This window comes from Nocardioides sp. Z22_16, assembly GCF_058134365.1.
The window spans coordinates 277,802-389,172 of the sequence record NZ_JBYTTI010000003.1; the positions used below are offsets into that span (position 1 = coordinate 277,802).

Annotated in this window: 108 protein-coding genes, 3 tRNA genes and 1 pseudogene (2 of these 112 running past the window's edge); 45 read left to right on the plus strand and 67 right to left on the minus strand. The window is 72.2% G+C overall.

The genetic code is table 11. The features are described from left to right. On the plus strand, positions 1–222 hold the 3' end of the coding sequence (locus AC3X7R_RS09700; protein WP_489965434.1) for a hypothetical protein. It extends 279 nt beyond the left edge of the window; the window shows 222 of its 501 coding nt (coding positions 280–501); its start codon lies beyond the left edge, outside the window; the stop codon is at positions 220–222. 12 nt (positions 223–234) lie between these two features. On the opposite strand, the gene AC3X7R_RS09705 is transcribed toward AC3X7R_RS09700, so the two are convergent. After that, complete coding sequence (locus AC3X7R_RS09705; RefSeq protein WP_489965435.1) at positions 235–2,190, minus strand: M13 family metallopeptidase; 1,956 nt, start codon at positions 2,188–2,190, stop codon at positions 235–237. Positions 2,191–2,253: 63 nt separating this feature from the next. Between AC3X7R_RS09705 and AC3X7R_RS09710 the strand changes: the two genes are divergently transcribed. Then, positions 2,254–2,694: a hypothetical protein gene (locus AC3X7R_RS09710; protein WP_489965436.1), complete on the plus strand. Its 441-nt coding sequence runs from the start codon at positions 2,254–2,256 to the stop codon at positions 2,692–2,694. 19 nt (positions 2,695–2,713) lie between these two features. On the opposite strand, the gene AC3X7R_RS09715 is transcribed toward AC3X7R_RS09710, so the two are convergent. From AC3X7R_RS09715 to AC3X7R_RS09725, 3 genes are read right to left on the minus strand one after another with little or no spacing between them, the layout of a single operon-like run. Continuing rightward, positions 2,714–4,762: a hypothetical protein gene (locus AC3X7R_RS09715; RefSeq protein WP_489965437.1), complete on the minus strand. Its 2,049-nt coding sequence runs from the start codon at positions 4,760–4,762 to the stop codon at positions 2,714–2,716. A 58-nt stretch (positions 4,763–4,820) separates the two neighbouring features. Then, complete coding sequence (locus AC3X7R_RS09720) at positions 4,821–6,275, minus strand: sensor histidine kinase (protein ID WP_489965438.1); 1,455 nt, start codon at positions 6,273–6,275, stop codon at positions 4,821–4,823. A 4-nt stretch (positions 6,276–6,279) separates the two neighbouring features. Beyond that, a complete protein-coding gene (locus AC3X7R_RS09725) occupies positions 6,280–7,005 on the minus strand; it encodes a response regulator transcription factor (protein ID WP_489965439.1) in 726 nt (241 codons plus the stop codon). 171 nt (positions 7,006–7,176) lie between these two features. Here AC3X7R_RS09725 and AC3X7R_RS09730 point away from each other — a divergent pair, with 171 nt between their 5' ends. Further along, positions 7,177–9,009 (plus strand): CotH kinase family protein, encoded by a 1,833-nt coding sequence (locus AC3X7R_RS09730; protein WP_489965440.1) that lies wholly within the window; start codon positions 7,177–7,179, stop codon positions 9,007–9,009. A gap of 57 nt (positions 9,010–9,066) precedes the next feature. Here the strand turns inward: AC3X7R_RS09730 and AC3X7R_RS09735 are convergent, their stop codons facing one another. From AC3X7R_RS09735 to AC3X7R_RS09745, 3 genes are all read right to left on the minus strand, one after another. Continuing rightward, the gene (locus AC3X7R_RS09735) at positions 9,067–10,044 is read right to left on the minus strand and encodes an NADPH:quinone oxidoreductase family protein (protein ID WP_489965441.1); all 978 of its coding nucleotides are present in this window, start codon (positions 10,042–10,044) and stop codon (positions 9,067–9,069) included. 76 nt (positions 10,045–10,120) lie between these two features. Next, entirely contained in the window at positions 10,121–10,537 is a 417-nt protein-coding gene (locus AC3X7R_RS09740; protein WP_489965442.1) for a DUF3592 domain-containing protein, read from the minus strand. Between the two features lie 31 nt (positions 10,538–10,568). Next, positions 10,569–11,765 (minus strand): M15 family metallopeptidase, encoded by a 1,197-nt coding sequence (locus tag AC3X7R_RS09745; protein ID WP_489965443.1) that lies wholly within the window; start codon positions 11,763–11,765, stop codon positions 10,569–10,571. Positions 11,766–11,858: 93 nt separating this feature from the next. On the opposite strand from AC3X7R_RS09745, the gene AC3X7R_RS09750 reads away from it, so the two are divergent. After that, on the plus strand, positions 11,859–13,460 hold the full coding sequence (locus AC3X7R_RS09750) for a sodium-dependent transporter (protein WP_489965444.1): 1,602 nt from the start codon (positions 11,859–11,861) through the stop codon (positions 13,458–13,460). Next, positions 13,457–13,588 (plus strand): methionine/alanine import family NSS transporter small subunit, encoded by a 132-nt coding sequence (locus tag AC3X7R_RS09755; RefSeq protein ID WP_489965445.1) that lies wholly within the window; start codon positions 13,457–13,459, stop codon positions 13,586–13,588. Before AC3X7R_RS09750 ends, AC3X7R_RS09755 begins: the two co-directional genes overlap by 4 nt. 29 nt (positions 13,589–13,617) lie before the next feature. On the opposite strand, the gene AC3X7R_RS09760 is transcribed toward AC3X7R_RS09755, so the two are convergent. Both AC3X7R_RS09760 and AC3X7R_RS09765 read right to left on the minus strand, forming a co-directional pair. Beyond that, positions 13,618–14,208, minus strand: coding sequence for a TetR/AcrR family transcriptional regulator (locus AC3X7R_RS09760; RefSeq protein ID WP_489965446.1), 591 nt, complete (start codon positions 14,206–14,208; stop codon positions 13,618–13,620). 38 nt (positions 14,209–14,246) lie between these two features. Further along, positions 14,247–15,728: a fatty acid desaturase gene (locus AC3X7R_RS09765; protein WP_489965447.1), complete on the minus strand. Its 1,482-nt coding sequence runs from the start codon at positions 15,726–15,728 to the stop codon at positions 14,247–14,249. A gap of 150 nt (positions 15,729–15,878) precedes the next feature. Between AC3X7R_RS09765 and ppgK the strand changes: the two genes are divergently transcribed. After that, positions 15,879–16,634 carry a polyphosphate--glucose phosphotransferase gene (ppgK, locus tag AC3X7R_RS09770; protein WP_489965448.1) on the plus strand — a complete coding sequence of 252 codons (756 nt, stop codon included), beginning with the start codon at positions 15,879–15,881 and terminating at the stop codon, positions 16,632–16,634. On the opposite strand, the gene AC3X7R_RS09775 is transcribed toward ppgK, so the two are convergent. Beyond that, the gene (locus AC3X7R_RS09775; protein WP_489965449.1) at positions 16,597–17,163 is read right to left on the minus strand and encodes a MarR family winged helix-turn-helix transcriptional regulator; all 567 of its coding nucleotides are present in this window, start codon (positions 17,161–17,163) and stop codon (positions 16,597–16,599) included. The two genes, ppgK and AC3X7R_RS09775, sit on opposite strands and share 38 nt — an antisense overlap. A 117-nt stretch (positions 17,164–17,280) precedes the next feature. Here AC3X7R_RS09775 and AC3X7R_RS09780 point away from each other — a divergent pair, with 117 nt between their 5' ends. Further along, positions 17,281–19,404 (plus strand): MMPL family transporter, encoded by a 2,124-nt coding sequence (locus AC3X7R_RS09780; RefSeq protein WP_489965450.1) that lies wholly within the window; start codon positions 17,281–17,283, stop codon positions 19,402–19,404. Positions 19,405–19,437: 33 nt separating this feature from the next. Here AC3X7R_RS09780 and AC3X7R_RS09785 read toward each other — a convergent pair whose 3' ends face one another. Next, positions 19,438–20,829, minus strand: a complete 1,392-nt coding sequence (locus tag AC3X7R_RS09785) for an NAD-dependent malic enzyme (protein WP_489965451.1) — start codon at positions 20,827–20,829, stop codon at positions 19,438–19,440. A 98-nt stretch (positions 20,830–20,927) separates the two neighbouring features. Here AC3X7R_RS09785 and AC3X7R_RS09790 point away from each other — a divergent pair, with 98 nt between their 5' ends. After that, positions 20,928–21,251: a GNAT family N-acetyltransferase gene (locus tag AC3X7R_RS09790; RefSeq protein ID WP_489965452.1), complete on the plus strand. Its 324-nt coding sequence runs from the start codon at positions 20,928–20,930 to the stop codon at positions 21,249–21,251. A 4-nt stretch (positions 21,252–21,255) separates the two neighbouring features. Here AC3X7R_RS09790 and AC3X7R_RS09795 read toward each other — a convergent pair whose 3' ends face one another. Both AC3X7R_RS09795 and AC3X7R_RS09800 read right to left on the minus strand, forming a co-directional pair. Beyond that, a complete protein-coding gene (locus AC3X7R_RS09795; protein WP_489965453.1) occupies positions 21,256–21,750 on the minus strand; it encodes a glutathione peroxidase in 495 nt (164 codons plus the stop codon). A gap of 39 nt (positions 21,751–21,789) precedes the next feature. Next, complete coding sequence (locus AC3X7R_RS09800; RefSeq protein WP_489965454.1) at positions 21,790–22,212, minus strand: nuclear transport factor 2 family protein; 423 nt, start codon at positions 22,210–22,212, stop codon at positions 21,790–21,792. Between the two features lie 110 nt (positions 22,213–22,322). On the opposite strand from AC3X7R_RS09800, the gene AC3X7R_RS09805 reads away from it, so the two are divergent. Beyond that, the gene (locus AC3X7R_RS09805; RefSeq protein WP_489965455.1) at positions 22,323–23,126 is read left to right on the plus strand and encodes a hypothetical protein; all 804 of its coding nucleotides are present in this window, start codon (positions 22,323–22,325) and stop codon (positions 23,124–23,126) included. 25 nt (positions 23,127–23,151) lie between these two features. Here AC3X7R_RS09805 and AC3X7R_RS09810 read toward each other — a convergent pair whose 3' ends face one another. From AC3X7R_RS09810 to purU, 6 genes are all read right to left on the minus strand, one after another. Next, positions 23,152–23,442 (minus strand): DUF1540 domain-containing protein, encoded by a 291-nt coding sequence (locus AC3X7R_RS09810; protein ID WP_489965456.1) that lies wholly within the window; start codon positions 23,440–23,442, stop codon positions 23,152–23,154. An 88-nt stretch (positions 23,443–23,530) separates the two neighbouring features. Then, the gene (locus AC3X7R_RS09815) at positions 23,531–24,193 is read right to left on the minus strand and encodes a maleylpyruvate isomerase family mycothiol-dependent enzyme (protein ID WP_489965457.1); all 663 of its coding nucleotides are present in this window, start codon (positions 24,191–24,193) and stop codon (positions 23,531–23,533) included. A 59-nt stretch (positions 24,194–24,252) separates the two neighbouring features. Beyond that, complete coding sequence (locus tag AC3X7R_RS09820) at positions 24,253–24,708, minus strand: DUF5956 family protein (protein ID WP_489965458.1); 456 nt, start codon at positions 24,706–24,708, stop codon at positions 24,253–24,255. 141 nt (positions 24,709–24,849) lie between these two features. Beyond that, a complete protein-coding gene (locus tag AC3X7R_RS09825) occupies positions 24,850–25,881 on the minus strand; it encodes an enoyl-CoA hydratase/isomerase family protein (protein ID WP_489965459.1) in 1,032 nt (343 codons plus the stop codon). 97 nt (positions 25,882–25,978) lie between these two features. Then, positions 25,979–26,062, minus strand: a tRNA-Leu gene (locus AC3X7R_RS09830). Positions 26,063–26,170: 108 nt separating this feature from the next. Continuing rightward, a complete protein-coding gene (gene purU / locus AC3X7R_RS09835) occupies positions 26,171–27,037 on the minus strand; it encodes a formyltetrahydrofolate deformylase (protein ID WP_489965460.1) in 867 nt (288 codons plus the stop codon). 227 nt (positions 27,038–27,264) lie between these two features. Here purU and AC3X7R_RS09840 point away from each other — a divergent pair, with 227 nt between their 5' ends. From AC3X7R_RS09840 to pknB, 7 genes are read left to right on the plus strand one after another with little or no spacing between them, the layout of a single operon-like run. Next, entirely contained in the window at positions 27,265–27,984 is a 720-nt protein-coding gene (locus AC3X7R_RS09840) for an FHA domain-containing protein (RefSeq protein WP_489965461.1), read from the plus strand. A 4-nt stretch (positions 27,985–27,988) separates the two neighbouring features. Further along, positions 27,989–28,453 (plus strand): FHA domain-containing protein FhaB/FipA, encoded by a 465-nt coding sequence (locus AC3X7R_RS09845; protein WP_489965462.1) that lies wholly within the window; start codon positions 27,989–27,991, stop codon positions 28,451–28,453. Positions 28,454–28,461: 8 nt separating this feature from the next. Next, positions 28,462–29,847 (plus strand): PP2C family protein-serine/threonine phosphatase, encoded by a 1,386-nt coding sequence (locus tag AC3X7R_RS09850; protein ID WP_489965463.1) that lies wholly within the window; start codon positions 28,462–28,464, stop codon positions 29,845–29,847. A 20-nt stretch (positions 29,848–29,867) separates the two neighbouring features. Further along, on the plus strand, positions 29,868–31,271 hold the full coding sequence (locus tag AC3X7R_RS09855) for an FtsW/RodA/SpoVE family cell cycle protein (protein ID WP_489965464.1): 1,404 nt from the start codon (positions 29,868–29,870) through the stop codon (positions 31,269–31,271). Further along, positions 31,268–32,734 carry a peptidoglycan D,D-transpeptidase FtsI family protein gene (locus AC3X7R_RS09860; protein ID WP_489965465.1) on the plus strand — a complete coding sequence of 489 codons (1,467 nt, stop codon included), beginning with the start codon at positions 31,268–31,270 and terminating at the stop codon, positions 32,732–32,734. The genes AC3X7R_RS09855 and AC3X7R_RS09860 overlap by 4 nt, the downstream gene beginning before the upstream one ends. Beyond that, a complete protein-coding gene (locus AC3X7R_RS09865; RefSeq protein ID WP_489965466.1) occupies positions 32,731–34,353 on the plus strand; it encodes a protein kinase domain-containing protein in 1,623 nt (540 codons plus the stop codon). The genes AC3X7R_RS09860 and AC3X7R_RS09865 overlap by 4 nt, the downstream gene beginning before the upstream one ends. Further along, the gene (gene pknB, locus AC3X7R_RS09870) at positions 34,353–36,146 is read left to right on the plus strand and encodes a Stk1 family PASTA domain-containing Ser/Thr kinase (protein WP_489965467.1); all 1,794 of its coding nucleotides are present in this window, start codon (positions 34,353–34,355) and stop codon (positions 36,144–36,146) included. The genes AC3X7R_RS09865 and pknB overlap by 1 nt, the downstream gene beginning before the upstream one ends. Before the next feature lie 32 nt (positions 36,147–36,178). Here the strand turns inward: pknB and AC3X7R_RS09875 are convergent, their stop codons facing one another. Further along, positions 36,179–36,931: a DUF881 domain-containing protein gene (locus AC3X7R_RS09875; protein ID WP_489965468.1), complete on the minus strand. Its 753-nt coding sequence runs from the start codon at positions 36,929–36,931 to the stop codon at positions 36,179–36,181. 49 nt (positions 36,932–36,980) lie between these two features. On the opposite strand from AC3X7R_RS09875, the gene AC3X7R_RS09880 reads away from it, so the two are divergent. Continuing rightward, positions 36,981–37,448, plus strand: coding sequence for a cell division protein CrgA (locus AC3X7R_RS09880; protein WP_489965469.1), 468 nt, complete (start codon positions 36,981–36,983; stop codon positions 37,446–37,448). 142 nt (positions 37,449–37,590) lie between these two features. Here the strand turns inward: AC3X7R_RS09880 and AC3X7R_RS09885 are convergent, their stop codons facing one another. Both AC3X7R_RS09885 and AC3X7R_RS09890 read right to left on the minus strand, forming a co-directional pair. Next, positions 37,591–38,529, minus strand: a complete 939-nt coding sequence (locus tag AC3X7R_RS09885; protein WP_489965470.1) for a rhomboid family intramembrane serine protease — start codon at positions 38,527–38,529, stop codon at positions 37,591–37,593. Between the two features lie 19 nt (positions 38,530–38,548). Beyond that, complete coding sequence (locus tag AC3X7R_RS09890) at positions 38,549–39,061, minus strand: peptidylprolyl isomerase (protein ID WP_489965471.1); 513 nt, start codon at positions 39,059–39,061, stop codon at positions 38,549–38,551. Positions 39,062–39,205: 144 nt separating this feature from the next. Here AC3X7R_RS09890 and AC3X7R_RS09895 point away from each other — a divergent pair, with 144 nt between their 5' ends. Next, positions 39,206–39,886, plus strand: a complete 681-nt coding sequence (locus AC3X7R_RS09895) for a hypothetical protein (RefSeq protein WP_489965472.1) — start codon at positions 39,206–39,208, stop codon at positions 39,884–39,886. 35 nt (positions 39,887–39,921) lie between these two features. On the opposite strand, the gene AC3X7R_RS09900 is transcribed toward AC3X7R_RS09895, so the two are convergent. From AC3X7R_RS09900 to AC3X7R_RS09915, 4 genes are read right to left on the minus strand one after another with little or no spacing between them, the layout of a single operon-like run. After that, positions 39,922–40,947 (minus strand): 1-acyl-sn-glycerol-3-phosphate acyltransferase, encoded by a 1,026-nt coding sequence (locus AC3X7R_RS09900; protein WP_489965473.1) that lies wholly within the window; start codon positions 40,945–40,947, stop codon positions 39,922–39,924. A 24-nt stretch (positions 40,948–40,971) separates the two neighbouring features. After that, positions 40,972–41,796, minus strand: a complete 825-nt coding sequence (locus AC3X7R_RS09905) for a patatin-like phospholipase family protein (protein ID WP_489965474.1) — start codon at positions 41,794–41,796, stop codon at positions 40,972–40,974. Between the two features lie 6 nt (positions 41,797–41,802). Next, on the minus strand, positions 41,803–42,216 hold the full coding sequence (locus AC3X7R_RS09910) for a DUF3817 domain-containing protein (protein WP_489965475.1): 414 nt from the start codon (positions 42,214–42,216) through the stop codon (positions 41,803–41,805). Between the two features lie 10 nt (positions 42,217–42,226). Next, positions 42,227–43,111 (minus strand): SURF1 family protein, encoded by an 885-nt coding sequence (locus AC3X7R_RS09915; RefSeq protein WP_489965476.1) that lies wholly within the window; start codon positions 43,109–43,111, stop codon positions 42,227–42,229. Positions 43,112–43,279: 168 nt separating this feature from the next. On the opposite strand from AC3X7R_RS09915, the gene AC3X7R_RS09920 reads away from it, so the two are divergent. Next, entirely contained in the window at positions 43,280–44,185 is a 906-nt protein-coding gene (locus tag AC3X7R_RS09920) for a sulfite exporter TauE/SafE family protein (RefSeq protein ID WP_489965477.1), read from the plus strand. An 88-nt stretch (positions 44,186–44,273) separates the two neighbouring features. On the opposite strand, the gene AC3X7R_RS09925 is transcribed toward AC3X7R_RS09920, so the two are convergent. The 12 genes from AC3X7R_RS09925 to dnaA all read right to left on the minus strand — a co-directional run bounded on the left by AC3X7R_RS09925 (position 44,274) and on the right by dnaA (position 59,416). Further along, complete coding sequence (locus tag AC3X7R_RS09925; RefSeq protein WP_489965478.1) at positions 44,274–47,183, minus strand: M36 family metallopeptidase; 2,910 nt, start codon at positions 47,181–47,183, stop codon at positions 44,274–44,276. A gap of 193 nt (positions 47,184–47,376) precedes the next feature. Continuing rightward, positions 47,377–47,452, minus strand: a tRNA-Ala gene (locus tag AC3X7R_RS09930). 56 nt (positions 47,453–47,508) lie between these two features. After that, on the minus strand, positions 47,509–47,646 hold the full coding sequence (locus AC3X7R_RS09935) for a DLW-39 family protein (protein WP_489965479.1): 138 nt from the start codon (positions 47,644–47,646) through the stop codon (positions 47,509–47,511). 62 nt (positions 47,647–47,708) lie between these two features. Continuing rightward, positions 47,709–47,785 (minus strand) — tRNA-Ile (locus tag AC3X7R_RS09940). A gap of 86 nt (positions 47,786–47,871) precedes the next feature. After that, positions 47,872–48,399: a DUF3566 domain-containing protein gene (locus AC3X7R_RS09945; RefSeq protein WP_489965480.1), complete on the minus strand. Its 528-nt coding sequence runs from the start codon at positions 48,397–48,399 to the stop codon at positions 47,872–47,874. Further along, the gene (gene gyrA / locus AC3X7R_RS09950) at positions 48,399–51,044 is read right to left on the minus strand and encodes a DNA gyrase subunit A (protein ID WP_489965916.1); all 2,646 of its coding nucleotides are present in this window, start codon (positions 51,042–51,044) and stop codon (positions 48,399–48,401) included. Before gyrA ends, AC3X7R_RS09945 begins: the two co-directional genes overlap by 1 nt. A gap of 137 nt (positions 51,045–51,181) precedes the next feature. Continuing rightward, complete coding sequence (gene gyrB, locus AC3X7R_RS09955) at positions 51,182–53,284, minus strand: DNA topoisomerase (ATP-hydrolyzing) subunit B (RefSeq protein WP_489965481.1); 2,103 nt, start codon at positions 53,282–53,284, stop codon at positions 51,182–51,184. Positions 53,285–53,544: 260 nt separating this feature from the next. After that, positions 53,545–54,147, minus strand: a complete 603-nt coding sequence (locus AC3X7R_RS09960; protein ID WP_489965482.1) for a DciA family protein — start codon at positions 54,145–54,147, stop codon at positions 53,545–53,547. Continuing rightward, a complete protein-coding gene (gene recF / locus AC3X7R_RS09965) occupies positions 54,140–55,294 on the minus strand; it encodes a DNA replication/repair protein RecF (protein WP_489965483.1) in 1,155 nt (384 codons plus the stop codon). The genes AC3X7R_RS09960 and recF overlap by 8 nt, the downstream gene beginning before the upstream one ends. Positions 55,295–55,301: 7 nt before the next feature. Next, positions 55,302–56,288, minus strand: coding sequence for a phosphogluconate dehydrogenase (NAD(+)-dependent, decarboxylating) (gene gnd, locus AC3X7R_RS09970; RefSeq protein ID WP_489965484.1), 987 nt, complete (start codon positions 56,286–56,288; stop codon positions 55,302–55,304). A 67-nt stretch (positions 56,289–56,355) separates the two neighbouring features. Next, positions 56,356–57,480 (minus strand): DNA polymerase III subunit beta, encoded by a 1,125-nt coding sequence (gene dnaN / locus AC3X7R_RS09975; protein WP_489965485.1) that lies wholly within the window; start codon positions 57,478–57,480, stop codon positions 56,356–56,358. A 388-nt stretch (positions 57,481–57,868) separates the two neighbouring features. After that, entirely contained in the window at positions 57,869–59,416 is a 1,548-nt protein-coding gene (dnaA, locus tag AC3X7R_RS09980) for a chromosomal replication initiator protein DnaA (RefSeq protein WP_489965486.1), read from the minus strand. A gap of 585 nt (positions 59,417–60,001) precedes the next feature. Here dnaA and rpmH point away from each other — a divergent pair. The 8 genes from rpmH (at position 60,002) to AC3X7R_RS10020 (ending at position 65,625) form a co-directional block, all read left to right on the plus strand. Further along, positions 60,002–60,139 carry a 50S ribosomal protein L34 gene (gene rpmH / locus AC3X7R_RS09985; RefSeq protein WP_110180841.1) on the plus strand — a complete coding sequence of 46 codons (138 nt, stop codon included), beginning with the start codon at positions 60,002–60,004 and terminating at the stop codon, positions 60,137–60,139. 40 nt (positions 60,140–60,179) lie between these two features. Beyond that, positions 60,180–60,527, plus strand: a complete 348-nt coding sequence (gene rnpA, locus AC3X7R_RS09990) for a ribonuclease P protein component (protein WP_489965487.1) — start codon at positions 60,180–60,182, stop codon at positions 60,525–60,527. A 44-nt stretch (positions 60,528–60,571) separates the two neighbouring features. Beyond that, positions 60,572–60,826 carry a membrane protein insertion efficiency factor YidD gene (gene yidD / locus AC3X7R_RS09995; RefSeq protein ID WP_489965917.1) on the plus strand — a complete coding sequence of 85 codons (255 nt, stop codon included), beginning with the start codon at positions 60,572–60,574 and terminating at the stop codon, positions 60,824–60,826. 36 nt (positions 60,827–60,862) lie between these two features. Next, positions 60,863–61,786, plus strand: a complete 924-nt coding sequence (gene yidC / locus AC3X7R_RS10000) for a membrane protein insertase YidC (protein ID WP_489965918.1) — start codon at positions 60,863–60,865, stop codon at positions 61,784–61,786. A 121-nt stretch (positions 61,787–61,907) separates the two neighbouring features. Beyond that, complete coding sequence (locus tag AC3X7R_RS10005; protein ID WP_489965919.1) at positions 61,908–62,372, plus strand: Jag family protein; 465 nt, start codon at positions 61,908–61,910, stop codon at positions 62,370–62,372. Further along, positions 62,369–63,136 carry a 16S rRNA (guanine(527)-N(7))-methyltransferase RsmG gene (gene rsmG, locus AC3X7R_RS10010; RefSeq protein WP_489965488.1) on the plus strand — a complete coding sequence of 256 codons (768 nt, stop codon included), beginning with the start codon at positions 62,369–62,371 and terminating at the stop codon, positions 63,134–63,136. Before AC3X7R_RS10005 ends, rsmG begins: the two co-directional genes overlap by 4 nt. A gap of 378 nt (positions 63,137–63,514) precedes the next feature. Then, positions 63,515–64,594, plus strand: a complete 1,080-nt coding sequence (locus AC3X7R_RS10015; RefSeq protein ID WP_489965489.1) for a ParA family protein — start codon at positions 63,515–63,517, stop codon at positions 64,592–64,594. Beyond that, complete coding sequence (locus AC3X7R_RS10020; protein WP_489965490.1) at positions 64,591–65,625, plus strand: ParB/RepB/Spo0J family partition protein; 1,035 nt, start codon at positions 64,591–64,593, stop codon at positions 65,623–65,625. Before AC3X7R_RS10015 ends, AC3X7R_RS10020 begins: the two co-directional genes overlap by 4 nt. A gap of 66 nt (positions 65,626–65,691) precedes the next feature. Here the strand turns inward: AC3X7R_RS10020 and AC3X7R_RS10025 are convergent, their stop codons facing one another. Continuing rightward, complete coding sequence (locus AC3X7R_RS10025) at positions 65,692–66,480, minus strand: lysophospholipid acyltransferase family protein (RefSeq protein ID WP_489965491.1); 789 nt, start codon at positions 66,478–66,480, stop codon at positions 65,692–65,694. Between the two features lie 65 nt (positions 66,481–66,545). Continuing rightward, positions 66,546–67,760, minus strand: coding sequence for a pyridoxal phosphate-dependent aminotransferase (locus tag AC3X7R_RS10030; protein ID WP_489965492.1), 1,215 nt, complete (start codon positions 67,758–67,760; stop codon positions 66,546–66,548). 83 nt (positions 67,761–67,843) lie between these two features. Here AC3X7R_RS10030 and AC3X7R_RS10035 point away from each other — a divergent pair, with 83 nt between their 5' ends. Beyond that, on the plus strand, positions 67,844–68,503 hold the full coding sequence (locus AC3X7R_RS10035; protein ID WP_489965493.1) for a GNAT family N-acetyltransferase: 660 nt from the start codon (positions 67,844–67,846) through the stop codon (positions 68,501–68,503). On the opposite strand, the gene trxA is transcribed toward AC3X7R_RS10035, so the two are convergent. From trxA to AC3X7R_RS10070, 7 genes are all read right to left on the minus strand, one after another. Next, on the minus strand, positions 68,478–68,801 hold the full coding sequence (gene trxA, locus AC3X7R_RS10040; RefSeq protein ID WP_489965494.1) for a thioredoxin: 324 nt from the start codon (positions 68,799–68,801) through the stop codon (positions 68,478–68,480). The two genes, AC3X7R_RS10035 and trxA, sit on opposite strands and share 26 nt — an antisense overlap. A gap of 86 nt (positions 68,802–68,887) precedes the next feature. Then, positions 68,888–69,916 carry a thioredoxin-disulfide reductase gene (gene trxB, locus AC3X7R_RS10045; RefSeq protein WP_489965495.1) on the minus strand — a complete coding sequence of 343 codons (1,029 nt, stop codon included), beginning with the start codon at positions 69,914–69,916 and terminating at the stop codon, positions 68,888–68,890. 91 nt (positions 69,917–70,007) lie between these two features. Further along, positions 70,008–70,733: a hypothetical protein gene (locus tag AC3X7R_RS10050; RefSeq protein WP_489965496.1), complete on the minus strand. Its 726-nt coding sequence runs from the start codon at positions 70,731–70,733 to the stop codon at positions 70,008–70,010. After that, complete coding sequence (sigM, locus tag AC3X7R_RS10055; RefSeq protein ID WP_489965497.1) at positions 70,730–71,443, minus strand: RNA polymerase sigma factor SigM; 714 nt, start codon at positions 71,441–71,443, stop codon at positions 70,730–70,732. The genes AC3X7R_RS10050 and sigM overlap by 4 nt, the downstream gene beginning before the upstream one ends. Further along, complete coding sequence (locus AC3X7R_RS10060) at positions 71,440–73,320, minus strand: protein kinase family protein (protein ID WP_489965498.1); 1,881 nt, start codon at positions 73,318–73,320, stop codon at positions 71,440–71,442. The genes sigM and AC3X7R_RS10060 overlap by 4 nt, the downstream gene beginning before the upstream one ends. Before the next feature lie 54 nt (positions 73,321–73,374). Beyond that, a complete protein-coding gene (murJ, locus tag AC3X7R_RS10065) occupies positions 73,375–75,045 on the minus strand; it encodes a murein biosynthesis integral membrane protein MurJ (protein WP_489965499.1) in 1,671 nt (556 codons plus the stop codon). After that, the gene (locus tag AC3X7R_RS10070; RefSeq protein WP_489965501.1) at positions 75,042–77,426 is read right to left on the minus strand and encodes a DUF6049 family protein; all 2,385 of its coding nucleotides are present in this window, start codon (positions 77,424–77,426) and stop codon (positions 75,042–75,044) included. The genes murJ and AC3X7R_RS10070 overlap by 4 nt, the downstream gene beginning before the upstream one ends. A gap of 66 nt (positions 77,427–77,492) precedes the next feature. Between AC3X7R_RS10070 and AC3X7R_RS10075 the strand changes: the two genes are divergently transcribed. Then, a complete protein-coding gene (locus tag AC3X7R_RS10075) occupies positions 77,493–78,914 on the plus strand; it encodes a CCA tRNA nucleotidyltransferase (RefSeq protein ID WP_489965920.1) in 1,422 nt (473 codons plus the stop codon). Here AC3X7R_RS10075 and mgtA read toward each other — a convergent pair. Further along, a complete protein-coding gene (mgtA, locus tag AC3X7R_RS10080) occupies positions 78,905–81,433 on the minus strand; it encodes a magnesium-translocating P-type ATPase (RefSeq protein ID WP_489965503.1) in 2,529 nt (842 codons plus the stop codon). The genes AC3X7R_RS10075 and mgtA overlap by 10 nt on opposite strands. A gap of 165 nt (positions 81,434–81,598) precedes the next feature. Here mgtA and AC3X7R_RS10085 point away from each other — a divergent pair, with 165 nt between their 5' ends. Then, complete coding sequence (locus AC3X7R_RS10085; protein ID WP_489965504.1) at positions 81,599–82,111, plus strand: SRPBCC family protein; 513 nt, start codon at positions 81,599–81,601, stop codon at positions 82,109–82,111. A gap of 24 nt (positions 82,112–82,135) precedes the next feature. On the opposite strand, the gene AC3X7R_RS10090 is transcribed toward AC3X7R_RS10085, so the two are convergent. The 4 genes from AC3X7R_RS10090 to AC3X7R_RS10105 all read right to left on the minus strand — a co-directional run bounded on the left by AC3X7R_RS10090 (position 82,136) and on the right by AC3X7R_RS10105 (position 85,392). Then, entirely contained in the window at positions 82,136–82,531 is a 396-nt protein-coding gene (locus AC3X7R_RS10090; RefSeq protein ID WP_489965505.1) for a GntR family transcriptional regulator, read from the minus strand. Next, positions 82,524–83,462: a hypothetical protein gene (locus tag AC3X7R_RS10095; protein ID WP_489965506.1), complete on the minus strand. Its 939-nt coding sequence runs from the start codon at positions 83,460–83,462 to the stop codon at positions 82,524–82,526. Before AC3X7R_RS10095 ends, AC3X7R_RS10090 begins: the two co-directional genes overlap by 8 nt. Positions 83,463–83,661: 199 nt before the next feature. Further along, positions 83,662–84,747 carry an inositol-3-phosphate synthase gene (locus tag AC3X7R_RS10100; RefSeq protein WP_489965508.1) on the minus strand — a complete coding sequence of 362 codons (1,086 nt, stop codon included), beginning with the start codon at positions 84,745–84,747 and terminating at the stop codon, positions 83,662–83,664. Between the two features lie 63 nt (positions 84,748–84,810). Next, positions 84,811–85,392: a PadR family transcriptional regulator gene (locus AC3X7R_RS10105; protein ID WP_489965509.1), complete on the minus strand. Its 582-nt coding sequence runs from the start codon at positions 85,390–85,392 to the stop codon at positions 84,811–84,813. A gap of 116 nt (positions 85,393–85,508) precedes the next feature. Here AC3X7R_RS10105 and AC3X7R_RS10110 point away from each other — a divergent pair, with 116 nt between their 5' ends. Then, on the plus strand, positions 85,509–87,779 hold the full coding sequence (locus AC3X7R_RS10110; RefSeq protein WP_489965510.1) for a transglycosylase domain-containing protein: 2,271 nt from the start codon (positions 85,509–85,511) through the stop codon (positions 87,777–87,779). 16 nt (positions 87,780–87,795) lie between these two features. Beyond that, a complete protein-coding gene (locus AC3X7R_RS10115) occupies positions 87,796–89,319 on the plus strand; it encodes a glycosyltransferase family 87 protein (protein ID WP_489965511.1) in 1,524 nt (507 codons plus the stop codon). Here the strand turns inward: AC3X7R_RS10115 and AC3X7R_RS10120 are convergent. The 4 genes from AC3X7R_RS10120 to AC3X7R_RS10135 all read right to left on the minus strand — a co-directional run bounded on the left by AC3X7R_RS10120 (position 89,280) and on the right by AC3X7R_RS10135 (position 93,469). Continuing rightward, a complete protein-coding gene (locus tag AC3X7R_RS10120; protein WP_489965512.1) occupies positions 89,280–90,371 on the minus strand; it encodes an alanine racemase in 1,092 nt (363 codons plus the stop codon). The genes AC3X7R_RS10115 and AC3X7R_RS10120 overlap by 40 nt on opposite strands. Continuing rightward, complete coding sequence (locus AC3X7R_RS10125; RefSeq protein ID WP_489965513.1) at positions 90,368–91,564, minus strand: lipid II:glycine glycyltransferase FemX; 1,197 nt, start codon at positions 91,562–91,564, stop codon at positions 90,368–90,370. The genes AC3X7R_RS10120 and AC3X7R_RS10125 overlap by 4 nt, the downstream gene beginning before the upstream one ends. Positions 91,565–91,629: 65 nt before the next feature. Then, the gene (locus tag AC3X7R_RS10130) at positions 91,630–92,469 is read right to left on the minus strand and encodes a deoxyribonuclease IV (RefSeq protein ID WP_489965514.1); all 840 of its coding nucleotides are present in this window, start codon (positions 92,467–92,469) and stop codon (positions 91,630–91,632) included. A gap of 25 nt (positions 92,470–92,494) precedes the next feature. Next, positions 92,495–93,469, minus strand: a complete 975-nt coding sequence (locus AC3X7R_RS10135; RefSeq protein ID WP_489965515.1) for a serine/threonine-protein kinase — start codon at positions 93,467–93,469, stop codon at positions 92,495–92,497. Positions 93,470–93,732: 263 nt separating this feature from the next. Between AC3X7R_RS10135 and rpsF the strand changes: the two genes are divergently transcribed. From rpsF to rplI, 4 genes are all read left to right on the plus strand, one after another. Beyond that, positions 93,733–94,023, plus strand: a complete 291-nt coding sequence (gene rpsF / locus AC3X7R_RS10140) for a 30S ribosomal protein S6 (protein ID WP_489965516.1) — start codon at positions 93,733–93,735, stop codon at positions 94,021–94,023. A gap of 115 nt (positions 94,024–94,138) precedes the next feature. Further along, positions 94,139–94,729 (plus strand): single-stranded DNA-binding protein, encoded by a 591-nt coding sequence (locus AC3X7R_RS10145; RefSeq protein ID WP_489965517.1) that lies wholly within the window; start codon positions 94,139–94,141, stop codon positions 94,727–94,729. A 70-nt stretch (positions 94,730–94,799) separates the two neighbouring features. Then, positions 94,800–95,036 carry a 30S ribosomal protein S18 gene (gene rpsR / locus AC3X7R_RS10150; RefSeq protein ID WP_101525917.1) on the plus strand — a complete coding sequence of 79 codons (237 nt, stop codon included), beginning with the start codon at positions 94,800–94,802 and terminating at the stop codon, positions 95,034–95,036. Positions 95,037–95,050: 14 nt separating this feature from the next. Next, complete coding sequence (gene rplI / locus AC3X7R_RS10155; RefSeq protein ID WP_489965518.1) at positions 95,051–95,497, plus strand: 50S ribosomal protein L9; 447 nt, start codon at positions 95,051–95,053, stop codon at positions 95,495–95,497. Between the two features lie 75 nt (positions 95,498–95,572). Here the strand turns inward: rplI and AC3X7R_RS10160 are convergent, their stop codons facing one another. Next, complete coding sequence (locus tag AC3X7R_RS10160) at positions 95,573–96,904, minus strand: MATE family efflux transporter (protein ID WP_489965519.1); 1,332 nt, start codon at positions 96,902–96,904, stop codon at positions 95,573–95,575. A 448-nt stretch (positions 96,905–97,352) separates the two neighbouring features. Between AC3X7R_RS10160 and dnaB the strand changes: the two genes are divergently transcribed. Further along, positions 97,353–98,780: a replicative DNA helicase gene (gene dnaB, locus AC3X7R_RS10165; RefSeq protein ID WP_489965520.1), complete on the plus strand. Its 1,428-nt coding sequence runs from the start codon at positions 97,353–97,355 to the stop codon at positions 98,778–98,780. 237 nt (positions 98,781–99,017) lie between these two features. Here dnaB and AC3X7R_RS10170 read toward each other — a convergent pair whose 3' ends face one another. Next, entirely contained in the window at positions 99,018–99,572 is a 555-nt protein-coding gene (locus AC3X7R_RS10170; RefSeq protein ID WP_489965521.1) for a chloramphenicol phosphotransferase CPT family protein, read from the minus strand. Between the two features lie 187 nt (positions 99,573–99,759). Here AC3X7R_RS10170 and AC3X7R_RS10175 point away from each other — a divergent pair, with 187 nt between their 5' ends. Next, a complete protein-coding gene (locus AC3X7R_RS10175; RefSeq protein ID WP_489965522.1) occupies positions 99,760–100,404 on the plus strand; it encodes an NADPH-dependent F420 reductase in 645 nt (214 codons plus the stop codon). Here the strand turns inward: AC3X7R_RS10175 and AC3X7R_RS10180 are convergent. Beyond that, positions 100,401–100,604, minus strand: a complete 204-nt coding sequence (locus tag AC3X7R_RS10180) for a hypothetical protein (protein WP_489965523.1) — start codon at positions 100,602–100,604, stop codon at positions 100,401–100,403. The two genes, AC3X7R_RS10175 and AC3X7R_RS10180, sit on opposite strands and share 4 nt — an antisense overlap. A 128-nt stretch (positions 100,605–100,732) precedes the next feature. Here AC3X7R_RS10180 and AC3X7R_RS10185 point away from each other — a divergent pair, with 128 nt between their 5' ends. Continuing rightward, on the plus strand, positions 100,733–101,113 hold the full coding sequence (locus AC3X7R_RS10185) for a hypothetical protein (protein WP_489965524.1): 381 nt from the start codon (positions 100,733–100,735) through the stop codon (positions 101,111–101,113). 162 nt (positions 101,114–101,275) lie between these two features. Here the strand turns inward: AC3X7R_RS10185 and AC3X7R_RS10190 are convergent, their stop codons facing one another. After that, entirely contained in the window at positions 101,276–103,015 is a 1,740-nt protein-coding gene (locus AC3X7R_RS10190; protein ID WP_489965525.1) for a M28 family metallopeptidase, read from the minus strand. A 155-nt stretch (positions 103,016–103,170) separates the two neighbouring features. Next, complete coding sequence (locus AC3X7R_RS10195) at positions 103,171–103,848, minus strand: winged helix-turn-helix transcriptional regulator (protein ID WP_489965526.1); 678 nt, start codon at positions 103,846–103,848, stop codon at positions 103,171–103,173. A gap of 161 nt (positions 103,849–104,009) precedes the next feature. On the opposite strand from AC3X7R_RS10195, the gene AC3X7R_RS10200 reads away from it, so the two are divergent. Then, entirely contained in the window at positions 104,010–104,855 is an 846-nt protein-coding gene (locus AC3X7R_RS10200; RefSeq protein WP_489965527.1) for a class I SAM-dependent methyltransferase, read from the plus strand. A 218-nt stretch (positions 104,856–105,073) separates the two neighbouring features. On the opposite strand, the pseudogene AC3X7R_RS10205 reads toward AC3X7R_RS10200, so the two are convergent. The 4 genes and pseudogenes from AC3X7R_RS10205 to AC3X7R_RS10220 all read right to left on the minus strand — a co-directional run. Continuing rightward, positions 105,074–105,454 (minus strand): annotated as a pseudogene (locus tag AC3X7R_RS10205) (DUF4396 domain-containing protein); the annotation flags it as partial. Between the two features lie 39 nt (positions 105,455–105,493). Beyond that, positions 105,494–106,288 (minus strand): hypothetical protein, encoded by a 795-nt coding sequence (locus AC3X7R_RS10210; RefSeq protein ID WP_489965528.1) that lies wholly within the window; start codon positions 106,286–106,288, stop codon positions 105,494–105,496. Further along, the gene (locus tag AC3X7R_RS10215; RefSeq protein WP_489965529.1) at positions 106,285–106,749 is read right to left on the minus strand and encodes a hypothetical protein; all 465 of its coding nucleotides are present in this window, start codon (positions 106,747–106,749) and stop codon (positions 106,285–106,287) included. The genes AC3X7R_RS10210 and AC3X7R_RS10215 overlap by 4 nt, the downstream gene beginning before the upstream one ends. A 5-nt stretch (positions 106,750–106,754) precedes the next feature. Continuing rightward, on the minus strand, positions 106,755–107,090 hold the full coding sequence (locus tag AC3X7R_RS10220; RefSeq protein ID WP_489965530.1) for a hypothetical protein: 336 nt from the start codon (positions 107,088–107,090) through the stop codon (positions 106,755–106,757). A 191-nt stretch (positions 107,091–107,281) separates the two neighbouring features. Here AC3X7R_RS10220 and AC3X7R_RS10225 point away from each other — a divergent pair, with 191 nt between their 5' ends. Further along, entirely contained in the window at positions 107,282–108,214 is a 933-nt protein-coding gene (locus AC3X7R_RS10225) for a DUF6910 family protein (RefSeq protein ID WP_489965531.1), read from the plus strand. 30 nt (positions 108,215–108,244) lie between these two features. Here the strand turns inward: AC3X7R_RS10225 and AC3X7R_RS10230 are convergent, their stop codons facing one another. Next, entirely contained in the window at positions 108,245–108,757 is a 513-nt protein-coding gene (locus tag AC3X7R_RS10230; RefSeq protein WP_489965532.1) for a GNAT family N-acetyltransferase, read from the minus strand. Next, entirely contained in the window at positions 108,754–109,152 is a 399-nt protein-coding gene (locus AC3X7R_RS10235) for a VOC family protein (protein ID WP_489965533.1), read from the minus strand. The genes AC3X7R_RS10230 and AC3X7R_RS10235 overlap by 4 nt, the downstream gene beginning before the upstream one ends. A gap of 106 nt (positions 109,153–109,258) precedes the next feature. Here AC3X7R_RS10235 and AC3X7R_RS10240 point away from each other — a divergent pair, with 106 nt between their 5' ends. The 4 genes in view from AC3X7R_RS10240 to AC3X7R_RS10255 are tightly spaced (at most 59 nt apart) and all read left to right on the plus strand, a layout consistent with a single transcriptional unit that may run on beyond the window. After that, positions 109,259–109,864, plus strand: a complete 606-nt coding sequence (locus AC3X7R_RS10240; RefSeq protein ID WP_489965534.1) for a GNAT family N-acetyltransferase — start codon at positions 109,259–109,261, stop codon at positions 109,862–109,864. Positions 109,865–109,874: 10 nt separating this feature from the next. Next, a complete protein-coding gene (locus AC3X7R_RS10245) occupies positions 109,875–110,321 on the plus strand; it encodes a hypothetical protein (RefSeq protein WP_489965535.1) in 447 nt (148 codons plus the stop codon). Positions 110,322–110,380: 59 nt separating this feature from the next. Beyond that, positions 110,381–111,157, plus strand: a complete 777-nt coding sequence (gene heR, locus AC3X7R_RS10250) for a heliorhodopsin HeR (RefSeq protein ID WP_489965536.1) — start codon at positions 110,381–110,383, stop codon at positions 111,155–111,157. Between the two features lie 48 nt (positions 111,158–111,205). Next, on the plus strand, positions 111,206–111,371 hold the 5' portion of the coding sequence (locus tag AC3X7R_RS10255) for a sigma-70 family RNA polymerase sigma factor (RefSeq protein WP_489965537.1). The gene runs 737 nt beyond the window's last position; the window shows 166 of its 903 coding nt (coding positions 1–166); its start codon is at positions 111,206–111,208; its stop codon lies off the right edge, out of view.

The following is a 111,371-nucleotide window of genomic DNA, read 5'->3' on the forward strand; positions in this document are numbered from 1 at the left end:
TTCACCAGCGCGGTCGGCCCCGCCAGCGGCGGTGAGGTGACCGCCACCTGCCCGGACGGGAAGCGGATCCTCGGTGCGGCCAGCTACTTCGACGGCATCCTCGACGGCACCCAGGAGGAGATCGGGCAGGACGGCTCGCAGGCGTGGGCCTACGGCTACAACTCCGACCCCGAGACCGCGGACGTGCTCAACCTCGACCTGGTCTGCGCCCTGGTGGGGTGAGCCGCCCCTCGGTCACCAGATCCGGATGCGGTCCTGCGGCTCGAGCCAGAGGCCGTCGCCCGGGGCGGTGCCGAAGACCTCGTGGAACTCGTCGAGGTTGCGCACGATGTTGGCGCGGAACTCCGGCGGCGAGTGCGGGTCGACGGTGAGGTACTGCTGCTCCTGCTCCTTGCGCCGCTTGGTGCGCCAGCAGTAGGCCCAGTTGAGGAAGAGCGTGCGGCGCTGCTCGGGCGTCGCCGCCCCTTCGGTCGCGATCATGTAGGCCGTGTGGCCGATGGTCAGGCCGCCGAGGTCGCCGATGTTCTCGCCCACGGTGAGGGCTCCGTTGACCTTCTCGCCGGGGAGCGCGCGGGGCTCGAAGGCGTCGTACTGCGTGATCAGCGCGGTGGACTTCACCTCGAAGGCGGCCTTGTCCGCGGCCGTCCACCAGTCGTTGAGGTTGCCCTCGCCGTCGTACTGCGCGCCCTGGTCGTCGAAGCCGTGGCCGATCTCGTGACCGATGACCGCGCCGATGCCGCCGTAGTTCTCGGCCGGGTCGGCGTCGGGGTCGAAGAACGGCTTCTGCAGGATGCCGGCGGGGAAGCAGATCTCGTTGGTGCCGGGGTTGTAGTAGGCGTTGACCGTCTGCGGGAGCATGAACCACTCGTCGCGGTCGACCGGCCCGCCGAGCTTGCCCAGCTCGCGGTCGGTCTCGAACTCCGCGACCGCCGCGACGTTGCCGAGCAGGTCGTCGGCCGAGACCTGGAGAGCGGAGTAGTCGCGGAACCGGTCGGGGTAGCCGATCTTGGGACGGAAGGTGGCCAGCTTGTCGAAGGCCCGGTGCTTGGTCTCGTCGGTCATCCAGTCGAGTGCGGCGATGGACTGCCGGTAGGCCTCGAGGAGGTTGGCGACCAGCTCGTCCATCAGCTCCTTGGAGCGGGGCGGGAAGTGGCGGGCGACGTACTCGCGGCCCACGGCCTCGCCGATCGCGCCCTCCACGAAGCCGACCCCGCGCTTCCACCGCTCGCGCAGCTCGGGGGTGCCGTTGAGGGTGCGGCCGTAGAAGTCGAAGTTGGTCTCGACGAAGTCGTCGGTGAGGTAGGCGGCGCGGGAGCGGAGCACCTTGGCGGCCAGCCACGGGCGCCACTGGTCGAGCGGGACCTCCACGATCACCTTGGCGAGGTGCTCGAGGTAGGAGGGCTGCCGCACGCAGGTCTCGGCGATCAGCTCGTCGCTCCCCTCGCGGCCGCCGGCCAGGGCACTGATCCACTGCCCCCAGTCGAAGGTCGGGGCCAGCCGGTCGAGCTCCTCGCGGGTGGTGAGGTTGTAGGTCTTCTGCACGTCGCGGGTCTCCGCCCGCTCCCAGTGGCCCTCGGCCAGCCGCGTCTCGAGCTCGAGCACGGCCCGCGCCGAGGCCTCCGGCTCGGGCCGCTCGGCGAGCTCGAAGAGGCGGGTGAGGTAGGCGACGTACTTGTCGCGGATCTCCGCGAACTTCTCCTCGCGGTAGTAGCTCTCGTCGGGCAGCCCGAGCCCGCCCTGGGTGAGGTTGAGCAGGTAGCGGTCGGACTGCCGGGCGTCGGTGTCGACGTAGGAGCCGAAGAGGCCGCCGCCGCCCAGCCGCTCGAAACCGCCGAGGAAGCCGGCCAGCTCCCCCTCCTGGAGCGCGTCGACCGCCGCGAGCAGCGGCTGCACCGGGGCCGCCCCCCGGGCGGCCAGGGTCTCGGTGTCCATGAAGGAGGCGTAGAGGGCCGCGATCTTGCGGGCGTCCTCCGGCTCCGCGCCGCGCGACGGGTCGGCGGTCAGCTCCTCGATGATGGCCCGGACCTGGGCCTCGGCGGCGTCGGCGAGCATCACGAACGGACCCCAGCTGCTGCGGTCGCTCGGAATCTCCACGGACTCCAGCCAGGCCCCGTTGACGTGACCGAAGAGGTCGTCCTGGGGGCGGGTGTCGAGGTCCATGCCGTCACGGGCGTCGTCGAGGATGCTCACACCGCCACCTTAACGGCCGGGTCCGACGGGACCGGGCGACCGCGGGTGCGGCACCATGGGCCCATGACCCGTCGCGCCTACTCGCCCCCGACGACCACCCGGAGCAGGGGCCCCGTCCTGCTGCTGGTCGGGGCACTGCTGGTACTGGCGGCGCTGCTTCCGGCCGCCATGTGGCTGGACCGCGGCCTAGACGAGGACCGGTGGATGTACCTGGACCGGCAGGACATGGCCTGGTTCCAGTACCAGCGCGTCCTCAACGGCGAGGAGCCGGTCGCCCTCGAGCTCTACGGCGCGGAGGTCGAGATCGGTGCCGCCACCTTCTCCCCCCGCGACGGTGTCACGGTCGAGGTGACCACCGAGACCGAGACCGGGGAGGATGGCGAGCCCTTCTACAGCTTCTGCGTCCGCGCCGGCGACGAGGACGACGAGTGGACCCCCTGGCTCTGCCACGACGCGAACCACCCGCCGGCCGTGCCGACCGGCGACCCGCTCGCCACGGGGTGAGTCCGGGGGGGCGCACCGCTCAGGGAGCCAGGTCGCGGAAGGCGTCCTCCACCACGCCGATCCCGGCCTTGAGCCGCTCGGTGTAGTCGGCCCGGTTCCACGTCGGCCAGGTGAAGGGCAGCTCCTGGCGCCCGCCGTCCGCGTCGAGGGTGAAGTCGATGCCGTCGACCTGGACCAGCGGCGCCGGCCGGCCCTCGCCGAGGGCGGTCCGCAGCGAGGGGTCGGCGAAGCCCCACATCGACCACGGGATCCGCAGTGAGACGGTCCGCCGCTCCTCGTCGTACTGCCAGGTGGCCAGGGAGTCGTACGCCGGGGACGCGGGGTCCCACACCCCCTGCACGAGCTCCCCGACGTCCTGGTACTCCGCGGGGTGGGTGGCACCCTCGTGGCGGTACTCCCGGTTGGTGATCAACCGGTAGAGGTGCCACTCCTCGTCGGCCTCGGGGTGGTAGGGGTCGTCCGGGGTGTCCAGGCGCATCGGGTCGAGGGCGCGCCGGACCTCCAGCCGGGCGGTCTCGGCGCCGAGGTCGACGACGACCCGGTAGTCGGCGCGCTCGGGTCCGGGCAGCACGTCGGCCTCCACCACCAGCCGCTCGGGGAGGCCGTCGCGGTGCTTGACGTCCAGGTGCACCCAGGAGGCGTCGGCCCAGGCGTAGAGGTACTCGAAGGGGCCGTCGTCGGGCAGGTCCTCGGGGAGCAGCTCGACGGCGGCGTCGGGGAGCGGCGCGGGGTCGGTGGCCAGCAGCCCGAACCACTGCTCGTTGGTCAGCGGGTCGTGCCAGAGCTGCCGGCGCTCGCCGTCCTGGTGCTCCATGGTGTTCCAGGTGCGCTTGAACCACTCGTCTGCCCAGACGAAGACGAAGGCGCCGCCGATGCCCTGCGCCTCGATCATCCGCATCATCTCGGCGTTCATCGCCATCGCGTCCTGCTCGCGGTGGCCGCCCTGGTCGCGGCCGTTGGTGCCGAAGTGGGCGGTGCCCAGCGAGGCCGGGACGCCGAGCTCGGTGACCATCAGGGGCATCGTGCCCTCGAAGTGCCGCTGCAGGCTGCGCAGGTAGCCGGCGTACCGGTCCGGCTCACCGCGCCAGGTCTCGGCGTCCAGTCCCTGCTCGTAGCGCTGGAAGTCCGGGTAGTAGGGGTAGGCGTGGAAGCTGGCGAAGGTGCCGCCCGGCCACCGCGGCGTGGGGAGCACGTGCAGCGGGTCGACCCCCACCAGGTCCTCGGCCGCCAGCGGCTCCGACGGGTGCTCCAGCGGGTCGGTGGTGGGCCAGTTGGCCAGTGCCACCGGCACCGAGACGCCGCGGGCGGCCTCGAGCGCGGCCACCTCGTCGAGGTGGGTGGCGATCCAGCGCTCCGTGGCGGTCGCCTCCGCGGTGGCTGCGAAGTACCTCCCCGGCGTGTAGGGCGCGTCGGCCTCCCGCTCGTCGGTGCGGACCACGCTCTCGCCGTCCCACTCGACGCCGATGATCCAGGAGACCAGCCACGGGGAGACGTCGACGTCGTAGGTGCCCCAGGCGCGCCCGGGCATCCGCGGCCGGACCAGGTCGCCGTGGACGGCGTCGGAGAGGTCGCGCAGCTCCGCGGAGAAGGAGTCGTCGACCGCCGGGTGGTAGAGGGTGCGGTCCTCGTCGGTGTAGCTCTCGTCGGGCAGGTAGGCGCCCTGGACGAGGTAGATCGGGGACACCGGGTGGGCCTCGTTGTACGCGGCGAGCTCGCGGTAGAACCCGGGCGGGAGGAGCGTGTAGATCCGGACCACCCGGATGCCCAGCTCCCCCATCTGCGCCAGCCAGCGCCGGTAGTGCTCGGGGCCGATCAGGCCCACCTCTCCGGGCTGGTGGGTGGGGAGGGTGGAGCCCAGGTTGACCCCCGGCAGGAACGACTTCTCCCCCGAGCTGGTGTGCAGCCGGAAGCCGTCGGCGTCGGACTCGGCCAGCACGCTGAGCCCCCGGACCTCCTGCGGAGCCGGGTGCCAGGAGGTGCCGTCGCGCTCGGGACCGGTGCTGCAGGCCGCGGCGGCAGCCAGGATGGAGAGGAGGAGCAGCGTGCTCAACGCGCGTCCGGCTCCCATGGCGTCAGGCTACGGGGGTGGAGCGGTCGGCGGAGCGGTACGGCGACCTTGCCCGGCGTCACCGCGGGGCCGGCAGGGTGAGGACGAACCGGGTCCGGCCCGGCTCGGAGCTGACCACCAGCTCCCCGCCGTGGGCCCGCGCGATCGCCCGCGCCAGCGCGAGCCCGAGGCCCACGCCGCTGTCGTCGCGCGACCGGGCGGCGTCGCCACGGGTGAAGCGGGTGAAGACGTCGGGCAGCAGGGCGGGGTCGATCCCCGGCCCGTCGTCGGTGACCGCCACGGTGACCACCTCGTCGGTGCGCTCGACGGAGGAGACCACGGTGGTGCCCGGCGGGGTGTGCCGCCGGGCGTTGCTGAGCAGGTTGACCAGCACCTGGTGCAGCCGCTGCTCGTCGCCCACCACGGTGACCGCCTCCGCCGGCAGCTCCAACAGCCACCGGTGGCCGGTGCCGGTGACCCGGGCGTCCTCCACGCACTCCATCACCAGCCGGGTGAGGTCCACCTCGTCGCGGGCCAGCGGCCGGCCCGCGTCGAGCCGGGCCAGCAGCAGCAGGTCCTCGACCAGCGAGGTCATCCGCGCGGCCTCGCCCCGCACCTTCCGCATCGCGTGGGTGAGCGTGTCGGGCTCCGGGTCGCGGAGGCTGAGCTCGGCATACCCGGTGATGGTGGCCAGCGGGGTGCGCAGCTCGTGCGAGGCGTCGGCCACGAACTGCCGCACCTGCTGCTCGCTGCGCTCCCGCTGGGCCAACGCCGACTCGACGTGGCCGAGCAGGGTGTTGAGGGCGGCGGCCACCTCGCCGACCTCGGTGCCGGAGTCGACGAGCCGGTCCGGGACCCGGGCGGTCACCCCGATCTCCCCGCTGGTCAGGTCGGTGGCGGCGACCCGGCGTGCCGTGGCGGCGACCTGGCTCAGGGGCCGCAGCTGACGACGGACGACGGCGACCGCGACGCCGCCGGCCACGGCCACCACCAGCAGGGTGAAGAGCGCCTCCCAGCCGACCAGGGTGCGGACCGTCTCGCTGACGCCGCTGGTGGGCAGCCCGGTGGTCACCACGACGCCGCCCACCTCGCTGACCCGCACCCGGTAGTCCCCGGACTCCGGCAGCTCGACCGTCGCCACCTGCTCGCCCGGCTCCAGCCCGGCGAGCACCGCCAGCTCCTCCTCGCCCAGCATGCGCAGCGCCCCGCTCTCCTCGATCACCCAGCCGGAGCTCTCGTCCCCCGACCTCGCCGCGCTGAGCGTGCCCGCGTCCTGGCCGCGCACCTCCGGTCCCCCGCCGGGTCGCCGGTCCCGGGGCGGCTCGCCCGGGGCGCCGGTGGCCAGGGCGCCCACCGCGCGCTCGTGGGACTGCGCCACCTTCTGGTCGAGCTCGTCGGTGAGCCGGTCGTAGATCGCCGCGGTGGTCAGCGCGGAGATGACCACGCTGACCAGCGCGACGAGCACCACCACCGTGGCGGTCAGCCGTGCGGTCAGCGACGACGGGCCGACACCGGCGCGGGAGGGGCGGCGCACGGCGCTACTCCGCCGGCTTCAGCACGTAGCCGGCCCCGCGCATGGTGTGGATCATCGGCTTCCGCCCGGCGTCGATCTTCTTGCGCAGGTAGGAGATGTAGAGCTCCACCACGTTGGACTGACCGCCGAAGTCGTAGTTCCAGACCCGGTCCAGGATCTGGGCCTTGGAGAGGACCCGCCGAGGGTTGCGCATCAGGTAGCGGAGCAGCTCGAACTCGGTCGCGGTCAGGCTGATCTCCTCACCCCCGCGCCGCACCTCGTGGCTGTCCTCGTCGAGCTCGAGGTCGCCGACCACCAAGGTGGAGGTGCTGGTGCGGGCCAGGGCCCCGGAGCGACGCAGCTGGGCGCGGACCCGGGCCACCACCTCCTCGAGGCTGAAGGGCTTGGTCACGTAGTCGTCGCCGCCCGCGGTGAGGCCGGAGACCCGGTCCTCGACGGCGTCCCGGGCGGTCAGGAAGAGCACCGGCACCTCGGGGTGGCGCCGCCTGATCCGGCGCATCACCTCCAGGCCGTCGAAGTCGGGCAGCATGATGTCGAGGACGATCGCGTCGGGCTGGAGCTCGTCGGCCCGCTCCACCGCCGTCCGCCCCGTGTGCGCGACGCCGACCTGCCACCCCTCGTAGCGCATCGCCATCGCGAGCAGCTCGGTCAGGTTGGCCTCGTCGTCGACGACCAGGACCCGCAGCGGGCTGCCGTCGGCGCGGGTGAGCGGAGGCGCGCTGTCGGTCACCCCTCCAGGGTGCACCCGATCCGTCCTGCTGCACCTGTCAGGGGGCTGTGCAATTCCTGTGCGCTCAGGCGATGCGGGCTCACAGCGGATCCACAGCCACGACCCAGGAGCCGGACAGCCGGGCGACGCATCGTGGTGGACATCAGAGGACCACACCCACCGAGGAGGGACATGTCCACCCGATCACTGAAGAGGACGACGCTCGCGTCCACCGTCGGGCTCGCCCTGCTGATGAGCGGCTGCCAGGCCGGCAACGCCGCCGGCTCCGGCTCCGGCTCCGCGGACGACGCGGACGTCTTCGACCAGTCCACGCTGCACGACATCGACGTCCAGGTCGACCCCGACGAGGTCACGGCGATGATCGACACCTACCTGCGCGACGGCGAGAAGGAGTGGCTCAAGGCCGACGTCACCATCGACGGCGAGAAGTTCACCGACGCCGGTCTCCGGCTCAAGGGCAACTCCTCGTTGCGCGGCATCGACGCCGACTCCGAGCCCACCGAGCTGCCCTGGCTGATCCGGCTCGACGAGTTCGTCGACGGGCAGTCCCTCGACGGCTTCACCGAGTTCGTCGTCCGCGGCAACGACACCGAGACCTCCCTCAACGAGGCGGTCGCCCTCGACCTCCTCGAGGAGAGCGGCCTGGCCAGCGAGCACGCGATGGCCACCTCCTTCTCCGTCAACGACGCCGGCGAGGAGCTCCGGCTCGTCGTGCAGGACCTGGACGAGACGTGGGCCGAGGAGAACTTCGACGGCGACGGGATCCTCTACAAGGCCGAGTCCGAGGGCGACTGGTCCTACCGGGGCGACGACCCGGAGGCCTACGAGGACGTCTTCGACCAGGAGACCGGGGACGAGGACGACCTGACCCCGCTGATCGAGCTGCTCGACTTCGTCAACAACTCCTCCGACGAGGAGTTCGCCGCGGAGCTGCCGGAGCGGCTCGACGTCGAGTCCTTCGCGACCTACCTGGCCTTCGAGGACCTGATCGGCAACTTCGACGACATCGACGGGCCCGGCAACAACGCCTACCTGTGGTGGGACGCCGACGCCGAGCGCTTCACCGTCGTCGCCTGGGACCACAACCTGGCCTTCGGCCTGACCCCGGACGGCCCGGTCGCTCGCGGCGCGGACGACGACCGCGCCGGCTCCGCGCCCGAGGGGATGCCCGAGGCCCCCGAGAGCTCGGCGCCCGAGGGGATGCCCCAGCCGCCCGAGCGGCCGGAGGGCGCGCCGGAGACGCCCGAGGGGATGCCCGAGGGGATGCCCGAGGCCCCCGAAGGCTCGGCGCCCGAAGGGATGCCCCAGCCGCCCGAGCGGCCCGAGGGCGCGCCGGACATGCCCGAGGGAATGGCCGAGGGGATTCCCGAGGCCCCGGAGGGGATGCCCGAGGCCCCGGAGGGGATGCCCGAGCTGCCGGAGGGCTTCACCCCGGACGGACAGGACGGGCTCGGCGGACCCGGCCAGGACGGCCAGGACGGCCAGCGCGGCCCCGGCGGCCGCGACAACCCGCTGGTGGAGCGGTTCCTGGAGGTCGAGGAGTTCGCCGACCTCTACGACGAGGCGCGGGAGCGCCTGCAGGCCGAGCTCTTCGACAGCGGTGAGGCCACCGAGGTGCTGGACCGGTGGGTCGCGGTGCTCACCGAGCAGGCCGACGACCTGGTCGACCCCGACACCGTGGAGCAGGAGGCGGACGCCATCCGGGCCATGATCGAAGGAGCTGAGGAGAGCGCCGACCCGGAGCGCGCCACGGAGCCCGAGGCCGGGCCCGACGCGAAGCCCGACGCAGGGTCCGAGGCGGGGCCTGACCAGCCCGGCCGGGAGGACCGGTTCGACTCGGACGACCGGTTCGACTCGGACGACCGGTTCGACTCGGACGACCGGCACGACCGGCACGACCAGGGTCGGGACCGGAGCGACACCGGTCAGGACGACCGGCAGGACGACCGGCACGACGACCGGCACGACGACCGGCACGACCAGGACGACCTGGGCCGCGCCTGAGCCGACGTACGACGTCCCGGGTCCCTCCGCGCGGAGGGGCCCGGGACGTCCCGCGTCTCAGGGACGCAGGTGCACCACCAGCTTGCCCAGCGCCTTGCGGGCCTCGAGGTCGGCGAGCGCCCGGCCGAACTCCTCGAGCGCGTAGGTCGCGCCGACCGGCGGCTTCACCACGCCGCTGGCCAGCATCGGCTCCAGCGCGCGCCACTGCTGCTGCATGAACCCCGGGCGGGTCATCGCGTAGGCGCCCCAGCCCACGCCCCGGACGTCGACGTTGTTGAGCAGCAGCCGGTTGACCTTGACCTCGGGGATGCCCTGACCCGCGGCGAAGCCCACGACGAGGAGCCGGCCCTGGGGGGCGAGCAGCCGCAGCGAGTCGGTGAAGGCGTCGCCGCCGACCACGTCGAGCACCACGTCGACCCCGCGACCGCCGGTCAGCTCGGTGACCGCCGCCCGGAACCCGTCGAGGAGGACCGCCTCGTCGGCGCCGGCGGCGAGCGCCACCTTGGCCTTCTCGTCGGTGGAGACGACCGCGATCACCCGGGCGCCCATCCCCTTGGCGACCTGGACCGTCGCCGTGCCGACGCCGCCGGCGGCGCCGTGCACCAGCACGGTCTCGCCGGGCTGGAGGCCGGCCCGTTCCGCCAACGCGAACTGGGCGGTGAGGTAGTTCATGGGCAGCGCCGCGCCCTCGTCGTACGACGTCTGGTCGGGCAGGGCGAAGACGAAGTCGGCGGGCACCGCGACCAGGTCGGCGGCGCCGCCGTGCGGCAGCACCCCGGCGACCCGCTGCCCGACGCTGAGACCGATGACACCCTCACCGAGCGCGGCGACGGTGCCGGCCAGGTCGACGCCCAGGGTGAAGGGGGGGTCCGGCTTGAGCTGGTACTCGCCCTTGGAGAGCAGCAGGTCGGGGAAGGAGACGCCGACGCTGTGCACCTCGACCAGCACCTGCCCCGGCCTGGCGGTGGGCTCCGGCACCTCCCGGACCTCGACGTCGGCGGGACCGGTGGGGGTGACGACCTGGAGTGCACGCATGGCGGTCAGCCTAGGCGGAAGCGCGCGACGAGCGGATGGGCGACGAGCCCAGCACTCCTGGGCGCGCCGCCCGGAGTCAGCCGTTGTAGGTCAGGCCGATCACCACCAGGACCCCGCCCGCAAGGAGGAGGGACGCCGCGATGGTCAGCTCCCCCCACAGCGGCGTCGCGACCTCGCTCATCGCGGGGTTCTCGGGGTCGTAGCGGACCCACACCTTGCTCTTGCGCTTGGGCTTGCGGAACCACGGCTCGTCCTGGCCGACGCGCTCCTGCCCGGCGGCGTCGGTGTAGCGGTACTTGACGACGGTGCCGCTGTTGCCGCCCGAGGCCGAGTTGTCCCTGAACCGGACGCTGCCGACGGTGGCCTCGGCGAGGGTCCAGGTCCGGCGCCGCCGCCAGGCGATCCGCAGGTACTTGACCAGGAACAGGATCAGGAGGACGCCGAAGGCGACCGTGAACCAGTTCCATCCCACATCGGCGAGTGCGTCAGGCATGCCGCGACCCTAGTCCCGGGAGGGCGGAGCTTCAGCGGGGCTCGACCAGGCGGTCCATCTCGAAGTGCATCGGGTCGGTCCACGCCCACCGGCCACCCCAGGCGAAGCCCCACCGCTCGAGGATCGCCACCACCCGGCGGTCGATCTCCCCGGCGGTGCCACGCTGGTTGCCGGGCACGTTGAGGTCCAGGGCGATCCCGAAGGAGTGCAGGGAGAGCGTGCTGGACCCGGCGATCATCCGGGGGTGGTAGCAGCCGGCGTACTCCTCGGGGTGGATCTCGTCGGCGAGCCCGCTGGCCTCCACCTCGGCGAGGGCAGCCCGCAGCTGGGGCAGCACCACCCGGTGGCAGGTGACCGCGCCCAGCAGCGGCACCTCCTCGGTGCGAATGTTGGCCGCAGCCCACTCCCGGGCGGGCTGGATCCGGCCCCCGCCGAGCAGCCGGTAGGAGAAGGAGCCGACGGCCGCCGCCACCGAGCCCCCGGTGAGGAACGCCGTCCGCAGGGCCGAGACGTCCAGGTCGGGGCCGAGGACCTGCACCGAGACCGCCTCGCCGAGCAGCCCGCCCAGCACCCGCTCCAGTCGCGGGCGGACCACCTGGGGCGCGGCGGTGGCGGTGGAGACCAGGAGCGCGTTGCGCGGCGGCATGCCGAGGCGCGCCCCCCAGCCGGCGTTGAGCACCGCGTCGACCTGCGGCACCTGGGCGGCATGGGCCCCGATCCGCACCACCGGGGCGTCCTGGTCGTGGCCGAGCCGCAGCGCCTCCTCGAGCCGCAGGCGACGCACGACGCCGGGGTCGACCGCCGCGTCGCCGGCCGCCACCCGCTCCCAGACCCCCTGGTGGCGGGCGGTGCGGCGCTGGGTGAACCTCCGGTACTCGCCCGGGTCGACCGCAGCGACCGAGAGCGCCCGGTCCTGGACGGCGACCTGGCCGAGGGAGAGCGCCAGCACGTGGTCGACACCGGGGACCTCGCGGACGCGGGCGACCTCCTGACCGGTCAGCGTCCGTCTGGTGTGGACCAGCAGGTCGGCGGGGAGGAGCGGAGCGGCCAGCGGTCCCGGCGGCGCCGTCGTGGGGGGGCCGCCGGGTGCTGCCGGGTCGGCGGGTCCCAGCCCGAGGGAGCTCGGCCCGGACGCGGCCGGCGCCTGCTCCGGCACTCCACGCCCGTCGCCGGCGCAGCCGCTCAGCAGCACGGCGATCAGCGCTCCGATGAGCGCCGGTCCCCTCACGCGCCCGCTCCGTGGTGACCCCACGCCTCCACGCTACCGAGCGGGCCAGCCGCTAGCATCGAGCCGCAGGGACGTCACACCTCGGGAGGTCAGATGACCAGCGCACCGGTCGGGTCGGAAGAGGCGCGCGAGGCCAGTCGTGGGGGGTTCTCCTCCCGCAAGGTCTTCATCCTGGCCGCCATCGGCTCGGCGGTCGGGCTGGGCAACATCTGGCGGTTCCCCTACGTCGCCTACGACAACGGCGGCGGCGCCTTCGTCATCCCCTACCTGGTCGCGCTGCTGACCGCGGGGATCCCCTTCCTCTTCCTCGACTACGCCATCGGGCACCGGCACCGCGGCTCACCGCCGCTCTCCTTCGCCCGGATGAGCCGTCCCGCCGAGGCGATCGGCTGGTGGCAGGTGGGGGTCTGCTTCGTCATCGCCGTCTACTACGCCGCGGTGGTCGCCTGGGCGCTGCGCTACACCTTCTTCTCGATCAACGAGGCGTGGGGCGACGACCCGGGCGGCTTCTTCACCGGCGACTTCCTCCAGCTCAGCGACCCCGGCGTCACCGCCGAGCTGGTGCCCGGGGTGCTGGTCCCGCTGCTGGTGGTGTGGGTGGCGGTCATCGCCATCATGCTCGCCGGGGTGCAGAAGGGGATCGGGCTCGTCTCGGTCGTCTTCATCCCCCTGCTGGTGCTCACCTTCGGCGCGCTGGTGATCCGCTCCCTCTTCCTGCCGGGCGCCGGCGAGGGGCTCGACGCCCTCTTCACCCCCGACTGGAACGCGCTGACCGAGGCCACGGTGTGGGGGGCGGCCTTCGGGCAGATCTTCTTCTCGCTCTCCATCGGCTTCGGCATCATGATCACCTACTCCTCCTACGTGGACCGCGCCACCGACATGCCCTCGTCGGGGCTGGTGGTCGGCTTCGCCAACTCCGGCTTCGAGCTGCTGGCCGGCATCGGCGTCTTCGCCGCGCTCGGCTTCATGGCCCAGGCCAGCGGCAGCGAGGTGAGCGACGTCGCGCAGAGCGGGGTGGGGTTGGCCTTCATCGGCTTCCCGGCGATCATCAGCGAGGCGCCGTGGGGCGCCTTCATCGGCGTGCTCTTCTTCGCCTCGCTGGTCATCGCCGGCATCACCTCGCTGGTCTCGATCATCGAGGTGGTGATCGCCTCGGTCCGCGACAAGTTCGACCTCGGCCGCCGGTCCGCCTCCGCGGTCGTCGCGCTGCCGGCCGCCCTGCTGAGCGTCGCCCTCTTCTCCACCACCAGCGGACTCCACGTGCTCGACATCGTCGACCACTTCATCAACCAGTTCGGCATCCTGCTGGTCGCCGTGGTCTCGATGGTGGTGGTGGCCTGGGGCCTGCGGGCACTGCCGAGGCTCGCCGCGCACCTCTCCGAGGGCAGCGCGATCACCCTCGGGCTGTGGTGGCGGCTGCTGATCGGCCTGGTCACCCCGGCGGCGCTGATCTACGTCCTGGCCCAGGGATTCTGGACCGACATCGAGACCCCGTACGGCGACTACCCGACCTGGATGCTCGCCTGCTTCGGGTGGGGCTCGGCCGCCCTGGTGATGCTGCTCGGCTACGTGATGGCTCCGGTGCCGTGGCGGGGCGGGATCTCGCTGGAGGACCCGGGCGAGACCGAGGCGACGCCACCGGACGGGGCGGCTCTCTCGGACGAGCAGCACGACGAGAAGGGAGCGCCGCGTTGAACACCTCGGCGATCGTGATGATGGTGGTGGCGATGGTGATCATCTGGGGCGGGCTGGTGGTGGCGATCCTCAACCTGCGACGCAGCCCGGAGGAGCCGCCCGAGGGCTTCCCGCCGCGCGACCTCTGACTCGCCCCCCGCCGTCCGGGCCGTTCGGCTCAGCCGCCGGACGGCGCCTCGCCGGGCCCGGTCCGCAGCACCCGCGCCGCGAGCCAGGCCAGGCCGGCGGCGGTCGCCTCCGGCGTGCCGGAGGGCTGCATCACGTGGCTGAGCACGACCCGGACGATCACGTCGATGGAGATGTCGAGCTCGTCGGGCGTCAGCGCCACCTCGTAGCCGGCCACCCGCTCCTGGACGACCGCGACGGCGGAGTCCAGCAGCACGCTGGAGTGGCTCGTCAGCAGCGGGAGCAGCTCGGTGTCGGCCCCGTGGGTGGCGGAGACCACGGCCCGGAGCAGCTCGTTGTCGTCGGCGAGCTCGAGCACCCCGCGGACCGCCGCCGTCAGGGCCGCCCCCAGGTCGCGCGGATGCTCGTCGAAGGCGTCGGTCACCCGGCCCAGGAAGCGCTCCAGCTCCGCGTGGACCATCGCCTCGGCCAGCGCGCCCTTGCTGCCCACCTCGTTGTAGACGGTCTGCCGGCTCACCCCGACCTCGTCGGCCAGCCGGGCCATCGTGACCTGCGCCCAGCCGCTGCTGGTGGTGATCCCCGCCGCGGCGGCGACGATCCGGTCCCTCAGCGGCGCGGCCATGACGCGAGTCTAGGAAGGCGCCCCCGGGGCAGGTGGCGTCAGGTCACACTCTCCTGCCGCGCGACCGGCACGAAGTCCGCCTTCTCCCGCACCCCGCAGTCGGGGCAGCACCAGGTCGCCGGGACCTCCGCCCACGGCGTTCCAGCGGCGAAGCCCTCGTGCTCGTCGCCGGTGATCACGTCGTAGAGGTAGCCGCAGCCCGGGCAGCGGGCCGCCAGGACCTCCTCGGCGACCGGCTCGGCCGGGTCCGGAGGCTGCGTGGCCCCCGTCGGCCCGGTCGCCAGCGTCGCCTCGGCCCCCTCCGGCCCGGCCGGCGCGCCGTACCTGCGCAGGTAGGCCTGGCGGCGGCGCGGGCTGAGGTTGGCCCGCGACACGTCCCCGCCGAAGTGGGCCACCACCCGGGGGTCCATCACCCGGCGCCACAGCGGTGGCACCAGCGCCAGCACGATCATCCCGGCATAGCCGGTGGGGAGCACCGGGGACTCCTCGTAGTCGCGGAGCGCCTGGTAGCGCCGGGTCGGGTTGGCGTGGTGGTCGCTGTGCCGCTGCAGGTGGTAGAGCAGCACGTTGGTGGCGATGTTGTTGGAGTTCCAGCTGTGGCTGGGATCCACCCGCTCGTAGCGGCGGCGCTCCCCGACCCCGACCTTGCGCCGGAGCATCCCGTAGTGCTCCATGTAGTTCACGACCTCCAGCAGCGTGAACCCGACGACGGCCTGCACGACCAGGTAGGGCAGCAGCCCGATCCCCAGCCACGCGACCAGCGCCGCCCACAGCACCAGCGTCATCAGCCAGGCGTTGAGCACGTCGTTGCCGATCCGCCAGGGGTGCTGGCGACGGCGGGCGTAGCGGCGCTTCTCCAGCCGCCACGCCGAGCGCAGGCTGCCCAGGACGGTGCGGGGCCAGAACGCGTAGAAGCTCTCCCCGAGCCGGCTCGACGCCGGGTCCTCCGGGGTCGCCACCCGCACGTGGTGGCCCCGGTTGTGCTCGATGTAGAAGTGGCCGTAGGCGACCTGCGCGAGGGCGATCTTGGAGAGCCACCGCTCGTGCGACTCCTTCTTGTGGCCGAGCTCGTGGGCGGTGTTGATGCCGATCCCCCCGATGCAGCCGATCGAGATCGCCAGCCCGATCCGGTCCACCGCTCCGAGCTCGGAGGACCAGCCGGTGGGGTCGCCGCGCATCAGCAGGTACATCGCGCCGATGAAGCCGACGTACTGCAGGGGGAGGAAGAGGTAGGTGATCCAGCGGTAGTAGCGGTCGCGCTCCAGCGCCTCGATCAGCTCGTCGGGCGGGTTGGCGCGGTCGAGGCCGACGACCAGGTCGATGGCGGGGACGACGACCAGGATCACCAGCGGCCCCAGCCAGAACCAGACGCCCCAGCCGGTCGCCGCGTGGCACGCGTAGCCGACGAAGGCCAGGGACGGCACGACCAGCCCGATCAGCCAGAGCCGCCGCTTGCGGTCCCTCCACTCCAGCGTCGATCCGGGGGGCACGGTGCTGGCACGGGACTCGTCCGAAGGCATGGCGGCTCCCTCGTAGGCGCGGACGCAGGTTTACACGAAGATAGGGTTTGTAAACCACGCCTGGCAAGGGTGCGTCCGGCGGGCAGCCGCCGTGGGACCGGCAGCCACGAGACGAGTCCGCCGGCGCACCTGTGTGGTCTCATGTCCGACATGGAGTCCCCCCTGGAGCACCCCTTCGGCATCGACTTCGGCGGCACCGGCATCAAGGGTGCCCCCGTCGACCTGGCCGCCGGCGCTCTCGCCGGCGAGAAGGCGAAGATCGACACCCCGAGGCCGGCCACTCCGGCGGCGGTCTCGGCCGTCTTCCGGCAGCTGGTTGCGGAGTTCCCGGCCTCCTCCGCCCCCGTCGGGGTGACGGTCCCGGGCGTGATGGTGAACGGCGTCGTCCGGTCGGCGGCCAACATCGACCAGTCGTGGGTCGGGGCGGACGCCGACGCGGTCTTCACCGAGGCGCTGCAGCGCGAGGTGCACGTGGTCAACGACGCGGACGCCGCCGGCCTCGCCGAGGTGGAGTACGGCGCCGCTCGCGGCCGCTCCGGCCTGGTCATCGTCACCACGCTCGGCACCGGGATCGGGTCGGCCCTGGTCCACGACGGGGTGCTGGTGCCCAACTCCGAGCTCGGGCACCTGGAGATCGAGGGCCGGATCGCGGAGAGGCACGCCGCCAACAGCGCCCGCGAGCGCGACGGCCTCTCCTGGGAGGAGTGGGCGGCGCGACTGACCACCTACTACCGGACCCTGGAGCGGCTCTTCACCCCTGACCTCTTCGTCGTCGGCGGTGGGGTGAGCAAGTCGGCCGACAAGTTCCTCCCCCTGATCGGGATCGACACCGAGATCGTGCCGGCGGCGCTGCGCAACAAGGCGGGGATCATCGGGGCGGCGCTGGTGGCGAACCGGGCTCGATGACCGAGTCGAACGCCTCGAGCACCCCGCGTAGGTAGCGCTCCACGACGTCCCGCTCCTCCTCGGTGAAGCTGCGGTCCAGGCGGTCCAGCGCGATGAACATCGGCCGCAGGTGGCCCGAGGCCTCGCTGCGCCCGGAGTCGGTCACGTGGACCTCGGTGCGTCGCCGGTCCCCCTCGTGTGGGCGGCGCTCGGCGTGGCCCCGGGCGACCAGGCGGTCGACGATGCCGGTGGAGGCGGCGGTGGAGACGTCGAGGCGGCGGGCGACCTCCGCGGGCCCGAGGGCCTCGCGACTCAGGTGTGCCATCGCCTCGAGCTCACGGTCGGTGAGCCCGCTGCGGCGGGCGACGACCCGGTTGAGCCGCTGGCCACGGTCCAGGACCTCCCGCAGGGCCAGCAGGCTGCCGGTCTGGTCCCACGGCCGCGAGGTTCCCCCGGCGACCGCGCGGTGACGCTCCGCGCGGGATCCCGCCGCCAGGTCGGGATCCGGCGTGTCGTCGGGGCGTGCCCCGCGCGTGGCTTCCTCGGGCATATGACCTTCTCAGGGGGTGAGGGGGGCCGGCTTTGTGAGACCGTGGCAGGATTGCTAATCTACCTAGCAATCAATATTTCTAGTTATCCTACCTCGCGAGCCGGAGAAGATCAGATCATGCCTGCCACCCGCACCGCCGACGGCCCGCACCCCTTGGCCAGGGCTCTCACCCGCAAGGGCACCGCCTGGATCGTGGCGCTGGTGCCGCTGATCCTGGCACTGGGGGTCGTGGGGCTGGTGAGCGAGGGCGAGCGCAACACCGGGCCGACCGACGGGATGCCGGTCGGCTTCGACAGCACCGACGCCGCCGCCCTGCAGGCCGAGCTCCCCTCGGAGGACGCCTCGGTGGCGATCGTGCTCTGGACCGCCCAGGAGGGCGAGCTCACCGAGGAGCAGCTCGGCGAGATCGGCGAGCAGGTCGGCCCGCTGATCGCCGAGATGACCGGCAGCGAGGGCCGGAGCCGTCAGGGCGGCCCCGCCGAGGGCGCCGGCGGCGGCGACTCGCCGCTCCAGGTCGCGGACGACGGCACCGCGGCGTTCGCCGTCATCCCGGTCGCCGCCGCGACCTCGTCGGAGAACGCCGACCGGGTCGGGGAGCTGCGCGAGCTGCTCACGGAGGAGGTGCCCGAGGGTCTCGACGTGCAGGTGACCGGCCCGGCCGGCATCCAGGCCGACGTCGCGGCCGTCTTCGACGGCGCCAACTTCCGGCTGCTCGCCGCGACCGCCTCCGTGGTGGCGCTGCTGCTGATCATCACCTACCGCAGCCCGGTGCTGTGGATCATCCCGCTGACCGTGGTGGGCCTCGCCGACCGCCTCTCCGCCATCGTGGCCACCCAGGTGATGGAGCGCATCGGCTACGTCACCTGGGACGAGTCGACCATCGGGATCCTCAGCGTCCTCGTCTTCGGCGCCGGCACCAACTACGCCCTGCTGCTGATCTCGCGCTACCGCGACGAGCTCAAGCGGCACGAGTCACGGCACGAGGCGATGGCGATGGCGGTCACCCGCACCGCCGAGCCGGTCTTCGCCAGCTCCACCACGGTGCTGCTCGGCCTGCTGACGCTGCTCCTCTCGGTCTTCCCGGCCACCCGCGGCCTCGGCCTGGCCTGCGCGATCGGCATCCTGATCGCGGCCACCTTCGTGATGGTCGTGCTGCCCGCCGCCCTGGTCCTCTTCGGCCGGTGGATCTTCTGGCCCAGGACCCCCCACGAGGGCGACCCGGCCCTGGTGGACTCCAAGTCGATCTGGCGCTCGGTCGGCAACACGGTGGCCAAGCGCCCCCCGGTCTTCGTCGCCGGCACGATGGTCCTCCTCGCCCTGATGATGATCGGGCTCACCCAGATCAACACCGGGCTCGGCCCCGCCGACCAGTTCCTGGAGACCCCCGAGGCGATCACCGCCTCCGAGCGGCTGGGCGAGTCCTTCGCGGCCGGCACCACCGACCCGGTCCAGGTCGTCACCCGTGCCGATCCCGACGACGTGGTCGCGGCGGTCGAGGAGGTCGACGGGATCTCCTCGGCCAGGGTCACCACCGAGGGCGACGGCGTCGCCCAGGTCGACGCCGTCCTCGACGCCGCGCCGGGCAGCGACGAGGCGCGGAAGACGGTGGGCTCGGTGCGCGACGCGGTCGCCGAAATCGCCGAGACCTACGTCGGTGGCGGCGACGCGGAGGCGGTCGACGAGAACGACGCCTCGGTGCGGGACCGGTTCCTCATCCTGCCGCTGATCCTGCTGCTCGTCTTCGGGGCGCTGCTGCTGCTGCTGCGCTCCCTGGTCGCGCCCCTGCTGCTGGTGCTGGCCGTGGTGGCGACCTACGCCGCCGCGATGGGCTTCTCCTGGTGGATCTTCACCGGCGTCTTCGGCTTCGAGGCCCTCGACGTCGGGGTACCACTGCTGGCCTTCCTCTTCCTGGTCGCCCTCGGCGTGGACTACAGCATCTTCCTGATCACCCGCGCCAAGGAGGAGGCCCGCCGGCACGGCACGGGCCAGGGGATGCTCCGGGCGCTGGCGGCGACCGGTGGCGTGATCACCAGCGCGGGCATCCTGCTGGCGGCGGTCTTCGCCGTCCTCGGCGTGCTGCCGCTGGTGGTGCTGGCCCAGCTCGGCGCGATCATCTGCGTCGGCGTCCTGCTCGACACCCTCGTGGTCCGCACGGTCCTGGTCCCGGCGCTGGCGCTCACCCTGGGCGACCGCTTCTGGTGGCCGCGGAAGGTGCGCGACGAGGAGCCGTCGCGGGGGTGACCCGCCGGCACCAGCGGCACGGGGGGTCGGCCGTCAGGGGCTGCCCTGGTCGTCGACCCCCTGGATCGCCCGGGCCACGGCCTGGGGCACGTCAGGGTGGAAGACCGTGGGAATGATGAAGCTCGGGTTGAGCTCCTCGTCGGTGACCACGGCGGCGATGGCGTGGGCGGCACGGATCAGCATGTCGGTGGTGATCACGTGGGCGCGCGCGTCCAGCAGGCCCCGGAAGACCCCGGGGAAGGCGAGCACGTTGTTGATCTGGTTGGGGTAGTCCGAGCGGCCGCTGGCCACCACGGCCGCGCGCCTGCCCGCTTCGGCCGGGTCGATCTCGGGGTCGGGGTTGGCGAGAGCGAAGACCACCGGCTCGGGCGCCATCAGGTCGATCCACTCCGCCTGGAGGACGCCGGGACCGCTGACCCCGACGAAGACGTCCGCGTCGGTCAGCGCGGTCGGCAGGTCGCCTCGCAGGTTGCGCGGGTTGGTCTTGCGGGCCAGCGCCGCCTTCGCCGCCGAGAGACTGGCGTCGTCCCGGCTCAGGCACCCCTCGCGGTCCCAGACCACCACGTCGTGGGCGCCGTCGGCCAGCAGGAGGCTGACGATCGCCGAGCCCGCGGCGCCGCCGCCGGCCACCACGATCCGCGACTCCGCCAGGCTCTTGCCGACGACCCGGAGCGCGTTGGTGAGCGCGGCCAGGACCACGATCGCGGTGCCGTGCTGGTCGTCGTGGAAGACCGGGATGTCGAGGGTCTCGCGCAGCCGCGCCTCGATCTCGAAGCAGCGGGGCGCGGCGATGTCCTCCAGGTTGATGCCGCCGAAGCCGGGAGCGATCAGCTGGACGGCGCGGACGATCTCGTCGGTGTCCTGGGTGTCCAGGCAGATCGGCCAGGCGTCGATGCCGGCGAACTTCTTGAAGAGCGCCGCCTTGCCCTCCATCACCGGCAGCGCGGCGCCCGGGCCGATGTTGCCGAGGCCGAGCACCGCGGAGCCGTCGGTGACGACCGCGACGGAGTTGCCCTTGACGGTCAGCCGCCACACGTCCTCGGGGTTCTCCGCAATCGCCATGCTCACCCGCCCGACGCCGGGGGTGTAGGCCATCGACAGGTCGTCGCGGGTGCGGAGCGGCACGACGCTGTTGACCTCGATCTTGCCGCCGATGTGCAGCAGGAAGGTGCGGTCGCTGACCTTGTGCACCTCGACGCCGGCGAGGCCCCGGACCACCTCCACGAGCTCCTCGGAGTGGTGGGCGTCGGCCGCCGAGCAGGTCACGTCCACGACGAGCCGCTCGTGGCTGGACTCCGCCACGTCGATGCCGGTCACGATGCCCCCGTGCTCGGCGAGCGAGGTGGCCACCGCTCCGACGACACCGTGGTCGGGCAGCGTGTGCAGGCGCATGGTGATCGAGTACGAGGAAGCGGTGGCGGCCATGACCCCGACCCTCTCCCCGAGCCGGGGTTACCGACAAGTCACTTGGGTGAACCCTCCGCCGGGGGCGGCCTCGACCAGCGGCTGGCTACGGTCGACCCATGAGCGAGACGACACCTGAGCCCACGGTCACCGACAACGCCGCCGAGCACCGCTACGAGGTCCACGTGGGCGACGAGCTGGCGGGCTACTCCGCCTACGAGACCTCCGACGGGCTCGTCGACTTCACCCACACCGTGGTCTTCGACGAGTTCGGCGGGCAGGGTCTCGGCCAGGCGCTGGCGCGCGACTCCCTCGACGACGTGCGCGAGCGCGGGCTCCAGGCCCTGCCCCACTGCGCGTTCTACGCCACGTACCTGGCGAAGAACCGCGAGTACGTCGACCTGGTGCCCGAGGACCGCCGGGCCGAGTTCGACCTGGCCTAGCTGCTCACGCGGGGGCGTCGGCGGCGAGCGCCGCCTCGATGTCGGCGGCGATCTCGGCCGGCTTGGTCGCCGGCGCGTAGCGCTTGAGCACCTGACCGTCCCGGCCGACGAGGAACTTGGTGAAGTTCCACTTGATCCGGTTGCCCAGGACGCCGGACCTCTGCGTGCGCAGCCACTCGAAGACCGGGTGCGCCTGCCGGCCGTTGACGTCGACCTTGGCGAACATCGGGAAGGTCACCCCGAAGCGGCCGGTGCAGAACGCGGCGATCTCCTCCTCGCTGCCCGGCTCCTGCCCCGCGAACTGGTCGCACGGGAAGCCGAGCACGTGGAAGCCAGAGTCGGCGTACTGCTCCTCCAGCCGCTGGAGCCCCTCGTACTGCGGGGTGAAGCCGCACTGCGAGGCGGTGTTGACCACCAGCAGGACCTGGCCGCGGTAGGTGGAGAGGGGCTGCTCGGTGCCCTCGATGGTGGGGGCGCCGAAGTCGAAGATCGTGGTCACGCCGTCGATTCAACCCGCTGGGTGGTCAGCGGGCACCGGTCACGCGCCGGCGGCACGCGCCGCGATCCGGTCGAACCGCGAGGCCATCTCGTCGGCCAGCGCCTGGGCCCCCGACAGCGGCCGCACCATCACCATGAACTCGTCGATCAGGCCGTCGTCGTCGAGGTGCAGGAAGTCGCACCCGGTCAGCTGCCGCTCCCCCACCTTCGCCTCGAAGACCAGCGCGTGGTCGCGCGCCCCGGGGGCGCCGATCTCGGTGCGGTAGACGAAGTCGGAGAAGACGTCGATGACCTCGGTGAGGATCGAGGCGGTGATCGCCTTGCCGGGGTAGGGCTTGTGGGCGACCGGGCTCCGGAAGACGACGTCGTCGGCGAGCAGGGCGATCATCGCTTCGGCGTCGCGCGCCTCGACGGCGGCGCGGAAGGCCTGGGCTGTGTCCGGGGTGGTCTGACTCACGCTCATGCGCCGAACAGTACGCGTCCGGGACGCGCTGGCCCCGTCGTGACGCGACACACGGAGACCGAAGCCCGTGACCCAGGTAAGGTAAGCCTCACCTACCCGAAGGGATCCGCATGTCGTCGCCTTCGACCGTCGTCCTTCCCGGTCGCGCCACCGCGAGGGTGCGCCGCCTGCTGGGCGGAGCCGGCTCGGCCTCGCTGGTGGCCTACCGCCACGACGCGGGTCGACCCGTCGAGGTCCTGGCCCACGGGCTGAGCGCCGACGCGGCCCTGGTGGTCGCCGTCGCGACCGACGCCCTCCCCTGCGGCACCGACACACCGGCGGAGGTGCGCGTCGACATGTGCCGGGAGGCGAGCGAGCCCCGGGTGCGGATCGTCGCCGCCTCCGCCCACCTGCTCGGCGTCGTGGAGTGGGTCGCCGACGACCGTCGCCGGGAGGCCCTGGCCGCCGACGCGCTCGGCCCCGCCGCGTCGCTGGTCGGGCTGCCCGGCGTCGCCCTCGGGGTCGTGGCCGGCGACCGGGTCCTGCTGCACGACACCACCGGCGTGACGCCGTACCGGCTCGCCGAGCTGGAGCCCGTCGCCGCGGGGGCGAGCGCCTTCCCCACGCCGTCGGAGGAGATCGACGTCCAGGAGTCGGTGGCCCGGCTCACCTCCGCCGAGCTCGACGACCTCTGCACCGCGGTCGCCGAGGGCCGGATCGCGGGCGAAGTGCTGAGCGCACGGCCGGGCCCGGTCCACCCCGCCACGGCGGGCGCGGTCTTCTGCGTCGACGTCGACGGTCTGGGCATCGACCTGATGAAGGTGGAGCGCGAGCGGACCAGCGTCGTCTTCGTGCCGTTCCCCGAGCAGGTCGACGATCTCCGCGGCGTACGACGTCAGCTGGCGACGCTGCGGGCCCACGCCGCCACGCGGTGACCCGGCCGCCCGGCCGCGAGTCGGGTCAGGCCGAGCGGGGCTGGTAGGTCTCGCACAGGGCGGTGTCGCCCGCCACCTCGATCCCCGAGGAGGCGCACATCAGGTCACGGTTGTGCGTGCACTCGAGCCGCTGGCAGGCGCCCACCTGGCCTCGTCCCGAGGGGATGCCCCCGCGGGCGTCGAGCGTGATGAAGGTGCTGCAGGACGCGTGGCCGTCGGAGCCACCCACGGTGATCGCACCGGCGTGGCACCCGGCGTCGTTGAACGCACAGGCTGTGACGGTGCAAGAGCTGACGGTGGCGAGAGCAGTAGCCATGATCGTGACCTCCGGGTCGACGCGGGATCTGCTGGTCTCTCGACGGTAGAACCGTGTGACCTGGGTCGCAAGCAAGGCAAGGCGGCCCTCAGGAGCCCCGGTCGAGCCGCGCTTTGAGCACCGGCACCCCGGGGCCGTCGAGGTCGGCGAGCGCGACGGGCCGGCCGGCGATCGCCATCGCGATAGCCTCGCTGGTGCCGGAGACCCGCGAACCCATCCCGAAGGACCACGGCTGGTCGGTGACCTCGAGCTCGAGCCCGGCGAGCCGCTCCGGCGGGGTGACCCGGCGGGCGGCCCTGGTCACCAGGAAGCCGAGGGTGATCCGCCAGCCCGGCAGCTCCGGCATCACGTCGAGGCCGAGCGGCCGGGCCGCGTCGCGCAGGTGCAGGCAGGTGTCGCTCATCGGGCCCACCGCTCCCACCACGGGCGCCCGGAGCCGATGGTGGGCCCGCTCGCGCAGCAGCGCCACGATCTCGTCGGTCGGGCGCTCGGCGGCCTTGCGGGCGCTCTGGTCGATCATCCGGTCGAGGTTGCCCCTCGCGGAGACCAGTCCCTTGACCAGGTAGCCGACCGAGAAGCCGCCGCTCGGCGGCACCAGGTGAGCCGCCACCTCGCGCACCGTCCAGCCCGCGCACAGGCTCGGGGTGCGCCACTGCTCGGGGGTCAGGCCCGCGAACATCTCCGCGGCCATCAGGCGGTTGCGCGTGGCGACCGCATAGACCTCCTCCTCGCCCTCCTCCTGCAGGCTCATGCCTGACAACGTAAGGCAGCCCGTCCGGGATCACCAGAGGCCAAGGACCCCACAACCGGTCAGTCCCCGAGCTCGGCGGCAAGGAGCTCGCGGAAGGCCTCCACCTCGGTCGCCGGGCTCCGCTCCCCACCCTCGAGCAACCGGTCGACCTCGCGCGACCAGCGCGTGACCGACGTAGCGAGGTCGAGGTCGTCGGGCAGTCGCAAGAACCACTGCCGCCCGCCGGGGCGGGGCGGCAGCCCGGCGTCGGCGAGCAGGTCGTCGACATCCTGGTCGACCTCGGCCTGCTCTCGCGCGCTGCGCGGCCTGCTCCAGCTCCGGCTCACCCCTCCAGCCTCCTCGGTGACCCTGGTGATCGGCGGGTCGGCGAGAGGGGCAGACGCCGCCCGGGCGCGCAGGCACCACAGCACCAGGACGCCCGGACCGTACTCGTCCACCGGCTGCCAACCCTCTCCCGCCGGCGCCTCGTCCGGCGGCCCGTCGAGCAGCGGGACGTCGTCCCAGGAGTCGGTCATCGTCCACCCCGTCTCATCCCGGGAAGTAGCAGTTCTCCCCGCGCAGGCAGCGGTAGTCCGCGCCCTTCAGGGTGCCCAGTGTGAAGGCCAGGTAGTCGTACACCGTGAAGCGGCCCTCGCTCACCTCGACCGTTGAGTCGGCTAGCTGGAACCCGGCTCCGACCACCGCGGCGCGTGGTCCTTGTCAACGAGCACGGCACGGACCCCTTCCACGAAGTCGTGGCCGACCACGGCGCGCCGGGCAGCCTCCCGCTCCGCCGCCAGGCAGGCGGCCAGGTCGTGCTCGCGGCCCCACGCCAGGAGCCGGTCGGTCAGCTCGAGGCTGGCCGGCGAGGCGCCGGCGAGGAGGTCGAGCGTACGGGCGGCCCACGACGCCGCGCCCGCGCCCGGACCCGCGGCCAGGTCACGGAGCCGCACCATGACGTCGGAGAGCTCCGGCGCCCCGAACGCCCAGTCGATCTGGGGCCGACGGGCGCGCAGCTCGGAGGCCTCGACCAGCTCCGCGGCCGCGGCGGCGGAGTGCAGGGAGCCCAGCACGGCCCCGACCTCCCCGGCGTCCCCCGCGCCCCGCGCGAGGGCGGCCGCCAGGCCCGGCAGCCGGTCCGGCTCGACCAGGTGGGTGGCCACCCCGCAGGCCAGCGCGTCGCCCGCTGAGAACCTGGCCCCGGTGAGCCCCAGGTAGCGGCCCACGGCCCCGGGCAGACGGGGCAGGAAGTGGGAGCCGCCCACGTCGGGGAAGAAGCCGATCGCGGTCTCGGGCATCGCGAAGGACGCGCGGGGGGTCGCCACCAGGTAAGGGCCGTGGACGGCGAGCCCGAGCCCCCCGCCCAGGCAGAGGCCGTCGACCGCCGCGACGACCGGCACCGGGTAGGTGCCCAGGGCGAGATTCACCTCGTACTCGGCGGCGAAGAACTCGTCCCCGCGCTCCGGGTGCCCGTCGATCACGTGCTGGCGGACGGCGCGGATGTCGCCGCCGGCGCAGAAGGCCTTGGCCGAGGTGCTCTCGATGAGCACCGCCCGCAGGCCGGCGTCGCGCCACTCCGCCAGCGCCGAGGCGATGGCCTGCACCATCGCGAGGGTGAGCGCGTTGAGCGCGCGTGGCCGGTTGAGGAGGAGGCGCCCGACCCTGCCCTCGACGCGGGCGAGGAGCTCCGGCTCGTCGGCGGGAGTCATGGCGGCGGGGGTTCCTCTCGGGCTGGTCTGCACTACCGACCTCCGAAGGTGGGGGAAAGCACGAGGCCCCGGATCCGAAGATCCGGGGCCTCTCACGTGCGCGAGGGGGGAGTTGAACCCCCACGTCCTTTCGGACACACGGACCTGAACCGTGCGCGTCTGCCTATTCCGCCACTCGCGCGTGAAGCGGGCTCAGGCTATCCCACGCCCGCCCGGCGCCCCAAACCGGGCCGACCCACTCGGAGGAGGAGACGACGACGCCGGTCCGCCGGACCCCCCTCACCGCCGGTCAGGAGAAGACGACGGTGCGGTGGCCGTTGAGGAGCACCCGGCGCTCGGTGTGCCAGCGCACGGCACGGGCGAGCGCCCGGGACTCGGTCTCCCGGCCCAGCGCCACCAGGTCACTCACGCTCGCCGCGTGGTCCACCCGCGCCACGTCCTGCTCGATGATCGGTCCCTCGTCGAGGTCGGAGGTCACGTAGTGGGCGGTGGCCCCGACCAGCTTGACCCCCCGGTCGTGCGCCTGCCGGTAGGGGTTGGCCCCCTTGAAGCTGGGCAGGAACGAGTGGTGGATGTTGATGGCCCGGCCGTCCAGCGCCTTGCAGAGGTCCTCGGAGAGGATCTGCATGTAGCGGGCCAGCACCACCAGGTCGATCTCCAGCGACTCGACCAGGTCGAGCAGCGCCCGCTCGGCCTCGGGCTTGGTCTCCTTGGTCACCGGGACGTGGTGGAAGTCGATGCCGTGCCACTGCGCCAGCGGGGCCAGGTCGGGGTGGTTGGAGACGATCACCGGGATGTCGACGGCGAGGTTGCCCGACTTCCAGCGGTAGAGCAGGTCGTTGAGGCAGTGGTCGAACTTGGAGACCAGGACGAGCACCCGCGGCTTGACCTGGAGGTCGTGGAGCTCCCAGTCCATGCCGAAGGTGTTGGCGACGCCGGCGAACTGCGTGCGCAGCACCGCGAGCCGGGCGGTCTCCGGCGCCGTGCGCATCTGCACCCGCATGAAGAAGCGGCTGGAGACCGGGTCCCCGTACTGCTGGCTCTCGGTGATGTCGCAGCCCTGGCGGTAGAAGAAGTCGACCACCGCCCGGACGATGCCGGGGCGGTCGTCGCAGGAGAGGGTCAGGACAAGCTCGGTGGTCTCATGCTCGGTCACGGGTCGCGATCGTTCCACGCTGACCTGGGACGCTCGACGGGCACCCGCGACAGGCACCCGCGACGGGCCTGGTGCGCCCGTCTCGCATCGCGGTCGCCGACCGTGGTCCGCCGTGGCACCCGGACGCCGCGCGAGCTCCCCGATACGATCACCGGAGCCCGTCGTCCACGGGCGTCGCCGCACCCACCCCACAACGGGCCGACCGCCCCCATCGACGAGGAGGACGCGTGAGCGGGTTCCAGCGCTTCGAGCAGAAGCTCGAGCAGCTGATCTCCGGTGCCTTCGCGCGCGCCTTCCGCAGCGCCGTCCAGCCGGTGGAGATCTCCGCCGCGCTCCAGCGCGAGGTCGACAACAACGCGCAGATCCTCAGCCGCGAGCGCCGCCTGGTGCCCAACGACTTCCAGGTCGAGCTCGCCCAGACCGACCTCGAGCGGCTCGCGCCCTACGACAACGCGATGGCGCGCGACCTCGCCGACCAGCTGCAGGACCACGCCGACTCCCAGGGCTACGTCTTCCCCGGCCCGGTGCAGATCGGCTTCGAGGCCGCCGACGACCTGACCACCGGGCGCTTCCGGATCCGCAGCCGCGCCCAGGCGAGCGTCACCGGCGACGACCACCGCACCCGGCACCGCACCCCCAAGGTCCAGCTCGACGTCAACGGCACCCGCCACCCCCTCCTCCCCCCGGGCGTGGTGGTGGGCCGCGGCATCGAGGCCGACATCCGGATCAGCGACCCCGGCATCAGCCGCCGGCACGTCGAGTTCGAGGTGGCGGACCGCACCGACGGGCACCTGGACGTCTCCGTCCGCGACCTGGGCTCGACCAACGGGATGCTGGTCAACGGCAGGAAGATCGACCGCGCCCCCGTGGGCGACGGGACGGTGGTCCGCATCGGCAACACCGAGCTCACCGTCAGGGTCGTGGGCGACGACGCGGGCAGGGGCTGAGCCGATGTCGGAGCTGACGTTGTTCCTGATCCGCTTCGCCTACCTGGCGGTGCTGTGGATCTTCGTGCTCTCCGCGATCTCGGTGATCCGCTCCGACATGTTCGGCGCCCGCGTCCCGGAGGCGCGCGGAGCCAAGAAGAAGGCGGCCAAGCAGCCCAAGCCGGTCCGTCGCCGCGGCGCGCCCACCCACCTCGCGGTGGTCGAGGGCGCCAACGCCGGCGAGCGCGCCGACCTCTCCGCGGCCCCGCTGCTGATCGGGCGCGGCTCGGACGCCGCGATCCGGCTCGACGACGACTACGTCTCCACCCGGCACGCGCGCGTCGCCGCCTCCGGCGACCAGTGGTACGTCGAGGACCTGGGCTCCACCAACGGCACCTACGTCGGTGCCGCGAGGATCACCCAGCCCACCACCATCTCCCTCGGTACGCAGGTGCGGATCGGCAAGACGATCCTCGAGCTCCGGAAGTAGGCCGCTTCGTGACCGACCCCGAGAACGACACCGTCGCGCGGGACCCCTCGCTGGTCCGCAGGCCGCCGGTGGTCGAGCAGAGCGACACCGCCGAGCGCGACGTCGGTCCGGCCGGCCGCGCCGCGATGCGGCTCAACTACGCGGCGCTCTCCGACGTGGGGCGGGTCCGCAAGGACAACCAGGACAGCGGCTACGCCGGCCCCTGGCTCCTGATGGTCTGCGACGGGGTGGGCGGCGCCGCCCGCGGCGACCTCGCCTCGAGCACGGCGGTCTCGGTGCTGCGGCGACTCGACGAGCCTCCCGCCGGCAGCGACGGCGAGGCCCTGCTGACCCGGGTCGCCGGCGCCCTGCACCGGGCGCACGACCGGATCGCCGAGCTGGTGGAGGAGGACCCGGCCATCTCCGGGACCAGCACCACCGCCACCCTCGCCGCCTTCGACGGGCAGGTCCTGGGGATCGGGCACGTCGGGGACAGCCGCGCCTACCTCTGGCGCCAGGGCGAGATCAGCCAGCTCACCCACGACCACACCTTCGTGCAGGGGCTGATCGACGAGGGCCGGATCACCGAGGCCGAGTCGCGCGTCCACCCGCACCGCAACCTCATCCTCAAGGCGCTCGACGGCGTCCACGACCCGGCACCGGACCTCTTCACCGTCCAGCTCCAGGAGGGCGACCGGGTGCTGCTGTGCAGCGACGGCGCCTCCGGCGTCCTCGAGGACTCCCGGCTCGGCGACATCCTCGGCTCCGGCACCCCCGACTACGCCGCGGTCGAGCTGGTGCGCGCCAGCCTGGAGGCGGGCAGCTCCGACAACGTCACCTGCGTGGTCGCCGACGTCGTCGCGGCCACCGACCCGGCTCCCGACGAGCTCACCCCCCTGCTGGTGGGTGCCGCCGCCGAGCTGCCCCGCCGCAGCGCCGGTGGGGTGGCGCCGACCCCGGGAGCCGCCGGCACCGACCCGAGCCGCGGCACCGCGCCGCAGGGCGGGCCGGGTGGCACCGCGACCGCGGTGGCCGAGCGGCACCCGGTGGAGGAGCCGCTGGACGTCGAGGCGGTCCGCTACGCCCCGCGCGCCCCTCTGCGCTTCGTCTGGCTGCGGCGCCTGCTGGTCACCATGGTCGTGGTGGGGGTCGCCTGGATGGGGCTGGCCGCCGCCTGGCACTGGAGCCAGCAGCAGTTCTACGTCAGCGAGCACGAGGGCGTGGTGACGATCTTCCGCGGCGTCAACGCCGACATCCCCGGCCTCGAGCTCTCCAGGCCCTACGAGACCACCGACATCGCCATGGAGAACCTCTCCGACTACGACGCCAACCTGGTCCGCGAGGGGATCGAGACCGACGACCTCGCCAAGGCCGAGCAGACGGTGGACAACCTCGCCGCCCAGCAGGTGGGCTGAGACGTGACAGGCCGCCCGACATGAGCCAGACAGGAGCCCTGATGGGCTTCGTGCACCGCCGCCGGCGGGGCGCGGAGCTCTTCCTGCTCGTGCTCGCGCTCGCCGTGGGCATCGGCGCCTACGCGGCGGTCGGCCTCGGCGTCGACGGCGAGGTGCCGGTCGACCTGGTCGGCTACGGCGGCTGGCTCACCCTCCTGGTCCTGGCCGCCCACTTCACGCTGCGCTTCTTCGCGCCGTACGCCGACCCGGTGCTGCTGCCGGTCGTGGCCGCCCTCAACGGGCTGGGCCTGGCCGTCATCTACCGGCTGGACCTGGCCAAGGAGGCCGCCGGCCGGGCCCACGAGTTCGCCCAGCAGCAGCTGGTCTGGATGACCCTGGGCGTGGCCCTCTTCATCGGCACCCTGGTGCTGCTGCGCGACCACCGGGTCCTCCAGCGCTTCACCTACACCAGCGGGCTGGCCGCGGTGGTGCTGCTGCTGCTGCCCCTGGTGCCCGGCCTGGGCTACGCGGCCCTCGGGGCCCGGATCTGGATCCGGGTGGGCCCGCTCAGCTTCCAGCCCGGTGAGGTGGCCAAGGTGCTCCTCGTCGTGGCGGTCGCGGGCTACCTGGTGCTGCACCGCGACGCCCTCGCGCTCGCCGGACGCCGGCTGCTCTTCCTCGACCTCCCCCGCGGCCGCGACCTGGGGCCGATCCTGATGATGTGGGGCCTGAGCCTCGGCATCCTGGTCTTCCAGCGCGACCTGGGCTCCAGCCTCCTCTTCTTCGGCCTCTTCCTGGTGATGCTCTACGTCGCCACCGAGCGGGCCGGCTGGCCGGTGGTCGGGCTGGTGCTCTTCTCCGCCGGCGCGTTCGCCGGCTACCAGCTCTTCGGCCACGTCCGGAACCGCTTCAACATCTGGCTCGACCCGATGGCCTACTTCGACAAGACGCCGGGCTCCGGCCAGCTCGTCGAGGGACTCTTCGGGATGAGCTGGGGCGGGCTGATCGGCCGTGGCTTCGGCGAGGGCCGGCCCGACCGGATCCCGCTGGCCGAGTCCGACTTCATCGTGGCCGCGATCGGCGAGGAGCTGGGGCTGACCGGGGTGATGGCGGTCCTGCTGCTCTACGGGCTGATCGTGGAGCGGGCGCTGCGCACCGCGCTGATCTGCCGCGACGGCTTCGGCAAGCTGGTCGCGACCGGGCTCGCCGCGGTCTTCGCGCTCCAGGTCTTCGTGGTGGTCGGCGGCGTCACCGGCCTGATCCCGCTCACCGGCCTCACCACCCCCTTCCTCTCCTACGGCGGTTCGTCCCTGGTGGCGAACTGGGTGATCATCGCCCTGGTCGCCCGGATCTCCGACCAGGCCCGGCGACCCCCGCCGGACCTCTCCCCCGAGGCGGCGGGCTCCGGTGACGACGATGCGACCCAGGTGGTGAAGCTGCGGTGAACAAGCCGATCCGCACGGTGGCCGGCTTCTGCCTGCTCCTCTTCCTCGCGCTGCTGCTCAACGCCAGCTACCTGCAGTACTGGCGCGCCGGCGAGCTCGCCGAGGACCCCCAGAACCGCCGCATCGTCGAGGCCGCGTTCTCCCGGGAGCGGGGGGCGATCCTGGTCGGCCGCCAGGCGATCGCGGAGTCGGTGCCCTCCGACGACAAGTACGAGTTCCAGCGGGTCTACCCCAAGCCGTTCCAGTACGCGCCGGTCACCGGTGCCTTCACCTACTTCAGCCAGACCGGCCTCGAGCGCAGCGAGAACGACGTGCTCTCCGGGGAGGACTCGCGCCTCTTCGTGACCCGCCTGATCGACATGCTGAGCAGCACCGAGCCGCAGGGCGGCAGCGTCCAGACGACGCTCAACCCGGCCGCCCAGCAGGCCGCCTTCGACGGGCTCTCGGCGCTCCCCGGCGAGGTGGAGGGCGCGGTGGTCGCCCTGGAGCCGGCCACCGGCAAGGTGCTCGCCATGGTCTCGCTGCCCACCTACGACCCCAACCGGCTGGCCAGCCACCGGCTCGGTGAGGTGACGGCGGCCCAGAAGGAGCTCCAGGAGGCTCCGGGCGACCCGCTGCTCAACCGGGCCACCAGCACCCGGCTGCCTCCCGGCTCGGTCTTCAAGCTGGTGACCGCGGCGGCGGCCATGGAGAACGAGGGCCTCACCGCCACCTCGCGGGTGCCGGGCGGCGCGACCTACCAGCTGCCGCTGACCACCGGCGAGAGCGGCCAGATCGACAACGAGGGGCGGGCCTGCGGTGCCGGCCCGATCCCCTTCACCCAGGCGATGGAGAACTCCTGCAACACCACCTTCGCCGCCCTCGCCGTCGAGGTGGGCGCCGAGGGGATGATCGAGCAGGCCGAGAAGTTCGGCTTCAACAAGCAGTACCTCGAGGACCTGCCGCAGGCGACCTCGGTCTTCCCGACCGAGCTCGACGAGGCCCAGCTCGGCCAGACCGGGATCGGCCAGTTCGAGGTCGCGGCCACGCCCCTGCAGATGGCGCTGGTCGCCGCCGGGATCGCCAACGGCGGCTCGGTGATGACCCCCTACCTGGTCGACAAGGTCAGCTCCCCCAGCCTCCAGGTGCTCGACCAGACCGAGCCGAAGGAGCTGAGCAAGGCCGTCTCCTCCTCGACCGCGCGCGACCTCACCGAGCTCCTGGTCGCCACCGTCGACAGCGGCACCGCCTCCCCGGCGGCGATCCCGGGGGTCTCGGTGGCCGGCAAGACCGGGACGGCCCAGAGCGGCCAGGACGACGTGCCGCCGTACGCCTGGTTCGTCTCCTTCGCCCCCGCCGACGACCCCCAGGTCGCGGTCGCGGTGATGATCCAGAAGGCCGACATCCCGCGCGGAGAGATTGCAGGCGGCCGCCTCGGCGGGCCGATCGCGAAGGCAGTGATGGAAGCGGTGATCACCCAATGAGCGACCACGACGAGCCCCCGACCCAGAGCATGGGCGGCCCAGGTCCCGACGGCCCGGACCGCTGGGTCGACGACGCGCACCGCTACCGCCTCGACTCCCGGATCGCCACCGGCGGCATGGGAGAGGTCTGGCGGGCGACCGACACGGTCCTCGGGCGCACGGTGGCGGTCAAGCTGCTGAAGGCCGAGTACGCCGACGACGCCACCTTCCGGTCCAGGTTCGAGACCGAGGCCCGGCACGCGGCATCGCTGGCCCACCCCGGCATCGCCGCCGTCTACGACTTCGGCGAGGCCGGCTCCACCGACGGCTCCGCCGGACCGCGTCCCTTCCTGGTGATGGAGCTCGTCGAGGGCCAGCCGCTCTCGGCGCTGCTGCGCCCCAGGGTCCCGCTGGACCCCGACGCCGTCCGCGACCTGCTGGCCCAGGTCGGCGACGCGCTGGGGGCCGCCCACCGGGCGGGGATCGTGCACCGCGACGTGAAGCCGGCCAACCTCCTCGTCACCCCCGACCGCCGGGTCAAGGTGACCGACTTCGGCATCGCCCGGGCGGCGGAGGGGATGGCGCTGACCCAGACCGGCCAGGTGATGGGCACGCCGCAGTACCTCTCCCCCGAGCAGGCGGAGGGCGGTCGGGCCACCCCCGCCTCCGACGTCTACTCCCTGGGCGTGGTGGCGTTCGAGTGCCTGGCCGGGCGTCGTCCGTTCGAGGCCGACAGTCCCGTCGCCACCGCCTTGGCCCACCTGCGCCAGCCGGTCCCGGAGCTGCCGGAGGAGGTGCCGGCGCCGCTGGCGGCGGTCGTGCGCCGGGCTCTCGCCAAGGACCCGCAGGCCCGGTTCGCCGATGGTGCCGCCTTCGCGGCGGCCCTGCGCGACCCGGCCGCCCACGCCGCGGCGGTGCCCGACCACGAGCCGGCCACCACCGTGCTGCCACCCGGCGGCGACCCCGCCCCCACCGGCGTGCTGCCCGCCACCACCGCCACGACCGTGGGCCCGCCCGCCACCGGGGAGCTGCCCGCGCAGCCGGCGGAGGAAGGACGACCCTCCTGGCCGCTCGCGGTGGCCGGGGTGGTGCTGCTGGCCCTGCTCGGCGGCGCGGCCTGGTGGTGGTTCGCCGGTGACGGCGACGACGACGAGGAGCCGGAGCCGCGCCCGACCCGGTCGCAGAGCCCGTCCCCCTCCGAGGAGCCCACGGACGAGTCGATCGAGATCCGTGCCTCCGACTACGTGGGCCGCGACGTCCGCGAGGTGGTGCGCGAGCTCTCCCGGCTCGGCCTGGTGGTGGTCCGCGACGAGCGGGCCAACCCCGGTGACGAGACCCGCGGCGAGGTGGTCTCGGTCAACCCCACGGGCTCGCTGATGCCGGACGACCGGGTGACGGTCGCCTACTGGGGCGCGCCGCCCGAGGAGCCCAGCGAGGAGCCGACCCCGACCCCGAGCCCGAGCCCGACCGAGGCGCCCACCCCCACGCCCACCCCGACGCCGACGCCCACCCCGACGCCGACGCCGACCCCGACGCCCACCCCCACGCCCGAACCCACCCCTGAGCCTCCGGCCCCCACCGCGGAGGAACCCCCCGCGTCGCCCGACGACGCGGTCGACCCCACCCCGAGAGGCGATTGATGAGCAAGGCAGGGCCGACCGTCGTCGGCGGCCGTTACGAGCTGGGCGAGCTGCTCGGCCGAGGCGGCATGGCGGAGGTGCGCAAGGGCACCGACACCAGGCTGGGTCGCACGGTCGCGGTCAAGAGGCTGCGCACCGACCTGGCGAGCGACGCGACCTTCCAGGCCCGGTTCCGCCGGGAGGCCCAGTCGTCGGCCTCGCTCAACCACCCCTCCATCGTCAGCGTCTACGACACCGGCGAGGAGTGGACCGAGGACGGGTCGCCCGAGGGCGGGGTCTCCCAGCCCTACATCGTGATGGAGTACGTCGCCGGCCGCACCCTGCGCGACATCCTGCGCGAGGATCGCAAGATCCTGCCCGAGCGCGCCCTGGAGATCACCAGCGACGTGCTGGCCGCCCTCGACTACAGCCACCGCGCCGGCATCATCCACCGCGACATCAAGCCGGGCAACGTGATGCTCACCCCGAGCGGCGACGTGAAGGTGATGGACTTCGGGATCGCCCGGGCCGTCTCCGACGCCGCCAACACGATGACCCAGACCGCCGCGGTGGTGGGCACCGCGCAGTACCTCTCCCCCGAGCAGGCACGGGGCGAGACGGTGGACTCCCGCTCCGACGTCTACTCCACCGGCTGCCTGCTCTACGAGCTCCTCACCGGGCGGCCCCCGTTCATCGGCGAGAGCCCGGTCGCGGTGGCCTACCAGCACGTCCGCGAGCCCGCACAGCCGCCGTCGGTCCACGACCCCGACCTGACGCCCGAGATCGACGCCATCGTGCTCAAGGCGCTGGCCAAGCGGGTCGAGGACCGCTACCAGAGCGCCGCGGCGATGCGCACCGACATCGAGCGCTACCTCGCCGGGCAGGCCGTGCAGGCGGCCCCGGTCACGGCTCCGCCGTCCACGGCGGCGACCGCGGTGGCCGCCACCCCGGTGGCTCCGGCGCCACTGCCCACCGGCTCGCTCCCGGCACAGGAGAGCCGCACGCGCAAGGGTCCGCTCGTGCTCATCGCGCTGGTCGCACTGCTGGTGATCGCCCTCGCCGCGTGGGCCATCCCCAAGATGTTCAGCGACTCCGCCCAGGAGGTGCGGGTGCCCGACCTCATCGGGCTCACCGAGTCCGAGGCGCGCGCGGAGATCCGGGACGCCGGCCTGGTGGTCGGCACCGTCGACCACGAGCCGTCCGCCGACGCGGCCGCCGACGAGGTGATCAGGCAGGAGCCCAGCGACGTCTACGTCGAGGAAGGATCCACGATCAGCTTCACGGTCTCCACCGGTGCCCCGATGGTGGAGGTGCCGTTCCTGGTCGGCCAGGACAGGCGCGACGCCCGCGACGTGCTGCGCAACCGCAACCTCAAGGTGAAGTTCGAGGAGCGCGAGTCCGACGAACCCGCCGGCCATGTCGTCGAGATCAGCCCGGCAGCCGGCGAGACGGTCCCGGAGGGGACAGTCGTCACGCTCTTCTTCTCCGACGGGCCCGAGGAGATTCCCCAGCTGGTCGGGATGCGGCGGCGGGCCGCCGAGCAGGCGGTGAAGGACGCGGGCTTCGTGCCCGAGGTGGTGGAGACGACCGAGACCACCGAGCCCCGCGGCACGGTGGTGCGGCAGACCCCCGAGGCGGGACGGGAGGCACCGGCGGGCAGCACGGTCGTCATCTACGTCTCGGTCTACGAGGAGCCCGTGGAGGTGCCGACCCCCACCCCGGTGCCGCCGACCGAGATCCCGACCGAGATCCCCACCCCCACCGACGTCCCCACCCCGACCGAGATCCCCACACCGGAGGGATCGACGGGCTAGGCGCCGGGAGCCGGCGGTCCCGCAGGGGAGGGTCAGCGCTCGAGCGGCTTGGCGTAGCTGAGGTCGAGCAGTCCGTCGTAGGCGGGTGCGGTCTTGAAGTCCTCGACGGTGACGTCCCAGCCGACGGCCACCGACGGGTCCTGCGCGTCGGCCCGGTAGGCCTTGAGGTAGAGGTCGCCCTCGAGGGCCCGCAGGATGTCGATCTGGTCGCCGATCGCGGTGATCACGTACGGCGGCGAGTAGGGCACGCCCTGGAGCTGCACGGTGTTGCCGCTGCACTTGATCCCCGTGGTGGAGATGATCCGCTGGCCCTGCAGGGTGACGGCGGTGGCGCCGCCCTTCCACATCGCGTTGACCACCGCCTGCAGGTCCTGCTGGTGGACCACCAGGTCGTCGACGGTCTCGGTGGTGGCCTCGTCGAGCACCTCGCGTGGCGCGTCGTCCAGGACCACCGTGACGGCGGGGCCGGAGCGCGGGGTCAGTCCGGCCGGGTCCTCGAGGATGTCGATCTCGGTGTTGTAGCGGTTGACGGTGCGGTCGCCGAGGCTCTGGGTGAGCGCCTCGTTCTCCGCGGCGAGCTCGGTGAACCGCGCGGTGAGCGCGTTGGCCTCCTCGGACTCCGCCTCGACGAAGGAGGCCAGGTCGGTGTAGCGGGAGGGGCGCAGGTCGGCGCCGTCGCTGTTGTCCGCACTGACCGCGAAGAGCACGCCGCTGAGCAGGAAGACCACGGGTGTGCCGATCCACCACCCCCGCCTCGCGGGGGACGCGTCGGTGCCGGGCTCCATGGCGACTACGCTAGCCTCGCCCACCAACAAGCCACGAGGAGCGCCCACGGTGTCCAAGACCAACGTCAACCGGGAGTCGACCGAGGAGCGGAAGGGCAGGTCCCTGCCCTGGGCCTTCGTGCTCGCGATCCTGCTCGTGGTCGGCGGCATCGCCTGGATCGCCTACTACTACGTCGTGGTGCGGGTCGACCCCACCGCGGTGCCGCCCGGCGAGCCCGGCGGCCCGGCGTTCATCGCCGACCTGGGCAAGTGGAACTACGCGATCGGCTTCGGTGCCCTGATGGTCGGCCTGGCCCTCGCCTCGAGCCCCTCCTCCCCGCTCGGCCGGGGCAACGGCGTGGTGGTCGGCATGCTCGGCTGCTTCCTCATCGGCCTGATCTGGATCTGCACCTTCTACATCTTCAGCGGCGACAAGCTCTCCGACCTGTGGGTGCTCAACGACCTCGGCAACTACAACCTGATGGTCGGGATCGCCTTCATGGCCGTGGGGTTCACCTACGCCACCAAGTGGGAGTGAGACGCCCCACCACGCGCGCGGCTCGTCGTGACCGGAAGCACCCGGGACCCTGAAGGGTCCCGGGTGTTTGCACATCTGGGGAAAGCCCTGTGGAGAGTTACACGGGTGTAGTTATGCACAGGTTCTCCCCAGCTGTGGAGAGTCAGCCGAGCATCGCGGCGCGGGTCACGAACGCGATCGCGAGCGCCACGACGAGGACGCCGACTCCGGCGGACTGCCAGACTGCGCGCCGCTCTCCGCGCGGTGACCAGATGAAGATCGCGGTCGCCAGCGCCCCGCCCACCAGGCCGCCGAGGTGGCCCTGCCAGGAGATCCCGGGGAAGGTGAAGGTGAAGACGAGGTTGATCGCCAGCAGCGTGACGACACCGCGGAGGTCGCCTCCCACCTTGAAGGAGAGCACGGCGAGCGCGCCGATCAGCCCGAAGACGCCGCCGGAGGCGCCCAGGGTGCTGCCGCCGGGGTCGGCGAGCCAGAAGATGGTGGCGCCCGCCGTCAGGGTCGAGAGCAGGTAGACCGCCAGGAAGCGGATGCGGCCGAGCGCGGCCTCCACCGCCGGGCCGAGGACCCAGAGGCCGAGGCAGTTGAGCGCCACGTGCCAGACGTCCACGTGGACGAAGCCGTGAGTCAGCGCCATCCACCAGGCCCCGTCGGCGAGGCCGGAGACCCAGACCGTGTCGGGGCTCGTGGCACACGCGCCCTCACCGACGCCGGGGTAGTAGCTGTTGGGCGACCCCTCGATCGTGCAGTGGCCCTGGGGCAGCAGCACCAACCGGGAGGCCAGCCACGAGTCGCGCACGCCGGTGAGCAGCACCGAGACCCAGACGGCCAGGTTGATCCCGATCAGGACCAGGCTGGTCTGCTGCGGGTTGGCCGAGCGGCGTCCGCCGTAGGCCCCCCTCCCGCTGCGGGTCGACTTCGCGCCCTCGGCGACGCACTCGGGGCACTGGAACCCGACGGCGGCGTCGCGCATGCAGTCCGGGCAGATGGGGCGGTCGCAGCGCTGGCACCGGACGTAGGTCTCCCGACCGGGGTGCCGGTAGCAGACAGGCACCCCGGTCGCGGGGACGGGCGGCTCGCTCACGGGGAGGGGGCCGGTCGCGTCAGCGGGTGATCTCGACCGACTCGATGATGATCGGCTCCTTGGGGCGGTCCATCGCCCCGGTCGGCGCCTTGGCGATCGCGTCGACCACGTCGCGCGAGGCCTGGTCGGCGACCTCGCCGAAGATGGTGTGCTTCATGTTGAGCCAGGGAGCGGCTCCGACGGTGATGAAGAACTGCGAGCCGTTGGTGCCCGGGCCGGCGTTGGCCATGGCGAGCAGGTAGGGCTTGTCGAAGACGAGCTCGGGGTGGGGCTCGTCCTTGAAGGTGTAGCCCGGACCGCCGGTGCCGGTGCCGAGCGGGCACCCGCCCTGGATCATGAAGCCGTCGATGACGCGGTGGAAGCCGAGTCCGTCGTAGTAGCGGACCCCGGAGCGGCCGGCGTCGTCCCGGTATTCCTTGGTCCCTTCAGCCAGTCCGACGAAGTTGTCGACGGTCTCCGGCGCGTGGTTCGGGAACAGGTTGATGACGATGTCACCCATGTTGGTCTTCAGGGTGGCCTTCGGGTCAGCCATGACTGCCTCTCGCTCAAGTGGGTACACATGGAGTTGCTGCCCGATCTTCCCATGCCCCCCAAGAGGTCCGAGGTGCGACCAGAGCCCTGGCCCCGTCCGGGGAGGCGTGGTGAGATGGGAAACCACCCCAGAAAGGTTGATCACATGCGCATCCGCAGGCAGAAGACACTGCTGGAGAAGGCCCAGATCAAGGCCCAGGACGTCGCCGAGCAGGTCCGGCCGCAGGTCGAGGCGGCTCTGGTGACCGCCCGCACGTCGGCCCAGGAAGCCCGCACCCAGGCTGCGCCCTACATCACCCAGGGCAAGATCGTCGCGGCCGACAAGGCAGTCGTCGCCGCGGAGAAGGCGCAGGCCGCGGCCGGCAAGGCCTCGGTGGTCGCCGGCGCGGCCGCCGTCAAGGCGGCGGAGCTGGCCTCGGAGAAGGCCGGCAGCGTCAAGCAGGTCGCCTCGGAGAAGGCCGCCGCCCTCAAGGGCGAGCAGCCCAAGAAGGGGGGCAAGCTGAAGAAGCTGCTCCTGGTCTCGCTGCTCGCGGCGGTCGGAGGCGCGGTCTTCAGCAAGGTGCGCGGTGGCAAGGAGGAGAAGTGGCAGAGCTCCTACGTGCCGACCCCGCCGCCGTCCCCCGCGGGCTCGACCGGCGCCGCCGGGGTGGGCGCCGTGGGCGGCGCCGGCGCGCACACGGCCGACAGCAGTGACGACGTGGCCGGTGCCGAGCCGGGCGAGGCGCTGGCCGACGCCTCGGCTGAGCCCCACGCGGCGACCACTCCGGACGCGCCGGCCGAGGTCGTCGAGCTCGGCGACGCCCAGGGTGACGCCCCCCGGCCCTGACCGACCCGCTCTCACGACGCCCCGCTGAGCCTGGCTCAGCGGGGCGTCGTCGTCAGGTCCTGCGGACGGTGGGCCTCGACCCACTGGTCGATGCGGGCCCACCAGTCGAAGAGCCACTCGATCCGCGCCTCGGGGTCCTCGGGGATCTCCTCGCGGGGCACCTGCCACCAGCGCATCACGATCTCCTTGTCCATCGGCAGCTCGCGCCAGACGTCGCCGACGGTGAGCATGTGGTCGAGCCCGGTGTGGGCGACCATCAGCACGTCGGCGTCGGGGGCGGCGTCCAGGGCGGCGAGGAAGCCGCCGGGCTTCGGGGCCAGCACGTGGATCAGCGACTCCGCCCGCTCGGCCATCCGGCGCAGCCCGAGTCCGTGGAGCCGGGCGATCGCCCGCTCCCGGCGGGCGGGGGTGAAGTTCCCGCCCTCGGGGAAGATGACGAACGCGTCGTCGACGTCCAGTCCGCGGGCCAGGTCGGCGACCTGGGTCTCGGCCGCCGCGCCGCCGCCGGGGGAGATGAAGCGGGCGGGCAGCCGGTGCAGCAGGACCGAGATGGCGGGATCCCACGCCAGGGTGTCCTTGAGCACCACCCTCGGCTCGCGGGCGTACCAGTGCATCAGGGCGTACATCAGGGTGAACGAGTCGCCGGGACCGGCATGGCGGCAGCAGACCAGCACCGGGGCGTCGGGGGAGCGTGACGGGTCGGGACCGTCGGTGCGGATCCGGAGCCGCAGCACCCGGCGGGCCTCGCGGAAGAGCACCACCAGGAGCCCCTCGATCAGGTCGTAGTGGATGCCGGCCCAGTAGGGCGACCGGATCTGCCGGCCGAAGCCGCTGGCCAGCCAGAAGGCGAGCAGGACGACCAGGAGCAGCGCCTCGGCGCTCAGGTAGAGCAGCGCCAGCCACGCGATCCGCAGCAGCCGCCACCGGCCCGGCAGCAGGGGCGAGAGCGCGGCCACCACGATCAGCCACAGCGGCAGCGAGAGCCAGGCGAGCGCCGCGAGCCCCACCACGGCCGGGGCGACCAGGAACCGCTGCAGCGCCCACGCCAGCCGCGGACTCACCCCAGCCCCCTCATGCCAACGCCCTCATGTCAGGTGCTGGTCGAGGTAGTCGCGGACCGACTCGTAGGTCGCGTCGATCCGCGCCTCGATGCTGGCGAAGTCGCGGTGGGCCAGCAGGGAGTCGTCGCGGGCCGAGGTGCCGGCGGCGGGCAGCACGTGGGCCTCCACCTCGGTGGGCAGGGCGGCCATCTCGCGGACGAACCGGTGGCGTCGGGCGATCTCGAAGGAGACCCGGGCCACCTCCCAGGGGGTGGACGGGGCGGTCAGCGGCCGGTCGAAGCGGCCGACCTGGAGCACGAAGACGCGGTCCGCGCCGAGCTCGACCGCTCGGCCCAGCGGCACCGAGTTGACGATGCCGCCGTCGAGGTAGTGGTCGTCGCCGATCCTCGCCGGCGGCAGCAGGCCGGGCACCGCGGCGCTGGCGACCACCGCCTCCACGACCGGTCCCGAGTCGAACCAGTGTTCCGAGGCGCTCTCGATGTGGGAGGCGCAGACCTGGAGCCGGACGGGGAGCTCCTCGAAGGTGACCTCGCCCAGCTCCTCGCGGAGCAGCCGGGTGAGCGGCTGGGCGGAGTAGACGTGGGTCCGGGTGGTCAGGGCCCGCCGCACGGTGCGCAGGGGGCGGTCGCCGTAGACGTCGCGGTTGCGTGCGGCCGCCGCCCACAGCCGGGTCAGCCGGTCGACGACGGCGGGCGTCGGGTCCTGGGCCACCAGTGCGCCGTTGAGGGCGCCGATGCTGGTGCCGACCACGAGGTCGGGGACGACGTCGCGTTCGAGCAGGGCGCGGAGCATGCCCACCTCCACGGCGCCGAGCACTCCCCCGCCCCCGAGCACGAACGCCGTGGTCACCGGCGGCTAGCCGACCGGCTGGTGACCGCGGGGAGCCGGCTCGAGCTCGTCAGCGAACTCGGCCCGGACCTTGGCCGTGGCCCGGCGCTCGGACCAGAAGGAGAGGACCGGGACGGTGCCCATCAGCAGGGTGACCACCATGAAGCCGAGGCTCCACCTCGCCTTGCGCGCGAGCGAGAAGGCGAGGATGAGGAAGATCATGTAGAGCCAGCCGTGCAGGGTGCCCAACCAGCCGGTGATGAACTCGCCGAGCTCGTCGGCACGGCTGCCCTCGTCGAACCAGTTGGGGGTGGTGGGCACGAAGCCCCACATCTCGGTGCCGTCGAAGTTGGAGAGGGGTACGCCGACCAGGCACAGGACGATCAGCAGGACGCCGACCACCCAGGCCATGACGCGATACCGCGTGAGTGCTGCTTTCACGGCCCCGAGATTACCCGTCGCTCGCAAGGGCGCCGGCACGGTCGGACCCGCCCCCGAGAGCCCGTTCGTGGGCTTCTTCGTCGTCCGGTCCGTCCGGTCCGTCGTCGGACCCGCCGTGCGTCCCGTCGTCCGGCCCGTCGTCCTCAGCCTCGCGGGCCCGGGCCACCTCGTCGGCGCACCAGCGCCACCAGATGAAGGCGGCGAAGGCGGCGAAGACCCACCACTCGATGCCGTAGAGGAGGTTCTTCAGCCCGGTGGTGCGGGCCGTCTCGGGGAGCTGGGCGAGGTCGGCCGGAGCCAGCCCCGCGGCGGCCTCGCCGGGCTCTCCGGCGTCGGGGTCGAGGACCAGGAAGGCCCCGTAGAGGTCCTGGTCGACGTGCTGGATGGCGTCCGCGATCCGCAGCTGGGGGATGACGTCGTCGGTGCGGTCCTCGTCGGTCACCCCGGCGTTGCCCTCGGGCGGTTGGAGCCACCCGACGACCTCGGCGCGCCCCTGCGGGGGGTCGGGGAGCTGGTCGAGCTCGGCGAACCACCCGCGCACCACCAGCAGCGCCGCGTCGTTGCCGTCGTCGTCGACGGCGAGCGGGGTGACCGCCCAGAAGCCGTCCGCGCCGTCCTGGCGCCGGTCGGAGACCACGACCGTGCCGTCGGGGACCCAGGTGCCCGCGACCTCCACCGGCCGCCCGACCTCCGACTTGGGGAAGGGCTGGTCGGGCCCGAGCGCGTCGCTCAGCGGCACCGGCGGCAGTTGCGAGCGCTCGACCGCGGCGTCGCTGCGCTGCTCCTGCCAGGAGCCGAACTGCCACAGGCCCAGCCAGACCGCAGCCGCGACCAGGACCACGGCAAGGAGGTGGGCACCCCAGGCGACGGGGCGCAGGAGCGGGTGGGACAGCACATGACGAGCGTAGGCGGCGGGGGCACATCGGCACGTCTGAGGGCCTCGCGGGGCCGGCGACGCTGAGATCCAGGCCACGACGCGCGCCGGGGCCGGGGAGTGGACGTCCGACCACCAATCAGGCACACTTTAGTGAGTTAATGGACTTTGCTTGAAAGGCATCCCTTCATGCTCCTCGTCGCCGCCTTCGCTGTTGCCGGTGCCCTTGCCCAGCTGGTCGACGGCACCCTGGGCATGGGTTTCGGGGTCACCTCCGCCACGGTCCTGCTCTTCCTGGGCGTCGCCCCGGCCACCGCGAGTGCGGCGACGCACGCCGCCAAGCTGCCCACCACCCTGGTCAGCGGCCTCTCCCACTGGCAGGTCGGCAACGTGGACCGCGGCGTGCTGATCCGCATCGCCCTGCCGGGCATGGTCGGCGGCTTCCTGGGCGCGGTGGTGCTGACCAACATCAGCCTGGCCTCGGCCAAGACCTGGATGTCGGGCCTGCTGATCTTCTTCGGGATCCTGATCTTCCTGAAGTTCGGCTTCGACCGCAGCATCATCCGCACCCCGAAGAACGGCAGCACCGCCCGCTGGCTCTCCCCGATCGGGCTGCTCGGCGGCTTCGTCGACGCCACCGGCGGCGGCGGCTGGGGCCCCGTGGTCACGCCCAGCCTGCTCACCGTCACCTCCCACGAGCCGCGCAAGGTCGTCGGCACCGTCAGCCTGGCGGAGTTCCTGGTCGCGATCTCCGTCTCGGCCGGCTTCCTGGTCGGCATCGCCCACCAGGACATCCCGTGGCTCTACGTCCTGGGCCTGTGCCTGGGCGGCGTGGCGATGGCCCCGATCGCGGCCCGGCTCGCCGGCAAGCTGCCGCACGCCCCGATGGGCACCCTGGTCGGCGGCCTGGTCATCCTGACCAACGGGATGACCATCGTCTCCAGCACGGGCGGCCTGCCGCTGGCCGTCGACATCGTCCTGATCGCCGTCACCGTCGTGGTGACCAGCGTCGTCGCGTGGAAGGCCTGGGGCCGGGAGCGCATCGCCCGGGCGGCCGGGGAGGGTCGCGAGGAGGACGCTCTCGTCCGACGGTGACGCCGAGGCGCTCACCAGCCGCTCCCGCCCGGATCGCGGGATGCCGAGGCCCCGGCACGCAGTCGTGCCGGGGCCCCGGCGGTGTGGGTCAGCGGCCGAAGGCCTGGAACTCCGTGGCCCGCACGTTGAGGTCCTGGTCGCTGCCCGCCGAGCAGTCGGTCACCGCGCGCGGGTCCTGGTCCTGCTCACCGGCATAGTCCGGCCCGCCGGTGCACTGGTTGGTGACGACCTGGAGCCACAGGTGGGTCGCCCTGGTGCGCCGGATGTCGAACGACCGGATGATCAGGTCCGGCGCCCGCGGCCGGGGGGCCGTGGCCGGGAACGCGTCTTCCGGGCTGACGAACACCCGCGTGAACTCGTCCTGCTCGTCGCAGTCGACCCCGCGGGCGATGGAGCACGCCCACACCTCGAACTGACGCAGGGCCGAGTAGCGGCTCTGGCTCGGCTCCGCCGGGGTCCCGTCGGGGTTGGTGCGGGCCGGCCGCAGGTGCGCGCTGACCTGCACCCGCCGCACGTTCTGGCGCTTGGTGCCGGCCAGGTCGACGACGACGTGCTGCTCCGCGACCGGGGCGCCGAGGGCGGCCCACTGGGTGCCCTCCTCGTCGTCGACGAGGTTGACCAGGTCGGTGCCCGTGCCCTCGACCGCCGCGCCGTTGGCGGCGGACGCCAGGTTGGTGTCCATCCGCGGCGCGAGGGTCTTCGACCGGCCGGCGGAGAGCGCCGTCAGCGGGATGCGGGCATGCCCGTGGCCCGGGGCGCGGGCCACGAACTCATAGGTGCCGGGCACCATCTCCACCCGGTTGGGCAGCGCCGTGGTCGGGTCGGTGTCGGCCACCGGCACGGCCCGTGCCTGGTAGCGGCCGACGTAGAGCTGGGCGCCACGCACCAGGCGACCCTGCTCGTCGCGCGGGGCGAAGGTGAGCGCCGTCTCGCTGGCGTACGCCGACCGGAAGCTCGGCGTCGGGTCCGCGTCGGCGTAGCCGGCGCTGGTGGCACCCTCACCCAGGCCCCGGCGGGCGAAGGCGTTCCAGAGGATGTCCTGGTTGGCGCCGTTGAAGCGGAGCAGGTCCGCGGCCAGCAGCGCGTTGCGGGAGTCGACCTGACTGACCTGGCTGTTGGCCATCAGCAGGAACGAGTCGAAGACCAGCTGCATCCAGCGCCGGTTGCCCGGGCACCCGCTGACCGGTGTCTGACCGTTGGCGCACGACTTGTTGAGGGCCGCGTCCCCGGCGCCGTACCGGTCGATGAAGGCCTGCCGGATGTCGAAGTTGGTCGCAGTCCAGATCTCGCCGTCGGCGTGCACCTGCGGCCCGGTGACGTCGTAGCCGATGTCGCTGTAGTTGAGCGGGCTGCGGCTCATGTTGTAGTTGCGGATGCCGGCCACGGGGTCGCCAGTCGTGTACTGGCCGATCGTGAAGGCCTGCAGGCCCGCCGGTGCGTAGCCGTGCTCGTGGAGGTACTCCATGGCCATCTGGTCGCTCCAGCTCTCGCTCATGCCCTGCGGCGAGCTGACCCCGCCGTTGGGTCCGGCGATCATCCGGTTGCTGATGGCGTGGCCGTACTCGTGGCCGATGACGCTCATGTCGTAGTCGCCGTCGACGCACGGGGCGTAGAAGGCGCCGGCGATCGGCTGCCACATGTACATGTTGGTGATGGGCGCCTGGCCGTCGGGCGGGGTGAACTGGTTGGCGTTGTTGCGCGCGGCGAAGGTGGGCGGCCCGCCCGAGATCGCACCGGCCTGGGCGTTGCCCTGCTCGTAGTCGTTGCCGAGGCCACCCCTGCCGAAGTTCTCCTTCTGCATGTTCCAGGTGCTCTCGACGAAGCCCAGGTGGTAGGACCAGTCGTGCATCCGGTTGTGCATGGCGAAGAGGTTCGCGCGGGCGGCGTCGAGGTCGACGTTCTCGGGGGAGCCGAACGTCTCCGGGTTGCACCCCTGCTCGTACCACTGGTTGGTCCACGGGTAGACGTACTCCCGGGTCGGCGACGGGGTCGCCGTCTCGGTGCCGACGGTGCGCGAGCTGTTGCTGTTGCGGTTCTCGACCGCGATGGCGTTGTTGCCCAGCGTGGTGAACGTCGGCTGGTTGGTGGTCGGGTCGACGTCCCAGGGCAGCGAGGCGCTCGTGCCGACCGCCTCCTCGCAGCCGGCCAGCGGCGTCCAGCACCACGTCGCGCGGGTGTCGCGGGAGGAGTAGTCCACCGGCGGGTTGCTCGGGAACACCTCCCACTCGGGGTTGTCGGAGTCGTGGTCGACGAGGTCCTCCCGGACCAGCACCTCACCGGAGCGGGCGTCGACGTAGCTGGCGAAGCCGACGGCCTCGTCGTCCTCGGAGCGGAGCACCACCTGGAAGGCGGCGCGGGCCGCGGCGCCCGGCACGGGCACCGCGACCTCGGTCGTGCCGAGCACGACGGGCTCGGCGATGCCGGCGTCGCGGGCGGCGAGCCGCTCGGCGTCGGCCGCCGTCAGGGTGGCGGGCGCCGGTGCCGCGGCGTCACGCGCCAACGAGGAGCTCAGGTAGAGCACCTCGCCGTTGCGCACGCCCACGGCGGCGATGCCGTCGACACCGGCGGCGAGGTCGCCGAACTGCTGGCGCACGACCACGACGCCGGCGTCCTTGCCCAGCGGCCGGCTGGTGAGCACCTCGACCGACTCGGCGCCCCGGGCGGTGAGGCCCAGGAGGTCGCGGGACTCGGCGAGGAACCCGAGCGCGGCGGCCTCGGGGTCTGCGGGGAGCCCCGTGGCGAGGGGTGCGTCGGTGGCCATCAGCACGGCGGGCGTGCCGAGCTTGTTCCACCGGGCGGTGGCATCGAGGTCGTCGACGGCGGACCGCTGCTTGGCTGTCGGCGCGGCCCGGCCGTCGCGGACGTCCTTGTCGCGGGAGGCGGAGTCCTCGCCCTGGAACCCGGCGGCGCCGGCTCCTGGTGGACCCGCTGGTGGGGGGTCGGCCGGGGAGGCCGACGAGGCGAACGGTACGAGGGTGGCTGCCAGGGAGAGCGTCACGAGGGCAGCGCCGACTCCTCCGACCCGAGAATTGAGGTGCATCGGTGGGTCCCTTCCGGCGACCGCGGTCGCCGTGTCCGAGAAAGGTAGGGACCCCTCGTTCTACTCCGCGCCGGGCGCCGTGGGAAGGCTCTTCGCTCATTGCCGGTCTCGGCAGCGCTCTTCGGGACGTTTCGACAACGTCCCGAGCTGGTGGTGGAGCCTAGGGGACTCGAACCCCTAACCCCCTGCTTGCAAAGCAGGTGCGCTACCAATTGCGCCAAGGCCCCTGGAGAACCAGGTGAGTGAACCAGGTGAGCGCGGCTGCCCGTGGCAGCCGGCCGGCTCAGTTCTGCGGAGCGCTCGTCTCGACCGGGTCGGTGGCCTCGGCCCAGAGGGCCTGCTCGGTGCGACCCTCGTCGAGCTTCTTCTTGGCGAGGGCGGCGCCTGCAGCGGCCAGCAGGATCAGCACGAGCTTCTTCACGGTCTTCTCCTCGTCTTCACCGGGCGGGATGCCCGCGGCGAGTGCCGGGAGTCCGACCGGGGTGGTGGGCCTAACAGGACTTGAACCTGTGACCTCTTCCTTATCAGGGAAGCGCTCTAACCGTCTGAGCTATAGGCCCTCCTCCGACCAAGGCCGGACGACGTCTCCGCCGAGGCGGTGACCGCGGGGAAGACTACCCGATGCGCTCGGGGAGCGACAAAACGCCTAGTGCTGGTCCTCGGCGAGGGTGACCTCGATACCGCCCAGCAGTGCGGCGGACATGTTGTAGAGGAAGGCACCCAGCGTCGCGATCGCGGTCAGCAGGAAGACGTCGATCACCGCGACCAGCGCGGTGAAGCCCAGGACCCGCGACATCCCGACGTACTCGGTGATGTCGAAGGCGCTGGGGGAGTCCTTGGGGTCGGCGACGCTCGCCACCGTCTCGTTGATGGACTCCCAGACCCCCGCCGCGCCCAGCACGAACCAGACGATGAAGACCGCGACGAAGGTGACGATGCCGAAGGCGACCGAGAGCAGGAACGAGGTCTTCGTCACCGACCACGGGTCGAGCCGGGTCAGCCGCAGCCGCGCCCGGCGCGGCTGCTTCTTGCCCGCCGTCGTCGGCCTCATGGTGGCCGTGTTGCGGTGCTCCTCGGCCGCCTTGCTGAGCGTCGCGCCGATCCTTCCGGGCAGCGCCGTCCGCACGACCGTGTCCTCCGGCTCACGGCTGCGCGGGCGGGCGCTCTCGGTCATCAGGAGTCGCTCTCTGTGCTGCTGGTCTCGGTCTCGTTCTCGGGCTGCGGGTCGGTGCCCACCTCGACGTCGGTGACCTCCTCAGGCGTGACGTCATCTTCGATTGTTGCATCCTCGCGGGCTTCCATCGAGCGTGCGACGACCACGACCGAGTCGCCAGCCTTGGGAGAGACGAACTTGACCCCCATGGTGGAGCGCCCGGTGGGGCGGAAGTTCGCGTTGATCGGGCTGCGCACGACCTGGCCGCCGGCGGTGATCGAGAGGATCTCGTCACCCTCCTCGACGATGAAGGCGCCGACCAGCTGGCCACGCTCGGCGTTGGCCAGCGACATCGCCTTGATGCCCAGACCGCCGCGCGACTGCACCCGGTACTCCGGGATCGGGGTCCGCTTGGCGAAGCCACCGTCGGTGATGGTGAAGACGTACTGCGGGTGCAGGCCGAACCACGGGCCCTGCTCACCGACCGGCTGCTCGGCGCCGCCGGCCGTCGTCGAGGCGGCTTCCTCGACCGAGACCCCCGCCTCGTCGGCGGCGTCCTCGGCCTCGACCTGGGCGGCCCGGATGATCGACATCGACAACAGCGAGTCGCCGTCACGGAACTTCATCCCGGTGACGCCGCCGGTGGCCCGGCCCATCGGCCGCAGCTGGGAGTCGTCGGCACGGAACCGCACCGCCTGTCCCTTGCGGGAGACCAGCAGGATGTGGTCCTCGGAGTTGACCAGCTCGGCGCCGATCAGCTCGTCGTCGTCGTGGCGGAAGTTGATGGCGATGACGCCGGCCTGGCGCGGCGAGTTGTAGTCGGCCAGCCGGGTCTTCTTGACCAGCCCCTGCTTGGTGGCGAGCACCAGGTAGGGCGCCTGGTCGTAGTCGCGGATCGCCAGCACCTGGGCGATCGACTCGTCGGGCTGGAAGGAGAGCAGCCCGGCCACGTGACCACCCTTGGCGTCGCGGGACGCCTCGGGCAGGTTGTAGGCCTTGGTCCGGTAGACGCGGCCGGCGGTGGTGAAGAAGAGCAGCCAGTGGTGGTTGGTGGTGGCGATGAAGTGCTCCACCACGTCGTCGCCGCGCAGGGTCGCCCCGCGCACGCCCTTGCCGCCGCGCTTCTGGATCCGGTACTGGTCGCGCCGGGTGCGCTTGGCGTAGCCGCCGCGGGTGATCGAGACGACCAGCTCCTCGTCGGGGATCAGGTCCTCCATCGACAGGTCGCCGTCGGCCGCCACGATCTGGGTACGGCGCTCCGAGCCGAACTTGTCGACCACCTCGGTGAGCTCGTCGATGATGATCTGGCGCTGCCGGGCCTCGTTGGACAGGATGTCCTCGAGGTCGGCGATGATCCGCTCGAGCTCGGCGAGCCGGTCGACGATCTTCTGGCGCTCCAGCGCGGCGAGGCGGCGCAGCTGCATCGCGAGGATGGCGTCGGCCTGGAGCTCGTCGACGTCGAGCAGCGCGATCAGGCCGGTCCGTGCCTCGTCGACGTCGGGGGAGCGGCGGATGAGGGCGATGACCTCGTCGAGGGCGTCGAGGGCCTTGACCAGCCCGCGCCAGATGTGCGCGTCCTCCTGCGCCTTGCGCAGCCGGTAGCGCGTCCGGCGCTGGATGACCTCGACCTGGTGGGCGACCCAGTTGCTGATGAACTGGTCGATCGTCAGGGTGCGCGGCACGCCGTCGACCAGCGCCAGCATGTTGGCGCTGAAGTTGGACTGGAGCTCGGTGTGCTTGAAGAGGTTGTTGAGCACCACGCGCGCGACCGCGTCGCGCTTGAGCACGATGACCAGGCGCTGGCCGGTCCGCGAGGAGGTGTCGTCGCGGACGTCGGCGATCCCCTGGATCCGCCCGTTGTCGGCGAGCTCGGCGATCTTGAGCGCGAGGTTGTCCGGGTTCACCATGTAGGGGAGCTCGGAGATCATCAGGCAGGTGCGGCCCTTGGCGTCCTCGTCGATCTCCACCACCGCGCGCTGGGCGATCGAGCCCCGGCCGGTGCGGTAGGCCTGCTCGATCCCCTGGCGGCCCACGATCATCGCGCCCATCGGGAAGTCGGGGCCCTTGATCCGCTCGAGCAGGGCGTCCTGGAGCTCCTCCCGCGTGGCGTCCGGGTGCTGCAGCGCCCAGACGGCACCGGCCGCGACCTCGCGCAGGTTGTGCGGCGGGATGTTGGTGGCCATGCCGACCGCGATGCCGGCCGAGCCGTTGACCAGGAGGTTGGGGAAGCGCGCCGGCAGGATGGTCGGCTCGGAGGAACGGCCGTCGTAGTTGGGCTGGAAGTCGACGGTCTCCTCGTCGATGTCGCGGACCATCTCCATGGCCAGCGGCGCCATCCGGCACTCCGTGTACCGCATGGCGGCGGCGGGGTCGTTGCCCGGCGAGCCGAAGTTGCCCTGCCCGTTGATCAGCGGGTTGCGCATCACCCACGGCTGCGCGAGCCGGACCATGGTGTCGTAGATGGCCGAGTCACCGTGCGGGTGGTACTGACCCATCACGTCGCCGACCACGCGCGAGCACTTGGAGAAGCCGCGGTCGGGCCGGTACCCGCCGTCGTACATCGCGTAGAGGATGCGCCGGTGCACCGGCTTGAGGCCGTCGCGGACGTCGGGCAGCGCCCGGCCGACGATGACCGCCATCGCGTAGTCGATGTAGGAGCGCTTCATCGACGTCTGCAGGTCGATGGCCTCCACGCGTCCGCTGGGACCCGGTCGCTCGCCGCCCATGCTGGTGGTGTCACTCACGTGTGTGCCTATCTGCTCTCTGGTCGTCTCTACAGATATCTAATGATTTTGCTAGATTCTTAGATATCGAGGAATCGGACGTCCTTGGCGTTTCGCTGGATGAAGGAGCGGCGCTGCTCGACGTCCTCACCCATGAGGATCGAGAAGATCTCGTCGGCCTGGGCGGCGTCGTCGAGGGTGACCTGCAGAAGGATCCGGTGCTCCGGGTCCATCGTGGTCTCCCACAGCTCGTCGGCGTTCATCTCGCCGAGACCCTTGTAGCGCTGCACCGGGTTCTCCTTGGGCAGCTTCTTCCCCTGCTCCATACCGTCGCGCATCAGGGAGTCGCGCTCGGAGTCGGAGTAGACGAACTCGTGCGCGTGCGGCTTGTTCCAGCGGAGCCGGTAGAGCGGCGGCTGCGCCATGTAGACGAAGCCGTGCTCGATGAGCGGCTTCATGAACCGGAAGAGCAGGGTGAGCAGGAGGGTGTTGATGTGGTGGCCGTCGACGTCGGCGTCGGCCATCAGCACGACCTTGTGGTAGCGCAGCTTGTCGAGGTCGAACTCCTCGTGGATGCCGGTGCCCAGCGCGGAGATGATCGCCTGCACCTCCTGGTTGCCCAGGACCTTGTCGATGCGCGCCTTCTCGACGTTGAGGATCTTGCCGCGGATCGGCAGGATCGCCTGGATCCGCGGGTCCCGGCCCTGCTTGGCCGAGCCGCCGGCGGAGTCACCCTCGACGATGAAGACCTCGCACTCGAAGGGGTTGGTCGACTGGCAGTCGGCCAGCTTGCCCGGCAGGCCCCCGCCGCCCAGCAGCCCCTTGCGGTTGCGGGCCAGGTCGCGGGCCTTGCGGGCCGCCATCCGGGCCGACGCCGCGGCCTGCGCCTTGCGGATGATCTCCTTGCCCTCGGCCGGGTTCTGCTCCAGCCAGGCACCGAGCTGGTCGTTGACGACGCGCTGGGTGAAGCCCTTGGCCTCGGTGTTGCCGAGCTTGGTCTTGGTCTGCCCCTCGAACTGCGGCTCGGCGAGCTTGATCGAGATGATGGCGGTCAGGCCCTCGCGGATGTCGTCACCCGAGACCCGGTCCTCCTTCTTCTTGACCAGGCCCCACTCCTCGCCCCAGTTGTTGACCAGGGTGGTGAGGGCCGCGCGGAAGCCCTCCTCGTGGGTGCCGCCCTCGTGGGTGTTGATGTTGTTGGCGAAGGTGTGGACCGACTCGGTGAACGAGGTGTTCCACTGCATCGCGACCTCGAGGCTCATGTGGCTCGGCGAGCCCGCCGGCGTCTCGGCCTCGAAGGAGATGACCGAGGCGTTGGCCTTCTCCTTGCGCCGGTTGAGGTGCTCGACGTAGTCGACCAGCCCGCGGTCGAACTTGAACCGGCGCTCGATCCCGCCACCCTCGGCACGGTGCAGCGCGACGGCCTCGTCCTCGACGTCCTCGCTCACCGTCTCGTCCTCGACGGCGTCGGCGACGTGCTCGGCCGACGGGCGCTCGTCGCGGATGATGATCTCGAGGCCCTTGTTGAGGAAGGCCATCTCGCGCAGGCGGTTGGTGATCGTCTCGAGGTCGTAGTCGACGGTCTCGAAGATCTCGGTGGAGGCGTAGTAGGTGATGGTGGTGCCGGTGCGCTCGCCCTCCTCCATCTCGCGGACCTGCTCGAGCTCGCCCTCGGGCACACCGATGTGGAACGACTGGCGCCACAGGTGCCCGCGGTTCTTGACCTCGGCGATCAGCCGCGTCGACAGGGCGTTGACGACCGAGATGCCGACGCCGTGCAGGCCGCCGGAGACCTTGTAGCCGCCCCCGCCGAACTTGCCGCCCGCGTGCAGCATGGTCAGCGCCATGGTGAGCGCCGGGATGCCCTCGGTGGGGTGGATGCCGGTCGGGATGCCGCGACCGTTGTCCTCGACCCGGATGCCGCCGTCCGCCTGGAGGGTCAGCACGATCCGGTCGCAGTGGCCGGCCAGCGCCTCGTCGACGGAGTTGTCCACGACCTCCCAGATGAGGTGGTGCAGACCACGTGCCCCCGTCGAGCCGATGTACATGCCCGGGCGCTTGCGGACCGCTTCGAGGCCCTCCAGCACCTGGATCGCCGAGGCGTCGTACTCACCGTCGCTCGCGGTGCCCGAAAGGGCCGTCAGGGCGGTGTCGGGATTTCCGGCTTGGGTCTCAGCGCTCACGCAGGGCCTTCTTCCAGTCGCCCACAAGGGGCTGCTCGACATGCAGAAGGGTCCAGGCGCGAGAGCCAACGGACCCGGGCCTCAGTTTAGCCTCTGCGGCCCTCAAAGCCACACATCCCGCGAGGTTGGCAGGGCTACCCCGGAGGAAATGAGGCCCTAGGCGGCATTCCAGGGCCTTTCCGCGGGCCGATCAGGGGGCCTGATGAGGCCCCATACGTCCGGGAGCCCGCCAGATCGGCATTTCGCCGGATCGGGCGCGATCAGCCGTAGGTGTCGCGGGGACCCCGGCCGCGGGTGGAGCGCAGTCCCTTCTTCCACGACGGCAGGTGGGGGCCGAGCACCTCGATCAGCACCACCGTGCCGTGGCCGAGCTCCTCGTTGAGCCGGCGCACCAGGTTGGGGGCGAGCATCCTGAGCTGGGTCGCCCAGGCGGTCGAGTCGGTGCGCACGATCAGCTTCCCGTCGACCAGGGTCTCGGGGGTGCAGTGGTCGCCGACCTCCGAGCCGACCAGCTCCGACCAGCGGGCGAAGACGCTCTGGACCTGGAGGTCCGTCTCCCAGGCACGGGCGCTGACCAGCCGTTCCAGGGCGCTGCCCAGCAGCTGGGGGTCGCGGTCGTCGGGATGCGCGCCCGAGACCCGGCTCCGGCCCCGGGACCGGGGCGCGAAGGCACTCCCGGTCCCCCCGGACTTCTTTCGTCGCGCCGGGGTGCCGCCCGGCGCGCGGGAGGTGACCCGCGCCTGCGACCGGGCCAGGTCGAGCCCGTCGTCGCGGTGCTCCTCGTCGTCGGGAACCCCGGCGGCGGAGTCGGGGTCGGGGGAGTCGACGGGGGGCTCGCCCGCGGCCGGGCCGACCTCATCCACGGCGTACCTCCCCGTCGGCCACCAGGAAGCGGGCGCCGGCCAGCGCCTCGGGCACGTCCTCGGCCACCGCCGCGGTGACCAGCACCTGCTCGGCCCCGGCGACCAGCTCGGCGAGCTGCTGGCGACGGCCGGTGTCGAGCTCGGCGAAGACGTCGTCGAGGATCAGGATCGGGTCGTCGCCCTCGCTGCGCAGCAGGTCGAAGGAGGCGAGCTTGAGCGCCAGGGCCACCGACCACGACTCGCCGTGCGAGGCGTAGCCCTTCACCGGCAGCCGCACGTCGCCGTTGCCCAGCACCAGCAGCAGGTCGTCGCGGTGCGGGCCCACCAGCGAGACCCCGCGCTCCAGCTCGTCGCGGCGGCGTCGCTCGAGCTCGGCGAGGAGCTGCCGCTCCAGCGACTCCGCCCCGGGCGGCTCCGCCGAGGGCTCGAGCTCGAAGGAGCACTTGTAGTCGATCTCGGCGTCGTCGCGGGAGGCACCCCGGGCCACCGCCTCGTAGGCCTTGCCGACGTAGGGGCGCAGCGCCTCGACCAGCTCCAGCCGGTGGGCCAGCAGCTCGGCGCCCACCCGGGCGAGGTGGGAGTCCCAGACCGAGAGGGTGGAGAGGGCGGCCTCCTGCGACGAGCCGCCGCGGCGGGCGGCGCCGGCGGTCTTGAGGAGCGAGTTGCGCTGCCGCAGGATCCGGTCGTAGTCGGCCCGCGCCCCGGCGAGCCGGGGGGTACGCAGCACCAGCAGGTCGTCGAGGAACCGGCGGCGGTCGCTCGGGTCGCCCTTGACCAGGGTCAGGTCCTCGGGGGAGAAGACCACCGTGCGGACCAGGCCCAGCAGCTCGCGCGGTCGCGGCAGCGGCGACCGGTTGATCCGGGCGCGGTTGGCGCGACCCGGGTTGAGCTCGACCTCGAGGGTCGCGGCGCGGCCGTCCTTGACGACCACCGCGCGCACCAGCGCCTGGTCGGTGCCGGCCCGCACCAGGGGAGCGTCGGTGGCGACCCGGTGGGAGCCGAGCCGGGAGAGGTAGTCGACGGCCTCGACCAGGTTGGTCTTGCCCTGACCGTTGCGACCGATGAACGCGGTGGCCCCGGGCTCCAGCTCGACGTCGATGTCGGTGTAGGAGCGGAAGTCGTGGAGCAGGAGGTGCGAGACGTACACCGGAGCGCTAGCTCTCCCCGGCTTCGGAGTCGCTGCCCGCGCCGGCCTTCCGGGCGGCCGGGGCCTCGTCGGGCCCGCGGCCTGCTCGCTGGTCGCCGGCGACGTCCCCGCCCTCGGGGGCCGGGGTGCGCATCGCGTGGCCACCGAACTGGTTGCGCATCGCGGCGATCGCCTTCATCGCCGGGCTGTCGTCCTGCCGGGAGACGAAGCGGGCGAAGAGGGCGGCGGTGATCGCCGGCACCGCGACGGCGTTCTCGATCGCGGCCTCCACCGTCCACCGGCCCTCGCCGGAGTCCTCGGCGTAGCCCTGGATCCCGGCCAGCCCGGGTTCGTCGTCCAGCGCGGCGACGAGCAGGTCGAGCAGCCACGACCGGATGACCGTGCCCTCGCGCCAGGAGCGGAGCACCTCGGTGGTGTTGTCGACCACGTCGACGGCCTCGAGCAGCTCCCAGCCCTCGGCGTAGCTCTGCATGATCGCGTACTCGATACCGTTGTGGACCATCTTGGAGAAGTGCCCGGCGCCCACCTTCCCGGCGTGCACCGCACCGAAATCCCCCTCGGGCTTGAGGGTGTCGAAGGCCGGCTGCACCTTGGCGACGTCGTCGGGGGTGCCGCCGTACATCAGCGCATAGCCGTTCTCCAGACCCCACACCCCGCCGGAGACTCCGCAGTCGACGTAGCCGATGCCCTTCTCGGCCAGCTGCTCGGCGTGCTTGACGTCGTCGGTCCACCGCGAGTTGCCGCCGTCCACGACGACGTCACCCTCGGAGAGCAGCTCGCCGAGCGCGGTGACCGTCTCGTGGGTGGGCCCGCCCGCGGGCACCATCACCCAGACGACACGGGGTGCGCTGAGCCGCTCGACCACGGCCTCGAGCGAGTCGACGTCGCTGACCTCGGCGTTGTGGTCGAAGCCGACGACCGTGTGGCCGCCGCGGCGCAACCGCTCCCGCATGTTGCCGCCCATCTTGCCGAGTCCGACGAGCCCGATCTCCATGCGGATTCCTCCAGTGGTGTGACGGCTGGTCTGGTGCGACGACGGACGAGGCCCGCTGCGCCGTGCGTTAGGAGAGAAGTCTCCTCGGCATCAGCAGGTAACGGAAGGCGTGCTCGCCGTTGCCGTCGGTGGCGGAGATGACGACCGGCTTGGTCGCCTGGGTGAACGCCAGGTCCACCTTCTCCCCGTCGAGGGCGCTGAGGCCGTCGAGCAGGTACGTCGGGTTGAAGCCGGTGATGATCTCGCCGCCGTTGATCTCGGCCTCGAGCGCCTCGGTCGCCTGCGCCTCGTCGCCGGACTGCGAGTCGAGCACGACCTCGCCGTCGGCGAACTTCATCTGGACGGCCGTGTTGCGCTCGGCGACCAGGGCCACCCGCTTGACGGTGTCGATCAGGTCCTGCCGGTTGACGGTGGCCACCGTCAGGTGCTCGGCCGGGAAGAGGCTGCGGACCTTGGGGAACTCGCCGTCGAGCAGGCGGGTGGTGGTGCGGCGCACGCCGTCGGGCGTGGACCCCTCGAAGCCGATGATGCCGTCGCCACCGGCGGTGGCCAGCGAGATGGTCACGTCACCGCCCAGGGTCTTGGCGGTGTCGCTGAGCACCTTGGCCGGGACCAGGGCGGCGAGCGAGGCGTCGGTCTGCGCCGGCGACCAGGTGAGCTCGCGGTGGGAGAGCCGGAAGCGGTCGGTGGCGAGCAGGGACATCCGGTCGCCCTCGATCTCGATCCGGACGCCCGTCAGGACGGGAAGCATGTCGTCGCGACCGGCGGCGGTGACCGCCTGGGAGACCGCCTTGGCGAACTCCTCCCCCTTCACCACCCCGCTGGGGGCGGGGACGGTGGGCAGCGTCGGGTAGTCCTCGACCGGCATCGTCTGCAGGCTGAACCGTCCGGAGCCGCACTTGATCTCGAGCTTGGCGCCGACGAGCTCGCAGTCGACGGGCTTGTGGGGGAGGCTGCGGCAGATGTCGGCGAGGAGGCGCCCGCTGACCAGCACGCGCCCCTCGTCGGAGACGTCGGCGCGGACCTCGGCGCGGGCGGAGGTCTCGTAGTCGAACGACGAGAGCACAAGTCCGTCGTCCCCGGCCTCGATGAGCAGGCCTGCGAGCACGGGTGCGCTGGGACGCACGGGGAGGCTGCGGGCAGCCCAGGCGACGGCGTCGGCGAAGACGTCGCGGTCGACGCGGAACTTCACTTCGTTCCTCCGGATCTTGTGGTTCGAGCGTGGGGTGATCCTGCCATGCCCGGACACGTGCTGTCCGCGCGGTGCCCAAGGAGGTCGACGAGCAGGTTCTCCCCAGGAAGCGGTCCGGATGGTTGTTGAGGATGATCGGTCAATGGAGAGGTGAGTAGTCGTCATAGGGGTTGGGGAAACTGTGCATAACCTCGATCGACGCAGGTGAGAGCCGTGCGGGCCTGTGGGGGGCGCCTGTGCACGAGGTGTGCGTCCCTGCCCGCCGTTGTGAGGGAGGCCGGGTCCTTCGTCCGGTCCTGCGCAGGGGTGCACAGGGCTGTGGAGAGAACCGGGCCCGGGAGCACAGGAATTGCACAGGCGCCCGGAGCCGGTCCGAGCCGCTGCGGGCTCAGCCCTGTCGTGCCTGCATCTTGATGCGGTTGGTGAGCTCGCTGACCTGGTTGAAGACCGCTCGGCGCTCGGCGAGGAGCTGGTTGATCTTGCGGTCGGCGTACATCACCGTCGTGTGGTCGCGGCCGAACTCCTTGCCGATCTGCGGCAGGGACATGCTGGTCAGCTCGCGGCACAGGTACATCGAGATCTGGCGGGCGAGCACCAGGTGACGGCCGCGGCTCGGGCCGCAGAGGTCGTCGATGCTGACGCCGAAGTAGGCCGCGGTCTGGGCGATGATCAGCGGGGAGGTGATCTCCGGCTCGCCGCCTTCGGGGATCAGGTCCTTGAGGACGATCTCGGCGAGGGTCATGTCGACCTCCTGCCGGTTGAGGTTGGCGAAGGCGGTGACCCGGATCAGCGCGCCCTCGAGCTCGCGGATGTTGGTCTGGATCTTGGAGGCGATGAACTCCAGCACGTCCGGCGGTGCGGTGAGCCGGTCCATCGCGGCCTTCTTGCGCAGGATCGCGATCCGCGTCTCGAGGTCGGGGGCCTGGACGTCGGTGATGAGGCCCCACTCGAACCGGTTGCGCAGCCGGTCCTCGAGCGCCTCGAGCAGCTTGGGGGGACGGTCGGAGGTGAGCACGATCTGCTTGTTGGCGTTGTGCAGCGTGTTGAAGGTGTGGAAGAACTCCTCCTGCGTCTGCGTCTTCCCCTCGAGGAACTGGATGTCGTCGATCAGCAGGACGTCGACGTCGCGGTACCGGCGCTTGAAACGGTCCTGCCGGTCGTCGCGGATCGCGTTGATGAACTCGTTGGTGAACTCCTCCGAGGAGACGTAGCGCACCTTGGCCCCGGAGTAGAGGGAGCGCACGTAGTGACCGATGGCGTGCAGGAGGTGGGTCTTGCCCAGCCCGGACTCTCCGTAGACCAGCAGCGGGTTGTAGGCCTTGCCCGGGGCCTCGGCGACGGCGACCGCGGCCGCGTGGGGGAACCGGTTGGAGGAGCCGATGACGAAGGTCTCGAAGGTGTACTTGGGGTTGAGCCGGGTCTCCAGCGAGCTCGGGGCGCCGGGGTGGACCGAGGGGTGGAACGCCGGGTGGCTGACGCCCGGGTGGCCGGTGGCCGGCCCGCCGAGGCCGCTCGAGAGGGGCTGGGGAGCGTGGCCGAGGCTCTCGCCCAGGGTCTGGCCCGGTCGGCGGTCGGGGTAGTCATGGGACTCGGGGAGATGGACGACGTTCCGCTCCCACGGATTTGTCGACATGTCGTCTTGTTGCTTTGGCGCCTCGTCGGGGGCCACGGGGAGGGCGTGGTCCTCCAGCGCCGGGTTCACCGTGACGGCGATCCTGATCTCCCGGTGGAAGCGGACGCTCAGCGAGTCCTCGAGCTGGGCACGGAGCCGGCCCTCGAGCTGGCCCCGGGTGAAGTCGTTGGGCACCGCGATGATCGCCGTGCTCTCGTGCAGCGTCACCGGCTCGCTGGCGCGGAGCCAGGCTCGCTGGTTGGGCTGCAGCTGGTCCACGACACTGCGCCACACGGTGGCCAGGTCAACCGGCTCGTTCTCCACGTCTCTCCCTCATTGCCTGACGGCTGGATCGTCCCTGCCGATGGAGGTCTGCCGGGCCCAGAGGGTGACGGGACGACTCATCGCTCCACAAGGTTATCCACAGGTGTGCATCTTGCCCTATTTGGGTGACCGCGACCTGGTCCATGCCTCGGCCGAAGACGAGACACCGTCCTGTCTTCGCAGGTCAGAGGCGGTGTGGGCCGCTTTCCGAACGGGGCAGAGATCGGCGTCGCGAGGAAGGGGAGGAGCGTGGGGAGATCGTCGGGGGACGTGAAAAGTAACAACCTGCCGAGGGCGGGGGCAAGCCGTCATCCACAGGCTGGGGCGGGTCCCGAGCAGTCCTGGCGAGGCTCGGGAGCCGGTGGGGCGGCGCACCCGGTCGCGCGGGTTTGACCCTGGTTCTCCGCTCCGCGTACCGTTGGCAGGTCACCCGACGTCCGCTCGTGGTCGACCGGTGCCGCATGTCCACGGATATTCACGCCCAGACCATCGGCGTGTGCCGTGGGGAGGCGGTGCCAGCCGAAGCTTGGCGTACCGAATTTCCCGCCGGAGTGGACACCCGCAGAGACACATCGGAGAGAGCTCGTGAGCAAGCGCACCTACCAGCCGAACAACCGCCGCCGTCACAAGGTGCACGGTTTCCGCCTGCGCATGCGGACCCGCGCCGGCCGCGCCATCCTGTCGGCGCGCCGCCGCAAGGGTCGCAACAGCCTGGCTGTCTGACGCCGGGCCACGGCGGACCCGCGAGGACGTCGAGCACCCGATGCTGCCGAGATCTGCCCGCCTCACCCGGGAGGACGGATTCCGGACGGCGGTGCGCGGCGGACGACGGGCCGGGTCCGGAACCCTGGTCGTGCACTGGCACGACGACGGGGACGGACCGGTCCAGATCGGGTTCGTGGTGAGCAAGGCGGTGGGCAACGCCGTGGTTCGCAACCGCGTGAAGAGGCGACTACGCCACCTGACCCGGGAGCACCTTTCGGAGCTCCCGGGTCGTGGCGTGCTCGTGGTGCGCGCGCTTCCGGAGTCGGCCGGCGCTCCTTCCGGCCGACTGGCCACAGACCTGGACCGCTGCCTGTCCCGGGTTCTCGTCCGACGTCCGGGGACGTGAGCGCGCATGCGGCCTGATCTTCCGAGGGCGATCTCGTGAAGTACGTGCTGATCGGTCTGCTGCGGCTCTACCGCACCTTCATCAGTCCGCTCTACGGTCAGGTCTGTCGGTACCACCCGACGTGCTCGGCCTACGCCCTCGAAGCAGTCACCCGGTACGGCGCCCTCAAGGGGAGCTGGCTCGCGGTGCGCCGCCTCGGCAGATGCCATCCGTGGTCCCCGGGCGGCTACGACCCCGTCCCTCCCCGCGCCCCCGCCTCCCCCGTGGGTGCGGCTACGACCCCTACTCGAGGAGCTTGAGTGCTCGACTTCTTCGGTGCCATCGGCGGCGCCATCATGACGCCGCTCTACTACATCATCTCCGTGGTGATGGTGGGCTTCCACAACGTGCTGGGCAGGGTGCTGGACCCGCAGGGCGGCGCCTCGTGGGCGCTCTCCATCGTGGGGCTGACCCTGGTGATCCGGGCGGCGCTGATCCCGCTCTTCGTCAAGCAGATCAAGTCGAGCCGCAACATGCAGCTCATCCAGCCCAAGGTCAAGGAGCTCCAGAAGAAGTACGGGCACGACCGGGAGCGGCTGGCGCAGGAGACGATGGCCCTCTACAAGGAGGCCGGGACCAACCCGTTCGCCTCCTGCCTGCCGATCATCCTGCAGATGCCGATCTTCTTCGCGCTCTTCCGGCTCATCGACCAGGCGGCGAACGGCAACGCCCGCGGCGTGCTCACCGAGAAGCTGGCCGAGGACTTCGGCCAGGCCAAGCTGTGGGGCGTCATCCCGATCTCCAGCCGGCTGACCGAGGCGTGGGGCAACGAGTGGGTGGTGGTCGCCTTCGCGGCCGCCCTGGTGCTGGCGATGACCGCGACGACCTTCCTCACGCAGCGCCAGCTGATGAGCAAGAACATGCCGGCGGACGCGTTGAGCGGGCCCTACGCCCAGCAGCAGAAGATGTTGCTCATCGTCCTCCCGGTGGTCTTCGCGGTGGGCGGTGTGGCCTTCCCGATCGGGGTCCTTCTCTACTGGACGACGTCGAACCTGTGGACCATGGGCCAGCAGTTCTACGTGATCCGCAACAACCCTGCTCCTGGTACGCCGGCCCACGCGGCGAAGCTGGAGCGGGACAAGGCGAAGGCGGCCAAGAAGGGGCTGCCCGCGCCCGGCGAGGAGCCTGGCGCGGTGGCCACCGAGGAGGTCCCGGAGAACCCGAGGGGCCCGCGTCAGCAGCCGAAGCGCCAGACCCGCTCCCAGCGCAAGAAGCGCTGACCCACGACTGTCGGCGGCCAGGCCGCCAAACCCATCACGACGCAGGGAGAATCGCGTGTCCGAGACCGAGAACGACGTCCACGGTGAGCAGCCGGAGTCCCAGGAGCCGGCCGGCGGTCGACTGGGCAAGGTGGAGCGCCTCGAGCAGGAGGGTGACATCGCAGCCGACTACCTCGAGGAGCTCCTGGACATCGCGGACCTCGACGGCGATCTGGACATGGATGTCGAGGTGGACCGCGCCTCGGTCTCCATCGTGGGCGCGGACCTGTCGATGCTGGTGGGTGCGGACGGGGAGGTCCTGGAGGCACTTCAGGAGCTCACCCGCCTGGCTGTCTACCGCGAGACCGGCGAGCGCTCGCGCCTGATGCTCGACATCTCCGGCTACCGGGAGCAGAAGCGCCGCGACCTGGTGGCGCTCACCGAAGGTCTCATCGCGCAGGTCCGGGAGACGGGTGAGCAGGTGGAGCTCGAGCCCATGTCGTCGTTCGAGCGCAAGGTCGTGCACGACGCGGTCAAGGCGGCCGGGCTGACCTCCGAGTCCGAGGGCGCCGAGCCCCGACGCCACGTGGTCATCCTGCCGCAGTGACCGACGACGTTTCACGTGGAACCGCGGACGACTCCGCGGCGACCCCCCTGCCCCCTCTCCCCGAGGTGGTCAGGGGGGTCGTGCCGTCCGACCGGCTCCCGCTGCTCGTCAGGTATGCCGAGTGGCTGGCTGGCGACGGGGTGGTGCGGGGGCTGATCGGCCCCCGGGAGGTTCCTCGTCTGTGGGAGCGGCACATCCTGAACTGCGCCTGGCTGGCCGAGCTGCTCCCGGCCGACGCGCGGGTCTGCGACCTGGGATCGGGCGCCGGACTCCCCGGACTGGTCCTGGCCGTGGTCAGGCCCGATCTGCATGTCACCCTGGTGGAGCCCCTGCTCCGTCGGACCGTCTTCCTGGAGGAGGTCCGGGAGGACCTGGGCCTGGGGAACGTGGAGGTCTTCCGTGGCCGGGCGGAGGCGCTGCACGGCGCCCGGCTCTTCGACGTCGTCACCTCGCGCGCCGTCGCTCCTCTGCCCAGGCTCCTGGACTGGTCCATGCCGCTGGTGGACGCAGGTGGCGCCATGGTGGCGCTCAAGGGCTCGTCCGTGGAGCAGGAGATCGCCGAGGCCCGCACGGAGCTGCGTCGCCACCGGTGCGGTACCCCCGAGGTGCTCGTGCTCGGCGGCGAGGGGCCGGCCGTCCCGACCTATGCCCTGCGGGTTTCCCGGTCGGATCCCGGGGCGCTACCGTTGGTCGGCGCCGGACGCGGCAAGGAGAGAGGTCCTGGGCGCGCGCGAGGCGGGAAGAAGTCTCGGCCGCGCCAGTGATCCAGGCGGGACTGCAGCCGGGCCCATGCTCGGGCCAGCAGCAGCGCGTGGCTGTGAGGTCGGCAGGCGTCCGGCCGGACAGCCCGGGGCAGAGAGTGCAGACGGTGAAGATAAGGCGAAGGGGTCGACCGCGTGACTGAGGCAGAGCGAGGGATCACCTCCGAGGGGGCCGAGTTATCCACCGGCGAGTCACACCCCGCTGAGCGTGGAACGGGTGGGTTATCCACCGGTTATCCACAGGCTGAGGATTTCTCGAGCGGTCGGGTGGCCAATGGTGGTGGAGGGCCCACGGCGGACGTTCCACGTGAAACCCCGGCGAGTCCGAGCGCACCCGTTTCACGTGAAACCGGCAGCGACACCACCTCGGTTCCACGTGAAATGGCGACCGACGCCTCCCCCGGCTCCCGTCATCTCGTCGACGTGCTGGGCACGGTGAAGCCCACGAACCAGGCGCCCCCGGCGCCGGCGTGGGTCGGTCAGCCGGCGGGCGCACCCGAGCGGACGCCTCCAGCCACCCCTCGCACCGCCGGACAGATCGCCGAGCGTGCGCCCAGCACCTATGACAACAGCACCCCCTTGGCCCGAGCCGCGGAGCACGTGGTCCTCGCCCGCCACGGGGCGTTGGGCCGCTCCGGCCCCACCCGCCCGGAGAGCACCCGGGTGATGGTCGTCGCCAACCAGAAGGGTGGGGTGGGCAAGACCACCAGCACGGTGAACCTGGCCGCCGCCCTGGCCCAGCTGGGCCAGCGGGTCCTGGTGATCGACCTGGATCCGCAGGGCAACGCCTCCACCGCACTCAACGTGGAGCATCGCCGGGGAGTGCCGTCGACCTACGACATCCTCGTGGACACGGTTCCTCTCGTCGACGTGGTGACCACCTGTCCCGACCTGGCGAACCTCTGGGTGGTCCCCGCGACGATCGACCTCGCCGGCGCCGAGATCGAGCTGGTGAGCGTGGTCGCGCGGGAGAACAGGCTCCGCACGGCCATTCACGGACACCCGTGGGTCGGGCACGCGGCCGAGGTCGGCGACGACCGCTTCGACTACGTCTTCGTGGACTGCCCGCCGTCGCTGGGCCTGCTCACCCTCAATGCGCTGGTCGCCGGGGACGAGATGATGATCCCCATCCAGGCCGAGTACTACGCGCTGGAGGGCCTCGGCCAGCTCTTGGAGACCGTAGAGATGGTGCGCAAGCACCTGAACCCCGATCTCGCCGTCTCCACCATCCTGCTGACGATGTACGACGCTCGCACCCGCCTGGCGGCCGGGGTGGCCGAGGAGGTGCGTGAGCACTTCGGGGAGACCGTGCTCAAGACGATGGTCCCTCGCTCGGTCCGCGTCTCAGAGGCGCCGTCGTACGGTCAGACGGTGATGACCTACGATCCGGGTTCCCCAGGCGCGTTGTGCTACCTGGAGGCCGCACGAGAGATCGCCAGCAAGGGAGCGCCGACCCGATGAGCAACAGCTCGAGACCGCAGCGTCGTGGCCTGGGTCGTGGCCTGGGCGCGTTGATCCCGACCGGCCCCGCCGAGCCGGCCCCTCCCGAGACCTCGGGCGGCGAGGCCGCACCTGACGCGCCGTCGAGCGGCGGCGGTCAGGGCATCCCGGCCGACTCCCCTGTTCGCGGCACCGCCGGAGTCCCTGAGGGGGCCCCGGAGACGGCCACTGAGAGGGCCATCGTGGCCGGTGCCTACTTCCGCGAGATCCCGATCGCGGAGGTGCGGCCCAACCACCGTCAGCCCCGGCAGGTCTTCGAGGAGGAGGCGCTCGCCGAGCTGGTGCACTCCATCCGCGAGGTCGGACTCCTCCAGCCCGTCGTCGTCCGCCCCGCCGACTCCGGGGGCTTCGAGCTGATCATGGGGGAGCGCCGCTGGCGCGCCTCCCAGGAGGCCGGGCTCGAGCGGATCCCGGCGATCGTGCGGGAGACCGACGACGGGGACATGCTCCGTGACGCCCTGCTGGAGAACCTGCACCGCTCCCAGCTCAACCCGCTCGAGGAGGCGGCCGCCTACGGCCAGCTGCTCGAGGACTTCGGATGCACCCACGAGGAGCTGGCCCAGCGGATCGGGCGTTCGCGGCCCCAGATCAGCAACACCCTCCGGCTTCTCAAGCTGAGCCCCGCCGTCCAGCGGCGGGTGGCGGCCGGGGTGCTCAGTGCCGGCCACGCGCGCGCACTGCTGGCCGTCGAGGACGGGGACCTGCAGGACCGGCTCGCCCAGCGCGTGGTGGCCGAGGGCATCAGCGTCCGCGCCCTGGAGGAGATCGTCTCCCTCGGCGACCCTCAGAAGCCTCAGCGTGCCGCCCGTCGGGGTCGCCCCACGGCGCCCGGGCTCATCGACCTCGCGGACCGTCTCTCCGACCGGTTCGAGACGCGGGTGAAGGTGGACCTCGGCAAGTCGAAGGGGAAGATCACCGTGGAGTTCGCCTCGATGGACGACCTGCGCCGGATCGTGGACGTGATGGACCCGGACCGCGACCGCGAGAACTGACCTGCGAAAAAAGCAACAAGGCCATATGTCGACTTGTCGACATATGGCTTTGTTTACTTTTCGGGGTCAGGAGGCCTTCTTCGCCCGCCTCTCGGCCGCCTTGGCAGCCTTGCGCTGGGCCCGGGCGCGCCGCTCCTCGGCGTCCAGCTGGGCGGCCTCCTCCAGGGTGGGCGCGGAGCCACCGTGGCGGACCGGTACCCACCACGCGCCGGGCGGCTTCTCCTCCGTGGGGTAGCGGGCGATGGTGTCGTCGAGCATGGCCGACATCCGGGCGTGGAGCTCCGCGGTCTCCGCGGTCGGGTCCGCGCCGGTCGGCCTGAGCGGCTCGCCCACCGTGATCGCGATCGTCTTGCCGCGCTTGAAGTCCTTGGGGTGGTCCTTGGTGAAGAGCCGCTGGGTGCCGAAGAGCACCACCGGGACCACCGGGACCCCGGCCTCCGCGGCGATCCGCACGGCGCCGTTCTTGAACTCCTTGAGCTCCATGGCCCGCGAGATGGTGGCCTCGGGGAAGATCCCGACGAACTCCCCCGAGCGGAGGTACTCCACCGCGCTGTGGAACGAGGCGACGCCGTCACCGCGGTCGACGGGGATGTGGTGCATCGACCGCATCACCGGGCCGCCGACGGGGTTGTCGAAGACCTCCTTCTTCGCCATGAACCTGACGAGCCGCCCTCCGGCGAGATGGGAGGCCAGGCCGCCGTAGATGAAGTCGAGGTACCCCACGTGGTTGAAGGCGAGCAGCGCCCCACCCTCCGCGGGGATGTGCTCGGTGCCCTGGACGTCGAACTTCTGCCCGAGCAACCGGAAGCCGGCCAGACAGGTCTTGATGATCGGCGGATAGGTGATGTCCCGCATGGGTGCTGCTCCTGGAGTCGTGGACGGTGCCAGCGCAGCCTAGAGCAGAGGGTTCGGCGGCGGAATCAGCGACGGGTGGCCAGGAACTCCGCGATCCGGCCGATCGCCTCCTCGAGGATCTCCGCGTCAGGGAGGGTCACCAGCCGGAAGTGGTCGGGCTGGAACCAGTTGAAGCCGGTGCCGTGGGTGACCAGGATCTTCTTGGCCCGCAGCAGGTCGATGACGAACTGCTGGTCGTCCTCGATCCGGTAGACCTCGGGGTCGAGCCGCGGGAAGCAGTAGAGGGCGCCTCGGGGCTTCACGTTGCTGACGCCCGGGATCTCGTTGAGCAGGCGGTGGGCGAGCATCGACTGCTCGTAGAAGCGGCCGCCGGGCCCGATCAGCTCCTCGATGGACTGGTAGCCGCCCAGGGCGGTCTGGATGGCGTGCTGGGCCGGCACGTTGGCGCACATCCGCATGTTGGCGATCAGGGTGAGGCCCTCCAGGAAGTCCTCGGCGATCTCCTTGGGGCCGGAGATCATCAGCCAGCCGGCGCGGTAGCCGCAGACCCGGTAGGCCTTGGAGAGGCCGCTGAAGGTCAGCGTGAGGACGTCGGAGCCGGCGAAGGTGGCCGTGTGGTGGTGCACCGCGTCCTCGAAGAGGATCTTCTCGTAGATCTCGTCGGAGAAGATCACCAGCTCGTGCCGCCGTGCGATGTCGACCAGGCCCTTGACGGTCTCCTCGCTGTAGACCGCGCCGGTGGGGTTGTTGGGGTTGATCACCACCAGGCCGAAGGTGTCCTCGGTGATCTTGGACTCGATGTCGGCGAGGTCGGGGTTCCACCCGTTCTCCTCGTCACAGCGGTAGTGCACCGGCGTACCCCCGGCGAGCGTGACGGCACCCGTCCAGAGGGGGTAGTCGGGTGCCGGCACCAGGATCTCGTTGCCGTCGTCCACGAAGGCCTGCAGCACCATCGAGATCAGCTCGGAGACGCCGTTGCCGATGAAGATGTCGTCGACCCGGACGTCGCGCAGCCCGTGCGACTGGTAGTAGTTCATCACCGCCGTGCGGGCGGAGTAGATGCCCCGGGAGTCGCTGTACCCCTGGGACTCCGGCAGGTGGTGGACCATGTCGGCGACGATCGCCTCGGGAGCCTCGAACCCGAACGGCGCGGTGTTGCCGATGTTGAGCTTCAGGATCCGGTGGCCCTCGGCCTCCAGCCGCTGGGCCTCCACCAGGATCGGTCCCCGGACGTCGTACCGGACGTTCTGCAGCTTCTTGCTCTGTCTGATCGGGCGCACAAGGGCATCCTCTCAGGCCCAGGTGCGGCCTAGCATGGGGATATCAGGGATCCGACCGCTCGGCGACGCGTTGGAGGGACGAGATGTCACGCAAGGTGGTGCGTCTGACGCTCGACCACCTGCCCCTGCTCCCCGAGCACCCTCGCACCTGCCTGCGCTGGCAGCTCGACCCGGTCGCGAAACGCCGGGTGGCCCCGGACGAGCGCGCGGCGGAGCTCGAGGCGTGGGTCTCGGAGGTGCTGCGCGAGTGGGGGTCGTGCGGCCGAGCCGTGCTCTTCGACGAGGAGGTGGCCGGGTTCGCCCTCTACGCGCCCCCGGCCTACCTGCCCGGCGCCATGGACCTGCCGACGGCCCCGGCCGGCCCGGACGCCGTGCTGCTCGCGCAGCTCTGGGTGGCGCCGGCCCACCGCAGGGGCGGCGTGGGCAGGATGCTCGTCCAGGGGCTGGCCAGCGACCTGGTGCCTCGGGGCTTCGCCGCGGTCGAGGCGTTCGGCGACACCCGCGGGCTGGGGCCGAACGGAGAGGCCAGGGACTGCGTGCTCCCGGCCGCCTTCCTGGGGGCCGTGGGCTTCAAGACGCAACGGGCGCACAGCACCACCCCGCGGATGCGGATGGAGCTCCGGACCACTCGCGCCTGGATGAGCGACGTCGAGCAGGCCCTGGAGCGCCTGGTGGGTGCTGTGCGCCCGGCGCTGAAGCCTCAGCAGGGACGGAGCGTCAGATCAGGTCCTGGAGCTCCTTGAGGATCGCGGCCTTGGGCCGCGCCCCCACGATGGTCTTCACGACCTCGCCGTTCTGGTAGACGTTGATCGTCGGGATGCCCGTCACCTTGTAGGAAGCCGGGGTGACCGGGTTCTCGTCGACGTTCATCTTGACGAAGGTGATCTTGTCGCCGTGGCTGCCGGCGATCTCGTCCAGGATCGGGGCCACCTGGCGGCACGGCCCGCACCACTCGGCCCAGAAGTCCACGAGGACGGGCTTGTCGGACTTCAGCACGGTGGCCTCGAAGTCGGCGTCGGTCACGGCGGTCATGTTGCTCATGGTGGTCCTTCCGGTGGCGGTGGTGGCTTCCGTTGGGGGGTCAACACCGCGGCGGGGAGACATTGTTCCCCGCGCGGTGCCGAGGTTCAGACCTTCGCGGCCTCGACCTCGTCGACCAGCTCCTGGGCCAGCTCTGCGTCGACCTCGTCGGCCGGGGCCGTGGCCGCGGCGAAGTCGAGCATGGCGACGAAGCGCTCGGCGTCCAGCGCGGCGGCACACCCCGTGCCGGCGGCGGTGATGGCCTGACGGTAGTGGTGGTCGACCAGGTCGCCGGCGGCGAAGACACCGGGCAGGTTGGTCGCCGTCGACGGGTGCTTGACCAGGACGTAGCCGTCCTCGTCGAGGTCGACCTGCCCGGCCAGCAGCTCGGAGCGCGGGTCGTGGCCGATCGCGATGAAGAGGCCGGTGACCTCCAGGGGCCGCTCGTCCCCGTTCACCGTGTCGCGCAGCGTGACCGACTCCAGGCGCTCGGCCCCGTTGATGGCGGCGATCTCGGAGTTCCAGACGATCTCGAGCTTGGGGTCCGCGAACGCCCGCTCCTGCATGATCTTGGAGGCCCGGAGCTCGTCGCGGCGGTGGATCAGGTAGACCTTGGAGGCGAACCGGGTGAGGAAGGTCGCCTCCTCGATGGCCGAGTCGCCGCCGCCGACGACGGCGATCGCCTGGTCGCGGAAGAAGAAGCCGTCGCAGGTGGCGCACCAGCTCACGCCGCGCCCGGAGAGCTCCTCCTCGCGGGGCAGCCCGAGCTTGCGGTAGCCAGAGCCGGTGGCCAGGATCACCGAGTGCGCGGTGTACGTCGCGTCGGCGGTCTTCACGACCTTGACGTCGCCGGTGAGGTCGACCTCGACCACGTCGTCGGGGATCAGCTCGGCGCCGAACCGCTCGGCCTGCGCGCGCATCTCGTCCATCAGGGCAGGACCCATGATGCCGTCGCGGAAGCCCGGAAAGTTCTCGACCTCGGTGGTGTTCATCAGCGCCCCACCGGCGGTCACCGACCCCTCGAAGACCAGCGGCTCGAGGGCGGCACGGGCGGCATAGACCGCCGCGGTGTAGCCGGACGGGCCGGAGCCGATGATGATGACGTTGCGGGTGCGGGTCTCGGCGGTGTCGCTCATGGTGCGTGGCACTCCTGCAGGTTCGGCGGTGGTCGGACGATTGCTAGAACCGATCGTAGGTGAGCCTTGTTCCCCTGGTCAGGGCCTCGGCTCAGGGGGTGGCCGGGAGCAGGACCGAGCGGGCGGGACGCGTCTGGCCGCAGCGGTGGACCAGGGCCCGCTGGCCGTCGGGACCAGGAGGCCGCAGCACCACAGCCGCCGGGCGGCCCTCGTAGAGCGCCGGGTAGACGGCGTCCCGGGCATGCCAGGTGTCCGGCAGACAGCTCTGGGTGGCGAGCTGCGCGAGCGCCCCCGGCGCGGGGTCCGTGGCGCGCAGCGCCAGCAGCTCCGACTCCAGGCCGACGTCGCTCAGCCGCACCGGCTCAACAGGGACCGGGAGGCCGCCGTGCTGGTCGGCCTGCGGCTCCGGGGCCGGACCTCTGCTGCCCCCGGCGCCGTCCTCGCCCAGCAGGCGGGGCTCCTCCGGCCCGGTCGACCCCTGGGAGCCGGCCTCCGGGGAGCCGGCAGAGTCCTGGGCACCTGCCGAGACGTCTGCGGAGTCCGGCCCGGTGGTGCCGACGAGCTGACCGACCGCGACGCCGCCGACCACCACGGCCGCGGCGGCGGCGACCGCCCATCCGGCCACCCGCCGGCGCCGGCGGGTGGCGAGGAGCGTCACCCCGGCGGGCCCGCCCTCCGTCGCGCCCTCCGTCGCGGCGCGCTCGGCGACGAGCCCGGCGAGCACGTCGTCCAGCCGCGTGGCGACATCGGGAGGCGGGGGCTCCTCGGCGCGCGCCGAGGCGAGCAGACGACGTACCTGCTCGTCCTGGTCGCTCATCCGTCCACCCCTCGGGTCTCTGGTCGTGGTGCCGTGTCGCGGAGCGCGCTCGTCTCCTCGGATGGGACGCGCCGCGGCGCCGAGCGGTTCCCGGCCCGGCTCGCTGGTCCGGAGGGATCAGGCCCCGGGTCGTCCAGCAGGTCACCGAGCAGCTCGGCGAGACGGCTCCGTCCCCGGGAGCACCGCGACTTCACCGTGCCCGCCGCACAGTCGAGGATGAGGGCCGCCTCCGCGACCGGGTAGCCCTCCATGTCGACGAGCACCAGGGCGGCCCGCTGCTCCGCCGGCAGCTCCCCGAGCGCGGCGGTGATCCGGGCCCGTCGCTCGTGGTCGACCACGGTCTGCGCGGGATCGGCCGGCTCGCTCTCCCCAAGGCCGCGCCCCGCCGCGGCCGGCCGTTGCTCGAGGTCGTCGGGCAGGGGGTCGGCGGTCCGCACCCGGGCGGCGCGGTGCCGGTCGAGGCAGGCGTTGACCACCACCCGGTGCAGCCACGTGGTGACGGCGGAGTCGCCGCGGAAGGAGCCGGCGCGCCGGAACGCCGCGATCATCGCGTCCTGGAGGCCGTCCGCGGCGTCGTCGGGGTTGCCCATGGTCCGCAACGCCACCGCCCACAGGCGGTCGCGGTGACGGGCGAAGAGCACCCCGAAGGCCTCGGGGTCGCCGGCGACGTGGGCGGCCAGCAGCTCCGCGTCGGTCGGCGCCGAGGTCACCCGCTGACCACGATCTCGCGGATCTCGCCGCGGAAGTCGGCGTCGACGGGGGGCAGCGCCGTCAGCCAGACGGTCACGTACCTCGCCTGCTCGGCCTCGTCGAGCTCGATGACGATCGTCTCGTCGTCGGTGCCGGACCCCACCGGCTCGGTGTCGGGTGCGGAGGTGGGCGGCTCCTGGCCGAGGTAGACCTCGGCCGTCGTGGTGCCGCCGCGCACCGAGATCTCCACCAGGCGCACCCCCTTGACCTCACCGAGGTCGAGGGTCAGGCCCACCCCGTCCTTGAGGCCGCCGGGCCCGAACTGCTGCCGGTAGCTGCTGGTGATCCACGACGTGTTGTCGTCCCCGTCGACGGCGTACGGCGTCAGCTCCGGGTTCTCGTCCTGCGGGGGGCTGCCCTCGGGGTCGAAGTCGGTGGCGGAGACCCCCGTGTAGGGCGTGAGCTCGCTCGTGCCGGAGCCGGCGCCGCGGGACTCCGGCTCGTCGTCCTCGTCGCCGCCACCCCGGCCGCCGAGCTGGTAGGCGGCCACGACGGCGAGCAGCACCAGGGCCGCCAGCCCGATGAGCCAGGCGAGGTGGAGCCAGCGGCGACCCGGCACCCGGTCGGGCGCGATCACCGGGACCATGCCGGAGTGGCTGCCCGTGTTGGAGGAGCCGTGCCCGGTGGAGGTGTCCCAGGGCCAGTACTCCGCACCCTCCACCGGCGCGGGCCGCGGCGGGCGGGCGCGCCGCACCGGGGTGCCGTCCTCGGGGTCGACGGCGAAGAGCGGCCGGGCGGCCGGCTCCTCGAAGGCGGGTGGGGGCGCCGGCCGGTTGCCGCGGGCGCGGAGCCACTCGACCTCCTGGTCGTCGTGGAAGACCGGCATGCCCGCCTCGGTCGGGATGCCGTCGACGTCGCTCGTCGCCGGTCCGCCGGTCCCGGCGGTCGCGGCTGCGGCCGGGGGCGCGGGGTCAGCCGGGGGCGCGGGCGCCGGCGCCGCAGCGGCGTCCGGCTCCGTGTCGGGCCCGGCGTCCGGCTCCTCGGTCTCCGCCGCGGTGACCGACGGCACGGCGACGAGGCCGGTCGCCTCGTCGCCGAGGAACTCCTCCAGCGCGTCCCGGATCCCCGCCGCGGTGTGCAGGTCGTGGGTGGAGCGGTGTCCGAGGACCGGGAGCCCGCCGCCCCGGGGGGTCCCGTTGCGCCCCGGCGCGCGCTCGCCGAGCACCTCGTCGCAGATGTGGTCGAGCACGCGGGGGATCCCGGCGCGCACCTGACGGGGCCGCAACGGGTGGTCGTGCACCCGCGGCGCGGCCGGGACGGGCGAGTCCCTGGTTCCGGGCCACCGCCCGGTCAGTGCCGCGTAGAGCACGCCCGCCAGGTTGCGGACGTCCTCCTCGATGCCGTCGGGGGGAAGGCCGTGCAGGGCCGCGTCGACCCCGAACCCGATGATCCTGACCTGACCGTTCTCGTCGACCAGGATGTTCTCGGGGTGGAGCCTGCCGTGCGCGCGGCCGGTGCCGTGCGCCACCGCGAGGGTGTCGGCGACCTCGGCGACCAGCCAGGCGGCGCGGCGCGGGTTGAGGGGACCGTCGTCGGCGAGGGTGCGGTCCAGCGAGGTCCCGTTCCCCCACTCGTTGACCACGTAGCAGTGGTGCTCGTCCCGGTCGGCGTCCAGCACCCGGAGGGTGCGCCGGTCCATCAGCGCGGCGGAGCGGCGTGCCGCCGTCATCAGGGCGTCGGCACGCTTGTCGTCGCTGGGGATCAGGTGGACCGCGACCTGGCGGCGCAGCACGTCGTCATGGGCACACCAGAACCACCCACCCTCGGTCTCGCTGAGCAGGTCGACCATCTGGTACCGCTCGGCGAGGACGTCGCCGGCACGGATCGAGGTGGCCACGGCCCTCCTGGTCTCTCGGGTGCCCGGTTGCTTCCCGGTCATGGTACGGCGCTCTCAGCGTGCGCGGAGCCGGCGACGGACCGTGTCCACCACCGGATCCACCAGCACCGTGACCTCGGTGAGCCGGAACCAGCGCGCCAGGAGCAGGAGCACGGTGACGTCGACCAGCCCGACGACTGCTCCCCGGCCGACGGAGACCAGCGGGTGGGGGGTGGCACCGAGCCCGGAGAGGGCCCGGGAGACGAGCCAGGCGACCAGGGTGGCCACCGCGACGACCAGGAGCAGCCTGATCAGGAAGCGGACGAGCCGCGGGGTGTCCAGACCACCGAGGACGTGGCGCAGCACCGCGTAGCTCAGCAGCGACACCACCAGGTAGGCCAGCGTGTAGGCGACCACCAGGGCCGGGGCGGTGTCGACGGCCGACGCCTCGCGGACCAGGAGCACCGCCGCCACGATGTTGACCGTCGCGTGGACCAGCTGGATCAGGAAGACGGTGCGGGTCCGCTCGAGGGCGTAGAAGCCGCGCAGCATGAAGTAGTGGACGGTGAAGAAGACCAGCCCGAGGCCGAAGAGGGAGAGCGAGGGGACGAAGTTCCCCGCGTTGCCCGCACCGGCCCCCCAGCCGTACGCCGCGTTCGCGACGTCGCGGGCGACCACGGGGAGGAGCGCGGCGAAGGGGATCACCACCCCCAGCGAGGTCCGCATCGTCGACCCCAAGGTCTGGGCGAGGTGCCGGTTCTCCCCGTCGGCGGCATACCGGGACAGGCGGGGGAGCACCGCGGTGGCGAACGAGACCGTGATGATCGCGTGCGGCACCATCGCGACCAGCATCGAGTTGCTGTAGACGGTGACGCCCGTGCCCTCGGCGGACCCGGTGGTCCCGCTGGTGGCGAGCCTGGTCACCTGCCAGTAGGTGACCTGGTTGACCACCACGAAGAGGACCGTCCAGATGCCCAGGCGCAGGGTGTGGCCCAGGCCGGTCCCGCGGAAGTCGAACCGCGGCCGGTAGCTGAACCCCGCCGCCCGCAGGTAGGGGAGCAGGATGAGGAGCTGCACCACGATGCCGGCGGTCGAGCCGAGACCCAGGAGCAGCTCCTGCCCGGTCGTGAAGGGACCGGTGAGCCCCGCCCCGGCGACCGGGCCGAAGACCACCAGGTAGACGACCAGGACACCGATGGCGAGCAGGTTGTTGGCGATGGGGGCCCACATCATCGGCCCGAAGGTGCCGCGGGCGTTGAGCACCTGCCCGATCAGCACGAACATCCCGTAGAAGAAGACCTGCGGCAGGCAGAAGCGGGCGAAGGCGATGGCGGAGTCGCGCTGCTCGGCCAGCGCGGGCGAGGCCAGCACGTCGTCGAAGTAGAAGTCGACCACCGTGGGCGCCGCCAGCACCAGCAGCAGGCTCACGGCGCCCAGGAAGAGCGCGGCGAGGGTGATGATGCGGTTGGTGTAGGCCTCCCCGCCGTCCTCGTCCCGGGTCAGGGCCCGGACCAGCTGGGGGACCAGCACGGCGTTGAAGACCCCGCCGGCCAGCAGGATGTAGAGGGCGTTGGGGATCGTGTTGGCGACGTTGAAGAGGTCGGCGTGCAGCGCGCTGCCCAGGGCGGCGACCAGCAGCAACGAGCGCAGGTAGCCCGAGAGCCGGGAGAAGGCGGTGCCGACCGCCATCACCGCGCTGTTCGACGCGATCGACCGCTGCTCCTGCTCGGTCTCCGGCGCGCTCATGTCGCTCCCTGCTCCGTCTGTGCCTGGTGGATCTGGGTCTGCTCTGCTTCGACCTGCTCTGACTCGTCACGCTCTGCTTCGTCGCGCTCGGCCTCGGCCTGCTCGGCTTCCGCCTGCTCACGCCGGGTCCGGCGGTTGCCGCGCACCAGGCGGACGCCGATCGCGCCGAAGAGCATGGCGGCGCCGACGGCCATGATCACCCACAGGGTGCCGCTGACCTGGGAGGTCCGCACCGGGTAGGTCGCCGAGGCGCCGAGCGGGGTCCCCTCGACGTCGGTGACCCGCAGGGTCAGCTCGTCCTTGCCCTGCCGGGTGGCGGTGGCCGAGAGCCGCAGCAGCCTCCGCGAGCGCGGCGCCAGGGTGAGCGGCTCCTGCTCCTCGATCCGCAGGCCGCCCTGGCTGCTCGCCGCGATCCGCACCTTGACCCAGACGTCGAGGTCGTTGACCAGGGTGACGCCCAGCGTGCCGTGGTCGCTGGAGAGCGTGGCGCGCAGCGGGGTGTCCACCCGGATCGAGCCGAGGCGCTCCTGCAGCCAGGCGGTGCCCCGCACGTCCTGGCGCCGCCACGCGCCGGCGTCCTGGCGGGCGAAGTAGGAGAGGCTGGGCAGCACCGCCTCCACCAGGTGGGGCACCAGGCCGGAGTCGCGGGTCAGGACGCCGGCGAGCAGCCGGGCCCGGTCGAGACGCTGGGTGGCGGCGTCGATGCTGGCGGCCGGGAGCTCCGCCTCCCGCTGGGCCTCGCCGAAGACCAGCGACTCCGCCGGCAGGTCGGTGCCTGTCGCGCCGGCCCCGTCGCCGGCCGGCGCCGGCTCGGCGAGCACGTCGGCGCCGACCAGCTTGGCGAGGGGGCGCAGGCGCAGCAGCCCCTCGTCGAACGTCGAGTAGAGGACGGCCGACCCGGTGGCCGGGTCCCAGTTGGGCGGCGGCGCGATCACCAGCGGTGAGCGGTTCCCGCTGAGCAGCCGCAGGGCCGCCTCGCTGACCACCCGCTGCCGGACCGCGATCGGGCCCGCAGCCGGCTCGGGGCCGGGCCCGCCCGCGGCGACTCCGGAGGAGGTGGTGGCGAACGTGTGTCCCAGCACCCGGCCGGTGCTCGGCACCTGGCCCAGCGGGTCCTGGAGGGCACGGTCGCTGAGCAGCATCAGGGTCTCGGGCGCGGCCTCCGAGACGACGTCGGGGGAGAGGTAGCCGTCGGGCGCGGCGAGGACCGGGGTCGACTCGATGCCCAGGTAGGTGAGCACCTGGGTGGAGTGGGCCCGGGCCATGGCGAGCAGCTCCGGGTCCTGGCGCTGGAGCGCGGAGGCGTCGACGTCGCCGTAGGGCAGCGCGAGGACCGGGTGCTCGGCCATCTCGGCGGTGAAGATCTCGAGCCAGCCCTGCGCGGCGGCCGCGGCCGCCTCCTGAGCGGGGTCGGGACGCGCGTCGTTCTCCTGAGGCGGGTCGGGGAGAGCGGCCGGGTCGGTGGGTGAGGGGCTCGGGGCCTCCGCGCCGGGGGTCTCCCCCTCCGGGTCGGCCGGCTCCTCCTCGGCTCCGGGGAGCGGGGTGAGGCTGGCGCGCGGGTTGCCGGCGGCCAGCTTCATCGCGGTGTGCGGCACCGCCGGGTCGAGCAGCCACGTCACCGGTCGGTCGCCGGCGGACCGGCCGGCCTCGAGCAGGTTGCGCAGCCGGCCACCGGGGCCGAAGAGCTTGGCCCACTGGCCGGGGTTGGCGACCCGCCCGGCGGGGGTGTGCCGGATCGGGGCCCGCAACGGCAGCACCAGGGCGGCGTCGAGCCGGGTCCGCTCACCGGACAGGACCGGGAGGAAGGTGCGCGCCCGGCCGTCGGTGTACTCGTCGCGGGGCTGGGTCTCGGTCTGCCCGATCGCGTGCACCCCGGCCCAGTAGACGCCGTCGCCTCCGAGGAGGGAGCCGGCCGGGAGGTAGGCGGTGAAGGTGGTGGACTCCCCGGGGGCCAGGCTCGGGATGGTCTGGAAGGTGCCGGGCGCCACCACCCGGGGGCCGAGGTACTCGCTGTCCGGGGTGGCCGCCGCCGAGGCGAGGGTGGTGGGGTCGAGGATCGGGCTCTCGGAGTGGAAGGCGTGGACGTTGATCGTGGTCCACGTCTCCCGGCTCTCGTTGGTGATGGTGCCCGCGATCGTCACCTGCTCGTCGGCCCGTGGCACCGACGGGGTCAGCTCGGAGATCTGCAGCTTCAGCGGGTCGTCCTGGGCGTCGCCCGGGGCGGCCTGGGCGGGGAGGCCGAGGGTGGGCAGGAGCAGGGTCGGCAGGGCCAGCAGCACCGCCAGCAGCACCGGGATCAGCACGCTGGGACGGGGCCGCGACGCCGGGTGCACGACCGGGCCCGCCACGGGGCCAGGCAGGAACGGTCGACGGCGGGGCACCCCACGACTGTAGTGCGCCTAGACTCGCTCCTCGTGTCCGACGCCCCTGTCCCGCCCCCGCTCAGCATGGTCGAGGTCCAGCGAGCGGTCGCTGCCGAGCTGGACCGGATCGGCGCGGTCGTCGACGACCTGGGGGCCCGGTTCGCCGCCGCCGGTCACGAGCTCCACCTGGTCGGCGGGCCCGTCCGCGACGCGATGCTGGGCCGGCTCCAGAACGACCTCGACTTCACCACCGACGCCCGCCCCGAGCAGACCGAGAGGCTGCTCAAGGGGTGGGCCGACGCGGTCTGGGACATGGGCCGGGCCTTCGGCACCATCGGCTGCCGCAAGGGGGAGTGGCAGGTCGAGATCACGACGTACCGCGCGGAGACCTACGACCCCACCTCCCGCAAGCCCGACGTCGACTTCGGCGACTCGCTGGCCGGTGACCTCGGTCGCCGTGACTTCACCGTCAACGCGATGGCCGTGCGGGTCCCGGACCGGACCTTCGAGGACCCCTACGGCGGCGTGGTCGACCTGGCCAACCGGGTGCTGCGCACGCCCGGCCGCCCCGAGGACTCCTTCTCCGACGACCCGCTGCGGATGATGCGGGCCGCCCGGTTCGCCGCCCAGCTCGGCTTCGAGGTGGCGCCCGAGGTGGTCGAGGCGATGCGCGCCATGGCGGGCCGGATCGAGATCATCTCCGCCGAGCGGGTCCGTGACGAGCTGGTCAAGCTGGTCTGCGCGCCGTACCCGCGCCGTGGCCTGAGCCTGCTGGTGGAGACCGGGCTGGCCGACCACGTGCTGCCCGAGCTGCCGGCGCTCGCGCTGGAGCGCGACGAGCACCACCGGCACAAGGACGTCTACGAGCACACGCTGATCGTGCTGGAGCAGGCGATCGACATGGAGGACCGGCTCGGCGGCGGTCCCGACTTCGTCTCCCGCTTCGCCGCGCTGATGCACGACGTCGGCAAGCCGCGGACCCGGAAGTTCGTTGGCGACGGCACGGTCACCTTCCACCACCACGACGTGGTCGGCGCCAAGATCACCCGCAAGCGGATGAAGGCGCTGCGCTTCTCCAACGACGAGATCGAGGCGGTCTCCAAGCTGGTCGAGCTGCACCTGCGCTTCCACGGCTACGGCTCGGGGGAGTGGACCGACTCCGCGGTGCGCCGCTACGTCCGCGACGCCGGCGACCAGCTGGAGCGGCTGCACGTCCTCACCCGCGCCGACTGCACCACCCGCAACGCCCGCAAGGCGGCGCGGCTCCGGCGCACCTACGACGACCTGGAGGCGCGGATCGCGCGCCTCTCCGAGCAGGAGGAGCTCGCCTCGATCCGCCCCGACCTCGACGGGACGCAGATCATGGAGATCCTCGGCATCGGTCCCGGCCGTGAGGTCGGCGAGGCCTACCGCTACCTGCTGGAGCTGCGGATGGACGAGGGCCCGATGGCCCCGGAGGCGGCCGAGGCCCGCCTGCGCGCCTGGTGGGCGGCCCGTCAGGGCTGAGTCCCGGCGACGTCCCGCGTCGGGGCCCGGAAGAAGAACCGCTTGAGCCCCTCGGCTGCCAGCACGTAGCCGCAGGTGATCAGCAGCAGCGCCGCGACCACCGCCGCGGGCAGCGGGCGCAGCCCGAGCAGCTCGGAGAGCTCGGGCACGAAGGGGAGCGCCAAGGTGAGCGCGGCCACCGCCACCGAGGTGACCAGCAGGGCGGTGCCGGGGCGGCTGCGCACCGCCGGACGCCGGGTGCGCAGCACCAGCAGCACCGCCAGCTCGGTCAGGGTGGAGCCGACGAACCAGCCCGAGCGGAACAGCGTGGAGCCGGCCTCGAAGACCTGGAGCAGCACCGCGAAGGTGAGCAGGTCGAAGAGGGTGCTGAGCAGCCCGAAGGCGACCATGAAGTCGCGGATGAACCGGATGTCCCAGTGCTGAGGCCGCTGCAGCTGCTCGGGGTCGACCTCGTCGACCGCGATCGTGGTGCTCGGCAGGTCGGAGAGGAAGTTGAGCAGCAGGATCTGGCGGGGCAGCAGCGGCAGGAACGGCAGGAACGCCGAGGCGATCACCATGCTGGCCACGTTGCCGAAGTTGGCGCTGACCGTGGTGAAGACGTACTTGAGGGTGTTGGCGAAGGTCTGCCGGCCCAGGCGCACGCCGTGGCCGAGCACCGCCAGGTCCTTGTCGAGCAGCACGATCGCCGCCGCGCTCTTGGCCACGTCGACGGCGGTGTCGACGGAGATGCCGACGTCGGCCAGGTGGAGCGCGGCGGCGTCGTTGATCCCGTCGCCCAGGTAGCCCACGGTCGCCCCGGAGTCGCGCAGCGCGGAGATGATCCGCTCCTTGCGCAGCGGGTCGACCTCGGCGAAGACCTCGACGTCGCGGACCCGGAGGACCAGGTGGTCGTGGTCGAGGGCGTCGATGTCGTGCCCGGTCAGCACGGTGCCGGCGTCCATCCCGACCTCGGTGGCGATGTGGGCCGCCGCGAGCCGGTTGTCCCCGGTGATCATCCGGACGCTGATCCCGGACTCCCGCAGCTCCGCCAGCGCCTGGCGCGCCCCGGGCTTGACCGGGTCGGCGAAGGCCAGGAAGCCGACGAACTCCAGGCCCTCCTCGTCGGCCACGCTGACCGTGGCGGCGTCGGGCAGGTCGCGCCGGGCGAGGCCCAGCACCCGGTAGCCGCCCTGGCTCAGCTCGGTGAAGCGCGCGTCGAGCCGGGCGCGGTCGGCGGTCGGGCAGACGTCGGCCACCGCGTCGTAGGCCCCCTTGCAGAGGAGCTGGCGTCCCTCGGGCCCGTCGACCAGGACGCTGAGCCGCTTGCGGGTGAAGTCGTAGGGGACCTCGGCGACGGCGTCGTACGCCGGGTCGAGCGGGTGCGCGGCGAGGACGGCGGCGTCGATGGGGTTGGTGAAGCCGGTCTGCAACCCGGCGTTGGCGGCCGCCATCGCCGCGACCTCCGGACTCTCGGCGCCGGAGGCGTCCACGGCGGCGTGCAGCCGGACGGTGCCCTCGGTCAGCGTGCCGGTCTTGTCGGTGCAGAGCACGTCCATCGCCCCGAAGTCCTCGATGGCGTCGAGGCGCCGCACGATCACCTGCTCGCGGGCCATCCGCCGGGCGCCGCGCGAGAGGCTGACCGCCACGATCGCCGGAAGCATCTGGGGGGTCAGCCCGACGGCGAGCGAGAGCGAGAAGAGCAGCGAGTCGGCGAACGGGCGCTCCAGCAGCAGGTTGAGCGCCAGGATCGCCACGGCCAGCACCCCGGTGACCCGCGCCAGCAGCAGGCCGAACTGCCGGATCCCCTGCTGGAACCCGGTCGCGGGGGCCTGCTGCTCCAGCCGCCGGGAGAGGCGCCCGAGCTCGGTGCGCGCGCCGGTGGCCACCACGACGGCCAGGCCCCGTCCGCTGACCACGTGGGAGCCGAGGAAGAGCGCGCTGTGCCGCTCCGCGGCGCCCGCGTCCCTCGGTGCGGGGTCAGGGTGCTTGTGGGCGGGGAAGGTCTCGCCGGTCAGGGCGGACTCGTCCACCTGGAGCGCGTCGGCGCTGAGCAGCCGGCAGTCCCCCGGGATCACGTCGCCGGCGTTGAGGAGCACGAGGTCGCCCGGCACCACCTCCTCCAGCGGCACTCCGACGGTGGTGCCGTCACGCCGCAGGTCGGCGTGGACCCGGACCAGGGCCAGCAGTCGCTGTACCTCCAGCGCGGCGCGGTGCTCCTGCCAGAAGCCGAGCAGCCCGCTCAGGGCCACGATCGCCAGGATGATGACGGCGTCGGTGACGTCGCGCAGCACCATCGACACCACGCTGGCGGCGATCAGGATGAGGATGATGGGCTCGGTGAACTGCTTGGCCAGGTCCCTGAGCCAGGATCCGCGGTGTGCGGGCGCCAACCGGTTCGGGCCGAAGGAGTCCAGCCGGTGAGCGGCCTCCTCGGCGCTCAGGCCGGCCTCGGTGGAGCCCGCACTGCGCAACACCTGGGGGACGGGGCACGCCCAGAAGGCCTCGGGCACGTCCGCCTGCGGCTCCTCGGCGTCGATCATCTCCGGCCCGCCCGTCGTCGTACCACCCGCCCAGCTGCCCGTCCCCAGCCAACGTACGCCTGACTTCGCGGGTGCGATACAGGTCGCGGGAGGAGACCCTGCGGCCGCCCGTGCGGCGCGCCGGTGCCCTCGCGTCCCCGGCAGGACGTGCTCTACATTGCGCAGATGACTTCGCCGAGCGCAGACCTGGTCGAGCCCCTGATCGAGCAGACGATCGACGTCCGCGCGACGCCCGAGCGGGTCTGGGCGCTGGTCTCCGACCTGCCCCGGATGTCGCGGTGGAGCCCGCAGGTGGTGCGCAGCTTCCTGCGCGGCGGGCGCCCGGTACGGCTCGGCAGCCGGATGGTCAACGTCAACCGCCGCGGCCTGCTGGTCTGGCCGACCCAGGCGAAGGTGGTGCGCTTCGAGGCGACGCGCGAGATCGCGTTCAAGATCAAGGAGAACGGCACCACCTGGTCGTTCACGCTCGAGCCCGCTGCCGGGATCGACGGCACGGAGGCGGAAGGGACCAGGATCGTGCAGCGGCGCGAGGCGACCGGTGGCACCAGCGACCTCTCCCGGCGCCTGGTGGACAGGTTCATGGGCGGCCAGGCGACCTTCCAGGACGAGCTGCGCGCGGGCATGCGGCAGACGCTGGCCCGGATCAAGGCCGAGGCCGAGGCGGCGCCCTCGCGTTGACCGGGTGGTGACGGCCCGCGGGCTTTAGTCCCGGTCTGGTCTCGCGATGTCCCCACCCTCCACCGCCGTGCGCACGGCGTCCAGCGCGGTCCGGGGCCCGACCCCGATCGCCTGGGCGCGGGCCAGGAAGTCCCGGGTCAGCTGGCGGAGCACCGCATCCGGCCCGGGCGTCACGTCCTCGGCGACCCGGGTGCCGGCTCCCCGGCGGGAGACGACCAGGCCTTGGCTCTCCAGCTCGGCGTAGGCCCGGCCCACCGTGCCGACCGCCAGCCCGAGGTCGCCGGCGAGCTGGCGCAGCGGGGGCAACCGGTCACCCGCCCGCAGGATCCCCGCCCCGATCAGGTCCTCCAGCTGCCGGCGCACCTGCTCGTAGGGCGGCGTCGGGTCCCGCGGGTCGACCCGGAGAGCCGCGTCAGGCACGCGCGGTCTCCTGCTCCCGGGCGAGCGGCCGAGCAGCGGGCGGTGTCAGCAGCGCGACCAGCGAGGCGACGAGCGTGACGAGCGCGAGCACCCCCACGCCCAGCGCCAGCCAGCCGACGGCTCCCCACCCGGGCCGGGGGCAGGCGTGCTGGAGCAGCGTGGTGCCGGCCACCAGGGCGAGGCCGATCATCGGCGCGGAGACGACCACCCCGAGAGCTCCCACGATCGCCTGCATCGACGTACGTCGGTGGTGGTCGGCCTCGGCCGGCGTCCCGCCGAGGGGGCGGCGGGTGACCTGCCATGCCGCTGCGGCTGCCACGGCGAGGGCCACCGCGACGCCCAGGGCGTAGGGCACCACGTAGAAGGAGCCGGGGTAGGGGCTCCGCATGGACGACACGGCGGCCGAGCAGGCGGCCCACAGCGCCCGGCCGTCCCGGCCCATGTCGTCTGCCGAGGCGGTGAGCCAGGTGAAGCTGCACAGGGCCGCCCCGCAGACGCCGAGGCCGGCCACGAGCCGGGTCGGCCCCGGGGGCAGGAAGTCACGGACCCGGCGCGGTCGCAGGTCGGCGGTGCGTGGACCGGAGTCGAAGCGCGGCCGGACGACCAGCTCGCCGAGCACGGCCGCGAGGAGGGTGGCCAGCCCGAAGAGGATCGGCGCGTGGATGGCGTCGACCCACAGACCCGGGGACGGCACGATCCCGCCGTCGGACAGCTGGCCGACGGCCAGAGCGGCGCCGAGGAGGATGCCCGCCCCGCGCACCAGCGCGACCAGCCGCGCCTCCCGCCCCAGCCGCCGGGCGCCGCGTCGGCGTACCAGCACCACCAGGAGGCCCAGCAGGAGCAGCGGGACCAGGAGCAGCCCGAGGCCGAGGACCAGCTCGAGCGGCCCGGGCAGCAGCGGGGCGAGCTCGTCATCTTGTGCCAAGGGCATGGAACAAAAGATGGCAGCGGGTGGCAACTTGTGTCAAGGGCTCAACACAAGTGCCTCGTCGCCTCGCCGGACGTCATCACCCGCGGTCGCTCGCGCGACCACCGGCGATGACGTCCCACGTCGGAGGGCGCCGCCAGAACGACGAGGACCCGCCAACCCCCAGGGGGCTGACGGGTCCTCGTCGCAACGTCGGGCTAGGTCACTCGCCGCGGATGAACGCCTCGAGCTGGGTGCGACCCTCCTCGTCGGGGATCTGCACCGGCGGGGACTTCATCAGGTAGGCCGAGGCCGGGATGATCGGGCCGCCGATGCCGCGGTCCTTGGCGATCTTGGCCGCGCGGACGGCGTCGATGATGATGCCGGCCGAGTTCGGGGAGTCCCAGACCTCGAGCTTGTACTCCAGGTTGAGCGGGACGTCGCCGAACGCGCGACCCTCGAGGCGCACGTAGGCCCACTTGCGGTCGTCGAGCCACGCGACGTAGTCCGACGGGCCGATGTGGACGTTGCGGTCGTCCGCGCCCACGTTGCTCAGCGAGCCGTGCAGGTTGGAGGTGACCGCCTGGGTCTTGGAGACCTTCTTGGACTCCAGGCGCTCGCGCTCGAGCATGTTCTTGAAGTCCATGTTGCCGCCGACGTTGAGCTGGTAGGTGCGGTCCAGCGCCACGCCACGGTCCTCGAAGAGCTTCGCCATCACCCGGTGGGTGATGGTGGCGCCCACCTGGGACTTGATGTCGTCGCCCACGATCGGGACGCCGGCGTCCTCGAACTTCTTGGCCCACACGGGGTCCGAGGCGATGAAGACCGGGAGCGCGTTGACGAACGCCACGCCCGCGTCGATCGCGCACTGGGCGTAGAACTTGTCCGCCTCCTCCGAGCCCACGGGGAGGTAGGAGACCAGGACGTCGACCTCGGCGTCCTTGAGCACCTGCACCACGTCGACCGGCGCGGCGCTCGACTCCTCGATGGTCAGGCGGTAGTACTTGCCCAGACCGTCCATCGTCGGGCCGCGCTGCACCTCGACACCGAGGGTGGGGACGTCGGCGATCTTGATCGTGTTGTTCTCGGAGGCGTTGATGGCCTCGGAGAGGTCCTTGCCGACCTTCTTGTCGTCGACGTCGAAGGCGGCGACGAACTCCACGTCCTTGACGTGGTAGTCACCGAAGACGACGTGCATCAGGCCGGGGACCGTCCCGTCGGGGTCGGCGTCCTTGTAGTACTCCACGCCCTGGACCAGTGACGTGGCGCAGTTGCCCACGCCGACGATTGCTACACGTACCGAACCCATGGGCTCTCCTCATTTCTTGATGCGAAATCGTGCGTTCTCGCGATGTTCGTGACGGACTGGCACTCAGTCCGGGATGACGGGCTCGGTGACCGGGCCAGCCTTGGAGTGACCGTCCCGCTCGGCCTTGATCAGGTCGGACAGCCAACGGACCTCACGCTCGACCGACTCGACGCCGTGGCGCTGGAGCTCCGCGGCATATCGGTCGACCTCCTTCTGGGTGCGGGCCAGATCGGTCTGCACCCTCTCCAGCCGCTCCTGGAGCCTGGTACGACGTCCTTCGAGGACGCGCAGCCGGATCTCCATGTCGGTGGAGGAGAAGAAGGCGAAGCGGATGTCGAAGTTGTCGTCCTCCCACGCGGCGGGGCCGACCTCCGACATCAGGCGCTCGAACTCCGCGTGTCCGGCCTCGGTGACCCGGTAGACGATGCGTGGGCGGCGGGTGACCGGCGCGGGAACCGTGTCGACCTCCTCGATGAGCGAGGCGCGCAGCATCTTCTTCAGGGCTGGGTAGAGCGAGCCGTAGGAGAGGACGCGGCTCCACCCGAGCATCAGGTTGAGCCGCTTGCGGAGCTCGTAGCCGTGCATGGGTCCTTCGTGCAGCAGTCCGAGGACTGCTAGCTCGATGGTCTCTCCACGACGTGCCACGCGACCTATCGTAGCGATATATCCGTCACAACTGAACACCGTGTCCCCGCCTGGGCCTCCGGCCACCCCGCCGCGACGAATCCGGAGATGCCGTGCTTCCCTTTAGTCTTGCCCGCGTGAGTCAGACCCGTAGGAAGCCCGGGCCCGCCGTCAAGAAGAGGCCGGCCAAGAAGAAGCTGACCCGGAAGCAGTGGGCCAAGAGGGCCGCGCTCGGTGTCGGGCTGCTGGCCCTGGTCGTAGCCCTGCTCGGCGTCGGCACCTTCGTCGTGGCCTACCAGACGATCGACGTCCCGGACGCCAACGAGGAGTTCGAGACCCAGACCTCCTTCGTCTACTACGCCGACGGCGAGAGCGAGGTCGGGCAGTACGCCCGCCAGAACCGGGTCTCCATCCCGCTCGACGACGTGCCCGAGCGGATGCAGAACGCCGTCGTCTCGGCGGAGAACAAGAACTTCTGGAAGGACAGCGGCATCGACCCCAAGGGGATCGTGCGGGCCGCGTTCTCCAACGCCGCGGCCGGCGAGACCACCCAGGGCGGCTCCACCATCACCCAGCAGTACGTGAAGATCCTCTACCTGACCAGCGAGCGCAAGCTCTCGCGCAAGGTCAAGGAGGCGATCCTCTCGCTCAAGATCCAGCGCGAGATGAGCAAGCAGGAGATCCTCGAGGGCTACCTCAACACCATCTACTTCGGCCGCGGCGCCTACGGCGTCCAGGCCGCCTCGGAGGCCTACTTCAACAAGGGCGCCAAGCGGCTCAAGCTGCGCGAGGCGGCCTTCCTGGCCAGCGTGATCAACAACCCCTCCGCCTACGACCCGGCCAACGGCGACGAGGCCCGCGAGTCGGTGACCGCCCGCTACCGCTACACCCTCGGGCGGATGGCGGCCGACGGCCACATCAGCGAGGAGAAGGCGGAGACGGCCATGAAGCGGCTGCCCAAGTTCCCCAAGCAGGAGGCCCAGAGCGCCTACGGCGGCCAGAAGGGCCACATGCTCAAGCTGGTCCGCGACGAGCTGCTGCGGCTCGGCTACACCGAGTCCGAGATCGACGGCGGCGGCCTGCGGGTCACCACCACCTTCGACCCGCAGATGATGAGCGACCTCCAGGAGGCGGTGATCGAGGAGCGGCCCGAGGGGTTCGGCGACAAGGAGCTGCACGTCGGCGCGGCCACGGTGGAGCCCGGCACCGGCGCGCTGAAGGCGTTCTACGGCGGGCAGGACTACCTGGACTCCCAGATCAACTGGGCCGCCACCGGCGGCATGGCCGGCTCCACCATGAAGGCCTTCACGATCGCCACCGCCATCAAGGAGGGCTTCTCCCTCAACGACCGGTTCGACGGGAACTCCCCCTTCACCTTCCCCGACGGTCTGGAGGTCTACAACGCCGGTGAGGGCGCGACCGACCTCGGCTCCTCGATCTCGATGGTCACCGCCGCCGAGAACTCCACCAATACCGCGTTCGTCGACATGAGCGCCGCGATGGACAACGGGCCGCGCAAGATCCACGACCTCGCGGTCGCCGCCGGCCTGCCCCCGCAGGAGTCCCAGGAGAAGTTCCCCGGCATCCCGTCGCGCACCGTCGACCTGCTCCCCGACGACGCCCTGATCACCCTGGGCAAGGCCCGGGTCAGCCCGATCAACATGGCCAACGCGTACGCGACCTTCGCCAACGACGGCGAGCGCGCCAACGTGCACGTCGTGCAGAAGGTCGTGGAGGCCGACGGGGAGACCACCTACGCCCGCAAGGACTCCACCCGCCGGGTCGTCGAGGAGGACGTCAACGCCGACACGGTCTACGCGCTCGAGGAGGTCGTCAACGATGGCTCGGGTAGCGCCGCCCAGGGCGTCGGCCGCCCCGCCGCCGGCAAGACCGGCACCGCGACCAACGACAAGGACCAGGTCTCCTCGTCGTGGTTCGTCGGCTTCACCCCCCAGCTCTCCACCGCCGTGATGTACGTCCGGGGCGACGGCGACGACCAGCTCGATGACTGGCTGCCCTCTTTCTACGGCGGCACCTATCCAGCGCAGACCTGGAGTGCCATCATGGAGCGGCTCAGCGAGGGCATGGAGGTCGAGGACTTCCCGGACCCGGTCTTCCTCGACGGTGACGCACCCTCCGAGGGCCACGAGTACGTCCCGCCGCCGGCGCCCGCACCCAAGCCTCCGGCGGCACCGCCCAAGGTGAAGCCCAGCAAGAGCCCCAAGCCGACCGAGGAGCCGACTCCGACCGAGGAGCCGACCCCGACGCCGGCACCACCGCCGCCGCCGGAGACCCCGGCACCGCCGCCCCCGCCGGAGACCCCGGCACCACCGCCCCCGCCGCCGGAGACCCCGGCACCGCCGCCCCCCACCGTGCCGGTGCCCGTGCCGACACCGACCCAGCCCTGAGGGGCTAGGAGCAGCAATGACGCGACGGCCCGGCTCCCAGGAGCCCGGGTGGGTTCACCCCACCCAGGACGACCCCACGGTGACAGCGCTCTCCGAGGTGGTCGGCGGGCCGGTGGGCAGTCGGGCCGGGTCGCACCCGTGGTGGACCCCGGTGCGGGTGCTCCTGGTGCTCACCGCCCTCTGCTTCAGCCTGGGCATGGTCAGCAAGACCCCGTGCGCGGCGACGGAGTGGCAGAACGAGCAGATCCGCTACGACGCGATGTGCTACTCCGACATGCCCTACCTCTACACCGGGCGCGGCTTCCTGGAGCGGCACTGGCCCTACTCCGACGACGCGGAGGTGCGGGCCACCTACCAGACGATGGAGTACCCCGTCGGCATCTCGTACTGGGCCTGGGGCACCAGCTACGTGACCTGGTGGCTCAGCGGCTCGCCGGCCAGCGACGACCCCGAGCGCGACATCCCGGCCGAGAGCACGCTCTACGTGGCGGTCAACGCGGTCGGCTTCCTGATCGTCGCGCTGCTGAGCACCTGGCTGCTGGCCGGCGTCAACCGCGGCCGGGACCTCGCGGGACGGATCCGGACCCGCCCGTGGGACGCCGCCGGCTTCGCCCTCGCCCCCGCCCTGGCCATCACCGGCCTGGTCAACTGGGACCTGCTCGCCATCGGCTTCGTCGCCGGGGCGCTCTGGGCGTGGTCACGCGGCCGCCCGGTCCTCACCGGGGTGATGATCGGGCTCGGCACCGCCACCAAGCTCTACCCGCTCTTCCTGCTGGGCGGGGTGCTGGTGCTCTGCCTCAAGCGGCGGCGCTGGGCCGACCTCGTCTCCGCCGTCAGCGCGACCTTCCTCGCGTGGGGCCTGGCCAACCTGCCCGCCTGGCTGACCGGGCCGCAGGACTGGGAGGTCTTCTGGAGCTTCAACAGCGAGCGGGGCGCCGACCTCGGCTCGCTCTGGCTGCTGTGGCAGCAGTACAGCGGTGAGATGGTCTCGCTCGAGCTGATCAACCGGGCGTCCTGGCTCTTCTTCGTCGCCTGGTGCGTGGCGGTGCTCGTGGTCGGGCTGGTCGCCCCCAAGCCGGCGAGGCTGGCCCAGCTGGGCTTCCTGATCGTGGCCGGCTTCCTGCTGGTCAACAAGGTCTACTCGCCGCAGTACGTGCTCTGGCTGCTGCCGCTGGCGGTGCTGGCCCGGCCCCGGTGGCGTGACCTGCTCATCTGGCAGGCCGCCGAGCTCCTCTACTTCGCCTCCGTCTGGTGGTACCTCGGCGACCACCTCGCCTCCGGCTCCGGTGGCCAGCCGGTGCCCTACTGGGCGGCCATCGTGCTGCGGGTCGCCGCCGAGCTCTACCTCGTCGTCCTGGTCACCCGCGACGTGCTGCGCCCCGAGCACGACCCGGTCGACCGCGACCTCGACGAGCCGGGACCGCCGCCGCCCGGCGGGCGCGCCGACACCGAGCCCGAGGAGGGCGACGAGGACCACGACGGCGCCGCGGCGACCGAGGGTCAGACGACCTCGACCCGGTCGAACGAGGTGGCGGTGTAGCGGACCCGGACGTCGATCCGGTCCCCGACCTGCGGCACCCGCGTGCCGGAGGGCAGGAAGAGCATCGAGGCCTGCATGTGCGGCGGCTCGGCGAAGAGGCGCTGCTTGCCGTCGATCGAGTAGGGGGAGCGCACGAAGCCGACCGCGTCGAGGCCGCCCCGGGCCAGGGTGGCGGCGCGCGCCTTGATCGACTGGTCCCCGGTGGGGGCCTCCAGGCCGATGCCGTGGGCGGTGCCCCCGCTGACCACCAGCAGGTGCCCCGACTTCGGTGCCGTGCGCGAGCGGTAGCCGAAGACGTCGCCGCGCTCCACCGGGTGCACGTCGAGCACCGTCGCGGTGACCCGCAGCGCGTCGCGGGCGCCGAGCCACAGGTCGGTGCCGATCCGCGGACGGATCGAGAAGTCGGCGTACGACGCCCGGAGCCGGGCCAGCTCGTCGGGGACGAGGTGGCTGACCCACAGGGTGCGCGTCGGCAGCCCCGCGGCGACCACGTCGGTGATCAGTCGGTGGACCTGGCTCAGGTGCGAGCCCTGGGCGAGCGGCAGGTGCATGGCCACCCCCTCGAGGCGGCCGCGCGCGGTGAGGTCCCCGAGGTCGCGGAGCTGGCGCCCGGTCATGCCGTGGCGCAGCATCGAGGTCACCAGCTCGAGCACGTAGCGGGCGTCCGGCTGCCGCTCGAGCAGCGCGGGCAGGTCCTCGGGGCGGCTGACGGTGTGGACCACCCGGCCGGCCAGGGCGGGGTCCAGATCCAGCGCGGGGCCGAAGGGGCGCCACGGGGTGAGGACCAGCAGGTCGCCGGAGAAGCGGCTGGCCACCTCGCCGAGCTCGTCGTAGGTGCCGACGGCGAGCACGTCGCCGACCCGCTGGCCGACGGGCAGGTCGGCCGGCTGGTCGAACTGGTCGGCGAGCCACTGGGTGCGCCGGGCCAGCCGGCCCAGTCCGAAGCCGTACCCGTTGCCCTTGGCGACCGGGACGATCCCGGGGGTCCGCTCGGCGACGCCGCGCAGGTGCTCGCGCCAGCGCTCGCCGTCGACAGTGAGGGTGAGGCTCATCCGCGCCTCCTCATGTAGAGGGCGAACGCCTGGTAGAGCGGGCGGTTGAGCGGCAGGTCCCACTCCCCGGCGTACTCCACGGCCTCGCCGCCGGTGCCGACCTTGAACTGGATGAGTCCCACGTGCGGGTCGTCGGCGTCCAGGGTGTCGGTGATGCCGCGCATGTCGTAGACGTCGGCGCCCGCCGCCAGCGCCTGCCGGATCATCGCCCACTGCACGGCGTTGGAGCCGCGCACCTCGCGCTTCTCGGTGGAGGAGGCACCGTAGGAGTACCAGGCGTGGGCGCCGACCCGGATCGAGATGGTGGCCGCCACCAGGTCGCCCTCGTGCCGGGCCAGGTGCAGGACGATCCGGTCCGGCTCCTCGGCGGAGAGGGCGTCGAACATGGTGCGGAAGTAGGAGAGCGGCCGCGGCGTGAAGCGGTCGCGCTCGGCGGTGTGCACGTAGAGCGTGTGGAACGCCTCCAGCTCGGTGCCCAGCTCGGTGGCGGAGCCGCTCGAGGAGACGACCTCGACGCCGGCCTTCTCGGCCTTCTTGATGTTGCGGCGCCAGAGCTGGTTCATCCCCTTGAGCACCTCCTCCTCGGTGCGCGGGCGGCCGTCGGCGACCAGCGGGAGGTGGAAGTTGTACTGCGGCTGCCCGGCGGCGAAGCCGCCCTCGACCGACTGGGGGAGCCAGCCGAGCTCGTGCAGCTGGGAGACCACCCGGGCGCCGGCCTGGCTCCGCTCCAGCGGGACCAGGTCGTCGAGGCGGCGCACCGCCTCGTCGGCGATGCCCGCCTTGAGGCTGGCCGCCGACCAGCGGCGCGTCACCACCGGCGGGCCCATCCGCACCCCGAAGGCGCCCTGGCCGCGCAGGTGCGCGGTCAGCGGGGTGAGCCAGCGGGCCAGGTCCTGGTCGTGCCAGTCGATCACCGGGCCCTCGGGCAGGTAGGCGAGGTAGCGCTTGACCTTGGGCAGCTGCCGGTAGAGGACCAGGGCGGCTCCCACCATCTGCTCGCCGTCGGCCCCGGCGGCGAACCAGCCGAGCGACTCGTGACGCCACTCGCCCTTCACCGACCCCCAGGCCGGCGTCTGCAGGAAGGAGGCCGACCGACGGGTGCGGAGGAAGTCGAGGTGCTGGGCGGCGGTGACCACCCGCAGGTCCAGCGGGGTCGCGGGGACGGCGGCTGGTCCGGGGGTCTGGTCAGGCACGCGTCGAGGCTACCCGCGCCGCTGCCCGGGGCCGAGGAGGGACCGGGGCGAGGCCCCGGGCGGCCTCAGAGACGCTCACGGAGCCACGCGGCGTCGGCGACGTGCTGGTCGGCGCCGCCCGGCGTCTCCAGCACGACGGGCGCGCCGGCGTCGCGGACCACGGCGGCCAGCAGGTCCGGGTCGACCCGACCGGCGCCCAGGTTGGCGTGCCGGTCGGCGCCGGAGTCGAAGTCGTCGCGGCTGTCGTTGCAGTGGACCAGGTCGATGCGGCCGGTGATCGCCAGCACGTCGGCGACCACGGTCTCCAGGGCGTTCCCGCCCGCGTGGGCGTGGCAGGTGTCGAGGCAGAAGCCGACCCGGTCGGCGCCCTCGGTGCCGTCGATCGCGGCCCAGACCCCCGCGATCCGGTCGAGGTAGCGGGTCATCGCGTTGTCGCCGCCGGCGGTGTTCTCGATCAGCAGCGGCACCTTCAGGTCGCTCGCCTCGATCGCCTTGCGCCAGTTGTCGAAGCCCACCGCCGGGTCGTCGGACTTGTTGACGTGGCCGCCGTGCACGATCAGGCCCTTGGCCCCGATCTCGGCGGCGGCGTCCAGGTGCTTCTGCAGCAGCTTGCGGCTGGGGATGCGGATCCGGTTGTTGGTGGTGGCGACGTTGACGATGTACGGCGCGTGCACGTAGAGGTCGATGCCCGCGGTCTCCGCCGCCTCGCGCAGCGCCGTCGCGCCGCCCGGGTAGGCGATCTCGGGGCCCTGGTAGCCCTGGGGGTCGCCCAGGAAGAACTGCACCAGTCCCATGCCGCGGGCCTGGGCCTCACCGACCGGGTCGCGCTGGTCGACGTGGGCGCCGACGACCGGGGAGCTCCCCGGGTCGCCGGTGGTGTCAGGGCTGCTGCTCGTGCTGCTCATGGCAGCGAGTCTAGGAAGCGCGGCCTCACGCGCCGAACATCCGGGCGATCAGCAGGAGGCAGGCCACGGTGACCCCGGTGGAGACGCCGATCACCAGGAGGGGCATCAGGGCGAGCGCGACCGGGCCCAGCCCGGTGGCGACCCGCAGCGCGGCTCCGCTCCTGGTGTCGGGTGCGGGCCCGAGCCGAGGGCGTACCCAGACCCCTTCGGCCGGCGGCACGGTGAGCCGGCGCAGCACCACCAGGGCGGCCTGGGCGTCGGCGGGCCGGTGCTCGGGTGCATCCGCGAGCAGCAGCTCGAGCAGGGGGCGGAGCCGGCTCGACGGCACCGCCGCGCCCTGGACGGGCCGCCGGCCGGTCAGCAGGTGGAGGCCGAGCATGCCGACGGCGTAGAGGTCCTGACGGTGGTCGGGCGGGGCGCCGGCCGCCTGCTCGGGCGCCATGTAGCCCGCGGTGCCGACGGCCGACGGCGAGGTCGTGAGCCGCTCCCCGGCGAGGTTGACCGCGATGCCGAAGTCGGCCAGCCGGACGTGCAGGCGGCCGTCGTCGCGCGGCTCGAGGAGCAGGTTGGCGGGCTTGACGTCGCGGTGCACGATCCCCGCGGCGTGCACCGCGCCGAGCGCCAGCAGGGTCTGCTCCAGCACGCCCGCCACCAGCCCCTCCGGCAGCCGCCCGTGGTCGGCGAGCAGGTCGGCGACCGAGCCGCCGGTGACCAGGTCCATGGTGAGCAGCACCACGTCTCCCTCGGCGGCCCACCCGGTGGGCGCGACCACGTGGGGGTGGCGGAGCCGGATCGCCTGCTCGCGCATGAAGCGGGCGAGCAGCGCCCCGGAGTGGTGGCCCAGCACCTTGACCGCCACCAGGCGACCGTCGTGGAGGTCGCGGGCCCGCCAGACCGAGCCCATGCCGCCGGCGCCGATCTGGTCGAGCAGGAGGTAGCGCCCGGCGACCAGCCGGGTCGGCGCCGCCGACCCTGGCCGGGGGTGTGCGGACGGAGTCACCCCGAGGACGTTAGGCGCCGGGGCCGACGGGCCGGCCAGACCATCCACAGGGCGGGCCGCGGCCGTCCCGCAGCGGCGTCCGCGCGATTCTGCCGGCGCCGCTGCGGGCTGTTAGCCTTGGCCGGTTGTCGGTGCGCCCTCCTCAGTGGGAGACGCTCACCGCGACCGCGACCCGGTCCCGTCGGGACCGACCGTCGTGAACGCAAGCCCTCCTGCCACGGAGAGTCCGTGGCCGCCCGAGTCCAGAGGAGGTGGAGACCGCTTTGCGTGCATATGAAGTGATGGTCATCCTCGACCCCAGCCTTGAAGAGCGCACCATCGAGCCGTCGCTCGACAAGTACCTCAACGTCATCCGCAACGACGGTGGCACCGTCGAGACCGTCGACGTCTGGGGACGTCGTCGTCTCGCGTACGAGATCCAGAAGAACGCCGAGGGCATCTACGCCGTCATCTCGATCAAGGCCGAGCCGGCCACGGTCAAGGAGTTCGACCGCCAGCTCACCCTCAACGAGTCCATCCTGCGGACCAAGGTCATCAAGCCCGGCAAGCGCTGACCGTTGTGGGCCGCTCCCTTGTGGAGAGGCCCCCCGCCTGTCGGTGCCGTCGGCGACGATGACACCGGCAGACATTCGCACCACATCACCGATGGATCAATGAGGGAGTCCTGACATGGCAGGCGAGACCGTCATCACCGTGGTCGGCAACCTGGTCGACGACCCGGAGCTGCGCTTCACCCCCTCGGGGGCACCCGTGGCCAACTTCCGGATCGCGTCCACACCGCGGACCTTCGACAAGAACTCGAACGAGTGGAAGGACGGCGACGCGCTGTTCCTCTCCTGCTCGATCTGGCGTCAGGCGGCGGAGAACGTCGCCGAGTCCCTCCAGAAGGGGATGCGCGTCGTGGTGCAGGGGCGCCTCAAGTCCCGGCAGTACGAGACCCGCGAGGGTGAGAAGCGCACCGTCTTCGAGATCGACGTCGAGGAGATCGGTCCGTCCCTGAAGTACGCGACCGCCAAGGTCACGCGCACCACCCGTCAGGGTGGCGGCGGCGGTGGCTTCCAGGGCGGTGGCGGCGGCGGTGGCGGCTACTCCGGTGGTGGCTCCTCCTCCCAGGCCGACGACCCGTGGAGCACTCCGGCTCCGTCGCAGCCCGCACAGGGTGGCGGCGGGTACGGCGCCCCGCAGGGTGGCGGCCAGGGTGGCGGCCAGTCCGACCCGTGGGGTGCTCCCGGGGTCGGCTCGGACGAGCCCCCCTTCTGATCCATCCCATCCGAATACACCTCAACCATTCCGGCCTGATCGGCCGGGCTTCTAGAAAGGAAGCACCACAATGGCCAAGGCAGTGATTCGCAAGCCCAAGAAGAAGGTTTGCCAGTTCTGCAAGGAGAAGGCGACCGGTGTCGACTACAAGGACACCACGCTGCTCCGCAAGTTCATCTCCGACCGCGGCAAGATCCGCGCCCGTCGGGTGACCGGTAACTGCGTCCAGCACCAGCGCGACGTGGCCATGGCGGTCAAGAACGCCCGCGAGGTCGCTCTGCTGCCCTACACGTCCACCGGTCGCTGAAGGGAGACGGAGACATGAAGCTCATCCTGACCCAAGAGGTCGACGGCCTCGGTGCCCCCGGCGACGTGGTCGAGGTCAAGGACGGCTACGGCCGCAACTACCTCGTGCCCCGTGGCGAGGCCATCCGCTGGACCCGCGGTGGCGAGAAGACCATCGAGTCCATCAAGTCCGCCCGCGCCTCGCGCGCGGTGCGCGACCACGCCCACGCGGTGGAGCTGAAGGGCAAGCTCGAGGGCCAGTCCGTCCAGCTCAAGGTCCGTGCCGGTGAGGGCGGTCGCCTCTTCGGCGCCATCACCCCCGCCGACATCGCCGACGCCCTGTCGGCCGCCTCCGGCGAGACCGTGGACAAGCGGACGCTGGTGCTCGGCAACCCGATCAAGGCGCTCGGCAGCCACGAGGTCTCGGTCAAGCTGCAGGACGACGTCTCGGCCAAGGTGACGCTCAACGTCATCCCCGCCTGACGCGTCCGCACGCACAGGCTCCGGCCCGTTCGCCCCTCACGGGGCGGGCGGGCCGGAGTCGTCTCCGGGTCAGACCTAGGCCCTGGCCCCGGTGACCATCCAGGCGTCGCCGCGCGCCCGGTGCAGCAGCACCACGCCACGGCTGCCCATGAAGACGCTCACGAAGGCGACCCAGACCCACACCAGCCCGCCTCCCCACCAGGCGGTGAGCAGGGCGACGGGGGCGAAGGCCACCAGGGTGACGAGGCCCGCCTTCGCCAGGTAGGTGCCGTCGCCCGCCCCGATCAGCACCCCGTCGAGCACGAAGACCACGCCCGCCAGCGGTTGGCCCAGCGCCATCACCAGCAGCAGCGGGACGAGCAGGTCGCGCACGGCGGTGTCGGGGGTGAAGAGCGCCCCGAGCCACGGGCTGACCGCGGCGATGAGGACGCCGGTCACCACCCCCGACCAGAGCCCCCAGGCGATCATCCGGCGGGTGAGGCTCCGAGTGAGGTCGAGGTCGCCGGCCCCGAGGGCGCGGCCGGTGAGCGCCTGGGCGGCGATCGCGATGGCGTCCAGGACGAAGGCGAGGAAGGTCCACAGGGTCAGGGCGATCTGGTGGGTGGCGACCTCGGTGCCGTTGTCGCCGGTGACGCCCATGGCGACCGCGTAGGTGAGGACCAGCAGCGAGGCGCGCAGCGTGAGGGTGCGGATCACCAGCCCGACGGCGGCGTGGGCCGCCGCGCGGATGCCGGCGACGTCCGGGGTCAGCGGGGAGCCCTCGCGCCGGGCCGCCCGGACGACGACGGCGACCAGGAGGGCGGCGGAGCCGGCCTGGGCGAGCACCGAGCCCAGCGCGGCACCCTCGATGCCCAGGGCCGGCACCGGCCCGGTACCGAAGACCAGCAGCAGGTTGAGGACGACGTTGAGCGCATTGCCGACCACGGCCACCACGAGCGGGGTGCGGGTGTCCTGCAGCCCGCGGAGCACCCCGGTGGCGGCGAGCATGAGGAGGAGCGGGGTGGTGCCGAGCAGCGCGATCCGCAGGTACTCCTCGGCGTAGCCGCCCACCTCGGGGCTGACGCCGAAGGCGGCCACCAGCGGACCCGTGAGGACGATCCCGGCCAGGGTGGCGCCCACGCCGATCAGGACGGCGAGCCAGAGCCCGTCGATGCCTTGGGCCAGGGCGGTGCGCAGGTCGCCCGCGCCGAGGTGCCGGGCCACGCTCGCGGTGGTCCCGTAGGCCAGGAAGACGCAGAGGCCGACGATCGTCTGCAGCACCACACCGGCGATGCCGAGGCCGGCGAGCTGCTGGGTGCCGAGGTGCCCGACGATGGCGGAGTCGCTGAGCAGGTAGAGCGGCTCGGCCACCAGCGCGAAGAACGCCGGGACAGCGAGGCGGAGGATCTCGCGATCGGTGGTGCGCACCACCTGAGTGTAATGGGCAGGATCGCCCCCTGATCACTACGCGTGACGTATGTGACACCTGTGGACATCCGTGGGATATCACACCTCGTCGAGGGCCATCCCCTACTTGTCGACAAAGCAACCACGAGGTTTCACATGTCGAGCACGGTGTGAAATTTAACTTCTCCCCAACTTTTATCCACAGGCTGAGGACGACGTTTCCGCAGGTCAGACGGCGTGTCGGTGAAGTTGTGGACATGTTTTCCACACAGCACCCCCCGGGTGGTGCACAGATCTGGGGGACTCCTGCACCATGAACCCCCAGTTATGCACAGACCCTGTGGATAACGGACTGTGCGGATGCGGGCTCGGGCACGTACCGTCGCGCACGGACGCAGGAGTGTCGGAGGGTCTTCCTACCCTGATCACCACCGCGAGAACCCTTCCCCACGCCCTCCCGGAGGCCCCCTTGAGCATCGCCGAGCACGACACGGTCGGGCCGAGCGAGCCGCCGTACGACGGGTACGAGCAGTGGGGTGACGGCCCGGCGGCCTACGCGCCCGGCGAGGCGCCCCGCCGGGAGGGCGACCGGACCCCGCCCCAGGACAACGCCGCCGAGCAGAGCGTGCTGGGCTCGATGCTCCTCTCCAAGGACGCCATCGCCGACGTCTCGGAGGCGGTCCGCGGGATCGACTTCTACCGGCCGGCGCACGAGCTGATCCACGACGCGATCATCGACCTCTACGGTCGCGGCGAGCCCGCCGACCCGGTGACCGTCGCGGCCGAGCTGCACCGCCGCGGCGAGCTGCAGCGGGTGGGGGGCGCTCCCTACCTGCACACCCTGTCGGCCAACGTGCCGATCGCCGCCAACGCCGGCTACTACGCCGAGATCGTCCGGGAGAAGGCGATCCTGCGCCGTCTCGTCGCCGCCGGCACCAAGATCGTGCAGATCGGCTACGCCGGCGAGGGCCAGGTCGACGACGTGGTCGACCAGGCGCAGGCGGAGGTCTACAAGATCACCGACAAGCGGGCCAAGGAGGACTACGCGCCGCTCAGCGACATCATGAACGGCGTCCTCGACGAGATCGAGGCGATCTCCAACCGCGAGGCCGGGCTCTACGGCGTCCCGACCGGCTTCGCCGACCTCGACGAGCTGACCAACGGTCTGCACTCGGGCCAGATGATCATCGTCGCGGCCCGCCCCGCCATGGGGAAATCAACCCTGGCTCTCGACTTCTGCCGGGCGGCGTCGATCCACAACAACATGGCCTCGGTCTTCTTCAGCCTCGAGATGACGCGGTCGGAGATCGTGATGCGCCTGCTCTCGGCGGAGGCCAAGATCGCGCTCAACCACATCCGCAACGGCAACATGCAGGAAGAGGACTGGGACAAGCTCGCCAAGAAGATGGGCGAGGTCTCGGCGGCGCCGATGTACATCGACGACTCGCCCAACATGACGATGATGGAGATCCGGGCCAAGGCCCGCCGGCTCAAGCAGAAGCACGACCTGCGCCTGATCGTCATCGACTACATGCAGCTGATGAGCTCGGGCAAGAAGGTGGAGTCCCGCCAGCTCGAGGTCTCGGAGTTCTCCCGCCAGATCAAGCTGCTGGCCAAGGAGCTCGAGGTCCCGATCATCGCCCTCTCGCAGCTCAACCGTGGTCCCGAGCAGCGCGGCGACAAGAAGCCGATGATGAGCGACCTGCGTGAGTCGGGCTCGCTGGAGCAGGACGCCGACATGGTGATCCTGCTGCACCGCGAGGACGTCTACGAGAAGGAGTCGACCCGCCCCGGCGAGGCCGACCTGATCATCGCCAAGCACCGCAACGGGCCGACCCGTGACATCACGGTGGCCTTCCAGGGCCACTACTCGCGCTTCGTCGACATGGCGCACTGACACGCTCTCGTTGTCGACGAGCAGGGGGCCGGCAGTGGAGCGAGCTCAACGGCCAGTTCCTGTCGGTCGCCGAGGACCTTGCTCGACCGGTGGGGCTGACCGCCAGCCTCGTTGAGGCCGATGCATACCGGCGGACGCAGACACCCGCAGGCGTCGACGCCGCGTCGAAGCCCAGCTCCGCCGCTCGCGCGGCGATCCTCTCGAGGGTGTCTGCGGCCAGTCCCTCGGTCGGATCGATCACGTCACCGGGCCGGGGAAGAAGCGCTGGCGGACCTGCGCGGCCAGCTCGGCGCCAGTGGCCGTGGACGTGTCCAGCTCGAGGTCGTAGTCGATCCCCGAGTGGACGGCCTCGGCCTGCGCTGCGGCCATACCGGCAACCCGGTCTCCGCGTCGGAGCTCCCGCTCGGCTGCGACCGACGCCGGGGCGCGTACGCCGATCCAGGCGGTGGGAATCTCGCGCAGCGCCTCGCGCCAACGACGCTGGGCGCTCGGGCCGCTCACGAAGTTGTCTTCGATGATCACCTGCCCACCGGACTCCGCCACGGCACTCACGCCCCGCATCCACTGGTCCTCCACGGCGGCGAATGCCGGGCCCGGCGTGACGCCTCCGTCGGCGCCCACCTCCAGACCGCCGCCCGCGCGGAGCAGGCGTGGTGGGGCGGCCTCGATCAGGGTGTCCACGCCAAGCCGGAGCCAATAGCCGGCAAGCTCCTCCTGGAGAGACCTGGCGAGCGTGCTCTTGCCGGAGCTCGAGCCGCCGTTCAGCACCAGGACCCGGACCTTCCCGCTCATGTCGACAGCTCCCCACCTCAGACAGTGCAGCCCGCCATCAGGGTAGGGCTTGTTCGGCCGTGGGACAGCGAGTGGCCGAGACGATTCGCCGGGCGTCGTACACGTGGTGCCAGGCGTCGTGTGGGTGTCGTGCCGCACGATGCCATGGGCGTCGGAACAACGTGGCGGCGTAGGCCGTTCGCTCTTTATGACAACCCTCGGCTTCATCGGCAGCGGCAACATCGGCGGCACCCTGGCCAGGCTCTTCGCGGCCCAGGGGAAGGACGTCGTCGTCAGCAACTCGCGCGGGCCCGAGACGCTCGCCGACCTCGTCTCGGAGATCGGTGAGCGCGCCCGCGCCGCCACCGCCGAGGAGGCGGCCCAGGCCGGGGAGGTCGTCGTCGTGTCGGTGCCGTTCCTGGCCGTCGACCAGGTGCCGGCCGCGCCGCTGGCCGGCAAGGTCGTCATCGACACCAACAACTACTACTTCGAGCGCGACGGCCATGTCGCTGAGATCGACGCCGGCGAGACCACGCCGAGCGAGATCCTCGCCGCCCACCTGCCGCAGTCGCAGGTGGTGAAGCTCTTCAACGCCATCCAGGCCGGCCACCTCGCCACCAAGGGCGTGCCCGCCGGCACCCCCGGTCGTCGTGCCCTGCCGATGGCCGGTGACGACGCCGCGGCGAAGGCGACGGTCACCACGCTCGCCGACGAGATCGGCTACGACGTCGTGGACGTCGGCCCGCTCTCCGAGGGCTGGCGCTTCGACCGCGACCAGCCGGCGTACGGCGCGGAGGTCGACGCCGCCGGTCTCACCGAGCTGCTCGCGCAGGCCACGCGCGACTCCGTCTAGAGGACGTCGGGCTCGCTCCTCGATGCCGTCGGCTGGTGGCTCAGGTCGACGACGCAGAACAGATTCCCCTCGGGGTCGGCCAGGACGACGAAGTCGGCGTCCTCGGGGGCCAGGAACTCAGGGTGGTGCGGCTGGCTCGTGTATCCCAGGGCCCCGGACCAGAAGGCGCCCGCGCGACCTGCCTCTGACACGTTCAGCACGAGCGCCCCGATTCTCACCATGCCCGTCACCGTGGCACGACGTGTTCGGACAGGCAACGCCTGACCGGCGCTCCGGCGCGCTGTGAGGTCTGACCCACGAGGGGGCTGGCGCTGGCTAGCATCGCGGGATGCACGCCGATGCGGCTTTCCTCGCCTGCGCCCTGCTCGCGGGCCTGGGACTCTTCCAGCTCGCTCTGGTCCTCGGCGCTCCGTGGGGGCGGTTCGCCTGGGGTGGTCAGCACGACGGAGTGCTGCCGGCCCACCTGCGGGCCGGCAGCGTGGTGGCGATCCTGCTCTACGTGCTGTTCGCCCTCGTGCTCCTCGATCGCGGCGGCGTCTACGACGTCCTGCCGGACTCCGTCTCCGTCGTGGGCGCCTGGCTGCTCTTCGCCTATCTGACCGTGGGGGTGGTCATGAACGGCATCTCCCGCAGCCGCGCGGAGCGGCTGGTGATGACCCCGGTGACCCTGCTGCTGGCTCTGTGCAGCCTGGTCGTGGCGCTGCGCTGACGCCAGGAGCACCCATACAGCACCCACAGCCACGGCACCGGCCTGGACTCCGTCGTGGGAGTTCTCCTCCGGAGGATGCGTGCGGCTGCGCGTGCGACGGTCCCCGAGACGGCCAGTGCTGAGCCGGCCAGTGCTGAGCCGGCCGCTCGGGGACCTTCCGCCTCAGCGGCGGTTGCGCTGGTGACCCCGCCACGGGTAGCTCTGACCCGCTGCGGCCTTGCCACGCGTCTTGTCGTGGCGGTGACCCCGCGTGCCGAACGGGTCCTTCGAGGCGCCGAAGTAGTACACGGCGTAGCTGGCCGCGTCCGACATCTCGTCCAGGCCCCGTAGGGCGCCCCCGGCCATCTTGCGCTGGGCGGCGCGCTTGGCCGCCTCGTCGCCCTCGGGGGCGAGGCCCTCCGCGTCCAGCGGCGGCACCCCGGTGAGGATGGTGGTCAGGTTGTCGCAGGCCTGGTGGTAGCACGGGTCGTACCAGGAGCCCGCCGCACCGCCGTACACCTCTTCCTGCTCGGCGGTCTTGATGCCTTCGGCGCCGGCGAAGACGCCGCCGGCGGGGATCCCGCGCAGGGTGAACCCCACGTAGTCGGAACGGCCGTCGAACGGCACGCGATCGGACCGGAGGCCCTGGGCGCGGAACCAGTCGTCGTGGACCTGCTCGACCTTGCCGGAGCCCACCGGACCGGCCGGGTTGCCGGGCGCGGCGTTGCCGTCGCCGTCGTAGACGGAGCGCACGTAGTTGGGCGAGGCGAGCATGTCGTAGTCGAGCATCACGTCGATCTGGTCCACCTCGGCCTGGCTGAGGCCGAACGCGTACTCGATCGACCCGACCAGGCCGTTCTCCTCGGCACCCCAGAACCCGAAACGGATCTTGTTGCGCAACCGGTGCCTGCCCTCACTGAGCTCCTCGGCCTGCGCGAGCAGCGTCGCAACCCCCGAGCCGTCGTCGTTGATGCCCGGTCCCGCGGGCACGGAGTCGAGGTGCGCGCCGACCACGACCACGTGCTCGGGGTCGCCCCCGCGGGTCTCGGCGATCACCTGGGGCAGGAAGCGGTCGGTGAACTCGCCGTAGACCTTGAAGTCGACCGTGGGGTTCAGCCCCTGCTGGTAGGCCTGGAGCAGCTCGTTGCCCACCGTGTAGCTCGCGACCACCGCGGCGATGGTCGCCGGGACGTCGGGCAGGTTGTCGACGAAGACCGGGTTCTGCCGCTCGGGGGTGTTGCCCTCGTTGTAGATGATCACGCCCGTGGCTCCGGCCGCCTGGGCCAGCGCCCACTTGTCGACGAAGGCGCAGGTGCCGCGCTGGACGAGCGCGACCTTGCCCTCCACGCCGGCGTAGTCCGCCGCCGTGCAGCCGCTCGTCGAGCCGCCGGTGGGCGGGTCGAGGATGCCGCCGACCGGGAAGACCGGCGCGCCCGTGAGCTCCACGGTGGGGGAGTTGGCCATCGTGATGAAGTCGGCGGTCGGCTGGCCGTCGTCCTCGGCGTCACCCGGCACGTAGGTCTTCGGGGTCGGCGAGACCTGGTTGAGCACCGGCGGCTGCGACTCCTCCCAGAACGGGAAGTTGAACTGGTCGATCCGCACCCTCAGGCCGGCGTCGCGCAGCGTCGAGACGACGTAGTCGACCGACTCCTGGTAGCCGGAGGAGAAGACCTCGCGGGTGTCGTCGTTGAGCGACGCGATCCGTTGGAGGGCGACCTGGTGCTCGGTGATCTCCTCGAGCGAGACGCCGCGCACGAACCTCCGGGCCTGCGGATCCTTCGGGGTGACGCCCTTCGACGTCTTGGAGGCACTGACCTGGGAGGACCGCTCGGGCTGAGCGGTGGCCGTGCCGGACGAGACGGCCGCCGCAGCGAGCAGGGCCGAGGTCGCGCCTGCTGCCACCAGCTTGGACGCAGTGTTCATGGCTTCCCCTTCGGGCTGCCGACGAGCGGGTTCGGCGAGGTGCCGATCGGTCGGCCGCCGTTTTTTACTCTACGAGTCCGGCGACCGCTCGGCGTGTGCCTCAAATGGGGCATCTTGAGCGTCGCCGTCACCGTGCTGAGGTGGCCGCGCGATGCTCACGTCGGCCTCGGTACGCCGGCCAGCTGCATCTGGCCGAGCCACAGAGCCACGTCGCGTCCCACGGAGGACGAGCCTTGCACCCGCACCTCCCCGCTCCGCAGCACGTCACCCCACTGCCGGTCACCGCGCCACACCTCGGTCATGGTGCGCAGCGGGGTCTCGATCCCGGCGGTCACGTCGAACCCGGGGTCGTAGTCGCAGACGTCGGCCTCGGCCCCGCTCACGCAGAGCCACCAGCGCGCGACCTTCGCGGGCACGTCGGTGAAGCGGAAGGCCACCACCGTGCGGCCGCGCGGCCACCGGTCCACTGCCACGGTCCGGCGGATGTCCCACATCAGCAGGTGGGGGTCCAGGTCCTGCTCCCCGAGGTCGCCGATCCACCGCACTCCCCAGGCGCCCAGCGCCTCCACGACCGGGCGCAGCTCCTCGCCGCTGGCGGTCAGCCGGTAGCTGCTGCGACCGGCCTGGTCGCCGACGCGCTCCACCACCCCGACCCGCTCCAACGTGCGCAGCCGCTTGGAGAGCAGGGCCGGAGACATCTTCGGGTTCCCCCGGCGCAGCTCGTTGAAGTGCGCGCTCCCCGCCAGCAGCTCGCGGACCACCAGGAGGGTCCAGCGCTCGTCGAGGACCTCCATGGCCTTGGCCACGGGGCAGAACTGACCGTACGACGTCATCTGGCCTCCTGCTCTGGAGCGCCCCCACCCACCCAGTAGACCCCCGTAGCGCGCCCGGCACCAGTACCGATCCTGAACCGTTGCTGGTTCACATCTGGCACTGGAGCCGGGGCCGCGGCCGGGCAGACGCTGGTGGGATCAGTCCGACTCGAGGAGCAGAGATGACCGACCAGACCCTCACCGACCGCAGCACCACCCCGCCCGACGACCTCAAGGCCCGGCACCGGGCGATGTGGGCGCTCGGCGACTACCCCTCCGTGGCCACCGAGGTGATCGCCGAGCTCGGGGAGACCCTGGTGCGCGCCACCGGGATCACCGGAGGCGACCGGGTGCTCGACATCGCCGCCGGCTCGGGGAACGCCGCGCTGCCCGCCGCCCGGACGGGTGCCCGGGTGGTGGCCAGCGACCTCACCCCCGAGCTGCTCGGGGCCGGCCGGCACGAGGCCGAGGCCCAGGGGCTCGAGGTCACCTGGGAGGTGGCCGACGCCGAGGCGCTTCCCTACCGCGACGGCGAGTTCGACGCGGTGCTCTCGTGCGTCGGCATCATGTTCGCCCCGTTCCACGAGCGCAGCGCCGCGGAGCTCCTGCGCGTGGTCCGTCCCGGCGGCCGGATCGGCCTCGTCTCCTGGACGCCCCAGGGGTTCATCGGGCAGATGTTCGGTGCCATGAAGCCCTACGCCCCGGCGCCCCCGCCCGGTGCCACGCCGCCGCCCCGCTGGGGGGACGAGACGCACGTGCGGAGCCTCCTCGGCGACCGCGTCACCGACGTCGAGGCCAGCCGGGAGCAGCTGGTGGTCGACGCCTTCGCCACCGCCGAGGGGTTCCGGGAGTTCTTCAAGGAGAGGTACGGGCCGACCATCGCGGTCTACCGCGGCATCGCCGACGAGCCGGAGAAGGTGGCCGCCCTCGACGAGGCGCTGGCCGAGCTCGCGCGCGCCCACGAGCGGCCCGACCACACGATGCTGTGGGAGTACCTGCTGCTCACCGGGCGCAGGTGCAGCGACTGAGCCCCGGACCACCGGGTGCTGCTCGGGGAGCTGTGAGGGTCGTCGTTCTCCTGCTCGCCGAGCTGGTCGGCGAGGGAGACGGTGAGGCCGCCGACCAGGAAGGCGACGAGGGCGGTCGCCAGCGTCGCCGTGGACAGGTGCGGGACGAACCGTCGTGCGCCCGTGGCCTCGGTGCTCGCGTGGTGGTACTCGTGGGTGAGCGCGTGGCCCTTGCCGCGCTGGAGCAGGGCGCGGTTGACCGGGTAGGCGGCGCAGAACGCGGCGGCCAGGGCGATCGTCATCGAGACCCAGAAGAGGGCGTTGACGAGTCCGGCGTCCATCGCGCCGGGGACGGCGGCCATGACGGCGTTGTCGACCACCTCCATGGTGGCGATGGAGAGGGTGTCCGCAGCCAGCACGAGCCGCAGCGCCGCGGCGAGCCCGAGACCCGCCCGGAGCAGCGGGAACGTGGAGAGCGTGTAGCCGAAGAAGAAGGCGAGACCGACCGCCAGCACGATCGTCCACCCGGTGCCCAGGTCGACCGCGGTGCCGATCATCAGGCCGAGGATCTCCCCGATCGCGCACCCGGTGAGGCAGTGCAGGGTGGCGCTGAGCGCCATCGCGCGGACCCCGGCCGCCTCGTGGTCGTGGGGCTCCACCTAGCGTCGCCTCCACCACGGACGCCGGGGCTCCGGCTCGACCCGGTGACCGAGGGCGACCCGCAGCATCCGGAGGGCGGCGGCGTCGCCCTCCACCCGCGGGGCGGTGCCGGGGTAGCCCTCGAGCCAGCGCAGCAGGGGCCCGGAGTCGTCGACCAGGGCGAGCGCCGCGGGACCCGCCGCCGCGGGGGCGATGGCGTCGCCGCGCGCGTCCCGGCCGTCGCTGAACCGGACCCACCACGACCGCCCGGTGTCGGCGGCCACGAGGTGGGCGGGCGCGGGATGCCAGGCCACGTCGGCCTCCGGCTCGCTCCAGTGCGCCAGGGCCCGGTCGACGCAGTCCGAGGCGACCTCGGGTGGCAGCCCCGGCGCCGGGAGGCCACGCGCGTCGCACGCCGCCGTCGCGAAGCTGATCGCCTCGTGGGCGAGGAGGCGCGCCACGTCGTGGGAGGTGCCGGGCCGCCCGAAGTAGTCGAGCTCCTGGTCGGGGCCGAGGTCCACCAGCAGGCGGGTCAGCCGGTCGCGTGTCCGCCCGATCGCCTCCAGGACCTCGTGGTGGCCCTGCGGGGACGGGTCCGCCTGGTAGGCGCGCCAGTCGGAGTCGGGGTGGGCCAGCAGCCACGCCCAGACCTCCAGCGTCGCCAGGTGCTCGCGCGCGTAGTCCGAGGCCTCCGCGCCGTGCGGCGGCACCGGCGCGTCCGGAGCCAGCCCGCCGAGGGCGTCGAGGGCAGCGCGTCCGTGCCGGTCGAGGAGGTCGAGGTACTGCGCGTGCGGGAGCCGGTGCGACGTGGTCACGGGAAGTGCTCCCTCAGGCGTCGGTGCCGGTGCCTGAAGAAGGCACCGACCACCACGGCCAGGAGCCGGGCGAGACCGGGAACGGGCAGCCGCGGTTGCAGGGTGACCCGGTCGTCCACCCGGGTGCCGCCCGCGACCGGGGTCAACCGCCGCTCGTGCTCCCAGAGCCGCATGCTCGCCATGGTGGAGCGTTCGAGGAAGCGGACGCCCGGCTCGACCTCGACGACGGTCAGGTGGTCGAAGTCGAACGGGACGAGGCCGAAGAGACGCAGCCAGGCGCGGCCGACGGGCTGCCCCAGGGGCACGGTCTCCACGGTCAGCCCGGCGGCCCGGCGGGGCATCCGCATCGTCATCCAGGGCCGCATCTCGTGGTTGATGCCCTCGGGGTGGACGACCCGCTCCCAGACCGCAGCCGGGGGAGCGGGCACCATGCTGTGGTGCTCGATGGTCCTGGTAGCCACCTGACCTAGCCCTCCGGGCGGGACCCGGGCGACCCCGGCGCCGTGCCCTCACGGCGTTCGTGGAGCCGCTGCTGGGCGGCGGCCAGGTACGCGAGGCAGGGTGCCTCCGCCGCCGGGTGCTTCTCGGTGAGGTGGAAGACCCACCGGTCCATCGCGGCCATGAACCCGTTGTCGCCGCCGGGCCGGTAGGTGGACCAGGGGCGTCCGGCCTTCGCGACGCACTCCGAGCAGCTGATCTTGTAGACGAACTGCTTGTCGGCGCCGACGTCGATCTTCACCCGCGCCAGCGGGCCCGCCTCGACGGCGGCCTTGCGCTCCCGGGCGGATCGGCTCGCCGGCATGGTGCACCTCTTCGTCTGCTGGTCAGGCCCAGGAGCCTACGTCGGCGGCCGCGGGCGGGCCCACGCACCTCAGTCGCCGCTCCGGTCTAGTCCACCCGGTGGGCCAGCAGATCTCCTACGCCAGCTGCTCCACGAGGAGCGCGTCGAGGCGGAGGGCAGCGGCACCATCTCCTGAGTGGGACGCTGGTCCCATGAAGGTCGAGGTGGCGCGCGTCGAGCATCTGCGGTTCGCCGACGGCAACCCGGTGCGCGCCGCCTCCGGCGTGACCGCGTGGGGCGACGGCTTCCTGGTGGCCCAGGACGACGCGACCCACGCGGCGTGGTTCGAGGCCGGCCTCGACGGTGGCGCCGCCGTGCCGGTCCGGCTCCTGCCGACCACCGGCGGGCACGAGGTCTTCGGCACCGCCTCGGGGACCAAGCACCTCAAGCCCGACCTGGAGGCGGCCTGCGAGGTCCCGATCGCGGACGGCCCCGGGGTGCTGCTCCTCGGCTCGGGGTCGTCACCGGCCCGGATGCGCTGGTCTCTGCTGCGTCCCCGCGACGGCCGCCCCGCCAGCGACGCCGTGGACATGACCGCGCTCTACGCCGTCGTCGCCGAGACTCTGGGGGTCGAGCCGGGTGGGCTCAACATGGAGGGCGCGCACCTGGTCGCCGGCGACACCCTGCGCTGGTACCAGCGCGGCCTGCCCTCGGCGGGCGTGCCGTCGGCGAGCGTGGACCTCGCCCTGGCCGCCGTGCTCGACGCGGTGCTGGGGCGGACCCGGCCCGACGAGGTGCCGGTGACCAGCCCACACCTCTACCGGCTCGGCGACGTGGCGGAGGTCGCGCTGGCGATCACCGACGCGCTGCTCCTCCCCGACGGCACGGTCCTGGTCTCCGCGGCGGCCGAGGACAGCCCCAACGCCCAGGACGACGGCCCGGTGGTGGGCTCGGCCCTGGCGCTCCTCGACGGCCCCGCCACCAGCGCCCTGGCCCCCCTGCCGACGGTCGGCGGGGCGGTCCCCAAGGTGGAGGGGCTGATGCTGCTGGAGGCCTCGGCACACGGGGCCCGGCTGCTCGCCGTCGCCGACGCCGACGATCCACAGACCCCCTCTCTCGCCCTGGTGCTCGACGTCACCCTGTGAGGCTGAGGCTCCGGCCGCGCCGCCCCGGCGTCACGCGGAGATCCAGTACCGCCGCTTCCCCACCCGCACGTCCTCCAGCACGCCGCCGTTCCCCTCGATCGTGCGTGCGGAGGCCACGTTCTCCTCGTCGCAGGTCACCAGGACCCGGGAGAGGCCGAGTTCGCGCGCCCGCGCCACCCCGAGCGCCAGGGCCCGGCGGGCGTGGCCGCGCCGCCGCCGCGACGGCCTGATGCTGTAGCCGATGTGACCGCCGACCTGGAGCAGGCGGTCGGTCAGCGCGTGCCGGACCGCGAGGAAGCCCACCATCTCGGGGCTTTCGGTCACCCAGTAGTAGTCGGAGTGCACCCTGCCGTCCGGCAGCTGCGCCGACGGGTCGGACTCGCGCGCGACCGCCGTGAGCAGGGTGTCGAACGACGTGCGGTCGGGCCCCAGGCCGGGCACCAGCCAGTGGCCCGACCCGTCCTGCGGTCCGTCGCCGAAGTCGCGCACGCACGTCGCCCAGGCGTCGTACAGGTCGGGCGAGGGGAGGGAGAGCGACGTCACGAGTCGGCAGCGAGCTCGCCCTCGGAGCGCAGCACGCAGAACTCGTTGCCCTCCGGGTCGGCGAAGACCACCCAGCCGCTGCCCGGCCCGTAGTGGCCCCGCAGGTCGGCAACCTCGGTCGCCCCGAGCGCGCGCAGCCGCTCCACCTCCTCGTCGCGGGTGCCCTGCCGCGGCCGCAGGTCGAGGTGGGCCCGGTTCTTCACGCTCTTCGCCTCCGGCACCTCGATGAAGAGGATCGAATGACCGGTCTGCGGGTCGCGGATCATGCACTCCTCGTGGCCAGGGAGGTTGGGGTCGCCGTCGACGTCGACGTAGTCGAGCACCGGCTTCCACCACTCGGAGAGCTCGTAGGCGTGGCGGCAGTCGAAGGAGGTGTGCGAGACGAAGCAGCTCATCCCCGCACTCTGCCCCGCGGCACCGGGGTCGGTCCACCCAGCCGTCACGCACCGGCGTCCCCCGCCCCGGGCGCCTGCCAGGAAGCACGCCGGGCAGGATGGGCCGGTGAGCAACGTGCAGCCCGCCTCCGACGGCCGGCGACCGGTGGCCGTGGTCCGGCCCCGCCGACCCGCCGACCTCCCGCTGCTGGGCGAGGCGCTGCTCGCCCAGCAGCCCCGCACCCGCTACCCGTTCCGCAACCCGTTGCCGGTGCCGACCGAGCAGTTCCTGCACGGCCACGACGCGGCGGCCGCGTGGACCGCCGAGCTCGACGGCCGCCCCGTCGGGCACGCCTGCTGGACCGGGCCGGTCCACGGCTCCGGGGACGCCGGAGAGATCAACACCGCGGCCGCCCGCGCCCATGGCACCCCGACCGACCGGCTGGCCTGGGTCCGCTCGCTCTTCGTGGCGGAGCAGGCCCGGGGGCTGGGGGTGGGCCGCCTCCTGCTGGAGACGGTGGTCGCCGACATCCTCGCTCGCGACCTGCACCCCTGCCTTGAGGTGCTGACGGTGCACGAGGCGGCCGTCGCGATGTACGCCGCCGCAGGATGGCGGGAGGTGCACCGGACCCGGCCCGCGTGGCTGCGCGCCGTGGCGGGCAGCGAGGGCCTCGAGGTCTGCGTGCTGGTGCTGGCCGGGTCTCGCGGCGAGGCCCTCGCCGGTCGCCACTAGGGTCTCCGGCATGGCCGTGCGCTACGACTGGTTCCTCGCCCCCGACGACGCGACCGCCGCGGGGGCGCTGGCACCGGGCGCGTCGGCGTACCGGACCGTGGCCGACACCCGGGTCGATCCGGTCGCCCAGGGCGGCACGCTCGAGGCCCTGCTCACCGGCCGACCGTCGGCCCAGATCGCCGCGGACCCGCGCTGGGGTGCCCGGTTGGCGGAGCGGGACGGCGGGGAGCGCCAGGTGCTCACCGTCACCGACGGGCTGGTCGACGCCCTCGCCGGCGCCGACGGCGACCAGCTCGCCGCGGCGGTGGGCCCGTGGTCGCGGACCGAGGAGTTCGGCGGCGCCGTCGAGCCGGAGACGCTCCGGGTCCAGCTCCACCTGCTCGCCTCCCTCGCCCGGGCGGCGCGTCAGGACGGCGGCTCGCTCTACTGCCGCGTGCAGCTCCCGCGGGTCCCGTGACCGGCGAGGGCGTGGACGACCCCTGACTCCCGGGGCCCCGCACCCGGCATGATGGCGGGATGACGACCTCGGGAACGACTGCGAGCGGCGTGGACGAGCGCAGCCTGCGCTCCCTGCGCGGCTGGAACCTCGCACTCACCGTCCTCCACCTCGTGCAGGCGGCGGCCGTGGTGTGGCTGGCGACGGACTTCGCCATCCCCATCACCGAGTCGCTGCCGGCCGGACCGCCGGGGACGCCGTCCGAGTCCCCCGAGGCGCTCTTCGACCTGCCGATCGGTCCGGCGGTGGCCACCTTCCTCGCCCTCGCCGCGGTCGACCACCTGCTCACCGCGACGGTCCTCCGGCGCACCTACGAGGGCGACCTGCGGGGCGGGATCAACCGCTTCCGGTGGGTGGAGTACTCGTTCAGCGCCACCCTGATGGTGGTGCTCATCGCGCTCTACACGGGGATCGACGGGATCAGCGCCCTGATCGGCATCGCCGGCGCCAACGTCTCGATGATCCTCTTCGGCTGGCTCCAGGAGTCGGCCAACCCGCCGGGCAGCGAGCGGCTGACGATGAAGCCGTTCTGGTTCGGCTGCGTCGCGGGCGCCACGCCCTGGGTGGCGATCGCGTACAACCTGGTGGCGGCCGACGAGGTCCCGGGCTTCGTGATCGGGATCTTCGTCTCCCTCTTCGTCTTCTTCAACAGCTTCGCGCTCAACCAGTGGCTGCAGTACCGACAGGTCGGTCCCTGGCGCAGCTACGCGTTCGGGGAGAAGGCCTACCTCGTGCTCAGCCTGGTCGCGAAGTCGGCCCTGGCGTGGCAGATCTTCGGCGGCTCCCTCGCCGGCTGACCGCCGCCTCCGCGCGGTCACGTCCGGCCCCGCTGTCGCGTCAGGAAGGTGGACCCGACCAAGGAGGAGCGTGGGATGATGACGACGCAGGAGTTCGAGACCGAGCGGCCGCGGCTGGTGACGCTGGCCACCCGGGTGCTGGGGGACGCCGACGAGGCGCAGGACGTCGTCCAGCAGGCCTGGCTCCGGCTGGACGCCACCGGTCGCCGGGCGG

Coding starts and splice junctions, on each gene's coding strand:
- AC3X7R_RS09710 (WP_489965436.1), top strand. CDS start 2,254: ATGACCCGTCGCGCCTACTCGCCCCCGACGACCACCCGGAGCAGGGGC.
- AC3X7R_RS09715 (WP_489965437.1), bottom strand. CDS start 4,762: ATGGGAGCCGGACGCGCGTTGAGCACGCTGCTCCTCCTCTCCATCCTG.
- AC3X7R_RS09730 (WP_489965440.1), top strand. CDS start 7,177: ATGTCCACCCGATCACTGAAGAGGACGACGCTCGCGTCCACCGTCGGG.
- AC3X7R_RS09735 (WP_489965441.1), bottom strand. CDS start 10,044: ATGCGTGCACTCCAGGTCGTCACCCCCACCGGTCCCGCCGACGTCGAG.
- AC3X7R_RS09740 (WP_489965442.1), bottom strand. CDS start 10,537: ATGCCTGACGCACTCGCCGATGTGGGATGGAACTGGTTCACGGTCGCC.
- AC3X7R_RS09750 (WP_489965444.1), top strand. CDS start 11,859: ATGACCAGCGCACCGGTCGGGTCGGAAGAGGCGCGCGAGGCCAGTCGT.
- AC3X7R_RS09760 (WP_489965446.1), bottom strand. CDS start 14,208: ATGGCCGCGCCGCTGAGGGACCGGATCGTCGCCGCCGCGGCGGGGATC.
- AC3X7R_RS09765 (WP_489965447.1), bottom strand. CDS start 15,728: ATGCCTTCGGACGAGTCCCGTGCCAGCACCGTGCCCCCCGGATCGACG.
- ppgK (WP_489965448.1), top strand. CDS start 15,879: ATGGAGTCCCCCCTGGAGCACCCCTTCGGCATCGACTTCGGCGGCACC.
- AC3X7R_RS09775 (WP_489965449.1), bottom strand. CDS start 17,163: ATGCCCGAGGAAGCCACGCGCGGGGCACGCCCCGACGACACGCCGGAT.
- AC3X7R_RS09780 (WP_489965450.1), top strand. CDS start 17,281: ATGCCTGCCACCCGCACCGCCGACGGCCCGCACCCCTTGGCCAGGGCT.
- AC3X7R_RS09785 (WP_489965451.1), bottom strand. CDS start 20,829: ATGGCCGCCACCGCTTCCTCGTACTCGATCACCATGCGCCTGCACACG.
- AC3X7R_RS09790 (WP_489965452.1), top strand. CDS start 20,928: ATGAGCGAGACGACACCTGAGCCCACGGTCACCGACAACGCCGCCGAG.
- AC3X7R_RS09800 (WP_489965454.1), bottom strand. CDS start 22,212: ATGAGCGTGAGTCAGACCACCCCGGACACAGCCCAGGCCTTCCGCGCC.
- AC3X7R_RS09805 (WP_489965455.1), top strand. CDS start 22,323: ATGTCGTCGCCTTCGACCGTCGTCCTTCCCGGTCGCGCCACCGCGAGG.
- AC3X7R_RS09810 (WP_489965456.1), bottom strand. CDS start 23,442: ATGGCTACTGCTCTCGCCACCGTCAGCTCTTGCACCGTCACAGCCTGT.
- AC3X7R_RS09815 (WP_489965457.1), bottom strand. CDS start 24,193: ATGAGCCTGCAGGAGGAGGGCGAGGAGGAGGTCTATGCGGTCGCCACG.
- AC3X7R_RS09820 (WP_489965458.1), bottom strand. CDS start 24,708: ATGACCGACTCCTGGGACGACGTCCCGCTGCTCGACGGGCCGCCGGAC.
- AC3X7R_RS09825 (WP_489965459.1), bottom strand. CDS start 25,881: ATGACTCCCGCCGACGAGCCGGAGCTCCTCGCCCGCGTCGAGGGCAGG.
- AC3X7R_RS09845 (WP_489965462.1), top strand. CDS start 27,989: ATGTCGGAGCTGACGTTGTTCCTGATCCGCTTCGCCTACCTGGCGGTG.
- AC3X7R_RS09855 (WP_489965464.1), top strand. CDS start 29,868: ATGAGCCAGACAGGAGCCCTGATGGGCTTCGTGCACCGCCGCCGGCGG.
- AC3X7R_RS09865 (WP_489965466.1), top strand. CDS start 32,731: ATGAGCGACCACGACGAGCCCCCGACCCAGAGCATGGGCGGCCCAGGT.
- pknB (WP_489965467.1), top strand. CDS start 34,353: ATGAGCAAGGCAGGGCCGACCGTCGTCGGCGGCCGTTACGAGCTGGGC.
- AC3X7R_RS09875 (WP_489965468.1), bottom strand. CDS start 36,931: ATGGAGCCCGGCACCGACGCGTCCCCCGCGAGGCGGGGGTGGTGGATC.
- AC3X7R_RS09890 (WP_489965471.1), bottom strand. CDS start 39,061: ATGGCTGACCCGAAGGCCACCCTGAAGACCAACATGGGTGACATCGTC.
- AC3X7R_RS09895 (WP_489965472.1), top strand. CDS start 39,206: ATGCGCATCCGCAGGCAGAAGACACTGCTGGAGAAGGCCCAGATCAAG.
- AC3X7R_RS09920 (WP_489965477.1), top strand. CDS start 43,280: ATGCTCCTCGTCGCCGCCTTCGCTGTTGCCGGTGCCCTTGCCCAGCTG.
- AC3X7R_RS09945 (WP_489965480.1), bottom strand. CDS start 48,399: ATGACCGAGAGCGCCCGCCCGCGCAGCCGTGAGCCGGAGGACACGGTC.
- gyrA (WP_489965916.1), bottom strand. CDS start 51,044: ATGAAGCGCTCCTACATCGACTACGCGATGGCGGTCATCGTCGGCCGG.
- gnd (WP_489965484.1), bottom strand. CDS start 56,288: ATGGAGATCGGGCTCGTCGGACTCGGCAAGATGGGCGGCAACATGCGG.
- rnpA (WP_489965487.1), top strand. CDS start 60,180: ATGCTGCCGAGATCTGCCCGCCTCACCCGGGAGGACGGATTCCGGACG.
- yidC (WP_489965918.1), top strand. CDS start 60,863: ATGACGCCGCTCTACTACATCATCTCCGTGGTGATGGTGGGCTTCCAC.
- AC3X7R_RS10015 (WP_489965489.1), top strand. CDS start 63,515: ATGGCGACCGACGCCTCCCCCGGCTCCCGTCATCTCGTCGACGTGCTG.
- AC3X7R_RS10020 (WP_489965490.1), top strand. CDS start 64,591: ATGAGCAACAGCTCGAGACCGCAGCGTCGTGGCCTGGGTCGTGGCCTG.
- AC3X7R_RS10025 (WP_489965491.1), bottom strand. CDS start 66,480: ATGCGGGACATCACCTATCCGCCGATCATCAAGACCTGTCTGGCCGGC.
- AC3X7R_RS10035 (WP_489965493.1), top strand. CDS start 67,844: ATGTCACGCAAGGTGGTGCGTCTGACGCTCGACCACCTGCCCCTGCTC.
- trxA (WP_489965494.1), bottom strand. CDS start 68,801: ATGAGCAACATGACCGCCGTGACCGACGCCGACTTCGAGGCCACCGTG.
- trxB (WP_489965495.1), bottom strand. CDS start 69,916: ATGAGCGACACCGCCGAGACCCGCACCCGCAACGTCATCATCATCGGC.
- AC3X7R_RS10050 (WP_489965496.1), bottom strand. CDS start 70,733: ATGAGCGACCAGGACGAGCAGGTACGTCGTCTGCTCGCCTCGGCGCGC.
- murJ (WP_489965499.1), bottom strand. CDS start 75,045: ATGAGCGCGCCGGAGACCGAGCAGGAGCAGCGGTCGATCGCGTCGAAC.
- AC3X7R_RS10075 (WP_489965920.1), top strand. CDS start 77,493: ATGGTCGAGGTCCAGCGAGCGGTCGCTGCCGAGCTGGACCGGATCGGC.
- mgtA (WP_489965503.1), bottom strand. CDS start 81,433: ATGATCGACGCCGAGGAGCCGCAGGCGGACGTGCCCGAGGCCTTCTGG.
- AC3X7R_RS10085 (WP_489965504.1), top strand. CDS start 81,599: ATGACTTCGCCGAGCGCAGACCTGGTCGAGCCCCTGATCGAGCAGACG.
- AC3X7R_RS10095 (WP_489965506.1), bottom strand. CDS start 83,462: ATGCCCTTGGCACAAGATGACGAGCTCGCCCCGCTGCTGCCCGGGCCG.
- AC3X7R_RS10100 (WP_489965508.1), bottom strand. CDS start 84,747: ATGGGTTCGGTACGTGTAGCAATCGTCGGCGTGGGCAACTGCGCCACG.
- AC3X7R_RS10115 (WP_489965511.1), top strand. CDS start 87,796: ATGACGCGACGGCCCGGCTCCCAGGAGCCCGGGTGGGTTCACCCCACC.
- AC3X7R_RS10120 (WP_489965512.1), bottom strand. CDS start 90,371: ATGAGCCTCACCCTCACTGTCGACGGCGAGCGCTGGCGCGAGCACCTG.
- AC3X7R_RS10130 (WP_489965514.1), bottom strand. CDS start 92,469: ATGAGCAGCACGAGCAGCAGCCCTGACACCACCGGCGACCCGGGGAGC.
- AC3X7R_RS10145 (WP_489965517.1), top strand. CDS start 94,139: ATGGCAGGCGAGACCGTCATCACCGTGGTCGGCAACCTGGTCGACGAC.
- rpsR (WP_101525917.1), top strand. CDS start 94,800: ATGGCCAAGGCAGTGATTCGCAAGCCCAAGAAGAAGGTTTGCCAGTTC.
- rplI (WP_489965518.1), top strand. CDS start 95,051: ATGAAGCTCATCCTGACCCAAGAGGTCGACGGCCTCGGTGCCCCCGGC.
- AC3X7R_RS10170 (WP_489965521.1), bottom strand. CDS start 99,572: ATGAGCGGGAAGGTCCGGGTCCTGGTGCTGAACGGCGGCTCGAGCTCC.
- AC3X7R_RS10175 (WP_489965522.1), top strand. CDS start 99,760: ATGACAACCCTCGGCTTCATCGGCAGCGGCAACATCGGCGGCACCCTG.
- AC3X7R_RS10185 (WP_489965524.1), top strand. CDS start 100,733: ATGCACGCCGATGCGGCTTTCCTCGCCTGCGCCCTGCTCGCGGGCCTG.
- AC3X7R_RS10190 (WP_489965525.1), bottom strand. CDS start 103,015: ATGAACACTGCGTCCAAGCTGGTGGCAGCAGGCGCGACCTCGGCCCTG.
- AC3X7R_RS10195 (WP_489965526.1), bottom strand. CDS start 103,848: ATGACGTCGTACGGTCAGTTCTGCCCCGTGGCCAAGGCCATGGAGGTC.
- AC3X7R_RS10200 (WP_489965527.1), top strand. CDS start 104,010: ATGACCGACCAGACCCTCACCGACCGCAGCACCACCCCGCCCGACGAC.
- AC3X7R_RS10220 (WP_489965530.1), bottom strand. CDS start 107,090: ATGCCGGCGAGCCGATCCGCCCGGGAGCGCAAGGCCGCCGTCGAGGCG.
- AC3X7R_RS10225 (WP_489965531.1), top strand. CDS start 107,282: ATGAAGGTCGAGGTGGCGCGCGTCGAGCATCTGCGGTTCGCCGACGGC.
- AC3X7R_RS10235 (WP_489965533.1), bottom strand. CDS start 109,152: ATGAGCTGCTTCGTCTCGCACACCTCCTTCGACTGCCGCCACGCCTAC.
- AC3X7R_RS10245 (WP_489965535.1), top strand. CDS start 109,875: ATGGCCGTGCGCTACGACTGGTTCCTCGCCCCCGACGACGCGACCGCC.
- heR (WP_489965536.1), top strand. CDS start 110,381: ATGACGACCTCGGGAACGACTGCGAGCGGCGTGGACGAGCGCAGCCTG.